Genomic DNA, 115,343 nt, shown 5'->3' with positions numbered 1-115,343 from the left:
GGTGGATCGCTGCTGCCCCAGAAACCGTACTTTGACCGCACTTCTGGTGGGCATAGGGCGGCACAAGGGACGGAAGGACCCGTGGAGGCGGGTTCTTCCGCTTTTATTTGCCCCTAAAGGGAAGTTGAGTACATTACTCCGGACATGGATGCCTATAGGTTATGGGTAACAGGACAGATTAACAAATTTAGTGAGGTGGAGCAATTGCCGGGTTTTAAAGGATTGGGAGTTTCAGAAGTGTTGAGTGATTTGCTGAAAGGACAAGGCATCGTCAAGCCGACGCCGGTACAGGAGGAAGCGATTCCGCCGCTGGTGCAGGGGCTGGACGTCATTGCCAGAGCGAAGACGGGAACAGGGAAGACGCTGGCTTTTCTGCTGCCGATTATGGACAAGATCCGGGTAGAAGCAGCTTATCCGCAGGCGTTGATTCTTGCGCCGACGCGTGAGCTGGCGCTGCAGATTACGGAGGAGGCGCGCAAGCTCGCCCGTCATACAGGCGTGAAAATTCTGGCCGTCTACGGCGGGCAGGATGTCGAGAAGCAGCTGCGCAAGCTGGAAGGCGGCCGGCACCTGATTATCGGGACTCCGGGCAGACTGCTGGATCATCTGCGCCGCGAAACACTGGACCTGGGCGGCGTCAAAATGCTCGTGCTTGATGAAGCAGACCAGATGCTGCATATGGGCTTTCTGGAGGATGTGGAGACGATTATTACGTCCGTCCCTTACCGCCGCCAGACAATGCTGTTCTCGGCAACGATGCCGGATGCGATCAAACGTCTGGCTGCGAATTATATGAAAGAGCCGCTGGACATCATCATCAAGAGCGGATCTTCGATTCCGCTGGAGAATATCCGCCAGCAGGTTGTAGAGGTCTCGGACCGCAACAAGGAAGAGGCGCTGCAGGCGCTGATTGAACGGGACCGTCCTTATCTGGCGATTATTTTCTGCCGGACCAAGCGCCGGGTGTCGAAGCTGAACGAAGCACTGCAGGCTGCAGGCTATGACTGCGACGAGCTGCACGGGGACCTGTCTCAGGCCAAGCGTGAGGCGGTCATGAAGCGGTTCCGCGATGCGAAGCTGCAGTTGCTGGTTGCTACGGACGTTGCCGCCCGCGGACTCGACGTTGAAGGGGTTACCCATATCTTCAACTATGACCTGCCGCTGGATGCGGACAGCTATATCCACCGGATCGGCCGGACCGGCCGGGCCGGCGGCAAAGGCCTGGCGATTACCTTCGCCTCGCCGCGTGAATATAACCTGCTCGATCTGATCGAGCACGGTACTTCCCAGCGGCTGGACCGCCGCCGCTACGAGAAGGATGAATTCGGCGTCGGCGAATTCACCTCGGTGCAGGGCGGCAGCTCCCCGCGGGGCGGCCGCCGCAGTGGTACGCCAGAGCCGGCCCGTGCCGGGCGCGGCGGGCGCAGCCAGGGACGCAGCGGCGGAGCGCCGCGTGCAGAAGCCGGTGCGCGCCAGGGCGGACGCGCGCGCGGCCAGGAAGCAGGCGGCTGGGACGCGCCTGCAGAAGGCCGCGGCCGCAAGGAAGCGTCCGCGGGCAAGCGCAGCGCCTATGACGCAGCGGCGCGCAGAGGCGGGGACTCCGCCGGCCGCAGCGCGGCGAAGCCAAGAGTGGGCGGCGGCTACGGCAGCTTCGACGCCCGCAGCAATCCGGCTGCAGATTCTGCAGCCGGAGCGAACGCCGCCGGCAAGCGCGGCGGCAGAGGGGCCGCCGGTTCCAAGGGCGGCCCAAGCAGCGGCTACAGCACCAACGTATCGCGCGGTGAGGAAGCCGGAGGCTTCAGCTATGGCGCGTCCAAGGGTGCTGGCTCCGGCGCGGGCTATAATCCGGGCGGGGCCAAGGCCAGCCCGAAACATAGAGCGAACGTGGCCCGCAGCAATGAGGCGGGGGCATGGAGCGCTTCATCGCCTGCCAAGGGCGGCGGTTCGCGCGGCGGCAACAACGCAGGCGGTTCCCGCAGCGGCAACAGTGCCGGTGCCAAGGGCGGCAAAGGCAGCTACGGCAGCTATAGCCAGGGCAGCGCCAAAGGCGGTAAAGGCGGCAACAATGCCGGTGGACGGAGCAGCGGCGGGGCTGCCCGCGGCGGGCGCGGCAGCGGTTCCGGCGGCTCGCGCGGCGGACGCGGCTCATCCAGATAAAGACGCCTGGATTCAGATCGGAATTTGTTACCACAGGGGCGGCCGGCGCAATAAGGCCGTTCCTGTGGTAATATTTTTTTCTGCTGTTTCTTGGCGGGATTGATTCCGCCCAAAGCCGGCGCAGTCGCCGAATCAGGGTTCTTACAGTATGTTAAATATTTTGAAACATTTTGGACGTAATGCTTGTCTATAATGAAAATTGAAAATAAAGTTTCACCGCAGGGCAGCAGGTTAGCGATAAAAAACAACTCGAGAGGAAGCAGCATATGTCCAGAACCGCCAAAATTGTCATTTTATTTATAGCCGTTATCGCCATAGGCTGGGGAATCGGCAAATATACCTCCCCGTCGCCTTCAGCTTCACAGGAAGAAGGGGCTTCCGCAGGCACGGGTAATGAGCTTCAGGCTCCGCCGGTTGCGCAGCCGGAGGCCTCCCCTGAGCCATCAGCTGTACCGGAGCCTACAGCGGTTGCCACTGCTGAACCACAGCAGACCGGTTCTCCGAATGCTGGCGAGCCTACAGCAGCGCCAACAGTCCAGCTTACCGATCCTGCACCAACCGCGAAGCCGGCCGCAACAGCCAAGCCTCCGGGCGGCAGCGGGGCGGCTGATGCCGAGCTTACCGCCGCCGAGCCGGACAGTGTAACGGTCATGGTTAATAAACAGTACAAGCTGCCGGACGGGTACAAGCCTGCGGATCTGGTCTATCCGGACGTTCCGTTTCTTTTCTCGGAGAAGATAGAGAAACGGATGATGCGCAAGACGGCGGCTGCTGCCCTGGAGCAGATGTTTGCAGGTGCCAAGAGTGACGGTGTTTATCTTGCCGGTGTGTCCGCTTACCGTTCCGAGAAGACGCAGACCACGCTGTTTAACAATTATGTAAAACGCGACGGCGAAGAGAAGGCCCGTACTTACAGCGCTGTTCCCGGGCACAGCGAGCATCAGACGGGACTGGCGATTGATGTATCCGGCAGTGATGGCAAATGTGCCGCAGAGAGCTGCTTTGGAGGAACCAAGGAAGCCAACTGGCTGGCAGACCATGCTGCAGAATACGGTTTTATCATCCGTTATCCCGAAGGCAAGCAGGCGATCACCGGCTATAAATACGAGCCTTGGCATATCCGCTATGTAGGAAAGGATATCGCAGAGGATATTGCGGCCAGAGGCATTACGCTGGAAGAATACTACGATGCCATTCCGGTATCGAATTAAAGCGCAGGCGGCTCCGTTACCGGGGCTGCTTTTTTATAGGCTTGTCCGCCCATGTTCCCCGCCCATGTTCTCGGCCCATGTTCCCCGCACATGTTCCCCGCCCATGTTCCCCGCGCATACTCCCGCACATGCCCGCTTATCGCGCCTCCTTGGAGATGGTTCACCCCGGAAACGGCTGGTTAAGTAGTGGGAAACCCTACTAATCAGGAACGGGAGGCAGATGATATGTCTGAGCATAATCATGTGGTCAGTAAGGACGGTAATGTCAGCATGGGCCGGGTGGGCGATGTCCTGGAGCGGATTGAGCCGCAGCAGCGGGAGCAGATTCTGGACAATTTCGGTGAATTTCAGCAATATTTAAGTAAGCGTATTCATTTGGCGCAGAAAATTGGAATGGGAGAAGAGCAGCTTGCTGTAGCCGCGGAAAAAGTCGCCGATTACCTGGCCAATCATGAGGAGCCGCGCAACAGCGAGCAGAAGCTGCTGCAGGAGCTGTGGAAGGTCGGCAATAAAGAGGAGCGGCACCGGCTGGCCCATATGCTGGTTAAACTGGCGCGGCGTTAAGCCCGTTCAGTCTGAGATTCTGTGCAGCTGACCGGTTTTTACCGGCGGACACAGGAGAAGGCGGGCTCTGCCTTTATGAGGACATCCTTATGACCCATTGCCGGTTAAGCTTTGGTGGCCGTTAATCACCACTATTTTTGTATTCGAACGGTGGTATAAGGTATGATGGCATTGACTAATTAAGCAGCCGAGAGGATGAAGAGCCAATGTCGATCTATAGTTTTGCCGCTGTTACACCTTCGGGTAAGGAAGTGCCGCTTAAGGATTATGAAGGCAAAGTACTGCTGATTGCAAATACAGCCAGCAAGTGCGGGCTTACTCCGCAGTACGGTGATCTTCAGAAGCTGTATGAGCAATACGGCAGCCAGGGTCTTGTTGTGCTTGGTTTTCCCTGCAACCAGTTCGCCGGCCAGGAGCCGGGGACAAGTGAGGAGGCCGAGGAGTTCTGCCAGGTTAATTACGGGGTGAAGTTCCCGATTTTTGCCAAAACCGATGTTAATGGCCCCGACGCAAGCCCTTTGTTCCAGTATCTGAAGGGCCAGCAGCCCGGAACGGCGGACAGCAGCGACATCCAGTGGAATTTTACCAAGTTCCTTGTGGACCGCAGCGGTAATGTAACAGCACGGGTGGAGCCGAAGGAATCGCCTGAAACGATGAAGGAGCTTATTGAGTCCCTGCTGTAACCGCACAGAACAGCAATATTTATAAGAGAATCCATCGAGCCTTCCCGGACCGGACACAACCGGCTGCGGGAGGGCTTTTTGCTGCGGAGTGCAGGGGCTGCCTGCGGGTATACTATGAAAATATTCCTTGACGCTTTTCACGGACAATGTATTCTTTGAAGAAGGAAACATTACCGCGCGTCATTACATAAAGAGAAGCTGAGCAGCATAATAACGGCAGGAGGGTTTTATAAAGTTATGAGGTTAATTACAGAGGTAGCAGCGGCAGCAGGAATCAGCGGGGAGCATCTGGAGCTGTACGGCAAATATAAAAGCAAGCTGGCTCCTTCCCTTTGGGAAGAGGTGAAGAATAAGCCGGACGGCAAGCTGGTGCTTGTTACCGCAGTTAACCCGACCCCCGCTGGCGAGGGCAAAACACTGACCACGATCGGGCTGTCCCAGGCGCTGAATGCAGCGGGAATCAAAACAGTGGCAGCACTCCGCGAGCCGTCGCTCGGTCCCTGTCTGGGCATGAAGGGCGGAGCAACAGGCGGCGGCAAGGCTCAGATTGTTCCGGCGGACGATATCAATCTGCATTTTACAGGTGATATTCATGCTGTAACTTCTGCGCATAACCTGCTGTCAGCAATGATTGATAATCATATATTCCAGGGCAATGCCCTCGGGCTTGATCCGCAGCGCATTGTCTGGAAACGCGTTATGGATATGAATGACAGGAGCCTGCGGAATATTGTGACCGGGCTGGGAGACGGTAACGGAACCGTGCGGGAGAGCGGCTTCCAGATTACGACCGCCTCCGAAATTATGGCTGTGCTGTGCTTGTGCGATGACCTTGCTGACCTGAAGAAGCGGCTGAGCCGCATGCTGGTAGGCTACGATATGCTGGGCCAGCCGGTTACAGCCAAGGAGATCGGTGCTGTAGAAGCCATGACTGCCCTGCTCAAGGAGGCGGTAAAGCCCAATCTGGTGCAGACGCTGGAAGGAACTCCGGTCATTATCCACGGGGGGCCCTTTGCTAATATTGCCCACGGCTGCAGCAGCGTAATCGGAACCCGCTATGCGCTCAAGCTGGGCGAAGTAGTGGTCACGGAGGCCGGCTTCGGGGCCGACCTCGGTGCGGAGAAGTTCATGGATATCAAATGCCGCCAGGCCGGGCTTGCCCCGGATGCAGCCGTACTGGTCGTAACCGTGAAATCGCTGAAGTACAACGGCGGTGTCCGCAAGGAAGAGCTGCATGAGGGCAACCGCGCGGCACTGCTGTCGGGACTGGCAAATATGGAGCGCCATATTGAGAACCTGGGCAAATTCGGTGTTCCGGTACTGGTAGCCCTGAACCACTTTGAAGGTGATGCGCCGGATGAGGTAGATGCAGTGCTGGAGGCCTGCCGCCGCCTGGATGTCCCTGCTGCCGTGTCCAAGGTGTGGGCCGAGGGCGGAGCGGGAGGCCTGGAGCTGGCAAGAGAGCTGAAAAAGCTGCTGGATCATGCACCAGCCGGGACCTTTGCTCCGCTCTACGAGGATCAGCTCGACATTCCGTCCAAAATCAATACAATCGTCACCGAAATCTACCGGGGTACCGGTGTAGCCTTCTCACCGGCCGCCAAACGCAGCCTGGCTGTTATCGAGAAGCTTGGGCTGCAGCAGCTCCAGGTATGCATGGCCAAAACGCCGTATTCCTTCTCCGACCAGCCGAGGTTGCTGGGTGCGCCGGAAGGCTTTACGATGGGTGTGCGTGATATTACGCTGTCGCTCGGCGCAGGTTTTGCTGTAGTGATCACAGGCAATATTGTTACAATGCCGGGCCTTCCGGCCAAACCGGCTGCTGAAGGGCTGCTGGTAGATGAGGATGGCGTGCTGCACGGCCTGGAATAGGCTGACTAAATGAAAAAAATTTAATGCTTCTCCCTGTGCCCGGCGGCTTGCTGCTGTGGTATCAGGGATTTTTTTTGGGTAAAAATAAATAGGCGCCTACAGGATACACCTGGGATTCCTTACATCGCTGCTTCCTGCCGCCCGGAGACATAAACTCCGCCTGCTTGGGGAAAATAATATTACCGGGGCAGCCGGCTGCAGGTAACAAACCAGAAGGCATTCCAAATTGTGAACAATGTGAGAAAAATCACAATTATACTTGTAATGTGAGAAAAATCACAATATAATCAACGTATAAAGTGAAATTTATCACAACCGCAAACAAATATTAAATAAATATGCTTGCCAATTTGGAGGAGGAAGAAATCATGAAAGTAGCAGTCATTGGATGTACCCATGCCGGAACCGCCGCAATTGTTAATACCGCACAGCTCTACCCGGACGCCGAGATTACGGTGTACGAACGCAATGATAATATCTCATTCCTGTCGTGCGGCATTGCCCTATATGTAGGCGGAGTGGTTAAAGACCCGCAAGGCCTGTTCTATTCGTCACCGGAAAAGCTGGCTGAACTCGGTGTTACCACCAAGATGCGCCATGAAGTTATTCATGTAAATACCGCCGCCAAAACACTGCGTGCCCGCAATCTGGCAACCGGTGAGGAATTTAATGATACGTATGACAAGCTGATTATGACTACCGGCTCATGGCCGATTATTCCCAAGCTGGAAGGAATGGACCTGGACGGCATCCTGCTCTCCAAAAACTATAACCACTCCAACACCATTATTGAGCGGGCTGAGCAGGTAAAAAGAATTACCGTAGTCGGCGCAGGCTATATCGGGGTCGAGCTGGTTGAAGCCTTCCAGATGAACGGCAAGCAGGTAACTCTGATTGACGGGGAGGAGCGTATCCTCAGCAAATACCTGGACGAGGAATTTACGGCTCCGATTCAAAAATCGCTTGAGGACCACGGCATTAAGCTGGCTCTCGGTGAAAAGGTAAGCTCGTTTGCTGGAGAGAACGGTAAAGTTACCAAGGTTATTACGAGCAAAGGCGAGCACGAAACCGATCTGGTTATTCTCTGCATCGGCTTCCGTCCCAATACAGAGCTGCTCAAGGGCCAGGTGGATATGCTGCCTAACGGGGCGATTATGGTCAATGATTATATGCAGACCAGCCTGCCGGATGTATTCGCTGCCGGAGACAGCTGCGCGATCCATTACAATCCGACCGGACAGCACGCTTATATTCCGCTTGCGACCAATGCGGTCCGCATGGGTACACTTGTAGCCCGCAATCTGGTTGAGAGTACCATTCCTTATATGGGGACACAGGGTACCTCGGGTATCAAAATTTATGAAGATAATATTGCCGGCACCGGGCTTACTGAAGAAGCAGCCAAGGCAGAAGGCATCGAGGTAGAGAGCGTAATGATCACCGACAACTACCGTCCGGAATTTATGCCGACTGTGGAAGAAGTGCAGCTGAAGGTCGTTTATGCCCGCGGCACACGCCGGATTCTCGGCGCACAGATTATGTCCAAAATGGACCTGACCCAGTCCATTAATACGGTATCGGTCTGCATCCAGAACCGGATGACGGTTGACCAGCTGGCCTTTATCGACTTCTTCTTCCAGCCGCATTACAACAAGCCGTGGAATTTCTTGAACACGGCCGGGCTGCAGGCCCTTCCCAAGACAGTAGAACGCAAAGAGACAGTAAATGTATAGTCTATAGATAGATTAAGCCCGACCGGAGCCGCCATGGCTCCGGTTTTTTGCATGGCTGCGGCAGCGGGAGATTATGGGCTGTTATACATAATAGCGAGTGAACTGTTACTGTGTTTTTTTTAACATTCATCTTTTTTGTGCTGTGCTAAATTTGACATGTCAGTGAAAACTTTCACGAAGCGTTTCTTGTGGTGATATTTATCACGTAAATGTGATCAGGCTCACGCTACAATGGGATAAAGGAACAAATTTTAAGTAATTTTCGAAGGGGATAGGAATCATGGCATACAACAAACCGCAACAGATTGCCGAGGTAACGGTAGAGAACGGAATCAAGAAGGTCCATAACCCGCTTGCAGCCGTACTTATTCTCGGTTTTCTGGGAGGGGCATTTATTTCGCTCGGATTTTTACTGGATATTCGGGTCATTGCGGGTGCTCCGGCAGAATGGGGCTCGATCGCTAACTTTATCGGGGCGGCTGTTTTCCCGGTCGGGCTGATTATGGTGCTGCTGGCTGGCGGGGAACTGCTTACCGGTAATATGATGGCGGTACCGCTGGCTTTTCTGGCGAAGAAGATATCGTTCTGGGAAGTCATTAAGAATCTGGTGCTGATTACGCTCAGTAACCTGGCGGGCGCCCTGTTCGTTGCATATTTCTTTGGTCATGTGGTCGGTCTGACGGCTGAAGGCGTATATCTTGAGAAATTGGTCAGTATGGCTGAGCATAAGATTGATGTTACATTCATACAGGCTTTTGTTTCCGGGATCGGCTGTAACTGGCTGGTAGCGCTGGCAGTGTGGCTCTCCTACGGGGCGGATAACTTCAGCGGCAAAATTCTCGGTATCTGGTTCCCGACTATGGCGTTCGTTGCTATCGGATTCCAGCACGTTGTGGCTAATATGTTCCTGATTCCTGCAGCTATATTTGAAGGACACTTCACCTGGGGGCAATATGTCGGCAACTTTGTTCCGGTCTGGCTCGGTAATCTTACCGGGGGAGCAATCTTTGTAGCGGCGGCTTACTACATGGCTTACCTGCGCAAAGCGCCTGCAGCCGTCCAGACGGTTGAAGGTGTAGCGGCAGCCGCTGTGAAGAAACACGCTTAACAGTAAGCTGAAGCTGGTTTGAACGAAATCATATAGAATGAACAATAACAGGCACTCCTTGTGGGTCACCAAACGTCCGTTAATAATGGATAGGTGGCGGCGGGGGGTGTCTTTTTTATATAAAAAAGGCCCGTAACACAAAATTCGCCGTGCAGATCCGACTCGGGGGAACGAAATCGGGTTCACGGCGAATAAATAGGGAGTGTTTCATATGCTCTATTACCCGGTCATACTAAGTTCGAATCAGCCGCTTTCCGTGATTTTCTTTACGCCCGTGAGCGGCCGCTATACAATGGACAGATGAGCTGTTTTATAGGATATAAGGCTTCATTCAACCAAGTAATTATAAGGAGGACATCCGCTTTGAAGCATAGCAGTGACGGCATTTTTCCGGCGGTATGTCCGCTGGACTGTCCTGACACCTGCGGGCTGCTGGTGCATAAGCAGGACGGTAAAATTGTAAAAGTTGAAGGAGACCCGGCACATCCGGTCACGAAGGGGGCGATTTGCAATAAGGTGCGGAACATGGCCGGACGGGTGCATCATCCGGAGCGGCTGATGCACCCGCTGCGCCGCACAGGCCCCAAGGGCAGCGGAGCCTTTGAACAGATCAGCTGGGAAGAAGCGATTGCGGAGATTGCCGGGCGGTACAAGCAGCTGTCAGCCGAGCACGGGCCGGAGAGTATTCTGCCGTACTACTTCTACGGCAATATGGGTATGCTCAGCGTGGGCGGAATGGACCGCAGGTTCTTCAACAGGCTCGGTGCAAGCCGGCTCGATGCCAAAATCTGCAGCGCCGCCGGTACAACCGGCTGGGTGTATACAATGGGCATGGACGGGGGAGCCAGCCCGGAGGATACGGTGAACGCCGATCTGATCATCGTCTGGGGCGGCAACATTGTCAGCACCAATATGCATCAGGTAGTCTACGCCGAGCAGGCCCGCAAGCGCGGGGCAAAGATTGTGGTCATTGATGTGCACCGCAACCGCACCGCTCAGTGGGGCGACTGGTTCCTGCCGCTGTACCCGGGGACAGACGCCGCACTGGCGCTTGGCCTGATGCATATCCTGTTCCGCGACGGGCTGACCGATGAAGCTTTTCTGCAAAAGTATACGGTAGGACATGAAGAGCTGCGTCAGCAGGCGCTGGGGTATCCGCCCGGGCTGGTGTCAGAAATAACCGGCGTGCCTGTGGCAGATATTGAGCAGCTGGCCAGGCTGTACGGCGAAGCCGAGGTGCCGTATATCCACATCGGCAATGGGCTGCAGCATCATGATAACGGCGGGATGAACGTCCGCAGCATTGCCTGTCTGCCCGCGCTGGTCGGCGCCTGGCTGAAGCCGGGAGGCGGAGCGATCAAGTCTAACGGAGACTACAGCTCCGTTAACTCAGAGGCGCTGGCCCGGCCGGATCTGCGCAGCAACCCGCAGGCACGCAGCATCAACATGAACCGGATCGGCGAAGCGCTGGCACAGCAGGAGCAGCCGATTATGAGCCTGTTCGTCTACTGCAGCAATCCGCTGGTTGTAGCGCCGAATGCCGACAAGGTAAAGGCGGGGTTTGCCCGCGAGGATCTGTTTACGGTGGTGCATGATCTGTTCATGACTGACACTGCGATGTATGCCGATATTGTGCTTCCGGCAACCTCCACCTTTGAAAATACGGATCTGTACAGCTCCTACTGGCATCATTATATACAGCTGCAGGAGCCGGTGCTGGAACGTCAGGGCGAGTGCAAGAGCAATGTGGAGCTTTTCTCGCTGCTGGGACAGGCCATGGGCTTTGAACCGGAAGTTTTCGGCCAGCCGGCGGAGGAGATGATCCGTGACGCGCTTGATTATCCGGACAACCCGTATTTGAACGGGGTAACGCTGGAGCGCCTGAAGGCAGAACGGTTCGTGAAGCTGGATATGTCGCCGAAGGCGCATTTTCTGGAGACGCTGCCGACCCCTTCCGGCCGGATCGAGCTTTATTCCCAAGCGATGGAGCTGGACGGTCTGCCGCCGCTTCCGGTGTATACCCCGCTGAAGGAAGGGTATGACGGAGTGCGCCGGCCGGAGCAGGGAGCGGACTATCCGCTGATGTTCATCTCGCCGCCGAACCATAATTTCCTGAATTCGACCTTCGGCAATGTAGAGAAACATCAGAAGCTGGAGAAGGCTCCTGTCCTGCAGATTCATCCTTTGGATGCAGCAGCCCGGGGGATTGCGGACGGTGACGAAATCACTGTATACAATGCCAGGGGTGCAGTGGAGATTTCAGCCATGGTGACGGATAAAATGCTGCCGGGCACTGTGATCAGCCAGGGGCTGTGGTGGGGCGGAAAAGGCAAGAAGCAGCGGGTCAACGTGCTTACACCGGACCGGCTTAGCGATATGGACGGCGGTGCAACCTTCTTCTCGGCTACGGTGGAAGTGAAGAAACGGAAGCAGGTTTTGGAAGTAGCAGGCTCCGACTGATTACATTGTGATTCTATATTTGAATAACGCGATAAAGCGGTAATGTGAAATCTTGCTCTTCACCCTGTTTTGGGATGATACTGGATGGATTGACGACATATATGTAACAGGGGATGAAAGACAAGCCATGAAGTTTTTGCAGGACTATCCGAGGGAAGTCAAAGTATTTCTGATTGCAAGCCTCGTCAATGCGACCGGCAGCGCCCTTATGTGGCCGCTGGTGACGATGTATGTTTTTGAGGAGCTTGGCCGCAGCATGCAGGAGGCCGGACTCATTATCGCTATCCAGTCTCTGGGGGGGATTGCCGGACAGCTGCTGGGCGGCTCACTGTATCATAAGCTGGGCGTTAAACGCCTGATTGTCGGGGCGCTGGCTATGAATGCACTCGCCTTGTTCGCCCTTCCTGCGGCAAGCACGAACTGGTATTTATTCATGGCGGCTATGGGGCTGGTCGGCCTGTTCAATTCCATGGCGCAGCCGGCGATCCAGGCTTTTGTCGGCTTCCGTTTTGCGGAGCGGCGGGGCGAGCTGTTCAATATCATCTATGTTGCGAATAATATCGGGGTGGCACTCGGCACGATCCTCAGCGGTTTTCTGGCCGAGATTTCCTATATGCTGAGCTTTGTGATGAACGGGCTGACTTCGGCCATCTTCGCTGTATTCTTCCTGGTCTATCTGCGGAAAATCAGCAGTACTCCGGTACAGGAGAATCTGCCGCGCAGATCCCAGCACCGGGAGCAATCGGGGTGGAAGCTGGCGGGGAACACCCGGCTCTACCTGTACATGTCGCTGGGAACGATGTTCCTCTTGATCGGCAATTCTGTCTGGAACACGGGCGTTTCCCCGTTTATTATTTCGGAAGGCTGGTCCAAGAGCCTCTACAGCTTCCTCTGGACGCTTAACGGTATTCTGATCTTTGCCGCCCAGCCGGTAGTGAGTCTGATCAAACGCTGGTTCGCCGGCACGTCAAATGCCCAGATGACGGCAAGTGCCGTATTTTACTTAAGCGGATATGCGGTCATTCTGCTGATGCCGAGCTATCCCGGCCTTGTGCTGGCGATGATCCTGGCGACGCTTGGCGAAATGCTGATTTCACCGGCAACACCGGCCTTTATCGCAGATACCGCCGGACGCAACGCCCCGTTCTATATGGGGCTCAGCGGCGGAATCGGGGCAGCAGGCCGAGTCATCGGCCCGGCTCTGATGGGCGGCCTGTTCGACCAGGGGGGACTCGCGCCTACGGGATGGCTTGCCTGTGCCATGGCAGTGCTGGCAGTCGGATTTTTTGTTATCCATGCCTATGTTAACCGCTCAGCCCGTCATCTGGAGCAAAATGCGGTATAATGGATAAAGCTGGCTGGAAAGCGTATCTGAGAACCTGGAGATAAAAGGAAAGGCAAGGAGTGGAGGCGTTATGCAACAAATCAACGAAGGCTCGCTCACGATCCGGCCCTCGGAAATCAGGGATGTGCGTGAGCTGATCCTGCTGGACAATATGATCTGGACAGAAGATACGACACCGGGTCCGCTAATGTGGCGTTCCCGTGAGGATTACCTGCTCCATGCACCGCCGGGCTCACAGCTAGTCGCTCTGCAGAATGGCGAGCTGTGCGGATACGTGGGTTTTGGCTGCCCGAGCGGAATGGAGAGCAACCGGCATGTCTGCGAGGTGAACATCGCAGTTGATCCGCAGTTTCAGCGCCAGGGAATCGGCAGCAGGCTGATTGAAGCGATCAAACAGCATGCCGCAGACCACGGTATCCGGAAGCTGCGGCTGCGGGTGCTGTCAAGCAATGAGCCGGCGCTCGCTTTTTACCGCAAATGCGGATTTGAGGAAGAGGGCCGGCTGAAGGAAGAGTTTTACTTGGGCGGTCATTATGTCGATGAAGTGTTTATGAGCTGTATGCTGACTGGAGGGAATCCGAATGGAAGTCATTTCGCTTAATGTAGGCAAGCCCGTAACGGTGGATTACCGCGGGAAGCCGCTGGAGACAGGGATTTACAAGCTGCCTGCAGAAGGGCCGGTACGGCTCCACGCTTTGGGCTTCGATGGTGACGGCCAGGCGGATCTGGTGAATCACGGGGGAGTCAACAGGGCAGTCTGTGTCTACCCGATTGAGCATTATACGTTTTGGGAGGAGCACCTCGGCAAAAAGCTGGCATACTCCGCCTTTGGAGAGAATATTACGGTAAGCGGGCTGTTGGAGACCGAGGTCTGTATCGGCGATGTGTATGAGATTGGAACGGCACTGCTGCAGGTTAGCCAGCCGCGGTTCCCGTGCTTCAAGCTCTCACAGAAGCATGGGGCGAACGATATGCCGGCCAAGGTGCTGTCCACAGGCTACAGCGGCTTCTATTTCCGTGTACTGCGTGAAGGCGCAATCGGTGCCGGTGATACTGTTGTGAAGGTCGAGTCCGGTGCGGGAGACTACTCGGTCCGCCGGGTGCTCAAGGCGATGGAGGTCGGACGGAAGGATAAGACCGATCTCAAGGAGCTGGCTGAGCTAAGCGCGCTGACCGATGAGATCCGCGATGACTTCAAGAAATGGCTGGAGCGGGAGTAGGCGGGATTGGGTACATAGCCTGATGAGGCGGAAGCTCTGCGGTTATCTGCCCCATGAGCAGCTGTATGGCGGTTGAAATAAGCTGTCGCAGAATTAGCTGTAGGGCAAGAAGGTGGCCGCTGGGCAGGAGAGAGACTGAGGCTTGCAGCAAGCCGCTGCCGGCAGCAGCAAACGGCCTGGGTGGCCAAGTCCCCAGGCTGTTTGCTTGTGTGTGCGGCGGGGAACGCGGGGCGGCTCACTCTTGACTTCAGCCCAGCAGCTTCCACTCGCTGCGCAGCAGGCCATAGACGGCGTGGTTCACATAGCCGTGGGGCAGCTTCTCTGACTGGCGGAGCACACCCTCGAACACGAAGCCCAGCCGCTCGGGAATGGCCCTGCTTGCTTTGTTGCCGGTGGCGCAGCGGATTTCAATCCGGTTGAGCTCCATTTCCAGCAGGGCGTAATCGACAAACACCCGGCAGGCGCTGGTCATATAGCCGTAGCCTTCATAGCCTTCGCCCAGCCAGTAGCCGATGCCAACTGAGCGGCTGAGCCAGTCGATCTCATGGTAACCAATGATGCCGGCCAGCTCCCCGCGGACCCACAGTCCGGCAGTGAAGCCGCCGTTGTCGCTGCCCTGCTTGACGGCATTTTTGATGAAAGTGGTGATATGGGCCTGTTCGGAAACTCCGTCCACCCATGGCAGCCATTGTCTGAGCCGCAGCCGCGAGCGCTCTACCAGCGCGAACATCTGGCGGGCATGCTCCGGCATCAGCAGCTTCAGCACAAGCTCATCATCAACGACATAATTAAACATGCGGCTGTCTCCTCTCACGGCCCGGGCCGATATGGTGCTTAACGCTTTTTCCATTCGAGGGCATAAATGTCCTCTTCGAGCGATTGCATCCGCTGTACGGCCAGGGTCCGGCAGTCGCTCAGCGCAGCATTATAAACAGCCGGACCGAGCTCCTTGAGAAAAAACTCCAGCAGGTTGTCCGCTGCGAGATGGCCGATCGTTTCCCCGCGTTCCGCTTCAAAATAGCTGCGGATGTTCTCCGTAATGAGTTCGCGCTGCTCTTGTGGCAGCTTAATTGGCTTCATAGATGAGACCCCCTTTTTTAATAATAAGAAAGTACATGTTTCACGCAATGCTTTATCCGTATGTTCCTTGCACAAACCGGTATCGTTCTGTTCAGGACGGCGTAGCCATTCATTTTGGCTGAAAAAATGTAAAAGCCTCATGATTCCCATGCTACTCTATCATCCGGAGCGAAGTCAAAGCCCTTCCGGTTGAGAGGACTCCATTTCCCATTTCATTGATCATTCTCCGGTTAACGGGTATATTAATAGGAAACATGTTCATACAAGGACGTAAATTACAGAACGAGAGGTTGATAGCTGTGGAGAACCGTGGAACACCCTCCAATTTCATCAAGAATATCATTACCGAAGATTTGAGCTCAGGTAAAGTACAAGAAGTGGTCACCCGCTTTCCGCCGGAGCCGAACGGTTATTTACATATCGGACATGCCAAAGCGATCTGGATTAACTTTACACTGGCTGATGAATTCGGGGGTAAAACAAACCTGCGCTTCGACGACACCAATCCGCTAAAAGAGGACACGGAATATGTTAACTCCATCAAGGAGGATGTGAAGTGGCTTGGTTACGAGTGGGAAGAGCTGCGGTTTGCATCCGACTATTTTGGCGAGATGTATGAACGGGCAGAACTGCTGATCCAAAAAGGCAAAGCCTATGTGGACGACCTGTCCGCCGATCAGATCCGTGAGCTGCGCGGCACGTTGACCGAACCCGGCAAGAACAGCCCGTACCGGGAGCGCAGCGCTGAAGAGAGCCTGGACCTGTTCCGTCGTATGCGTGCAGGGGAATTCAAGGACGGCGAGAAGGTGCTGCGCGCCAAGATTGATATGGCTTCGCCTAACATTAACCTGCGCGACCCGGTCATCTACCGGATTTCGCATTCCCATCACCATAATACCGGCGATAAATGGTGTATCTACCCGATGTATACCTTTGCGCATCCGCTGGAGGATGCTATCGAGCATGTCACCCACTCGCTTTGCTCTCTGGAGTTCGAAGACCAGCGCCCGTTCTATGACTGGGTTATTGCTGAATGCGAGATGGAGGCAGCGCCGCACCAGTATGAATTCGGCCGGCTTAATCTGGCCCAGACGGTAACCAGCAAGCGCAAGCTGAAGCTGCTGGTGGATGAAGGCCATGTTGACGGCTGGGATGATCCGCGGATGCCGACGATCTCCGGACTGCGCCGCCGCGGCTACACGCCGGAAGCGATCCGCAGTTTCGTGCACGAAACAGGAATATCCAAGAGCCAGGGTCTTGTCGACCTGCAGATGCTGGAGCATTTCATCCGTGAGGACCTGAAGCTGACCGTACCGCGGACCATGTCCGTACTGCGGCCGCTGAAGGTGGTCATTACGAATTATCCGGAAGGTCAGACGGAGTATTTTGAGATTGAGAACAACGTGGAGAACCCGGAGATGGGCACACGCCAGATTCCGTTCTCCCGCGAAATCTATATTGAGCGCGATGACTTCATGGAAGTGCCGCCGAACAAATACTTCCGTCTCTTCCCTGGCAATGAGGTGCGCCTGAAGAATGCCTACTTCATCAAGTGTACGGACTTCATCAAGGATGAGAACGGCGAGGTTGTAGAGCTGCACTGTACCTATGATCCGGAGACAAGAAGCGGCAGCGGCTTCAACGGCCGTAAAGTCAAAGGAACCCTGCACTGGGTCGATGCCGGCCAGGCCGTTCCGGCAGAATTCCGCCTGTATGAGCCGCTGATTTCGGCTGAAGAAGCCGATGCCGAGGCTGAAGTGGAAGGCCTGGAGGTGTCTGCCGACAAGCCTGAGCCAAGCTTCCTCGATCAGCTTAACCCGAATTCGCTGCAGATCCTGCAGGGCTTTGTGGAGCCCGGCCTGAAGGACAGCGTGCCGCAGGACAAGTTCCAGTTCTTCCGCCACGGTTACTTTAACGTGGACAGTAAATACTCGACCCCTGAACATCTTGTGTTCAACCTGGTCGTTTCACTGAAAAGCTCGTTCCAGCCTGGTAAGTAAGGCTGCATAATAAAAGGCTGTCCCTGTTGTCTTGCGATGACGGGGACAGCCTTTTTTGCAGTCTGTATGTTGCCTGCTACAGGATGGTAACAGCATCTAGCGGGCCAGCAGCCTGCTGCTGGCTCTAATCAAAGGGAAAAATCCCACTAACGCGCCTGATCTACCCTGCCGAGAGCACGAATAGAGGGAAAAATCCCACTAACGCGCCTGATCTACCCTGCCGAGAGCACGAATAGAGGGAAAAATCCCACTAACAGGCCTGATCTACCCTGCTGAGAGCACGAATAGAGGGAAAAATCCCACTAACAGGCCTGATCTACCCTGCTGAGAGCACGAATAGAGGGAAAAATCCCACTAACAGGCCCGATCTACCCTGCCGAGAGCACGAATAGAGGGAAAAATCCCACTAACGAGCCCGATCGGCCTACCCTGCTATTACTACCATAAATCATTGTCCAACATATTATGAATATACTCATATTTACGGATTCGGCTGCCACTTGAGCTCATGACGGGCTTTAGCCTGCCTTTTTCACACAATAGAGTGATATGCCTTTTGATCGTTTTGGGATCAGCAGCGAGGCCATTTACCAGGTCAACAGGCCGGATGATTCCGTCCGATCGCGCAGCTAGCCGGAGAATTTCCAGCTCCATCCTTGAATACTTGCCGCCCTCATTATCAGCATTTGTCAGCAAACTCGAAAGTAATAAAGCTTTTAGCAATGAAATAGTCAGCTCCGGCGCAGACTCCAGGTCATCGTACGGCACCGCGACCACACGATACCCTGCAATCTGCAGATAAGTTTCTCTGTTGAGCTCCTGGCGGTATCTGGTCCGGTCGGTGTTCTGCACATGGGGGCCATAGCCCTTGATTTCAATCGCAAACTTGACCTGCCCCGGCTTCCAGACATAGTCAACAAAGTAAGGACGGCCGCGCCAATCGGAAACCTCATACTCCGGGTGAAGATGATTAAAATGCCCAAATAGCGGCCACCATACCCGCTCTGCAAATAACTTCTCCCCATGCCCGTGCCCCCGCTCCAGACGATCCAGACGTTCGCCGGTTCTCCTCCGCTTATGACGGTTCAGCCATTTCTCATGCTCCTCGGCAAATCCCATTATCCAATCTCCCCCTGCATACAAAAATATAAAAAACGTCCCGCACCCCAATAAGCTTGGAGTACGGGACGTTCTTCGTCCGTTTTTTGATTATAAAATCTGCCGGTTAGCAGCGTCAATGACATCACCGGTATTCCGGGCCAGCGGGAGTTGAATGGAACTAACTAACAGCCATGTCCTGCTTCTCACTATTCGCCCGTAACACTCCTCATTTCTCGAACTCCTCAAGCTCTTCCTGGGCATTCGGGCGGTAGCCGCCGCGGATGACGAACAGCGCCATCAGGCCGAAGCCGCAGGTTCCGATGAAGGCGAGAAAGGCGCCGGACTGGTACATGCTCTGTGCGCCCAGGTTCTGGTACAGCCAGCCGCCGAGCACGCCGCCCAGAATACCGGCGATGCCGCTCCAGGTCAGTGTATATAACGCCTGTCCGGAGGAGCGGTAAGGCTTTGGAACCAGCAGCATCGTCAGCTGGGTGCCGACATAGAAGAAGCCCCCGAAGGTAATGCAGTGCAGAATCTGGATGAGTGCCACCTGAACCGGGGAAGTTGCCCCGGCCATCAGGACCCAGCGGAACAGGAACAGTGCGCTTACTGCAGCCAGCAAGCCCAGCAGCACGGAAATTTTGCGCTTCAGGAAGCGGTCGCACAGCACCAGTACGCCCATCTCCAGGATGGAGGAGAGGAAGACGGCGAGTCCGATCATGGTTTTGCTGCCGCCAAGTTCGGTTATATACAGCGACACAAAGGTGTTATTCATCGTATTGGGGATAGACACCAGGATGCCGAAGAAGATGAAGCACAGAAAAAACGGGTTATAAAAAATCTGCCGGAAGCCCTTGAAAGGCAGCGGCGCAATCCCGATGGAGTGACTCAGCCGCGGCAGTGCAACCAGGGCGAGCATCGCCAGGCCGAGCAGCACCGCGAACAGATAGGATAATATGGAAACGCCAGCCCACTCAATCACCGGACCCGCCAAAATAGCCGTAAAGGCCCAGCCCAGCGACCCCCACAGCCGGAAGGAGCTGAAGCGGTGTCCGGTATCCTCGATATAGCTGAGAATCATGGTGTTGCTCTGGGCAAACAGCGGACCCTGAAAGAAATAGAAAAAAAGCATGGAGATATAAATCATTTCATATGTATAGGCCTGAAAAACAAGCTGCGACAGCACCAGTGTCCCGGTAAGCATAACAAGGACGATCCTCCGGATATTCTGATACTTGTCGGTCCAGATTCCCCAGAACGGATTGGCTACGATGGAAACCAGTGCGCCTACCGACATCAGGCTGCCGATTTCAAGCTTGTTCATGCCGACATCCTGCAGGTAGAGCGGAAAAAAGCTGGTGAACAGAACGACTGTCCCGAATACAAAAAAGTTAAACCATTTCAGAGAGGCAAAAGTTGGCTGCTTATTGTCATTGTCCCGCAAATTGGGCACTCCTTTCCCGCCAGATGCCATGCCTTCCATGGAGGCACTATGCAATAGGCCCCGTATATCACTGTAACATTAGTTGAAAAGGGATACAAACCATGTTTTACAAAACGCAGCCTTAAAAAGAGCGCAAGCCGGCTTTTATAGTGAATGCATGCACATAACGGCCCAGTAGCAGGCTGTACTTTTGTTGATCCTTTTGCCCGTCACATACAGAGTTTATTGTGCCGGGGTTCCGCTGTTTTCACATGGTAAAGTCTGATACGATTATCATATTATATCCCGCAACAGGAGGACAACATGACGCGTTATTCAGGAATTATACTTGCCGGCGGAGCTTCGCGCCGGATGGTTACAGATAAAGCGCTGCTTGAGCTTGGCGGCAGGCCAGTCTTGACCCGGCTGGCGGACGAGCTGTCACAGCTGGCCGAAAGCACAATCATCGCCTGCGGACCCCGGCAGCGCCAGGAGTACAACGGCACCGGGCTGCTGCAGGTGACGGATATCTATCCGGACTGCGGCCCGCTGGCCGGACTTCATGCCGCACTCAGCCAGTCGCAGCAGGAATGGAATCTGGTAGCAGCCTGTGACCTGCCGTTTGCTTCGGCGGAGTTTCTGCGTTATATGCTCACCGCTCATGCAGAAAGCCAAATGAATACCGGCAGCCCAGGGCAGACCGGCGGTGCAGATGCCGTAGTAGCAGTATCCCGGGAAGGCCGGGTGCAGCCGCTCCTCGGACTGTATCACAAGCGGATGCTCCCCGTGCTGGAGACTGCGCTGGAGGCCGGGAATTACAGGTTCATGGACTGTCTTAACAAGCTGGATGTGCTGTATGTGCCGGAGTCCGGGTTTACACCAGCTGCAGCCGATACGCCATCCCCTGTATTCAATATGAACACACCAGAGGACTATGCAGCAGCTGCAGCGTTTATGCAGTGAGCTCTAAGGTATTAACTTTTCCTGCTCCTGTTTAATTTCAGTTTAAATATCTGCCGTAAACTACAGAAGATCATTCCGCCAAGAAAAGAGGAAACCCATGAATACAAATAAACCGGACCGGAAGGAGCGGCAGGGTGCGGCCATGAAGCCGTTCCTGAAGCTGCTGCATCAGACCAAGCCCTCTTACGGGCTTCTTACAGTCGCCGTTCTGCTGAGTATGGTTTCAACCCTGGTCGGCCTCGTCATTCCCATGTTCACCAAAAATCTGGTCGACGGCTTCTCGCTGGCCTCCATCAGCAGGCTGCAGATCGCGGGCATAGCCGGAGCGTTCATCGCCCAGACGCTTGCCGGCGGTGTCTCCATTTACCTGCTGAATTATGTAGGACAAAAGACAGTAGCGGCGCTTCGTGACCGGCTGTGGCGCAAATTCCTGGTGCTGCCCGTGTCCTATTTTAACAATAACCGCACAGGCGAAAGCGTCAGCCGGATGACCAATGATACCGGGATTCTCAAAACACTCATTTCCGAGCATCTGGCCAGCCTGTTCACCGGCGTAATTTCAATTGTCGGCTCGATTTCGGTCCTGCTGTATCTGAACTGGAAAATGACACTGGTACTGTTCACTGTACTGCCGTTGTCAGCGCTTATTCTTGTGCCGCTGGGCCGCCAGATGTACAAAATATCCAAAGGGACGCAGGACGAAACGGCCTCTTTTACCGCCACGTTAAGCGGGGTGCTGTCTGAAATCCGGCTGGTGAAGTCCTCCGGGGCGGAAGCCAGAGAATATGAGGCCGGGCGGACCGGCATTATGAATTTGCTCTCTTTTGGCATACGGGAAGGTAAAATCAGTGCGATGATCAGCCCGCTGGTCTCCTTCGTGTTCATGCTGCTGCTGGTGGTGATTATCGGCTACGGCGGCATGCAGGTATCGTCGGGTGCGTTAACCGCTGGCGAGCTGGTCGCTTTTATCCTTTATCTGATCCAGATTGTAATGCCGCTGACTCAGCTTACCCAATTCTTCACCCAGATCCAGAAGGCCAAAGGCGCTTCGGAACGGATCATTGAAACGCTGGCGGCGGAAGAAGAGGTATATGAAGGGGCTGAGGAAGCCGTTCAGGTGGAAGCGCCAATTGTGATAGAAGACCTGAGCTTTGGATATAAGACTGGCGAGCCGGTGCTGAATAAGGTCAGCTTCACCATGCAGCCGGGTCAGGTTACAGCGATTGTGGGTCCGAGCGGCGGCGGGAAAACAACTCTTTTCTCATTGCTGGAACGCTTCTATCAACCGGATCACGGGCTCATTAAACTTGGCCGCAAGCCTGTTTCCACGTTCTCGCTGCGCTCCTGGCGTAAGCTGATCGGCTATGTATCACAGGAGAGCCCGCTGCTCGCCGGAACGATTGCCGATAACCTCGCCTATGGTCTGGACCAGGAGGTCACTGAGGCGGAAATGCGGCGCGCGGCGGAGATGGCCTATGCCGACAAGTTCATTGAAGAGCTGCCGGACGGGTATCAGACCGATGTCGGTGAACGCGGCGTTAAGCTGTCCGGCGGACAGCGCCAGCGGATTGCGATTGCCCGGGCGCTGCTGCGTGATCCGCAGATCCTGATGCTGGATGAGGCAACCTCAAGTCTTGACAGCCAGTCTGAAGCGGTTGTACAAAAGGCTTTATCGAACCTGATGAAGGGGCGGACGACGATTGTTATTGCCCACCGGCTGGCGACTGTCGTGAACGCGGACCAGATTATTTTTATGGAAAAAGGCCGGATTAGCGGCAAAGGCACGCACAAAGAGCTGCTGCGAGATCATGAGCTGTACCGGGCATTCGCGGAGCAGCAGCTGCAAAGGAATGTACCTGAGCTGGAGAGCGCCCCGGCAGAGGAAGAGGAGGTACCTTTGGAATATGGCCAAAATACTGGTGGCGGACGACGATCCGCACATCCGCGAATTGGTGGAAGTCTTTTTGAAGGCTGAAGGTATGGAGGAGGTATATAGTGCTTCCGATGGTGTGGAGGCGCTGAAGCTGATGGAGGAGAACAGTGCGGACCTTGCAATCATCGATGTGATGATGCCCCGGATGGACGGCTGGGAGCTGTGCCGCGAGCTGCGCAGGACCTACGATATCCCGATTCTGATGCTGACCGCCAAGGGAGAAACCGCGCAGATTGTTAAAGGGTTTGAGCTCGGTACAGATGATTATCTGGTGAAGCCGTTTGAGCCGCCGGTGCTGATTGCCAGGGTAAAAGCGCTGCTGAAGCGCTACCAGATTTCCGCCGCGCAGAGTGTCACTATCGGCCGTTTGCGGATGAACCGCAAAACCTATGAGGTCTCCTCGGAGCTCGGCAGCCTTACCCTGCCGCTCAAGGAATTCGAGCTGCTGTTCAAGCTGGCCAGCTATCCCGGTCAGACACTGACGCGTGACCGGCTGATTGAGGAGATCTGGGGCTATGATTTTGAAGGAAATGAGCGGACGCTGGATGTGCACGTAGGGCGGCTGCGCGAGCGGTTTCCTCGGGAACAGTACGCATTCCATATCCGCACGATCCGCGGGCTGGGGTACCGCCTGGAGGTGGATAAATAGATGGACAGAGGCAGGGCGGCGGATATTTTCAAAGCGGTTCTGGGTATCCTTGTGGTGATTACAGGCTTCTATCTCTCATGGAACGGCGGGTATTTCGGGCTAAAGCTGCTCGAGAAGCATTTTGGCTGGTCACTGACGCAGTATACATCCCAGCTGCTGACAATGGTGCTGCAGTTCTTCATTCTGTTTCTGCTGGCCGGAACTTCAGCGCTGATCGGCCGCCTGCGGGGGGACGAACGGGCCTTCTATATTCCGATTATTACCGCAATGCGGCAAATCGCCAAGGGGAACTTCAAGGTGGAGATCGAAAACAGCCGGCGCTACGGACAGTTTGGCAGCATAGTCGAGGGGATTAATGAAATGGCCAGTGAACTGGGCCGGATGGAGATTATGCGCCAGGACTTTATCTCCAATGTGTCGCATGAAATCCAGTCGCCGCTCACCTCCATCCGCGGCTTTGCCCGCGCCCTGCGTGATGAAGGGATCAGTGCAGAGACCAGGCAGCACTACCTGGATATTATCGAGGCGGAGAGTAGCCGGCTGTCCGGGCTCAGCGACAATCTGCTGAAGCTGTCGGCCCTGGAGGCGGGAAGCTTTCCCTTTGAGACGAAGCCGTACCGGCTGGACAGGCAGCTGCGCGAAATGATTCTGGCTGCCGAGCCGCAGTGGCTGGAAAAGGATATTGAAGTGGAGGCTGACCTGGGGGAAACCATAGTCCTTGCCGTCCAGGATCTGATGAGCCAGGTATGGACGAACCTGCTGCATAACAGTATCAAATTTACACCGCAGGGCGGGCAGATTTATGTCCGGCTGCGGCCGGTGGAGGATGGCGTCGAAGTGGAGCTGCGGGACAGCGGAATCGGGATTGCGGAGGAGGAGCTGCCGCGGATTTTTGAACGGTTCTACAAGGCGGATAAGGCACGGAGCGCCAGCGGGGGCGGAAGCGGGCTGGGCCTATCACTGGTAAAAAAGATTGTCGAGCTCCATGAAGGCAGCATAACGGTAACAAGCCGCCCCGGTGAGGGGACGGCTTTTGTCGTCCGGCTGCCGCAGCGGCTTCAATAAAGCCGCCTGATATGGCGCAGCAAATCTTGAGGGAGGCAGCAGCAGCTGACAAATGTCAATTTGTCAGCTGCTGCACTTTTTTTGTTCCAGGGCCCCGTAAAAGTACCTAAATCAGCTTCAATGTTAAAGCCACGCTTTGTGGGGTTCTTTTATAATTGCGGCCAATGCCGGCAGTCCGCTTTGCAGTTCTTCGGGAGATGCATACGCGTAGGACAGGCGGAGATGCCGGCTGTCGCCGCGGTCATACAGATCGCCGGTGTTCAGCAGCAGCCCGGCCCGCCGGGCGGACTCGAACAGCCGGCGCAGCGGCAGCGGGCGGTGCAGGGACAGCCAGATGTAGAAGCCGCCGGCGGGTGAGCTCCAGGAGGCCAGCCCGCTGAAATGGGCGTCCAGGAGCTGCAGCATCAGCGCACGCCGTTCACGCAGTCTGCCGCGCAGCAGCGTAAGGTGCTCCTCGTGGTAGCCGCCGTCCAGCCACCGGGCGGCAGCCATCTGGGACAGGGAGCTTGCACCGTAATCGGTCTGCATTTTGATGTCGGCGAGCCGGCGGATGACCGGCTCCGGGCCGACGATCCAGCCGATGCGCAGGCCCGGGCTGGCCGCTTTGGAGAGTGTGCCCAGATGCAGCACTCTGCCCTCGTGGTCCAGCGCCTTCAGCGGCGGCGGGGGCGGTGCATCCAGCCACAGCTCCTGATAAGCCCCGTCCTCCAGAATGGGCAGTCCAAGCCCGCCGGAGACCGCCACTAACGCCTGCCGGCGTTCTTCGCTCATGACAACTCCGGTCGGGTTGTGGAAGCTGGGAATGGTATAGAGCATGGCTGCCTTGGTCCGCAGGGCTTCCGCCGCCAGCCGGCTGACCACCATGCCGTCCTCATCCACCGGCAAGGCGCTGAACTTTACGCCTGCGGACTGGAAAGCATGAATGGAGTAGAGGTAGGACGGCTTCTCCAGCAGGACTGTTGAGCCGCGCGGCAGCAGACTGAGCGCAATCAGCTGCAGCCCCTGAAGCGCGCCGGAGGTGATCAGGATGGAGCCGGGATCAGCCTGAATCCCCTGCTTCAGCAGCTGGCGGCTGACGGCGCTGCGGAGCCCGGAGTTGCCGAGCGGCTCCTCATAGGACAGCGGCGGCAACGGCCGGGCGGCGAGCTCAGCCAGCACCCGGGTCATGGCTGAGCCGGGCAGCAGCCCAGGCGCGGGCTCGCCGGTACCGAGGCGGATTAGTCCCGGCTCGAATTCAAGCCGGTTGATCGCCTGCACAGCTGGCAGATTGGGGTAATGTGTTCCCTCCTCCAGATAATCACTCCAGCTGCCGGGAGTGGTGCTATTGTTACTGTGGGTACCGGCAGCGGTAACCCGGGTTCCCCCGCCGCGTCTGCCCTCAATCAGACCCTGCCCGGCAAGCGTCCCCAGCGCCGTCGTTAACGTACTGCGGTTCACGCCAAGCAGGCGGCAGAGCTCACGCTGCGGAGCCAGCTTCATGCCCGCGGGCCAGGCGCCGCTGCTGATCCTTGCGCTGAAGCAGGATGATATTTGCACGTGCAGCGGCAGCGCAGAAGCGGGGTCGGGCCGCCAGTCCTCCTGAAAATAAGCGGCAGGAGGCGCGCTGTCGGGCGGTGCGCACGATGGTGCGGAGCTAACGGTATTCTGCGATGGAGTATGGGCTTGCCGGACGCCCGGCCGGTCAGAGTACGGATGCAACGGGCAGGCTCCTTTTCTATACTGAGTAAATTGAGCGTATACAGCTAATCTCTTGTGGACTCTTTTACCCGGAGTATATCATATTCTGCAGTTTGTTATTGACTTGGCTGGCAGGCTGAATAAGATTTGGGTGGTTACTGGCGGGACGGAAGCGTGTACGATAAACGGGCAACGGAATGGCGGAAAAGGGGAGCATATAATGAGAGAGGCAATTGTACATGGCATGATTTTGGCTTTTGGACTGATCTTACCGTTAGGGGTGCAAAACATATTTGTATTTAACCAGGGGGCATTGCATTCACGGTTTCGCAGTGTGCTGCCCGTCGTTGTAACGGCTGCGCTGTGTGATACACTGCTGATTGCGGCTGCGGTCGGCGGCGTGTCGCTGCTGCTGCTTACGCTGGATTGGCTGACTCCGGCCGTCTACGGGGCGGGCGTGCTATTCCTTTTGTACATGGGCTGGCAGATATGGTCGGCGGCTCCGGCATCCGGTGAGGTGAAGCAGCTCTCAACCAGAGGGCAGGTCGGCTACGCGTTGTCAGTGTCACTTCTGAATCCGCATGCCCTGCTGGATACGGTCGGTGTTATCGGTACAGGCTCGCTTGGCTACGAAGGGGCTGAACGCTGGGGATTCGCTGCGGCAACGGCTGCTGTATCCTGGCTGTGGTTTCTGGGACTGGCAGCGGCAGGGAGAACACTCGGGCGGATAGATACCTCGGGCAAGGTCATCCGGCTGTTGAACCGGGGATCGGCGTTGCTGATCTGGGTGATGGCTGTATATATGGGGCTGCAGCTGTGGAGAAGCTTCCAGGCCTAAAATAATCCCGCATAACGGGGCGGTGACACGGAAGCTGGCCCTGACGGTTGGCGGGATTTTAAAATACGGGGGTGTTCCAAACAGCCGTTACAGGCTGGTGGAACACCCCCGTCTTATGTCAGCCGCCGATCTGCGACATGCGCCGCGTGGTCGGGGTATGGCTCTGGGCCTTTTTCTCCAGGGCCAGTGCCATTTCATGGTTATGCGGCTTGTTGCCAAGCGCCCGGCGGAACAAGTCCTGCACGGCCGCAGGGTCCTGCACGAGCGGGCGTACATTGTATTCGTCCGCCCAGTACAGGCAGGCCTTGATGTGGCCGTCGGCCGTCAGCCTCAGCCGGTTGCAGTTGTCGCAGAAATGCTCGCTGACCGGATGGATCAGCCCGAAGGTGCCCTGCGCACCGGTAACGCGCCGGTTCTGTGACGGGCCGTTGCCGGAGGGCATCCCGGCTTCCTCGGTGGTCCAGCCGGCCGCAGTGCATGCGTCGATGACCGTCTCCAGCGGCAGATAGGTCTGCCTCCAGGAATCACTGGCACTGCCGATCGGCATATATTCAATGAACCGCACATTAAGCGGGCTGTTCAAGGTGAGTGAGATGAAATCCTTGATTTCATCATCATTGATGCCCTTCATCAGCACGACGTTCAGCTTGATCGGGGAGAGACCGGCCGCATGGGCGGCTTCAATTCCCTTCAGCACCCTGGACACATCGCCGCCGCGCGTGATCATCGAGAAGCGGTCCTGCTTCAGTGAATCAAGGCTGATATTCACCCGCGACAGCCCGGCCTGCTTCAGCAGGGCGGCTTTGGCCGGGAGCATCAGGCCGTTGGTGGTGAGTGATATATCGTCAATCCCCGGTATGGCAGCAATCATCGAGACAAGCTGCTCCAGATCCTTGCGCACCAGCGGTTCTCCGCCGGTGAGCCGTACTTTGCGCAGCCCGAGCGGCGCGAGCGCCTTCACTACAGCGGTAATTTCTTCATAGCTCATAATCTCGTCCTGCGGCTGGAATTGCATTCCTTCCGCCGGCATACAATAAATGCAGCGCAGGTTGCAGCGGTCTGTAACCGAAATGCGGAGATAATCATGTAATCGTCCAAAAGGGTCCGTCAACGGTTCCATAAGCTCTTCCCTTCTTCGTGATGCATTTTATATTAAATTTTAAAGACTACTACAGTTTCCGTCAATAAAAGGACAACCTAAATGATAGGGGGACAATAGTATAGAGGCGCAGTCTAAATTTGACAGAAGTGCGACAATTTATCCCAATGGACATAGAATGCTCACCGAAAGCGCTTTACATGTTCGATATAATAAAGGTGCCTAGACAGAAGTCTTAACATTTGATCTTTTGCGAAAGACACAGCTATGATACCGGAAGCGCAGCAGCTGATCAGCTGCCCCAGAAGATGCGCCCGGTCAAACCAATAGGGAGGTTTTGCAAAATGACGATACCCACTGTTCCAGCGCTTGTTGTACCGGAGGTGTTTAGCCGCTGGCTCGAGAGCCGTGGTTTAATATATCAGATCTTGGTTGATTTTTACGGCAGAAAGCCGACCCTCTCGCTTGTCGCCCAGTGGAGAGCGAACCGGCAGATGAGTATTGCTGCAGAGCTGACGGAGGGCGGACAGGAGCTGAAACGTTATCTGTGCGGCCAGGACCCGTCGGAGCTTCCACAGATCTGCGAGAAGGAGAAGGCCGAGTATGTGCGACTGATGAACGAGCGCTCTGCCAGCCTGTTTTCTGCACGTGAGGCTATTCAGCTCGGCCGGGAGCAGGAATTCTGCAATGAGCTGTCCGAGCTGTATGCTTCAGCGGGAATCGTATTTAAGAAGTGCAGCGGCGAAGCGGATGACCATATCTCGATTGAACTGGAATTCATGGCCGTTATGCATGAACGGATGCTCTTCAACAGCTTCTCTGTGCGCAGCGCAATGGAGCTTCTGGATATCCAGGTGCGCTTCCTGGAGGAGCATCTGCTGAAGTGGACACCGCAGTTCTGCAGCCGGCTGAATGCAGCAACGTCCAGCCCGCTGTATCTGGGCCTCAGCCATATGCTGGAGGAATTTCTGCCGCAGGATCTGCAGATGCTGGGGGCCTGGAGGGCTTCGCTGGAGAGCAGCGCCTCAACAATGGCTTAGAATGGCGGGAACGTTATCCTAGCTATAGCTGAATATACTTAATGCTGAAAAGGCGCCTTTCCGGTTAAGGAAGGCGCCTTTTGGGCTTTGTTTTATAAGGAGAACCGCAGTGAACCAGCAGTTCTTCAAGTCAATAATTTACTCCTCAATCCGCTTCTTGCGGAATTTCATCAGGAACTCATAGACTACCGGCACGACAACGAGTGTCAGCAGGGTAGAGCTGACCAGACCGCCGATAACGGTCACGCCGAGGCCCTTGGAGATAATGCCGGCGCTGTTCTCGAGGCCGGTGACCAGCGGAAGCAGGGCACCGATGGTGGCGAGCGCAGTCATCAGAATCGGGCGGAGACGGGTGCCGCCGGCTTCAAGCAGGGCCTGCCGCGTGGTCATTCCTTCATTTTCTTTGTGGATGACACGGTCAATCAGTACGATTGCGTTGGTAACGACGATCCCGATCAGCATCAGCGCGCCCATGAGCGCAGAGACGTTCAGCGTCTCCCCGGCCAGCAGCAGGGCGACGAGGGCACCAATGACGGTGAACGGCAGGGAGAACAGGATCGCGAACGGTGCCAGACCGCCGCCGAAGGTGACGACGAGCACAAAGTATACAATGGCAACGGCCGCTGCCATGGCGATTCCAAGCTGGCCGAAGGTTTCATTGATCTGCTCGGTTACACCGCCAAAGGAGACGGTGACTCCATCAGGGAGATCAAGCGCTTCAATTTGTTCCTTCACACTGTTGGAGGCACTGTTTACGTCAGTAGCAATAATGTCTGCAGTGACTTCTACGCTCATTTTACCGTCGATCCGGGTGATCGAGTCCGGCGAAGTGCCTTTTTCGATGGTTGCGACCTGGCTGACCGGCACTGTAAATCCAAGCGGCGAGGTAAGCTGGGCGTCTTCCATCTCCTGAATGCTGCTGTAAGTGGTTGTATCAGCTTCAATGTAGACGTTGTAGTTCTTGCCGTCCACAGCCACTTCAGTCAGCACTGGACGGGTATTAACCGGGCTCAGCTTCATAGCGAGCTGTCCGGCAGTCAGACCGAGCGAGCTGAGCTTGGCCTGATCGGCAACGATCGTGTATTGCTCATACGATTCGGAGAGGCTGGTATCCCCGTCCTTGAAGTTTTTGGTGTCGGCATTCACAATGCCGGCTATCTCGTCGGCCACCGGCTTCAATTGCTCCAGCGTGTCGCCAAAGATATTTACAGTCAGCGTATTGCCGCCGAGACCGCCGCCGGCCATACCGGACATGTCACCCCACGCGCCATCCGGTACTTCAGCCGTCAGATTTTCAATCAGCTCTTCTTTTACCGTTTCAAAGTCTGGAGTATCACTGTCATAGGTAATATAGAAAAGGCCGGAGTTATTAGAGCCCATTCCCATGAACCCGCTGCCCCCGATAGAGTACTGCAGGTTGGTCACATGCTCCTGGGCGAGAATGAATTTCTCTGCCTTCAGACCCTGCTCCTGCACGTCCTCAGCCGTTTGCCCGGCTTTCGGCGAGAAGGTCATGATTACGCTCTTGTCCTCCTGGGACGGCATGAAGCTGACCCCGATCGGCTTGATCAGGAACAAGCTGCCTGCAAGCAGCAGAACTGCGGCTCCAAAGGTAATCAGTTTATGAGAGAGGCACCAGTCCAGAATTTTCTGATAGCCGGCAGCCATTCTGCCCGGTTTTTCCTCGTGTACTTTTTTGCCTTGCTTGAGGCCGCCCCGGAATAACGAATGAGCCAGTGCAGGCACCAGGGTGATGGCCACAATCAGCGAGGCAATCAGCGAGAAGACCATGGTCAGGGCAAACGGCAGGAACAGCTCGCCCACCATTCCGCTGACAAAAGCAAGCGGCAGGAATACGGCGATCGTAACAATCGTCGAAGACATGATCGGTACGAACATCTCGCGCGTAGCTGCGCTGATCAGCTCTCTGCCGCGTAGCTTCTCGCCGGAAAGCGACATGCGGCGGTAAATATTCTCGATAACGACAATCGAGTCATCGACTACCCGGCCTATGGCTACGGTCATCGCGCCCAGCGTCATCATGTTCAAGGTAATGTCCATCTGGCGCAGACACAGCACAGCGATGAGCAGCGACAGCGGAATGGAGATAATGGAAATGATGGTGGAGCGGATATTCCGCAGGAACAGCAGGATGATCAGGACCGCGAAAAGGGCACCAAACACAGCTTTGGACAGCATCGTATGCACAGAATCCTCAATCGGCTTACCCTGATCAAGCAGTACAGTCAGGTCAAGCGACCCGTACTGCTGTTTAAGCTCCTCGGTCTTGTCCTTGACGCTGTTTACAACCTCTACAGTGTTGGCATCATTGGCTTTCACGATCTGAATCCCGATCGATTCCTTGCCGTTCGTTCGGGAGATCGACTCCGATTTGCCGGTAACCTCAATTGAGGCAAGCTCTCCAAGCTTCACTGTCGGCAGCCCGGCGGCAGCTGCGGCACCTGCATTAGCCACGCCCGCACCAGCAGCACCCGCGGCACCAGCACCGGCACCGGTACCTGCGGCGCCCGTCACGCCGGCACCGCCCGCCCCTGCGCCCGCACCGGCTGAACCGGAGGCTGCGGAAGGCACAAGCGGCACCGCCAGATTTTCAAGATCCTCGACCGTGCTGATGTTGCCGTCTACGACAACCGCCTTTTGCGATTCGTCCATTTCAAACAGGCCGAGCGGTACACGCAGGGACGATGCCTGGACGATGCCCTTTATTGTGTCTTCGGTCAGACCGTATTGTTTGAGCTTCGCCTGGTCGAACTTGAGGGAGACTTCCTTCACATACTGTCCGGCGATCGACACGGAGGCGACGCCTTCGATATCTTCCAGGGCAGGCCGGATGTCGTTCTCGGCAATACGGGTCAGCTCCTCAAGATCCGCCGGGCCGTTGCCCGCCAGGCTGAGCGAGATCACCGGCAGCGAGCTTAGGCTGAACCGGGAAATCTGCGGCTTCCGGGCATCAGCCGGCAGGGTCACTTCATTCAGCGCCTCGCGTACAGCCGCGGTGGCATTATCCAGATTCGTTCCGTAATCGAACTCAATCTGGATACTGGAGGCATTCTCCAGCGATGAGGACGTAATGGTCTTAACGCCGTCCACATTGCGGAGCTTCTGCTCCAGCGGCTTGCTCACATCATTGACGACAGCTTCAGGTGCAGCGCCGGGATAAATCGTAGTTACGCTAAGGTAAGGAATGCTGATATTCGGCAGTGTCTCCTGCTTCATCGTCAGACCGCTATACAGTCCGGCGAATACGATAATAATCGTCAGGAGCCAAACCGCAAATTTGTTTTTGAGTGAAAATTGGATCAGGCTTTTCATAAATTACGTTTCTGCTCCTCTCTCTAAAAAAGCGCATGAATTTGGAATGTAAGGCGAAACTAGCTTTTGCAGTGCTTCAAGCTCCCCGTGCACAGCAGGATAAGCCTGGAGGTTGGCGATCATTCCCCGGATAATCGCTTTGCGGGGCTCCGGCATCAGGAATTCGCTCTCCAGAATGGACAGAGACTCCAGACCATCGTCTGCATCCGGTTGACCGGCAGGCGGAGCGCTGCTGAGCGTGTTCCGCATCTCTTTGATGAGCTGCAGCGGACTGCGGCGCCGGCTGTCCTCATGGCCGCTCAGCCAGCTCTCCAGCACGGTAGCGGCAATCAGCGGCTCCTGCCGGCTGGTAAGCAGGCCTTGCGCAACGATGTCGAGCAGATCGACCAGATGATCCGCCATGCGCGAGATCGCCACGTGCGATTCCTGGCCAAAGATCAGCCGGATGAAGGCATGGAGCATGCCGTCCGCGAACAGGAACAGATCTCCTGTGTACGGGAGAATCTGAGGCCCGTAGAGTGTGTTCAGCCTGTTCTGGAACCACAGTACAAGCGGCGCACTTGCCTTGCGGATCCATTCCGGTACTTCATCGCCGCCTTTCCCGGCCAGCTCCTGAAATTGCCGCTGCCAAAACTCGCGCAGCTCGTATACATGGGTAAGCAGAATCTCCACCTGGTTGCGCAGCTTTTCCCGCGGGCTGCTGCGGCTCTGCAGTTCTTCCCGCTGAAGAGGATCATGAATCATCCGGAAGCAGTGCATGTAAATGCTGCGCTCCAGCTCCTCCTTGGATTTGAATACCAGATAAAGGCTGCCCTTGGAAATCCCGCACAGCTCGGCAATTTCCTGCATGGAGGTAGAGGACGAGCCCTTTACCGCGAACAGCTGCATGGCGGTCTTGATGATCAATTCCTGTCGGTTTGCATTCTTATCAGCCACAAGCTGTTAAAGCCCCTTTCTGACTTGGTGGTTCTACAAATGACTGAATGGTCAGAAAGATTATAGTATAGATTCCGGGACAATTCAAACCAGTAGGAAGAAAGCGATTCTTCAGGTAATATATAGATGGGAAATTCAAGTGTTGAAAGGTCGAAGAAGAGAGTAGGTTGTCTATGAGAAGGGGATTGCAGGCTCTGGTCATTATTGCAGCTTTGCTGGCATTTTATTATTTCGGATTTGGTATTTTCGGCAGTACGGCGGGTACGATTATCAGTATTTTCTCCACGCTGACGGTAATCTCCATCGGGCTCGGTATTTTTATGGAGAACCGTAACCCCTCTACAACGATGGCCTGGATTCTGCTGCTGGCGCTTATTCCGGTGCTTGGACTGGTCTTTTATTTTCTGTTTGGGCAGAACGTATTTAAACGGCGCAAGTATGACAAAAAAGCGCAGCGTGACCTGATGGCCTACGAGCGGATCGAGAACGATGGCCTGCATACATACCAGGACTGGTCGATATTTGATTCCAACCGCCAGAAGCTGCTGGGGCTGTCACAGCGGCTGGCCCGGACGCCGGTCTCGTTCAGCTCGGAGACCCGGATTCTGACCAACGGGGAGGAAACGTTCGGCACGCTGCTCCTGGAGCTGCGGCAGGCGCAGCATCATATCCATATGGAGTACTACATCTTTAGGGCGGACCACATCGGGACGCGGATTCAGCAGATTCTGATCGAGAAGGCCCGTGCGGGTGTTGCCGTCAGATTTATGTATGATGCCGTGGGAAGCATGCAGCTCTCCAAGGCTTTTCTGAAGGAAATGACCGATGCGGGGGTAAGGGTGGCGGCTTACGGCAATTCCACTTCCTTTTTCTCCAGCAGGGTTAATTATCGCAATCACCGCAAAATCGTCGTAATCGACGGGGATGTTGGCTTCATGGGCGGGTTAAATGTCGGGGACGAATACCTGAGCCGGAGCAAAACGTACGGCTTCTGGCGGGATACGCATATGCTGCTGCGGGGCGAAGCGGTGCGGACGATGCAGATTATCTTCCTGCAGGACTGGATGCACACTACCGGCGAGTCGATCCTGGAGCAGGATTATCTCTCGCCCCAGCTGCGGTTTACCAATGGGGACGGGGCTGTGCAGATTATTGCCAGCGGGCCGGATAACGAGCGGCGGGCGCTGAAGAATATCTTTTTCTCCATGATTACCTCTGCGGAAAAATCGGTATGGATCGCCAGCCCCTACTTTATCCCGGATGAGGACATTCTGACTGCGCTGCGGGTAGCCGCCATGTCCGGGCTGGATGTGCGCCTGCTGTTCCCCGCCAAGCCGGACAAATGGCTGCCGTTCCTGGCTTCGCATTCCTATTTTCCGGCGCTGCTGGAGTCCGGTGTGAAGATTTATGAATACGAGAAGGGCTTTATCCACTCCAAGCTGCTCATCATCGACGGGGAGGTTGCCACGATCGGTACAGCCAATATGGATATGCGCAGCTTCCACCTGAATTTTGAGGTGAATGCGCTGCTGCTGCAGACGGAGAGCGTGGCCCGCATTGTGGCTGATTTCGAGCGTGATCTATTGTCCACACGCCAGATTGTGCATGAGGCTTTTATGAACAAACGGCTGCTTGAGCGGCTGCTGGAGTCGGCAGCCCGGCTCATGTCGCCGCTGCTGTAAGCAGAGGGCAGCTGCCGCAACATAGACAAGCACAGGCAGATACAATAACCGCCGGAAGAAGCGAGTCAGGCTTCCCGGCGGTTATTCGTCTGCCTATGCTTAAAAAGTGGTGAAGCCCAGCCTGGTCTGCACCCGGTACAGGAGGTATTTCAGCCAGGTCACTCCGCTCTGGTACTCCTCGAGCGGGAGGCTGTATTCGGCACCCTCGTTATTCCACAGCCGGCTGAAGTAGCCGGTCATCTCCGCATAGAGCGGCTGATCCTGCGGTACGGACACCCACAGGTTATTTTCCAGATTATAGTCATCCAGATTGCGGGTTGTGAAGTTCGTTGAGCCGCCCAGCACAATAGATTTGCCGGAGGCCTTGGCGATGAACATCAGCTTGGTATGATACTGCTCCTTGCCGGTGTTATACCAGCGGATGGCGATCTTTCCGCCGGAACGCTCGTTCAGATTCATGGCTACAGGGCGGTTGGGGATGCCGATTTTGTCGCGGCCGAAGGCGTTCTGGTTCGGATCCAGCAGCAGCCGCACCTCTGCACCGCGCTCTGCTGCCCCCAGCAGCTCGCGGATAACGGCATCATCGGCCAGGTAGAACATGCCCATCCAGATGGTATCGCCTTCTCCGGCACTCCGGATGCCCTCCAGTGTATATTTATAGACTTTGCCTTCGGTCAGATAGCGGATATCCAGCGGCCCGTCTGCGGTCTGCGGAAACTCCGGCGTCCCGGTCAGAAGCGGGCCTGCACCGGAGAGGTCAGCCGCCGCCTGTTCGGTGCGCAGAATGTCGGCGATAACCGGACCTTGCACCTCCAGCGCAATGTTGGAATGGTAGGCGCTCGGGTCATGCACATTGCCTGAAGAAATAAGGGCTGTGTTCTCGCTGACTACCGCCTTGCGGTGATTGGCTTTTACATTCAGCAGCTTCAAATAGGAGCGTGCGGTAATATCGGGCCCGCCGCTGGCCATCAGATTGGGAATCCAGCCGTTGCCGGACTGCCCGAACCACTGGATGAAGGTGCGCCATACTGCGGAGTAGGCAGGCGTGGAATCGCGGAGCTTGTCAGTATCGGTGATGACCACCTTAATGCCGGCGGCCTTCATCTCCTCCAGCAGATGATTGGGGGCGGAGCCGTAGTTGGTATTAACCTCATCGGTGATAAAAACAATGTCCATAGCCGGATAAGCGGATTTATGAGCAATAAGCTTATCAGTAAGCGCCCGGCTGACCGCCGGGAACTGCTGATCTTTATGGGTATAGTCATTGAACAGGAACAGGTCGATAACAAGAAACTGTCTGGACTCCTCGATAATCTGCAGAATCCTTGGCAGAATCTGCTCTTCCCGCCCTCCGTCCGCACTGCCGTCCGGATAAGTCAGATCATGCCAGAAATGAACGTCATGAGCCTTATACACCGGGCTTTCATAGGAAATCCCAGGCGGCAGCGGCTTATGCGTCTGGTAGAGCATGACACCGGCCAGCCAGAACAGAAGCAGCAGGGCAGCGGATAAAAGGATTTTCCGGCGCGGCCGCCCCGGTCTGGAGGGGGCGGAGGACGGGCCGCTAATGGAGTTGCTGGATTGATAAAGCTGTTCCGTTGTACCGGGTTGTCTGCTTGAATTCATAAAAGGATCCTCCTGAGTATGCTCCGGGTATTGTAACTACCTATTACCTCACCGGAAGGACAAGTGAAGCAGCTGTATACAAAAAGCCTGAACGCCTGAACGTACATTTTTTGCTGAAGCATGACAGGTTATTCCCGGGCATCACAGATCCGCAGGTTAACTGCATCTGATGACATAACACAGGTACAAATGTATAATGAATGTAAATGATTTGTATAAGGTTTAAATATCTAAATACTATGAACGGGTTACGGAAAGAGAGTGGGATGCAACGTGTACTCGATTAAACAGGTCGTCGAAATGCTGGATATACCGTCTGTCACATTGAGAGCCTGGGAAAACAGGTATCAGGCGGTGACTCCTGAGCGGACGGAATCCGGCTACAGGCTGTATACCCAGGAGAATATTGAAGACTTGCGCTGGCTGAAGGAGCAGACAGAGAAGCAGGGAATCAGTATTTCACACGCGGTGCGGCTGCTGAAGGACCGTAAAGAAAATCCGGTTGCCGAAGGGCCGGCAGGGGGCGGCGGGACACCGCGGGAAGCCTTTGAGAAGATGAAGCAGCAGATTTATTCGGCGCTGTATGAATTCCAGGGCGAGCGGGCGAATGCGCTGATTGACTTCGGCTTTTCCATGTACGGCTATGAGTCAATGTTCCATCAGGTGCTCGTCCCGATTTTGATCAGAGTGGGCGATGCCTGGGAGGAAGGCACGGCGACGGTGGCGCAGGAGCACTACATGACCCATATGGTCTCTAACCGCTTCTACCAGTTTTTCCACCTGTTCCCGGTGTATGCCCACTTGCCGAAAGTGCTGGCCTTCTGTCCGGAAGGGGAGCATCATCAGGTCGGCTTACTGCTATTCTCGCTATTTTTGCGTAAAAACGGGGTTGAGGTCGTATATCTGGGTGCCAATACCCCGGAGGCCGGTGTGGTGGCCATGCTGGAAACGCAGAACCGGATCGGGGCGGTCTGTCTGTCGGTTACTGACAAGGAGCTGTTGCCTTATTGTAAAGAACTGATCCCGCGCCTGCAGACCATACGGCCGGGAATGCGGTTTATTCTGGGAGGCAAAGCCTATGAAGCGGCAGGGGAGCCTGTCCCGGAAGCTGCTGAGGTTATAGGGGGGCCTGCGGAACGCTGGCAGGATTGGTTTGATTATTCATTTACGGGAGCAAGAAATCAGCGCTGAGACGACTTTGAATAAACCTTTCTGAATCACCTGCGGGTGGGCGGAAGGGTTTTTTTGTGCGGTTTTATGAGTCAAACAGAACAATTCAGGGGCTGCAGCTTAAATTATCCTGCTTTTTTAGGCAACGGTTAGGGGGAGCTGTTTACAGGGGGAAATAAAGTATGTATGATATTTGTATCACTGATGTATAGTTTTTGTATAATGTTTGTCTGAACGTATTCATGCGATTGATGAAAATAGAATCCAAGTGGAGTAGGGAGTGGGATTGATGACTGGAAAAAGCGCCGCAAAGGTTGCGGTGGTCGGTGCCGGACCGGGAGGGCTGGCTGCCGCCATGCTTCTGGCCGCAAAGGGCTACGAGGTAGAGGTCTTTGAGAAGCAGGATACGGTCGGCGGAAGATCGGGCGAGCTGCGGCTGGGGGAATACCGTTTTGACCGCGGGGCTACCTTTCTGATGATGCCGCATCTGCTGGAGGAGCTGTTTACTCTGGCGGGACGCTCCCTGCATAGCTATGTTTCCATGAAGGAGCTGAACCCGCTGTATTCCCTGCATTTCGGGGACACCGTGTTCCGGCCGTCTACCGATCAGGAGCAGACCGAAGCTGAGATTGAGCGGCTGTTTCCGGGGAACGGGGCCGGCTACCGCCGGTTTATGGCTGACGAGGACGATAAGTTTACAAGGGTCATGCCGCTGCTCCAGCGCCCTTTTCAGTCACCTGCAGATTACATAAAAAGAGATGTGCTGCACGCGCTGCCGAGGCTTCATGCCACCGATACAGTGTACAACCGGCTGTCGAAGTATTTTGACGATGAACGGCTGCGGTACGCCTTCACCTTTCAGGCCAAATACCTCGGGATGTCACCTTGGGAATGTCCGGGAACGTTTACGATTCTGTCTTACCTGGAGCACCGTTACGGCCTGTATCATCCTGAAGGCGGGATTAACAAGGTGCTGGAGGCTATGGCGGATGTGATCAGGGAGCACGGAGGACAGATCCGCACTTCAAGTGCAGTGAACCGGATCTTAGTTAATAACCATCATGCCTCCGGCCTGCTGCTGGAGGACGGGGAAAAGGTGCACGCCGATTACGTTGTGCTCGGAGCTGACTTCGGGACCGCAGTGACCCGGCTGTTCGAGCCGGGTCTGCTCAAAAAATATACGCCGGTCAAAATGGCGCGCAAGCGCTATTCCTGCTCCACCGCAATGCTGTACCTCGGTGTGGACGGCGCCGTTGACCTCGGCCATCATTCTGTTCATTTCTCGGGCGATTACCGCCGCAATGTTGACGAGATTACACGGCAGGGTGTCCTGTCGGCTGACCCGTCCATTTATATACACAATCCTTCGGTCATTGATGCTACCCTGGCTCCGGCCGGCAAATCTTCCCTGTATGTGCTGATGCCCGTTCCCAATCTGCAGGCCGGTATTGACTGGCAGCAGGAGGGGCCGGCTGTGAGGGCGCAGATGATGGAGCGGCTGGAGCAGATCCCGCAGCTTGCCGGCCTGTCTTCCCGGGTGGAGGAGAGCAAATTCTTCTCGCCGCTGGACTGGCGGGACACTCTGGATGTATATAACGGCGCGACCTTCAATCTGGCCCATAACCTTGGGCAGATGATGTATCTGCGTCCGCACAATACCTTCCAGGAGGTGTCCGGCATCTGGCTGGTCGGCGGCGGAACGCATCCGGGCAGCGGGCTGCCGACGATCTTTGAGTCGGCCAAGATCAGCGCGCGCCTGCTTGAGGAGCATGACCGCGCCGCCCGCAGCCGGTCCGTTGCCGTTGCAGGCGCAGCGGGAAGCGGGGTGCCGCTGTGAGCCGCGTGGCTATCGTCGGCGGCGGCATCGGCGGGCTGACCGCGGCGCTGCTGCTGAGCCGCCAGGGGCAGCAGGTGGTCATTTATGAGCGCGCCGGCCGGGTAGGCGGGCGGGTCGCCTTTGAAGAGGAGGGGCCGTACCGGGTTGACCAGGGGCCGACCATTGTGCTGCTGCCGGAGATGCTGAACGGCATTCTCGAGGAAGGCGGGCTTCCGCCCGACAGCCTTGAGCTGCTGCGCTGCGATCCGCTCTGCCGGATTCACTTCCGGAGCGGGCGTGTGCTGACCAAGGTGGCGGGCCTGGCGGAGCAGGCAGCGGAGATTGACCGCGAATTCCCCGGAGAAGGCAGCGGCTTCCTCCGGTTTATGGGCGATATGGCCCGGCTGTTCCCCCAGGGCAAGGCCTCCTTCCTGGAGCAGCCGTTCAACCGGCGGCGTGAGTTCTTCAGCCCGGCGAACCTGGTGCTGATGAGCCGTCTGCGTGCTTACCGCAGCCTGCGTTCGGCGGTAAGCAGCTATTTCCGCAGCGAGGAGCTGCGGGACGCCTTTTCCCTGCAGAGCTTGTACATCGGCGGTGCCCCGTTCCGCACCCCGGGCATATACACGATGCTGCCGTATGCGGAGAGCGCCTTCGGTATCTGGATGCTGAAGGGCGGCTACGGGCAGCTTCCGCAGATCCTCTCCCGCGAGCTTCTCAGCCGCGGGGTTGAGATTCATACCGGTACAGAGGTTGAGGGCCTGACCGTTGAAGACGGGCGGTGTACCGGCCTCACAGCCGGCGGTGTAAAACATTCGTATGATGCTGTGCTCTACAACGGCGAATTCCCGCAGCTGGAGGCGCTTCTGCCGGCGCAGCTGTTCAGCGGAAATGCTGCTGCCGATTCGGCTGTGCAGCGCAGTTCAGGTGCAAGAGGCCGGATCAAGCGCGGCCGGTACCAGCCCTCCTCGGGCTGTGTGCTGATCTATGCCGGGACGGACCGGCGCTGGCCGGAGTCCGAGACCCATCAGTTTTTTCTACCGGACAGCCTGAACGACAATCTCCGGGAATTATTTGACCAAGGCAGAATTTCACAGCTGCCGTCTTATTATGTATTTAACCCCGCGGCGATTGACGATACTGCGGCGCCGCCGGGACAAAGCGTGCTCTATTTCCTGATTCCCGTTCCGGCTGATCCGGATATGGACTGGGAGGCCATTGCAGGTCCTCTGGCGGAGCGTGTCCTGGAGGATGCAGAGCAGAGAGGTTTTCCGGGCCTGAAGGCCAGTCTCCGGTGGAAGAAGATTCGTACCCCTGCGGATGCGCACAAGGATGGCCTGTATGGCGGTGGCAGCTTCGGCATTGCTCCGGTGCTCAGCCAGCTCGGGGTATTCCGTCCGCAGCCCCGGCCTTATCCGATAAAAGGCCTCTATGCCGCAGGCGCTTCCGTTCATCCGGGCGGGGGCGTGCCGATTGTCATGCAGGGAGCAAGGATGGCTGTCCATGAACTTATGAAGGAGATGAAACAATGATAAATGAGAGTATTATGCGTGAGTGTGAGGAACTGATGAAGAAGGGCTCGACCTCCTTTCATAAGGCGTTTGCCGGGCTGCCGAGCCCGCGCCGGGAAGCGGTGCATGTCATCTATGCCTTCTGCAGGATTATTGACGACAGTGTGGATGAGCCGGACAAGTCACCGTACACGATCCATGAGCTGCGCTGGCATTTTGCACGTCTTGAGGAAGCGGAGGGCCACTTCATCTGGCCGGCGCTGCGCTGGCTGTTCGCCAGCTTCCCGAAGCTTACGCATGAACCGTTCCTGCTGCAGATGCAGGGTCAGCTCGGAGATCTGACGTTCACCCATTATGAGACCATGGAAGAGCTGGAAAGCTACTGCTACCTGGTAGCGGGTACCGTCGGCGAGATGCTGCTCCCGGTTCTGCGCGAGGATTCGGATGAGGATGTGCAGACGGCCGGCATTTCACTGGGTATCGGCATGCAGCTGGTCAATATCATCCGCGATGTGGGCGAGGACCTGCGGAGGGGACGGCGCTATGTGCCGCTTGCGCTTATGCGGAAGCACGGGTACAGCCAGGAGGAGCTGGAGTCGGGGGTAGTCAATCAGCGCTTTATCAATGTCATTGAAGAGCTCCGCCGGGAGGCACTGGGCTGGTTCGAGAAGGGCCTTGCCCACGTGGAGACTTATCCGCCCGAGAGCGGTCTGGCTGTGGAGCTGGCGGCGGCATTTTACGCGGCAATTCTCGATTCGGTGGCTGAGGCCGGATATGATGTATTCCGCAACAGGGCTTATGTCAGCGATGAGGCCAAGCTGCGGATGCTGGGCCGCACAGCAGCGCGATATGCCCCAAGACTGGGCAGCAGACCCGGTAAAGCAGCGGTATTATAGATGGTCAGGACTGTTTTCTGGGTCTGGTACGTTATTGGGGCACTGCTGCTGATTTTTTTCAGTGTTCCGCAATCACTGCAGTTTTCAAATGGCCTGTTTCTGGTTTTTTATGCTGTTTATGCCGCTGAACTGATCGTTAAGGGATTTGAGCGACCCCTTGTGGCCGACCAGTCAGTCATTTTTTCGCAGCAGCTCCGCCCGCTCCGTCTCCTCGTCTCAGCTGCGCTTATCTGGACCGGCGGGATGGCTGTGGAATGGTTCGGCGTTCATACCGGGCATCTGTTCGGCAGCTACGGATATTCCGATATTCTTGGTCCGCTGCTCTACGGTGTGCCTGTAACGCTGGGCTTTGCCTGGATTGCAGTTGTCTGTAATGCTGTCCTGCTATGCCGGGATTTCGGCCAGTCCGGCTGGCGGCTTATGCTGCTGCGGGCGGTGCAGGTCGGCTTCTGGACTGTTTTGCTGGATCTGGTCCTTGATCCTGTAGCCCATGCGCGGGGCTTCTGGACCTGGGGGGACGGAGGCGGCTTCTACGGAGTGCCCGTGAGCAACTTCATCGGCTGGCTGATTGCCGGATCGCTGCTGTCGCTCTTCATTCCGGCTGTCCGCTTATCCGGCAGGGCGGTCCGGCACGGCACCCGGCTCTATCAGGCTGTAATCATCATGTTCGGTCTCGTCGGCCTGCGTGAAGGCCTTCCCCTATGCATGATTATTGCCGGTATCGGAACAGTCCTGGCAGAAGGGAGCCTGCGCTATGCTCGAAGCGGCTAAGTCCCGAAGCTTTGATGCGCTGTTCAGCAGCTATAATACCTTCTATTTGCTGCGCAGGCATTTCCGCTTCATCGGAATATCAGGTGACCTGCAGCCGGGTTCAGCGGGGAACAGACCGGTGCTGTACATTATGAACCACAGCTCCTGGTGGGACGGTCTGCTGGCCTATCACGCGGCAAGAATGCTGACCCGCCGCAAGCAGTATTTCATGATGGAAGAAGGGCAGCTGCGCAAATTCCAGTTTTTCCGCCGTTTGGGTGCTTATTCTATCAACCGGGATGAACCGGCAGATGTCCGTGCCTCGCTGCGTTATACAGCCAGGCTGCTTGGTGAAGGCGGCAGCGTGTGGATGTATCCCGAGGGGGAGCTTCTGCCGCTGGAGCGCCGTCCGCTGCAGCTCAAGGAAGGGGCAGCTGTCGTGCTCCGCCTTTGTCCGGATGCGGCTGTTGTACCCGTGACCCTGTATCATGGACTGTTCTTCCATCCTAAGCCGGAAGCGACACTCCTGGCAGGTGAACCGCTGATGCAGCGGTGGAAGGAGATGGACAGGAGCAGCATTTCAGCGCTGCTGGCCTCCTGTCTGGAGGAACAGCTGGACAGTCACCGCCAGCTGATTTTTGATCATAAGGGACATATGCCGGCCTGCTTCACACCGCTGATCAAGACCGGAGGCTCGGTTCATGAACGATATGATGCCTGGCGGAGGGGAAGCCGATGATTGCCGTACTGCAAGGAATAGCCGTTATGATTCTGCTGCAGCTGGCATTTGCCTTGTGGAATGCTTCGCGGCTCCCGGTGCTCGGTGCACAGCACCGGGAGCCGCCAGAACCGGCGGAAGTACAACACAGATTGGAACCGACAGAGTCCGCAGCCTCATCATTCCCCGCCTTATCCGTGCTGATTCCGGCGCGTGATGAGGCAGCGAATATCGCGGGCTGTTTGGATTCCGTGCTTGCCTGCGGCACGGATGGGCGCCGAATCGAGATCATCGTGCTGGATGACCGTTCGACGGACGGCACAGCAGAGCTTGCCGCAGCTGCGGGGGGCGCACGGACGCAGGTGCTTGCAGGAGCCGGGCTGCCGGAAGGCTGGGCAGGCAAATGCCATGCCTGCGCCCAGCTGGCAGAGGCAGCGGGCGGAGAGTGGCTGCTGTTCCTTGATGCTGACATCCGCCTGCAGCCGCAGGCGCTTGCAGCAGCATTAGCCTCAGCAGAGGCACAGGGCAGAGGCCTGATTACCGGCTTCCCGCGGCAGCAGACCGGCTCCTGGCTGGAACGCCTGGTTGTCCCGCTAATGGTGTTCACCATAGTCTGCCACCTGCCGGTTCTGCTTGTCCGCCGCACAAGGGACCCGCGGTTTGTAGCCGCCCACGGCGGATTCATGCTGATCCACCGGGACAGCTATCAGCGCTGCGGCGGGCATAGCGGCATCCGGGACCAGCTGGTGGATGATATGGCGCTGGCCAGAGCGGTCAAGCTTGCCGGTGAACCGGTAACCCTGGCAGACATTACAGGGTATACAGAAATGCGGATGTATCACAATGCCCGTGAGGTCTGGAAGGGCTACCGCAAAAATATTTACGCCGGCCTCGGGCGTAAACCGGCGCTGCTGCTGGGTGTACTGCTGTTCTATACGCTTCTGTACGTATTTCCGGTTATCGCTGCGTTTTGGGCTGTCATTACCGGAGACACGGGCACCCTCCTCTGGGCGGCAGCCGCCATAGCCGGAGGAGCTGCAGTAAAACGGACAGCCGACAGGGCCGGCAGGCAGCCCTTCTGGTTCTGCCTGCTGCTGCCGGCAAGCATTGTAAGCCTGATTGCCATTGGAGCCGCATCCTGGCGCGGCAGTGTGTCCGGCCAGGGCTATGAATGGAAAGGGAGGCGGTACCGTTGAACAAGCAGGCGGTTATTATCGGCGCCGGCTTCGGCAGCCTGTCCTGTGCAGTCACACTGGCGGCAAAGGGCTGGAAGGTGACTGTGCTGGAGCGGCAGGATCAGCCCGGCGGCAAGCTGCAGCGGGTTACGGAGCAAGGATACACCTTTGACAGGGGACCCAGCACCATCACCATGCCGCATGTCTTCCGCTCGCTGTATGAGCTGGCCGGCGCGCAGATGGAGGATTATGTCGGGCTATATGAGCTGGAGCCGCGGACACGGAATGTTTTTGCAGATGGACATACGGTTGATTTATCCAGGGATACAGCGTATATGCGTGAACAGATTGCCGCCTACTCTCCTAATGACGCCGGGCGCTACGATGAGTTTATGGCTGAAGCTGAACTATTGTACCGGCTGAGCGAGAAGCAGTTTCTGAACCGCCTTCTGCTCTCCTGGAAAGATAAACTGTCTCCGGCATTGGTGCGGGACCTGCTGCGCGTCCGGCCGTTTCTAACCCTGCAGTCGCTGCTGGAGCGATATTTCAGGCATCCGAATACGCTTGCTATGCTGGGACGTTACGCCACCTATGTCGGATCCTCCCCCTACCAGTCTCCGGCAATCTTTGCGATGCTCGGTCATGTGGAGGCTAAACTTGGCGTATACGGTGTTAAAGGCGGTACATATAAGCTCGTGGAAGGACTGGTGGCGCTGGCCCGGGGGCTCGGCGTGGAGATCGTTACCGGAACTGAGGTTACAGGCATCGCCGTGGCCGGGGGGAAAGCCGAAGGGGTGGAGACCTCACGGGGCTTTTACCCGGCACGGACTGTCATTGCCGGGGGCGACGTGCTCAGCGCTAGCCGCATGCTGCTGCCGGAAGCTTCCCGCCGGACGATGAGCGAGCGAACGATCGAACGCTATGAGCCTTCGTTGTCGGGTCTGGTGACCCTTGCCGGTGTGAGGCGGAAATATGAGCAGTTGCTGCATCACACGGTATTTTTTCCGGAGCAATATGAGCCGGAGTTCACAGACATTTTTGACAAAAGACGCCCTCCGCAAAATCCGGCAGTGTACGTATGCTACTCCGGTTACTCTGAGCCCGGGATGGCCCCGGTTGACGGCAGCAATCTGTTTATTCTGGCTAACGCCCCGTATCTGAACAGCGGCTGCGACTGGGCCAGAGAGACGGAGATATACGGGCGGCGGATCACGGATATGCTCAAGGGCTCCGGAATCGCGGGACTGGAGCAGGCGGAGGTGCTTCAGCGGTATACTCCGCAAAATCTCGCAGCAGATACCCTTGCCCACCGGGGAGCCATTTACGGCATTTCCTCGAATTCCGTCCGCCAGACCTTCTTCCGCCCGGCTAACCGCTCCCGGGAGGTTCAGGGACTGTGGTATGTGGGCGGAACAACTCATCCCGGCGGAGGGACACCGGTTGTATCCCTGTCAGGGCGGCTTGTAGGCGAGCATATCGCAGGTGAAGGCTAGGCGCGGCCTGTCTTCCTGTCATTTGCAGGGCAGCGATGCTATAATGAAGCGTGCTCTTGGCTAAGAGATGCCGGCCGGTCCGGCATTTTACGGTTTTAGATTTGCAGATCAGAAGCAAAGGGAGGGAACAGCATGGAACAATTGCCGCCAGAGACAACCCAATCCTTGACGGCTGAAGCGGGCGGGAACAGGCTGGCGCCTGGGAGTACGGGGAAGAAGTCCCTTATGCCTTCCTCCACAACAGGGGAGCGCAAGCTTGAGCATGTGCGTCTCTGTCTGAATGAGGATGTAGGGGGCAGCGGAATTACGACCGGGCTGGAAGAATACAGGTTCCTGCACAATGCGCTGCCTGAGCTGAATTTCGACGACATTTCCCTGCGTACGGTTTTCCTGGGGCGTGAGCTGCAGACACCGCTGCTGATCAGCTCCATGACCGGCGGCAGCAAGGCGACCGGCGAAATTAACGGCAGGCTGGCTGAAGTGGCCGGACGCCGGGGCTGGGCGCTTGGTGTGGGCTCGGTGCGGGCGGCGGTGGAGCGTGCGGAGCTGGCCGAGACCTTCCGGGTGCGTGAGCGGGCTCCGGGAATTCCGGTCATCGCCAATATAGGTGCCGTGCAGCTGTCCTACGGCTTCGGCGTGGAGGAGTGCCGGCGGGCTGTAGAGATCGCCGGGGCGGACTGGCTTGTGCTGCATCTTAACGGGCTGCAGGAGGTATTTCAGCCGGAGGGCAACACTGGCTTCTCCTCCCTGCTTGGCGCGATCGAGAAGGTCTGCCGGGCGCTGCCGGTGCCGGTCGGCATCAAAGAGGTCGGCTGGGGCATAGACGGCGAAACGGCGCTCAGGCTGTATAATGCCGGAGCGGCCTTCATCGACGTGGCGGGTGCAGGCGGCACCTCCTGGAGCCAGGTGGAGAAATTCCGCAGCACCGACCCTGTGCGGCGGGCGGCGGCGGAAGCCTTCGCCGACTGGGGCATTCCGACGGCCGAATGCATCCGCGGGGTGCGGGCGGCGGCTCCGCAAGGTGCGCTGATCGGCAGCGGGGGCCTGAAGCATGGCGTCGACGCCGCCAAGGCGCTTGCGCTGGGGGCCGACCTGGCCGGCTTCGGCCGCAGCCTGCTCGGTCCTGCGGTGGAATCCGAGGAGGCGCTCGACCGGGCGCTGGCCCAGGTGGAGCTGGAGCTGCGGATTGCCATGTTCGGCATCGGCGCAGCCGACCTGTCTGCGCTGCGGGGAACCTGCCGCCTGCTCAAGCGGCAATAATGACTGAGGTAAAAAGGGTAAAAAGGAAGTGCTTAACAAATGATCAAGCTGGTCCGGATGGACGAACCGACCTTTCAATTTTTTCTGAAGCAGTCGACCCGCGATTATGCGGAGGACAAAGTAAGAATCGGAGCCTGGGAGCAGGACACGGCGATGCAGCTGTCCCGGGACGAGATGAACCGTTATCTGCCGCAGGGACTTTATACTGAAGGCGCCTTTTTATATTCTATTGTGGAGGACACCGGCAACACACAGGCCGGTTATATCTGGTTCAACGTGGCCCAAGGCCGGCAGGGTAAGGAAGCCTTTATTTATGATTTCTATATCTTCGAGCCTTATCAGCAGAAGGGATATGGAAGCATGGCGCTAACGCTGCTGGATGAGGAGGCGCGCTCCATGGGTGTTACACGGATCGGCCTGCATGTTTTCGGTGACAATGACCGCGCCTTTAAGCTGTATCAGAAGATGGGCTACGGAATTACTGATATTACGATGTCCAAAAAGCTGTAGCTGAGCCGGAAGTTGGGCTTGCACCATGCAGCCATGTAGAAGAAGTAAGCCTGATTAAACTGCGGCATAGAATAAGGCATAAACCGGGGATCGGCAACAAAGCCGGTAGCAAGCCGGGTGACAGCCCAGGAACATGGCGATTATTCTTCCGGCGGAAAGACTCCATAGGGGTCTTTTTTGTTATCTCAGCAAATGGATAAGCTTCCGAAAGGTTGCGGTAGAAAAAAGTAACAGTTCTAATGGACCAAACGCCGCGTACCGGAGGATCGGAAAAGCACCCAAATGAGTTACATAGATGAGCTGCCGATTGGATTATCCGGTTGAGTTACTAGATAAGCTGCATGATTGGATTGCCCCATTGAGTTACTGTACCTGCTTGGCTGTGGCTGCACTGCATGGTGCATTGGATGGTGCATTGGGAGGTGCAGCGGATGGTGCAGCGGATAGCCGGATGCGCTAACGGACTGTACCGCTCTTATTTTTAAGCCGAAGCACTGTCTGGTCCGCTTAACGGACCGTATTGCTCTTATTTACTCACAAACCGCCTAAAACAAGTCAAAATGCTGTAAATAAGAGCGCTGGAGTCCGTTAGCGTGCTTCAGGACGGATGTTGGCAGGGATAAGCGCAGCTGAGTCCGTTAGAATTACAAGCAGGGTTATGGGCAGGCTATGTGCAGGCTATGTGCAGGCTACGAGCAGGTGGAATCATGTACTTATGCCTGATTTCCACATTAAAGTGCAGCTTCGACAGGAAAAATCGCACCTTATTATGTACACATACCATAGAAGCGGCCTGGCAGACTGCGTCAGGACCCGCCTTTTTTCTGACACACCCCCCGGACATCCGCTGTTGCTGGCGGTTTTGTTCTAATATATAATGGTTTAGATCACAAGTCGGTAATTATGCGGTGGATCAATACAACCGAAAATAGGAGTTGTCATATAAATGGCTTTGAAAGCTGGTATCGTCGGATTGCCAAACGTTGGTAAATCCACATTGTTTAACGCAATTACACAAGCGGGTGCCGAATCCGCCAACTATCCTTTTTGCACCATCGACCCGAATGTGGGTGTCGTGGAAGTGCCGGACGAGCGTCTCGATAAGCTGACTGAGCTGGTGCAGCCGAACAAGACGGTTCCGACTGCCTTTGAATTTGTTGATATTGCCGGTCTCGTGCGCGGCGCGAGTAAAGGCGAAGGCCTGGGTAACAAGTTCCTCGCCCACATCCGTGAAGTGGATGCGATCGTTCATGTTGTGCGCTGCTTTGTGGACGAGAATGTAACGCATGTAGACGGTAAAGTAAATCCGATCAGCGACATCCAGACGATTAACCTTGAGCTGATTCTGGCTGACCTTGAAAGCGTGGAGAAGCGCATTGAGCGTTCCCGCAAAAACATCAAGGGCGGCGACAAGAAATATGCCCAGGAGGTTGAAGTGCTTGAGCGTGTAAAAGAGGCCCTGTACGAAGACAAGCCTGCGCGCAGCATAGAGCTGTCTGATGACGAGCGCCTGATCGTGCGTGACCTGCACCTTCTGACCCTGAAGCCGGTGCTGTATGCGGCTAATGTGGGCGAGGATGAAGTGGCAACTGCTGAAGAGAATCCGTATGTTAAGCAGGTGCGCGAGTTCGCAGCTGCCGAGAATGCGGAAGTGGTGCCGATCAGCGCCAAGGTTGAGGCAGAGATCGCTGAGCTCGAAGGTGAAGATAAAGAGATGTTCCTGGAAGAGCTGGGACTGCAGGAATCCGGTCTGAACCGCCTGATCAAAGCGGCTTACAAGCTGCTTGGCCTGTACACTTACTTCACTGCAGGCGTCCAGGAAGTGCGTGCCTGGACAATCCGTAAGGGAACCAAGGCGCCGGGCGCTGCCGGTGTTATCCACTCCGACTTCGAACGCGGCTTTATCCGTGCCGAGGTTGTAGCCTACGCTGATCTTGTGGCTGCAGGCTCCATGAACGGTGCCAAGGAACGCGGACAGCTCCGTCTGGAAGGCAAGGAATATCTGGTTCAGGACGGCGATGTCATGCATTTCCGTTTCAACGTATAAGACGAAGCGCAATAATGCATCAAGCTAGAGAGGCCATTCTGTGGCGGGTACCCGCTGCTGGATGGCTTCTTTTTGCAGGACGGGCGGAATAATATTACAAAAGCTTCTGCATACTAAAGATTGGCCTGGATTTTTAATTTGCAAAGTTAGGCCTGCTATGTACGCTCGCCTGTAGCCAACTGGCAGGAACGATGCTATAATATAAAGTCGTATATCTATTTATACTGTAACTCATAATTTTAAGCATTTTAAGTGAAATATATTGAATCAGGAGAGGTGAATTCCCTTGTTGTTGGACCGATTGCAATCATTGGCGGACCGCTATGAGAAACTCAGTGAACTGCTTTGTGACCCGGATGTTGCAAGCGACAGTAAGAAACTGAGGGACTATTCCAAAGAACAATCCGATCTGCAGCCTGCCTTCGAGGCTTATGCTGAATATAAAAATGTAATGGAAGAGCTTGAGGCAGCCAAGATGATGCAGGCCGAGAAGCTTGATGATGAAATGAAGGAAATGGTCAAAATGGAGATCGAGGACCTGTCCTCGCGCCAGACCGAGCTGGAGGAGAAGATCCGCATCCTGCTGCTGCCTAAGGACCCGAATGACGACAAGAACGTAATCGTCGAAATCCGCGGTGCAGCCGGCGGGGACGAAGCGGCATTGTTCGCCTCCGACCTGTACCGGATGTACACCCGTTATGCCGATACCCAAGGCTGGCGCGTTGAGCTGATGGATGTGAATACGAATGACCTCGGCGGCTTCAAGGAAGTCATATTCCTGATTAACGGCCGCGGTGCGTACAGCAAGATGAAATACGAGAGCGGCGCACACCGTGTACAGCGTATCCCGACCACAGAATCCGGCGGACGGATTCATACCTCTACTTCAACGGTAGCGGTGATGCCGGAAGCGGAAGAATTCGAAATTGAAATTCACGATAAGGACATCCGCGTCGATACGTTCTGCTCCAGCGGAGCGGGCGGACAGTCCGTTAATACGACCAAATCGGCAGTTCGCGTAACCCATATTCCTACCGGTATCGTAGCTACCTGTCAGGACGGCAAATCGCAGAACTCCAATAAGGAGAAGGCGCTGCAGGTGCTGCGTGCCCGTATCTCTGATGTCAAGCGGCAGGAAGAGGAAGCGAAGTATGCCGGCGAGCGCAAGAGCAAGGTCGGTACCGGCGACCGCAGTGAGCGTATCCGCACGTACAACTTCCCGCAGAGCCGGGTGACCGATCACCGCATCGGCCTTACCCTGCACCGTCTGGACCAGGTTATGAACGGGGATATTACCGAGATTATTTCCGCGTTGTCGATTGCCGAGCAGGCGGAACTGATGGAAAAAGGAGAATAATGCTTTGAAACACGGCTTATATGTCATGCCTCATGTGCAAAGCATCCGGGAAGCCTTTGCGGAGGCTTCTTCTTTTTTGGACAAAAGCGGGTGCAACGAGCCGCAGCGCAGCAGCCAGCTGCTGCTGGAGCATGTGCTCGGCGTTAGCGGAGCCGCTTATTATATGACACTGGCTGACCCTTTCCCGGCAGAGCTGAGAGAAGCCTGGGAAACGGCGGTCAGCCGCCGGGCGGCAGGTGAGCCGGTGCAGTATATCATCGGCGAGCAGGAGTTTTACGGCCGGGCGTTCGAGGTAACGCCGGACGTGCTGATTCCGCGGCCGGAGACGGAACTGCTCGTCGAGGCCATCCTGAAGTACGGCGCGGAGCTGTGGCCGGACGGGCTGGTGCATGCGCCGGGCGGAGCGGCGCAGACTGGCAGGCACGCTGCGGGCGGACCTGCGGCGGCTCAAGCGGCTGGCGGCATAGCCTCCGCCCGCCGGGAGAGCGATGCGGCTGGCGCATACCAGCCGCGGCCGCTGGCCGCCGTCGATATCGGCGCCGGCAGCGGAGCCATCTCCGTCACGCTGGCGGCGGAAGCGCCGGCGTGGCGGGTCTCAGCCGGCGACATCTCGCCCGGCGCCCTGGCCGTGGCCGCGCGCAATGCCCTGCGGCATGGCGCGGCCGTTGACCTGCGGCTCGGCGATCTGCTCGAGCCGTTTGCGGGGATGGAGACGGATATTCTCGTCTCCAACCCGCCGTACATCCCCGGCGGTGACATCGCCGGGCTGCAGCGCGAGGTGCGCGACCATGAGCCGCGCACTGCACTGGACGGCGGCGACGACGGGCTCGACCCGTACCGCCGCATGATGGAGCAGCTGCCGCTGCTTGCGGCAGTCCCGCGCCTGGTCGGCTTTGAGCTCGGCCAGGGACAGGCCGGCGAGGTGGCCGCGCTGCTGCGCGCGGCGGGCCACTGGAACGAGATCGTCACCATTGACGATCTCGCCGGTATTCCCCGCCACGTGCTTGGCATCGCGCGCTGAGTGTCTCTCCGTTGAGCCGTCCGTAGGGCTGAACGCCGGCATTCCCCGCCACGTGCTGGGCATCGCGCGCTGAGTGTCTCTCCGTTGAGCCGTCCGTAGGGCTGAACGCCGGTATTCCCCGCCACGTGCTTGGCATCGCGCGCTGAGTGTCTCTCCGTTGAGCCGTCCGTAGGGCTGAACGCCGGCATTCCCCGCCGCGAGCTAGCATCCAGCCTAAAGCGCCCCGCTGTGGGCTGCGGTATTACGCTATGTAACTCCCGATATTTCACCGCACCGCTGTTAGACGAACAGCCGGCGGTGAAATTGTATTTTTGCTGCCCCTTCCTTTACAATAGAATGAACGGACTTCTACAGCAGCTGTTGAAGTGGAAGCTGAAGTAACGAGTAAGGAGACAGAATATGCTTCAGAAGATTAAGAAGATTGATGGTGTCATTGTATTTATTCTGCTGCTGCTGATGGTTATCAGCATTTTCTCTATATATAGTGTAACCCATGGAAGGGATGGCCTGGACGGAAGTCATCTGAAGATGATCCAGTTCTATATACTGGGTCTGATTGCTTTTCTCGGTCTGACTTTTATCGATTACCGGCTGATCGTGAAATATGCGCTTTATATTTATATAACAGGAATCGGGATTCTGGTATTGGTCAGCTTTATCGGGAAAACCCAGAACGGGGCCCAGGGCTGGCTGAAGATCGGAGGCCTCAGCCTCCAGCCGGCAGAGCTGTTTAAGCTGATTCTGATTCTGTTTCTGGCAGCGGTGCTGTTCCGCAAAAATAAGAACAAGCTGCTGTTCTGGAAGGATGTCGTGCCGCTCGGGCTGCTTACGCTGCTGCCGTTCCTGATTGTTATCAGCCAGAATGACCTTGGTAATGCCTTGTCCTATATCGTGATTCTGGCAGGACTGCTGTGGATCGGAAATATCAAATTCTCGCATGCGCTGATCGGGGTTCTGATTGTAGTAGGTTCGGCGGTTGCCGGAATAATGAGCTATATTCATTATCATGACCAGTTCAAAGCGTTCATGACCGACATCGGCCGATCCCACTGGGTTGAACGGTTCGACCCTTGGCTTGTTCCCGAAAAGGCGACGGCCAAAGCCAGCTACCACACCAAAAATGCGAAGCTGGCCATCGCCTCAGGCGGCATGAGCGGGGAGGGCTACATGAACGGCAGCTCGGTGCAGACCGACCGTGTGCCTTATACGTATTCCGACTCTATCTTCGTGCAGATTGCAGAGGAGTTCGGCTTTATCGGCTCTGCGGTGCTGCTGCTGCTGTATTTTATACTGATTCACCGGATGATATTGATCGCCCTGGAGTCCAAGGACCGCGCCGGACCGTTTCTGATCGTCGGGGTTGTGGCCATGATCCTGTATCAGATATTTGAAAATATCGGTGCATTCATCGGCCTGATGCCGCTAACCGGGATTACGCTGCCGTTCGTCAGCTTCGGGGGGACCTCACTGATGATCAATATGGCCAGCATTGGCCTGATTATGAGTGTGCGCCTGCACGGGCGTGAAGTGGAGGAGGATCTGCCCGCTCCTGCCGCTTACCCTGCTGCCACGAAACAGGGTTAACTGCATATCGGAAATGAAGGACTGCCGGATCTCAGGAAATGAGGCCCCGGCAGTTCTTTTTATATTCTACGCGGAAAGCGGAGATATTTGTATTCGTGCAGCGGCTTGCATTAATATGGGAGTATAGGCTATTCCCTGTAAATTCCTGCAATGGAAATTGTGGAATTCGCCGACTTCCTGTACGGATAGGAGTATGACTGATGCTGCAGAAATTTAAAAGAATAGACGGGATTACCGTGATTGTTCTGCTTATGCTGATGGGTATCAGTATTTTGTCGATATACAGCGTTACCCACAGCGGGGATGACAAAGGCATGCATATCCTGATGCTCCAATATTACGGGGCGGGCTTTGTTGTGTTTTTTGGACTGTCCTTATTTGATTACCGCCTGCTGGTCAAATATGCGCTTTATATTTACATCCTGGGGATCATCATTCTGGTGCTGGTCAGCCTGTTCGGAACCGTTAAGTTCGGTGCCAGGGCCTGGCTTCAGGTGGGGAGCTTCAGCTTCCAGCCGGCCGAGCTGTTTAAGCTGATTCTGATTTTGGCGCTGTCTTCCCTGCTGGTCCGTCTCGGCCGCAGCGAGCTCCGGTTTTGGCGGGAGGTTGTACCCCTCAGTCTGCTTGCCCTGCTGCCGTTTTGTATTGTAATCCTCCAGAATGATATGGGCAATGCGCTTAGCTTTATGGTTATACTCGTAGGCCTTTTATGGATCGGGCGGATCCGAACATCACATGCGCTAATCGGGCTGCTGATAGCCGGAGGCGCATTTTGGGCGTTTGTCTACAGCTATATTAACTACCATGAGAAAACGACAGATTTCCTAAGCGGGGCAATCGGCCGTGAGCATTTTATAAAACGCTTTGATCCCTGGCTGGTACCGGAGCGGGCAAGCAGTGATGACAGCTATCAGACGCGCAATGCGCGGATAGCCATAGGGTCCGGCGGGCTAAGCGGGGAAGGGTACCTGAAAGGGAGCTCTGTCCAGTCGGGCAAAATACCGGTGCTGTACTCTGATGCCATCTTTGCACAGATCGCTGAGGAATTTGGATTTATTGGTGCAGCAGTACTGCTGCTGTTGTTTTTTGTCCTGATTCACCGGATGATTCTCTTCGCGCTGGAATGCAAGGATAAGGCAGGGCCTTTTCTGATTATCGGCATAATCGCGATGCTGATGTACCAGATTCTCGAGAACATCGGCGCCTATATCGGCTTGATGCCGCTGACAGGCATTACTCTGCCGTTCATCAGCTTTGGCGGCACCTCCATTTTAATCAATATGGCGAGCGTGGGCATTGCCATGAGCGTGCATTTATACGGGCAGGATGTGGAGGAGGAGCTGCCTGTGCCTGCAATGTATTTTTGAGCAGCTGATATACTTTTAATAGATTAATAGGTTTGCAGTCTCTTATTTCCGGACATACTGGGGGTATAAGAGGTTCAGGGAGAGGGGCTGCTGAAGATGAAGTTATTTTCGCCGGAGAGACAGGAAGCCTTACGGGTTACTTTTAAGCATACTGCTATTTTATTTTCTTTTCTGATGGTGCTGATGATGGTCTGGGAAGGGCAAAAAAGCGATGCGGCAGTTGCGGAGTCTGCGATTCCGCAGGAATCGATCCGTCTGCGCATTCTTGCTAATTCTGACGGAGCCGGAGACCAGCTGGTCAAACGCCAGATCCGCGATGCTGTGGTAGAGCAGATGAACCAGTGGGTATCCGGACTGGAGAACCCGCAGAGCCTGGAACAGGCCCGTTCCTTGATCAGAAGCCATCTGCCGGAGCTGAATGAGCTGGTTGCCCGGGAACTGCTGCAGCGGGGAATTGATTATGATTTCAAGGTTGAGCTTGGCGTTGTGCCATTCCCGACTAAACTGTATGGCGGAACGGTATATCCGGCCGGTGAATATGAAGCAGTGCGCATTACGCTTGGAGCAGGTAAAGGACAAAACTGGTGGTGTGTGCTGTTCCCGCCGCTTTGCTTCATCGATGCAGGTAGCGGCGACGCTGCCGCCAAAGGAACGGAAGTTGCTTCGGCTGCCGGTGCAGAGACAAGTGTAAAGAATATTAGTGCGGATAACAATGATAATAATGTGGTTAAGGATACTGCAGCGGGATCTTCAGACGGCGGAGAAGCGGAAGCTCCGGAGGTACGCTTCTTCCTATGGGATATGCTGAAGAATCTCTGGAGCTGGATCAGCGGGTTATGGGCTTGATCTCCAGAATACAGGCTGGATTACAGACATACCCAAGCGGCTCTGTCCTGACGGATCCGCTTTTTGCTGCGATAAGCTCCTTTACAAGTCATGATTGTCCTAATGCCCGCATATCGTTGTTGTACAAGACATTCAGACTTTGGGGGTATGGGCATGGCAGGGGTTTATCCTGGCTGGGGCCAGATTGTAACAATTGCCATTATGGCAATTGCACTGGGTTTGGATGCCTTTTCGCTTGGTGTAGGAATCGGGATGAAGGGCATCCGCCTGCTGCATGTGCTGCAGCTCAGCCTGCTGATTGCGTTTTTCCATGTGCTGATGCCGCTGGTAGGCTTATTCACCGGCAGTTACGTAGGCCATTTACTGGGACAAGTAACAACTTATGCAGCCGGCGGGCTGCTGATTCTGCTGGGCGGGCATATGGTCTGGAACACTTTCCGCAAAGAGGAAAGCACCAGCCGCCCGATGGACCATCGTACGTTCTGGGGGATGCTGCTGATCTCGCTGAGTGTGAGCATTGATTCCTTTTCTGTAGGTGTATCCCTGGGCATGTTCGTGGACAGCATCATACTAACCGTGCTGGCCTTCGGAGCCTGCGGCGGCTTCATGGCCATTACCGGCCTGCTGCTGGGCAGGCGGGTGAGCCGGGGACTGGGCGATTACGGGGAGGCGCTTGGCGGGGCGATCCTTTTGGGGTTTGGCTTGCTGTTCATCTTCTGATACAATAACGGCATCAGATTATTAAATGATCCTTTCATGGAGGTGGAAAGCATGCTGCACATTTTATTCGTCTGCACCGGCAATACCTGCCGCAGTCCTATGGCTGAGGGGCTTTTGCGGAAGCTTGCAAAGGAGCGGGGCATCGAGCTTGCAGTGCGGTCTGCAGGCGTTTCCGCCATTTCCGGCACTTCTGTATCCAGGCATGCCGCAGCGATTCTGCGTGAAGAAGGCATTAATGAGCCTATGAGCTCTACCCAGCTTAGCAGGGAGGCCGTGAACTGGGCGGATCTGGTGTTGACGCTGACCGGCGGGCACAAACGCCATCTGCTGCAGTATTTTCCGGAGGCAGTATCCAAAACCCATACACTCAAGGAATATGTATATAACGAGGAGTCGGTAAACGGAGATATCAGTGAGCTGGACAGCCTGTATGCCGAGGCGGAGCTCGACATCGCACTGGGCCGGGAGCCCAAGCAGGCGGACCTGCAGCGGATTATTGAAATCCGGCAGCGGATACCGAGCTTCGATATCTCTGACCCGTTTGGGGGCTCGCGGGAGGATTACGAGCTTACAGCTGCCGAGATCCGCACTGCGCTTTACAGTCTGCTCGACAAATTAGAGTCCTTACGCCGTTTGTAAAGAAGGTTGATTTTTCGGAGGCTATCCTTTAAGATGTAATAAATATTACCCGGTTCCGGTGTGACTGGCGACAAGTGTGGATGAAACCACGATGGAGCACTGGAATAAACGGCCGGTCGCCTGGGCAAAAGAGCACATCCGCAGCCACCTGCGGACTGCTCTTTTTTGTTTAAATCAGCAAGTAATGCTTGAGGGAGGCTTAAGCAATGGATGAGGTCATGAAGCAGGGCTCGCCGGAAGAACGCGCAGCCCGCATTACATCGGGGCAGACGGAAGTTTCGGCGGGTGCGGAACTTTCACTTGCAGCAGCGACAGCTGCTATAGTGGGCGAGCTGGCGGAAGCCGGTAAGCTGGGACCCGGAAAGATCCTTGTTGTCGGAGCCAGCACCAGTGAGGTTGCCGGTGTACGGATCGGCACCGGCGGTGCCCTGGAAGTGGCACAGCAGCTGCTTCAGGGAATACGCCGGATTGCAGTTGAGCGGGGCTTTCACACGGTTTATCAGTGCTGTGAACATTTGAACCGCTCTCTGGTCATGGAGCGCTCCCTGCTGGAAGCCTTGGGGCTCAGGGAAGTTTCGGCTGTGCCGATTCCGGGGGCCGGCGGCTCTATGGCCGCAGCAGCCTATGGTTCGATGGCTGATCCGGTTTTAGCAGAGACGGTAGAGGCCCATGCCGGCATTGATATCGGCGAGACGCTGATCGGCATGCATCTGCGCCGGGTGGCGGTGCCCTTCCGGCCAAGCCTGCGCTATATCGGTTCAGCCAGAGTGAATGCCGCCTTCAGCAGACCGCCGCTGATCGGCGGTGAACGTGCGGTCTACCGCACGCAGGAGACCAGCGGTTCACCGCAGTGTGATTAAGAATTAGGTGGATTGAAGATTTGCAGTGTCGTACATCAGCGGGCATAAGTTTTAAAGAATAAGAAGGTATATATTTTCACTCAGGGAGGAAGTAAATAATCATGGAACAATTGCGCAAGAGTGACCCGGCAGTACTGGAAGCAATGGGACTGGAGCTGAGCCGTCAGCGTGCCAACATTGAGCTTATCGCATCGGAGAATATCGTCAGTGAAGCTGTAATGGAAGCAATGGGTTCTGTGCTTACCAACAAATATGCCGAAGGCTATCCGGGCAAACGCTATTATGGCGGCTGTGAGGATGTAGACATCGTTGAGAACCTTGCCCGTGACCGTGCCAAGCAGCTGTTCGGCGCTGATCATGTCAATGTTCAGCCGCATTCCGGTGCCCAGGCGAATATGGCGGTCTATCTGGCTGCACTTAATCCCGGGGATACTGTGCTTGGAATGAATCTTGCCCATGGCGGCCACTTGACGCACGGAAGTCCGGTAAATGCCTCAGGTTTGCTTTATAACTTCGTAGCTTATGGTGTACAGGAAGATACATTCCTGATTGATTATAATGAAGTGCGCAAGGCTGCCTTCAAGCACCGCCCTAAGCTGATCGTTGCCGGGGCAAGCGCATATCCGCGGACCATTGATTTTGAAGCACTCGGTTCCATTGCAAATGATGTCGGCGCGCTGTTTATGGTCGATATGGCTCATATTGCCGGCCTCGTCGCTGCCGGACTGCACCCGAGCCCGGTACCGCATGCCCATTTTGTTACAACTACAACCCATAAAACGCTGCGCGGACCGCGCGGAGGCATGATTCTGTGCAGACAGCCTTGGGCTGCTGCAATTGATAAGGCCGTATTCCCGGGCTCCCAGGGCGGACCGCTGATGCACGTCATTGCTTCCAAAGCCGTATCCTTCGGTGAAGCGCTGCAGCCGTCCTTTAAGACCTATGCCGAGAATGTAGTGAAAAATGCCAAGGTGCTTGCAGAAACGCTGATCGGTGAAGGGGTTAATATCGTTTCCGGCGGTACGGACAATCACCTGATGCTGCTGGATACCCGTAATCTGAACATCACAGGTAAGGATGCTGAGAAGGTGCTTGATTCTATCGGCATCACTGTAAATAAAAATGCGATTCCGTTTGACCCGACCAGCCCGTTTGTTACAAGCGGAATCCGGATCGGTACGCCTGCGGTTACTTCCCGTGGAATGGACGAGCAGGCGATGACCGTTATCGGCCGTGTTATTGCGAATGTGCTGAAGAATCCTAAGGACGAAACGGTGCTGGCTGAAGCTGCCCGCGAGGTAGCCGCACTCACTGAGAAGTTCCCGATCTATCCTGGTTTGCAGTACTAATCTCTGCCCGCTCATTGAATGGAGCGGAGCCATGCCCCTGCAAGGACTGTTTTCTCAAGGTCTTAGCGGGGGCTTTTTCTATGCCGGACCTTAACGTTGCATAATGTTCACAATTAAAACGCGGAAATTGTCGATAGATTTCATGGAATATCCATGAAAGTTCATGGAATTTTCATTAAAAACAGTGAAAGAAATGTGAAAGGTATTAAAAATGTAAATTAGCATACACTAAGGCTCGATTTATAACCTGAGAGATTACGGGTTGGGCTTAAACCTGCCTGCGGACCTTTATTTGGATGGCGGCATTTATGCAGCTGCTTTCCCTTCGGAGGTGAAATACACCTCCGGTGATGATATAATAGACAAGATTTAGCCACGGAAGCTGCAAAAGCGCTTTCTGCGGCTGACAAGACTTACATTTACCGGAGGGACAGAAATGGGAAAATTGGTGATTTGCGATCATCCTTTGATTCAGCACAAACTGACATTTATCCGTGATGTGCGGACCAACACAAAAGAATTCAGAGAGCATGTAGATGAAGTAGCTACGCTTATGGCCTATGAAATTACACGGGATATCCCGCTGGAGACAATCACCGTACAGACACCGGTAGCAGAAACAGAGAGTAAAGTCATTTCGGGCAGAATGCTCGGGCTGATTCCGATTCTCCGCGCCGGTCTCGGGATGACAGAGGGTGTCCTTAAACTGCTGCCTGCAGCTAAGGTGGGCCATGTAGGCCTCTTCCGTGACCCGGAAACGCTCCAGCCGGTTGAATATTATATTAAGCTTCCTACAGATGTGCAGGAACGTGAACTGATTGTAATTGATCCGATGCTGGCTACAGGCGGCTCTGCCATTGCGGCGATCACCTCGCTGAAGAACCGCGGCTGCACCCAGATCAAAATGATGAATCTGATCGCAGCTCCTGAAGGTGTTGCGGCCGTACAGGCTGCCCATCCGGATGTAGATATCTATGTAGCAGCACTTGATGATCACCTTAATGATCACGGATACATTGTACCCGGGCTCGGGGATGCCGGAGACCGTTTATACGGAACCAAATAGGAATTAACAGAGTATTAACAGAGTATTAACAGAGTAGCTCTACAAACAGCTATCTATATAGAAGAAAGGGGTGGGAAAGTGTCCAAGAAAATAAAGGTAATGACAATCTTCGGAGTACGTCCGGAAGCGATCAAAATGGCACCGCTCGTACTTGAGCTGAACAAGCATCCTGAACATATCGAATCGGTTGTATGCGTAACCGCGCAGCACCGTGAGCTGCTGGATCAGGTACTGGAAGTGTTTAAAATCGTTCCTGATTATGACCTGGACGTTATGAAGGACCGGCAGACGCTGAATGAAATCTCCATCCGTGTACTGGAAGGGCTTGAGCCTGTCCTGCGTGAAGCGAAGCCTGACCTGGTGCTTGTCCATGGTGATACACTGACAACCTTCCTGGCGAGTTACGCTTCCTTCCTCCAGCAGATTCAGGTGGGCCATGTCGAGGCGGGACTTCGGACCTGGAATAAGCTGTCTCCATACCCAGAGGAAATGAACCGCCAGCTGACAGGGGTTTTGGCGGATTTGCACTTTGCTCCGACCGACTGGTCGGCAGGGAATTTGAGGCACGAGAACAAAAAGGAGTCAAGTATCTATATCACAGGCAATACCGTGACCGATGTGTTTCAATATACCGTACAGCCGGACTACCGGCATCCGGTGCTGGATTTTGCGGCGGGAAAAAGATTAATTCTGATGACGGCGCACCGCAGGGAGTCTCAAGGCGAACCGCACCGTCATATTTTCCGTGCTGTTAAAAGAATCGCTGATGAGTTTGAAGATGTAGCTATAGTTTATCCTGTGCACCCGAGCCCTGCAGTCAAGGAGCCGGCGCATGAGATCCTGGGCGGCCATCCGAGAATCAAGCTGATCGATCCGCTGGATGTCGTTGACCTGCACAATTTTTATCCGCATACCCACCTGATTTTGACCGATTCCGGCGGCCTGCAGGAGGAAGCGCCCTCCTTTGGGGTTCCTGTGCTTGTGCTGCGTGATACGACCGAGCGCCCGGAAGGGATCGAGGCCGGAACTTTGGAGCTTGTGGGAACGGACGAGGAGAAGGTGTATCAACGGACACATGCTCTGCTGACTGATCAGGCACTGTACCAGTCGATGAGCCGGGCCGCCAACCCGTACGGAGACGGCAAGGCATCTGAAAGAATTGTCAATGCGATTAAGCACCATTTTGGTGTGAATGCCGATCGTCCTGAAGAATTTCATAAAACGTTCACAAATTAAATTTTACGCTACAAAACCTGAGATGCGACATTGAAAATACAGCATACAGTGAAACTGTACGGTTTGTATGGTTTTGAATAAAAATGCTGTGATTATTTTCATGTTTTCATGCACTTTTGGGCAATTTTCATTGAATTGACAAAGAGTCTGGATATTCAGTAAAATTAGTTGGGATTGTAGCCTATGAAAGAGCCGAAGCGTGAAGCCGGGCTGGGAAAAACCGCTCTGGTGATTGCAAGTGCAGGCACTTTGCTTGCCGCTTACATTATTATAGGTGTTTTTGCAGCAAGGTGGCTCCAACGCCGGATCGACGGCCCGGAAATCTGGGTTGCGGTCGGTGCGATTTCCGGTATGGCTCTGGGAATTATCAATGTCGCCCTGTTAATCAAAAAATTTCTGGGGGAGCAAAATGGATAATATGACTCCCATGATCAATGCCGTAACAAGGGTCACATTTGTACTCATGGCAGGATTGCTGATGGGATATGCTCTTCATCATGAAACCCGTGCAGTCACACTAGGGATGACACTCGGTTTGGTTGCGGGTATTGTGAACTTCCGTTATCTTGCCGTAAAAGTGCGGCGGGTAGCAGAATCGGTTGCGAATAATGAGGGGAAGGCTTTCAGTCTCGGGTTTGTCACGCGGATCAGCTTTGCCATTCTGGTGACCATGTTCTCGGTCAAGATTGAGCATTTCTCGCTGGAAGCTACCATTGCTGGAGTCTTTATTCCCCAGCTTCTCTCTATTCCGGTAGGGATTTATCTGAGTGTAAAGAACAAGCTTTAAGATTAAAGGGAAAGGGGGATGATACCATGCATGAAATGCCAATAATCTATCTTGGCAGCATACCAATTGATTTATCTGCCGTACTGACACTGCTAATCAGTTCCGTTATTGTTTTTATTCTGGTGATGCTGTCAGTCCGCAACCTGTCTGTCGATAACCCGTCCAGACTCCAGAATTTTATGGAGTGGGTAGTTGAGTTCGTACAAGGGGTTATCAGCAGTGCAATGGACCTGAAGAAGGGCAAGCCTTACATATCATTGGGATTGACGCTGATACTGTTTATCTTTGTCTCCAATCTCCTTGGTCTGCCTTTTTCCTTTATCACTGAGGCCCATGAGCCGGTGTACATTTTTGGGCACGTCATTGATGCGACCAAAAACCTGACACACGGCGAGCATGTCGAGCTGCTCTGGTACAAGTCACCGACAGCGGATATCAACATTACGGCCGGTCTTGCGATTATCGTTTTCGTACTGATGAATTATCTGGGCATCAAGCAGAACGGCAAGCATTATTTCAAGCACTATATTGAGCCGTTTCCGATTTTCCTGCCGCTCAACATCATCGAAAACCTGGCTAAGCCGGTTGCACTGGCTATTCGTTTGTTCGCGAATATCTTTGCAGGTGAGGTTCTGATCACTGTAATTCTCAAGCTGGGAATCTTAAGTATACCGTTCCTGGCAGTCTGGCAGGGCTTCAGTATTTTCGTCGGGGCACTCCAGGCATTCATTTTCACGATTCTGACGATGGTGTACATCGCACAGATGACCATTCACGAAGAAGAAGCGCATTAATGAACTGCTGTGAGGCAGCGCGGCAATTGTCATGCGGGTTTCGCGGGAGATTTCAATATCATTAAAACACAAAAAATGAACCGAAATTAAAGGAGGATATTTTCAATGGAATTTTTGGCAGCAGCAATCGCGGTTGGTTTGGGCGCACTCGGCGCAGGTCTTGGTAACGGTATGATCGTCAGCAGAACGGTAGAATCCATCGCCCGTCAGCCTGAAGCACGTAACGCACTGCAGACTACAATGTTTATCGGTGTAGGTATCGTCGAAGTTATTCCGTTGGCGGCAACGGTTATTGCATTCTTGATCATGTTTTCTTAATAAACCGTTCCTACGGTTTGGCGGGGAGGGCTAGTGCCATCCGCGCCTTACTTTTGTATATATCCGCACACCGCGGTAACGGAAAGGAGTGACCACAGTGACTATAGTATGGACCAACATAGTATTTTCAATTGTCGCATTTGTAATCCTGTATATCCTGCTCAGTAAATATGCTTTCAGCAAACTGTTCGGAATTATGGAAAAACGCCGTGAGCTTGTGCTGCAGCAGATGGATGAAGCAGCTAAGACCAGGGAACAGGCGGTCGCTTACGTGGAAGAGCAGAAACAGGCTTTGCAAAAGGCGCGCGAAGAGGCCAAGCAGATTATTCAGCAATCGCAGGCTACCAGCCTCAACCAGGCTGACAAGCTGATCGACCAGGCTAAAGTTGAAGCTGCCCGTCTTAAAGACGAGGCTGTCCGTGATATTGCAAACGAAAAGAACAAGGCAGTGGAAGCGCTGCGCAGCGAGCTCGGATCTGCTTCCGTCCGTATCGCATCCAAGCTGCTTGAGAAAGAAGTTAAGGCTGAAGGTGAACAGGAGCAGCTTGTTGATCAGTACCTCAAAGAGGTAGGAGGCCGATCATGAGCGGCAGTGCGGTAGTTGCCAAACGTTACGCCAAAGCCCTGTACAGTGCCGCGGTGGAGAAGGGCAATACGCTTGAAGTGGAAGAGCAGCTGAAGACACTGGTAACAGTGCTTCATTCCGATGAAGAGGTAAAACGGTTCATTCTTGCACCGCGCATCTCCCAGTCCGATAAGCTGAAGGTGCTGCGCACCGCACTTGAAGGCAAGCTCTCCGAAGCCGTACTTAACACGGTTGAACTATTGGTGGAGCGGGGCAGAACCGATATTTTTGCTGATCTGCTGGAAGCGTACGTGAAAATAGAAGGTGAAGCCCTGGGTATCGGTGATGCAACGGTATACTCCACATATGCGCTGAGTCAGGAAGAACAGGAACATGTGGCTCAGGAGTTCAGTCAGCTTACGAACCGCAAGATCCGGGTTACGAATCTCGTTGACAAGAGCCTTCTGGGCGGACTGAAGGTCGTTATCGGCGATACGCTGTATGACGGCAGCCTGTCTGGCAAGCTTGCACGTCTCGAGAAATCTTTTAATGATAAGCATAGAAGATAGGGGTGAGGATATTGAGCATTAGACCTGAAGAGATCAGCAGTTTGATCAAAAGTCAAATTGAGCAATATAAAGCCGATATTGAAGTGGCCGAAATCGGCACCGTCATTCAAGTCGGCGACGGTATCGCCCGTGTCTACGGTCTGGAAAACGCGATGGCAGGAGAACTGCTGGAGTTCTCCAACGGAGTAGTGGGCATGGCGCTCAACCTGGAAGAAAGCAACGTCGGTGTTGTTATCCTGGGTGAGTACAAGGAAATTCGCGAAGGCGATCAAGTTAAACGTACCGGACAAATTATGCAGGTACCTGTAGGCGAAGCCCTTCTGGGCCGCGTAGTGAATCCACTGGGTCAGCCGCTTGACGGCAAAGGCCCGATTGCAACTACAGAATTCCGCCCGGTTGAAAGCAATGCACCAGGCGTTATCGACCGTAAATCGGTTCATGAGCCTATGCAGACAGGTCTTAAAGCCATCGACGCGATGGTGCCGATCGGCCGCGGACAGCGCGAGCTGATCATCGGTGACCGTCAGACCGGTAAAACGGCAATTGCCATCGATGCGATTATCAACCAAAAGGGCAATGGCATGAAATGTATCTACGTTGCCATCGGCCAGAAGCAATCCACAGTTGCACAGGTTGTGGAAACCCTCCGCCGCCACGGTGCGCTGGAATATACAATCGTAGTAACGGCATCGGCTTCCGAGCCTTCCCCGCTCCTGTATATTGCTCCGTACGCAGGCTGTGCGATGGGTGAATACTTCATGTACAAAGGCGAGCACGTTCTGGTTATCTACGATGACCTTTCGAAGCAGGCTTCCGCTTACCGCGAGTTGTCCCTGCTGCTCCGCCGTCCACCGGGCCGCGAGGCGTTCCCTGGTGACGTATTCTACCTGCACTCCCGTCTGCTTGAGCGTGCAGCGAAGCTGAGCGATGAGCTTGGAGGAGGTTCATTAACCGCCCTGCCGTTCATCGAAACACAGGCTTCCGACGTATCAGCTTACATTCCTACGAACGTAATCTCGATTACAGACGGCCAAATCTTCCTTGAATCCGACCTGTTCTACTCCGGTCAGCGTCCGGCGATCAACGTCGGTATCTCTGTATCCCGTGTAGGCGGTTCGGCGCAGATCAAAGCGATGAAGAAGGTTGCCGGCTCGCTCCGTCTGGATCTGGCCCAATACCGTGAGCTTCAGGCGTTCTCCCAGTTCGGCTCCGATCTCGATAAATCTACGCAGGCCCGTCTGAACCGCGGTGCCCGGATGATGGAAATTCTCAAACAGGGCGTTAACCAGCCGCTGTCTGTAGAACATCAGGTTATCAGCTTGTATACAGCTGTCAAAGGCCACCTTGATGACATTCCGGTCAAAGACGTTAGACGCTTCGAGAAGGAATTCCTGGCCTTTGTGGATACCAACGGTGCTGCAATCGTTCAATCCATCACGGATACCAAGGACCTGACTGCAGATAACGAGGCTGCCCTCAAAGAAGCTATCGACAAATTCAAAAGAGGCTTTGCGACCAGTTAATCGTTAATACACATAGAACGACAGTCTGAACCGGAGGCCCGGTGTGAGCCCGGGCTCCGGCAGGCTCTTATGAAGATAGCTTTGACATTGTCAAAGCTTAGTAGATGCTTACGAAGATAGCTTTGACTTCGTCAAAGCTTAGCTAATGCTTACGAAGATAGCTTTGACTTCGTCAAAGCTTTAAGGTGGTGAAAATCATGGCAAGAAGCATGCGTGATATCAAACGTCAAATCAAAAGCGTTCAAAACACCAGACAGATCACCAAGGCGATGGAGATGGTAGCCGCTTCGAAGCTGCGCAAGGCGCAGGAGAAGGCAGAGGCTGCCCGTCCGTACTCGGAGAAGCTGAAAGAGGTTGTAACGAACATTGCCGCTGCCACCCAGGATGTGACCCATCCGATGCTGGTAAGCCGTCCGGTGAAGAAGACCGCCTATCTCATCGTTACATCCGACAGAGGTCTCGCCGGCGGGTACAATGCCAATATTCTGCGTAAGCTGACCTTGCTGCTGGCAGAAAAGCATAAATCCAAGGATGAGTACGCCCTGTTCGTAATCGGCCGCAAAGGCCGTGACTTCTTGCGCCGCCGCGAATATCCGATTGTGGAGGAATTAACCGAGATGTCAGATTCGCCTAAGTTCTCTGACATCAAATCGATTGCTTATTCTGCAGTGCAGCAGTTTGAAACGGGTGTCTACGACGAGCTGTACATCTGCTATAACCGGTTCGTCAATGCGATCAGCCAGGTTCCTACTGTTGACCGGCTGTTGCCGATGGATGCGGTAAGCGGAGGACACCATGAAGCAAGCGCAAACTACGAATATGAGCCTTCTCCTGAAGGCGTGCTCGGAGTATTGCTTCCGAAATACGCAGAAACGCTGATTTACAGCGCCGTTCTGGACGGCAAGGCCAGTGAGCTGGGTGCGAAAATGACAGCGATGGGCAGTGCAACGAAGAACGCATCGAAGATGATCGGCGAACTTAGACTTACTTATAACCGTGCCCGTCAGGCGGCAATCACTCAGGAAATTACCGAGATTGTGGCCGGAGCGAACGCGCAGTCTTAAAGATCAGGAAACGGGGGCCTACGCCGCAGGTGAAGGTATTCTCCGTTTCTTCTCAATGCAACAGCTTTCGAGGAGGGAAATAATAAGATGAACAAAGGACGCGTTGTAAGCATTATGGGTCCGGTTGTCGATATTGAATTTGAACGCGGCCAGCTGCCCGAGATTTTCAACGCTATCAAGATTGAAACCAGCTTGGTAAACGGCCGCAACATTGATTTGACCCTTGAGGTATCCAATCACCTGGGTGATAATCTTGTCCGCTGTATTGCTATGTCGTCAACAGATGGCCTGGTGCGCGGACTTGATGCTATTGACCAGGGCGGACCGATTTCCGTACCTGTCGGTGCGGCTACGCTTGGCCGTGTATTCAACGTACTGGGCAATCCTATTGATAACGGTGCTGATGTGGTTGCAGAACGCAACCCGATTCACCGTCTGGCTCCGACCTTTGATGAACTGTCCACACAGGCAGAAATCCTGGAAACAGGAATCAAGGTTATCGACCTGCTGGCCCCATATGCCAAGGGCGGCAAGATCGGCCTGTTCGGCGGTGCCGGTGTTGGTAAAACCGTAACCATCCAGGAACTGATCAACAACATCGCGCAGGAACACGGCGGTATCTCCGTATTCGCCGGTGTAGGTGAACGTACCCGCGAAGGTAATGACCTGTATCATGAAATGACGGATTCCGGCGTTATCAAGAAAACCGCAATGGTATTCGGACAAATGAATGAGCCGCCGGGCGCACGTCTTCGTGTAGCTCTGACCGGTCTGACCATGGCGGAGTATTTCCGTGATGTGGAAGGCCGCGATACGCTGCTCTTTATCGATAATATATTCCGCTTCACCCAGGCGGGTTCCGAAGTATCCGCCCTGCTCGGCCGTATGCCTTCCGCGGTAGGTTACCAGCCTACACTGGCTACAGAAATGGGTCAGCTGCAGGAGCGCATCACTTCCACCAAAAAAGGCTCCGTTACCTCGATCCAGGCGATCTACGTACCTGCGGATGACTATACTGACCCTGCTCCGGCTACGGCGTTTGCCCATCTGGATGCAACGACCAACCTGGAGCGTAAGATTTCCGAGAAAGGGATTTTCCCTGCGGTAGATCCGCTGGCATCCAGCTCGCGTATCCTTGCTCCGGAGATTGTCGGCGAAGAGCACTACAACGTGGCACAGGGCGTTAAGCAGCTGCTGCAGCGTTATACAGAGCTTCAGGATATCATTGCGATCCTGGGTATGGATGAGCTGAGTGAGGAAGACAAGGTTATTGTGGCACGTGCCCGTAAAGTTGAACGCTTCCTGTCCCAGCCTTTCCACGTAGCTGAGCAATTCACCGGTTTCAAGGGCAAATACGTGCCGATCAAAGAAACTGTGCGCAGCTTCAAGGAAATTCTGGATGGCAAGCACGATGATCTTCCGGAAGCAGCTTTCCTCTTTGTAGGTACGATTGAAGAAGCTGTCGAGAAAGCGAAATCCCTGTAATCAGTTAAGATCTGGCTTTCGATAGCGAACTTCACTTCGTAAAGCTAAAGCCTATGCTTTCGATGCGAGCTTAACGAAGTTAAGCTTTTAGGAGGAATGAAAGTGAATACCTTTCTGCTTGAAATTGTCACACCGGAGCGCCTTGTTTACTCCAAGCAGGTTACCAGCCTCACTGTACGCGGAGTCGACGGGGAGCTGGGCATTTTGCCGGGACATATTCCGCTGGTGACACCACTTCAGGTTGCTCCGCTCACTGTGAAATCGGAGGGTCTTACGACCACTATCGCTGTTCATGGCGGGTTCGTGGAAGTGCATAAAGACAAAGTAACGGTTCTGGCCGAAAGCGCCGAGCTGCCTACCGATATTGATGTTGAACGCGCCGAAGCGGCTAGGGAACGGGCTCAGCGCCGTCTTCAGTCACGCAGCAAACAGGATGAAATTGATCACCGTCGTGCGGAGCTGGCACTTCAGCGCGCCGTTACACGGATCAAGGTGTCCACCGGAAAAGGACAACAGTAATCAAACCGCGGTCAAGCCTATGGCTTGGCCGTTTTTTTATGAGGCGAAGTGGCAAATATTATGAAAATCTCGTAACATTCCAAGCTATCTGGACATGTAATGTTTAAAACTTTGTAAAAGTACTGGATTCTTTTGACCTGCACAAGTATGATATAAGAGTCGATTTCCAAGTAACTTACACGGAGGTTTTCCATGGATCAAATATTGGTTGAAGATTTGTCCAGTGCGGTCGGTACCAGCGGTCTGGTATCCATGATCGTTTCTTTGCTCTGTGTAGTCTTATCTTGGTGGGCACTTCAGAACCTTAAGCTCGATCTGGTCATAAGATATCCCAAGAGCCCGCAGGGCCGACTGCTGCATTTGCTGCTGGCAATCGTCCTGGGCCACTTCGTGGCCGGCTTTCTGCTGGATTACCTGGGCTGGAGCGGGCAGGTCCGCAACATGTTTTAATGGCAGGTGGTTTGGTTATATCTCTCATAGACCATAAGGCAAAAATGGTGTCGAATAATAAGGTTTTATTATGTCAACACTGATGTTTAAGGAGCGTGCCCGCACATCGGGCGCACTGACGGAATATCCGATATTTTAACAGATGCATCTTACCTTAAAAATTAATTTCAGAAATAATGGACGCGGAGGGAAACCGAAATGAGCAAATTTATCGTCCGCGGTGGCAACAGATTGACCGGGAGCGTGAAAGTTAGCGGCGCAAAAAATTCCGTACTACCGATCATAGCCGCCTCTCTATTGGCAGAAGAAGGAGTCAGCGTTATTGTGGACGCTCCTCCGCTTGACGATGTAATGACGATCAGCAAAGTGCTGGAATCTCTGGGTGCGGGCGTTACATACCAGAACGATATCATCGAGGTAGATGCCAGAAACATATCCTCCTGTGAGGCGCCTTATGAATGGGTGCGCAAAATGCGTGCATCCTTCCTAGTCATGGGCCCGCTGCTGTCCCGTATGGGGCATACCCGTATTTCATTGCCGGGGGGCTGCGCTATTGGAACAAGGCCGATTGACCAGCATCTCAAGGGCTTTGAAGCGCTGGGTGCAGAGATCAGTCTGGGGCAGGGATATATTGAAGCCAAATCTAACGGCCGTCTGCGCGGAGCCAAGGTCTATCTGGATGTGGCCAGCGTAGGGGCAACTGAGAATATAATCATGGCCGCGGCACTCGCGGAAGGTGTAACTGTAATTGAGAATGCTGCGAAGGAGCCGGAGATTGTCGATCTGGCCAACTATATTAACGGCATGGGCGGGATTGTCCGCGGTGCAGGCACAGGCGTAATCCGTATTGAAGGCGTTGAGCGCCTGCATGGCGTCAGACATCATGTCATTCCTGACCGGATTGAAGCAGGCACCTATATGGCGGCTGCAGCGATTACCGGCGGTGATGTCTATGTCGAAGGCGCTATTGCCGATCATCTCGGGCCTGTAATCGCCAAGATGGAGGAGATGGGCGTAACCATACTTCCTGACGAGAACGGCATCCGTGTCATCAGCGACAAGCCGCTGAAGGCGGTTGATCTGAAGACTCTGCCATATCCGGGCTTCCCGACTGATATGCAGTCGCAGATGATGGCATTGCTGCTCCGCTCGGAAGGCACTTCTGTTGTTACCGAGACCGTGTTTGAGAACCGCTTCATGCATGTGGATGAATTCCACAACATGAATGCCGAAATCAAGATTGAAGGCCGCTCCGCGATCGTAACCGGCAATGCCCAGCTTGTGGGCGCCAAGGTATGCGCGACGGATCTGCGTGCAGGAGCTGCGCTTATTTTGGCAGGTCTTGTTGCCGAAGGAACTACAGAGGTCAGCGGAACCCATCACATTGACCGCGGGTATGTAAATCTGGCTGAGAAGCTGTCTGGTCTTGGTGCGGACATCTGGCGGATTTCGATGCAGGAATCAGCTGCTCCGGCGCCGGCCGCAAAAGAAGAAGCCGTTAAGCCTGAAGCTTCCAAAAGTGAAGAGCTGAAGCCGCGCTTCCAGGTTCAGCCGACTTGGGTATAATTATTTTACTTTGAATGTTGAAGACTGCTCTGCTTATGCGGGCAGTCTTTTTATGTTTCAGGATTCTCTAACTCTCAGAAAAAACGTTCTAGCAGCTTCCGTAAATTCATATCTATAAGAATCACCAGTGCCTACGGAAGGAGCCATAGAAGAGATGAGAGAGTTCCGCTACCTGAAACGCAGAATGAAGTTCCGGCGCGCCAAGCAGCCGCGCGCTCCCAAGATCAGGCGGCTCGCCCCCGCCGCCTGGCTGGCAGCCCCGCTGCTCGCGGGGCTGCTGCTGCCGCTGGCTCTTGTCCCGCTGCGCGGGGGACATGAGCCAGCCCCGGAGGCCGTGCCGCAGGCCACGGCCTCGCCGGCGCCGCCGGCAGCGGCTGCTGCGGAGGCTCCGCAGCCGGAAGTGACCGTCTATTTGTCGCGGAGCGGACAAATAGAGACCCTGCCGCTGGAGGACTACGTCAGCGGCGTGCTGGCGGCCGAGATGCCGGCGGACTTTGAGCTCGAAGCGCTCAAAGCGCAGGCCGTGGCCGCCCGCACCTTTATCGTTCGCCGCCTGCTGGCCGGCGACCACAGCGGGGTGCCCGTTCCGGAGGCCGATGTAAGCGATACAGTAAGCCATCAGGCTTACATCTCGCTGGCGGTGCTGGAACGGGACTGGGAGCACGGCGGCAAGAGCGCCGCGCTGGCCAAACTGCGCCGCGCGGTCCTTGAGACGCGCGGAGTGATCATGACCTACAAAGGGCAGCCGATTACGGCATCCTTCTTTGCCTCCAGCGGAGGCTATACCGAAAATTCGGAAGACTACTGGAATGTAGCCGTTCCTTATCTGCGCAGCGTCTCGAGTCCCTGGGAGCTGGAGATTACACCGAACCTGGCCGTGTCGGTCAGCTTCAGCACCTCCGAGCTGCTGAGCAAGCTTGGACTGGATGCAACTGCACTGCCTGCTTCACAGGACCTTGCTGCTTCAGGCAAAATGAAGCCCGTATCCTCGTCCTCCTCAGCACTGCCGGCAGTAGTGCTGTCGCTGACCGCCGGCCACCGTGTGAGGGAAATATCCATTGGCGGAAAGGTATTCACCGGCCGCGAGGTCCGCGAGAAGCTGAGGCTGCGCTCCAGCCAGTTCACCTGGAAGCGGCAGGGCAATGAAGTGCTGATTACCACCTACGGCAACGGGCATGGAGTCGGCATGAGCCAGTGGGGGGCAAACGGGATGGCGAAGGAAGGGAGCACAGCCACCCAGATTCTCAAACACTACTATAGCGGAGTCCAGTTTACCCAAGTCTCAACTCTCCTGAAAAAATAACTTAAAAGATACGTATAAAAGCGAACCGCCCGGTAACACTGGTTACTGAGGTGATAAACTATGAATGAACAAGACAAAAACAAGCAAACCCATGATGAATCTCTCAAAAATAAGCAGGGAGATTCAGGCGCCAAGCCTTCTTCATGGAACAGAGCATTATCCAAACGCTGGGTATTCCCGGCAGTCTACACGGCGGCAGCGGCTCTTATCCTAACTTTGGTGTGGTTCTATCAGGATGCCGGCCAAAAGCCGCTTAATCCTGACACTGCCGCTGTAGTGTCCCAGGACGTCAGCGGTTCCGGCAATGAAGCCGGCACACCGGCTGATCCGGAAGCGCTTGAAGTTGTCGCATCGACAGAGAGCCTGGCCTGGCCGGTAGCCAGTCCAAGTGAAGTGCAGGTTGTTAAGCCGTTCTACGACGAGAACGGTACGGAAGAAAGTCATGTGGCGGCTATGGTGCAGTACAATGATACCTTCGTGCCGAATGTCGGTATTGATCTTGCCCGTGAAGACAACAAAACCTTTGATGTCAAAGCTGCACTCAGCGGTGAAGTTACCCGGGTCGAAGAGGTTGCTGTATTCGGTAAAGTCGTTGAGATTACCCATCCGGGCAATCTGAAGACCGTGTATCAGAGTCTTGGCGATGTAAAAGTGAAGCAGGGCGATGAAGTGAAGCAGGGTGATACGCTGGCAACGGCGGGACGCAGTGAGATCGAGAAGGATCTCGGCAATCATGTACACTTCGAAGTGTACGAGGACGGTAAAGTTGTTAACCCGTCCGATCTGCTGGCTCAGCGCTAAATATCTGCAGGGGACAGGGGGCGTAAGCTCCCTGTTATTTTGCGTTTGCGTCAGGGGGAGTAACTTTAATGCTTATTATTAAAAGTGCAACTTTAGTCCTATTTCAAAAAATCATCAGATCAAACGGTTGTCCCGGAAAGAAAATGGGCTTTCATAGGCTTGTCACGTCCTGAAAGCGCGAATATATAGGCCCGCCCCTCATATAATGTACCAAACTATCCACAGTTGGGAGGCGGGAGCGTGCACGATTACATCAAGGAACGGACGATCAAAATCGGACGCTGCATCGTGGAAACCAGGCATACGGTCCGGACCATAGCCAAGGAATTTGGCGTTTCAAAGAGCACGGTGCATAAAGATTTAACCGAACGGCTGCCGGAGATCAATCCGGATTTGGCTGATCAGGTAAAGCACATTCTCGAATATCATAAGTCGATCCGGCATCTGCGGGGGGGAGAAGCCACTAAGATTAAGTACAAAAAAACGACAGGCAAGAAACGCGAGGTTGCCGTAGCCGCAAAGCCATGATTTTTTCAGCTTTTTAAGCAATAATTCAGGTTTAGTACATTGTATACTTCCCCTAAAGTATGGTATTTTTAAATTTGGTACTGTATAAGATGAACTTAATAATGAAGCGACTTTAACCAATATTAAGTTCACATTCTACAACTAACTATTCTTATTTAAAATAACACTTTGGGGGCTCTTTCATTATGCTTAGCAAGGATATCGGAATCGATCTCGGCACTGCCAATGTGCTCATACATGTTAAAGGGAGGGGAGTCGTTCTGGATGAACCCTCCGTGGTCACACTTGAAAGTGATACGAAGCGGGTCCTTGCGGTAGGTGAACAGGCACGCCGGATGGTCGGGCGCACACCGGGCAATATTACAACGATCCGTCCGCTCAGGGATGGTGTTATTGCTGACTTTGCCATTACGGAAATGATGCTGAAATATTTCATCGACCGTGTGGGCGGACGTACCTGGTACTCCAAGCCCCGCATATTGATCTGTGCCCCCACAAATATTACCTCAGTTGAACAGAAATCAATCCGGGAAGCTGCCGAGCGGAGCGGAGCGAGGGATGTGTATCTGGAGGAAGAGCCCAAAGCCGCAGCAATCGGAGCGGGCATGGATATTTATCAGCCAAGCGGAAATATGGTCGTCGATATTGGCGGCGGAACGACGGATGTAGCAGTCCTGTCTATGAACGACATCGTTACTGCCTCCTCCATTAAAGTGGCAGGGGATAAATTCGACGAGGCCATTTTAAAATATATCAAACAGAAGTATAAGCTGCTCATCGGCGAACGCACAGCTGAAGATATTAAGGTTTCGATCGGTTCGGTCCGGCCAGGCGGTATGAAGGCTGAGATGGATATCAGAGGCCGGGATATGGTCAGCGGGCTTCCCCAGACGCTCACTATTACCTCAGGAGAGGTAAAAGAAGCGCTGTGGGATCCGGTCTCCATGATTGTGGCGGCAGCCAAATCCGTGCTGGAGCGTACACCGCCGGAGCTTTCGGCAGATGTTATTGACCGTGGTGTGGTTCTTACCGGCGGCGGCGCGCTTCTAAACGGGCTGGACGAGCTGCTCTCTGAAGAGCTGCATGTTCCGGTTTGGGTAGCCGAGGATCCGATGCACTGTGTGGTAAAGGGAACCGGTATCCTGCTGGATAATTTGGACAAAGCCGTTAAGAAAAAATTCTAGCTTGCCGATATAAGGGATAACAGCAGATTGAGGAAGGGGAATTGCCCGCATGATCAGAGGATTGTATACGGCCGCTGCCGGTATGGTGACGCAGCAGCGCAGACATGATACGGCGACGCAGAACATTGCCAACTTAAATACTACGGGGTACAAGCAGGTTAATACGGTAACCCATGCCTTTCCCGATGTATTAATCTCGGCAATGAGCGGAGGTACAGCGAAGCAGGTCGGCCGCCTCAACACGGGGGTATTCGCTGAGCAGGCTGTTTCCCAATACTTGCAGGGCGATTTAATTGAAAGCGGCAAGTCGTTTGATTTTGCGCTGTCTGATGATTTGCGGCTTCCGGATCCGGCAACCGGAGCGGACATGCTGTTCGACGGATCGGGCAAGCATGTGAGCGAGGACGGCGAGGTTACTTACAAGCCGCAGGCTTTTTTTACCGTACAGGATAATGAAGGGAATAACTTATATACAAGAAACGGCAGCTTTACTGTTAATGCATCAGGGGAAGTGCTTAGTTCCGGAGGGTTCCGGGTGCTGGATGCGGCAGGCAATCCGCTTGTGCTGACAGAGCCTATGGATAATCTTGCAGTGGACGGGCAGGGCAACCTGCTGGACCCGGCTACCGGCCTTCCTTCCGGAGCAAAGATCGGCATCAGCATCGTTACAAGACCGCAGGAGCTGGTACGTGACGGCAATGGTGTTTTTCACGCTGATGATGCAGATGCGGCAGAGATCCGTTTTGCGGAAGACGGGGATAATCTCCTGCTGCGCCAGGGCTATATTGAAGGCTCCAATGTTGATGCTACCCAGGTAACTGTTGATATGAATGCCGCTTACCGGGCATATGAGGCCAACCAGAAGGTGGTTCAGATCTATGACACCAGCCTGCAGAAGGCAGTAAATGAAGTGGGCAGAGTATAAGCCGGAACCAAAGCGTACTAGCTTTTTGAACATATCAGTAGATGTTTGGGGTCCCCGCAAAGTACCTGAGTCAGCTTCGATGTAAAAGCCTCACTTTGTGGGGGGATTTTAGGAGGGAATAACCTGTGAACAACTCGACGATCGGTGCGGCCGTCTCTATGTCCAGTCTTCAGCAGCGCCTGGATATTATTGCGGACAATATCGCGAACATGAATACGAATGGATACAAGAGCAAGGAAGGCTCATTTGAGGATGTCCTGACCCGTGTCCAGCAGCAGTCCAAGGAATATGAGCAGCCTGGCCGCAGTATGCCGCTCGGCTTCAATATCGGGTTCGGGGTACGTGTATCCACAGTAACCAGTAATTGGGAGGAAGGACCGCTGCAGGAGACAGGCAACCCTACAGATCTCGCACTGCAGGGAAACGGGCTATTCGGCGTGCAGGTTAACGGGGACACGGCGTATACCCGTCAGGGTAATTTCCATTTCACTCCTGATCCGGAAGATGCCCAGCAGATGATGCTGGTGGACAATACAGGCAATCCGGTGCTGAACACAGAGGGCAACCCGCTCAGAGTGCCGGCAAATGTCAGTGCTGCGATAGATGAGAAGGGCCGGGTATTCACCAAAACCGGAGAGAATGAACCCGTACAGTTAGCGGGCACAATAATGATTGTTGAGCCGCTTAGCAAGACGGCTTTGCAGGCTGTAGACGGTAATTTTTATGTGCTTCCTGATGGTGTAACGGAAGGGCAGGCCTTTCTCCAGCGGCAGCCTGGTGAAGAGACGTCATTCGGCGTGCGATCCGGATATCTGGAGCAGTCCAATGTGGATTTAAGCAAGGAAATGACGGAGCTTATGCAGCTTCAGCGCACTTACCAGCTGGCTGCCCGTGCGCTTTCCTCCAGTGACCAGATGCTTGGCCTGGCCAATAATATGCGCGGGTAGGTGAAGGAATGAGTGCTCAGAACAAACCAAAGCCTGAAGAGGACAAGCAGCAGCCGGTCAAACGGCGCGGCGTATCCAAATGGACCATTGTCCAGTGGTTTCTGATTCCTCTCCTGTTGATCGCTGCGCTCGCCGGCGGGCTGGTTGCAGGATATGTCATTATCGGCAAACGGGAACTCAGCGATGTACTCCAGTGGAGCACATGGAAGCATGTCTATGATCTGGTCTTTGCACCTTAATTTATGCGTTGTTTGGAAACTCCCTTGTTGTACAGGGGAGTTTTCTTTTTTATACTGGAAAATGTATAATGAGTGGGGACTAAGGGACAAGCGGACCCTTAACAGGGAAGCTGTTCAGAAGCTTTGCGGAGACTGCGGATCCAGACCTTCCGCAATCCAAAAAGGGCCTTCTCCGTCATGCTGCCGCGTGCGGCGGAGAAAGCCCCTTATCTTAACCTCCACTGCTGCAGGTGGTGAAGGATAATTATAGTTTTTACCCGAGCAGTCCAACTTTATGCAGGGTTCGGCAAGATTACAGCTGCAGCCTGATGGAGGACTGCCCAATGACGCGGTTAAATCCGAAAGGAGCATTGCTTAAATGCTGAATATCAATGAAATCCAGGAAATAATCCCCCACCGGCCCCCATTTCTGCTGGTGGACAAAATTATCGAAATTGAAATGGGCAAACGGGCTGTAGGCATCAAGAACGTAACGGTAAACGAGCCGTTTTTTGCAGGCCATTTCCCGGGTTTTCCGGTTATGCCGGGTGTGCTGATTACTGAAGCGCTGGCTCAGGTTGGTGCAGTAGCTATTCTCGGGGTTGAAGCCAACCGCGGGAAAATCGGTTTTCTGGCAGGGCTGGACGGCTTCCGCTTCCGCGGCCAGGTTGTACCGGGGGATACGCTTACTCTTGAGGTAGAAATCACCAGACTTAAAGGCAGCATCGGAAAAGGCCAGGCTACCGCCAAGGTGGACGGCAAGGTTGTGGCTTCCGGCGAAATTATGTTCGCGCTCAGCTAATCCCAGTTATACTACCCTAAATTATAAATGGAGAAGGAGAGATTCATATGACTCAATTAAGCCCGAAAGCCGCAGAAACATTAAGCCGCTGGCTGCAGGACCCTTCTGTTGACGAGAACACCAAACAAGAGCTGAACCTTCTGGCGGATGATCCGCAGGAACTGGAAGAACGTTTTTACAGAGATCTGGAATTCGGTACAGGCGGTCTCCGCGGAGTAATCGGTGCCGGCAGCAACCGCATGAACCGTTATACTGTGGGCAGAGCCACTCAAGGCTTCGCCAACTATATTCTTGAGAATCATAAGGGCGAAGGTCGGCCATCTGTCGTAATCGCCCACGATTCACGCCGTTTCTCACCGGAATTCACGCTGGAAGCAGCGCTCGTTCTGGCCGGTAACGGGATTGAGGCGCATTTGTTCCCTTCCCTGCGCTCTACGCCGCAGCTGAGCTTTGCTGTACGTCATTTGAAAGCTTCAGGAGGCGTAGTTATTACTGCGAGCCATAACCCTCCGGAATATAACGGCTACAAGGTGTACAATGCCGACGGCGGACAGCTAGTACCGGATGAAGCGGAAAAGGTGATTTCACACATATTGGAGGTTGATTCCTTCAATGGTGTTAAACGCCTTTCCCGTGAAGAAGCGGAGAGCCAAGGCCTGCTGCACTGGCTGGGAGAGCCAGAGGATGAGGCCTTCACAGATACAGTGGCAGCCGTCAGCGTTGCCCGTGAGGAGATTGCTTCCACACTCGGCCGTGATTTCAAAATCGTATACACTCCGCTGCACGGGACGGGCAACCTGCCGGTCCGCAGTGTTTTGAACAAAATCGGCTTCACGGAAGTACATGTCGTACAGGAGCAGGAACAGCCGGATTCCGAATTCTCTACTGTGAAGTCGCCGAATCCCGAAGAGCGCGAAGCCTTCACGCTGGCGATTAAGCTGGGCGAAGAGCTTAATGCAGACCTGCTGATCGGGACAGACCCGGATGCGGACCGCATGGGAGCCGTCGTCCGTGATAATGAGGGCAATTTTGTAGTACTGTCCGGCAACCAGTCCGGCGCGCTGATGATCCATTATTACCTGAGCCGTCTGCAGGAACAGGGCAAGCTGCCTAGCAACGGTGCTGTAGTCAAAACCATCGTTACCAGTGAGATGGGAGCGGCTGTAGCTTCGCATTATGGCGCTACAGTATTCAACACGCTGACCGGCTTCAAATATATCGGGGAGAAAATGACCCAGTTCGAGCAGTCCGGTGAATATACCTATCTGTTCGGATATGAGGAAAGCTACGGATATCTGGCCGGCAACTATGCCCGCGACAAGGATGCCGTACTTGCTTCCATGCTGATTGCCGAAGCAGGTGCTTATTATAAAGCGCAGGGCAAGACGCTGTATGATGTGCTTCAGGAGCTGTATGAACAGTTTGGCTACTTCCTGGAAAGCCTGGAATCACGTACCCTTAAGGGCAAAGACGGTGTAGCCCAGATCCAGGGAATTATGAGTGACTGGCGCAGCAACCCGCCACAGGAAATTGCCGGAGCTTCCGTTACCGAGGTGCTCGACTATTCACTTGGCCTTAACGGGCTGCCTAAGGAAAATGTGCTCAAGTATCTGTTGTCCGACGGTTCATGGTTCTGCCTGCGCCCATCCGGCACAGAGCCGAAGATTAAAGTATACTTTGCGGTTCGCGGAGAATCGCTGCAGAATGCGAAAGACAAGGTGGCTGCCCTTACAGAGCAGGTTATGGCCCGCGTCGACGGGAAATAATAATCCTGCACGATATGAAGCTTTCTCACAGAAACGGATACTGCTCCTGACAGGACAGACATCCGTTTCTGCTTGAGTTAGGAAGTGAAAGAGGAGGTACTTTTGGTGCACCAGAAATGGCAACAATGGAATATTACTTCACGCAAGTGGTTATGGATTCTCGTAGTAATCGGTGTTCTGTCTGCTCTCCCGGTTGTCTATGACCGTCTGCAGACCGAGAAATCTTCCAAGACAGTTGAGTTTGTATTTGATTACCGTGATCTGGTGGAGGTAGCCAGCTACCGTGTGAATCCTAAGGATTACATTTCACAGCAGCTTGACCGCCTCAAGGAAGCCGGCGTTCAGAGCATGGCTATTTACGAGAGCACACTGGAGGATTACCGCAAGGCCCGCCGTCTGATGATGTGGGGGGCAACGGATATTGCCAACCTGACTGATACTGTAATTCCCGAGAATGAGAACTATACATACGTCCTCTTTACGAGCACGGAGAATAGTTCGGTGCTCGCACCGTTGATTCAGGATGCTTTTCATGTGCTTGGCATTGACACTGAAAATTGGAGCTTCCGCGGGCAGCAGGGGCTGATCATCAAAACCCCGCTGGAAGATGCTACCCTGAAGCCGCTCCAGCCTGACCCGTTCAATCTGGAGATGCTGCATGAGAAGGGCTTCAGCATTGTTCCGCGTCTGGTGGACTCTCTTGCCTATAATGAAGAAGCCGTTACGAAGCTGCTGGACCGCTATCAGGAGCTTGGCGTCAAACGCATACTGTTCGAAGGAGAATCGGTTAAAGGCTTCACGGATGATGCCGATACCGGCAGCCTTACCGCTTTTGCTGAGCTCCTTAAGGAACGCGGGATGGGGATAGCGGCCATCGAAAATATCAAGGCCCAGCAAAAGGGATTCGGCAAGCTGGCCTATCTGCTTGATTATAATGTGACGCGCCTGTATTCGCTTAGCGAAGGCGATTCCGGGCTGTCTCCGGAAGTCATTGCCGACAGATTTGCCCTGGCCACCAAGGACCGCAACATCCGGATGCTGTATCTCAATACCATCCCTTCACGGGATACCACTACAGCTCAGATTAAAGATACCTTGGACAATCTGGTGACCAGCCTAAGCGGCCCTGACGGAGCCGTGCAGAAAATTGAAGATAACGGATTTACACTCGGTCAGGCTGAAGCCTTCGATGTCGTAGATTCCTCCTACCAGCGCTACTTCAAGCTGGGGGCTGTTATCGGCGCAGTATCCATGGTAGCCCTGCTTGTGTCATACTTCATTCCTTGGCTTACCCTGGCCGCGTGGATTCTGGGATTGGTCGGCAGTGCAGGTCTGATGCTCCTGAAGCCGCCGCTGTTTGAGCAGGCACTGGCGCTTGCAGTTGCTATTAGTGCGCCGACAGTTGCGACTGTGCTGGCTGTCCGCAAGATCAACGAGCAGGGGCCGCCGCTGCGGATTAACAAACTCACTTATGCAGTTATGAGTCCCGGACGCCGCCTGGCGCATAGCCTTGTGCTCTATATTAAGACTGCACTTATCTCGTTGAGTGCTGTGCCGTTTGTTATTGCTCTGCTTAACAATATTACTTACAGTCTGGTGCTTAACCAGTTCCGCGGCGTCAGTCTGCTGCACCTGGCTCCTATTGGACTGACCGCCTTGTATGTACTCTTATACCGCGGAGAGTTTGCCTTTAATAAGACGGGTAAGCTTCTGCGCACGCCGATTACACTGGCCATGGTAATCGCCGCCGTCATTCTCGGCGTGGTAGGGATGTACTACTTGAGCCGTACGGGCAATAGCGGAAGTGTGACTCCGCTTGAACGTTCGTTCCGTATCTTCCTGGAGAATACAGTCGGTGTACGGCCGCGCAATAAGGAGTTCCTGCTTGCCCATCCGCTGTTCATTTTGGGGGCCTTTATGGCCTATAAATACCGTAATGCCGCGTTTATCATGATTATTGCGGTCATCGGCCAGCTGTCAATGGTGGATACCTTTGCCCATATCCATACTCCGGTGCTGATCTCATTGATCCGCGGACTCCTTGGATTAGGTCTTGGACTTATTATTGGCCTGATTGCCGTAGGCGTTTGGCAGATCGCGGAAAGGTGTTGGAAACGATGGTCGCCTCTGCTCAAAAAATTGTAATATCCGGCTACTACGGCTTCCGCAACAGCGGAGACGAGGCTGTTCTGCAATCGATTCTGAATGCGTTGCAGAGACAGTCAGAGGCCGCCGGCATTGTCATTGAACCGGTTGTATTATCGATAGATCCGGAATCTACAACCGCCACCTACGGTGTCAAGTCCGTTCACCGGATGAAACTGGGCGAGGTACGACGGGCTATTGCCGAAAGTGCCGGACTGATCAGCGGAGGCGGAAGCCTGCTGCAGGACGTAACCAGCTCAAAGACCATACCGTATTACCTGGGCGTCCTGAAGCTTGCCCAATGGATAGGCAAGCCGACCTTTATTTATGCCCAGGGAGTGGGTCCGGTTAACCGCAAGCTGTTTCACCCGCTGATTAAGTCAGTATTCCGTAACTGCGCTTATGTATCCGTGCGGGACGAACAGTCCCGCAGCCTGCTGCAAAGCATGGGGCTCAATCAGGACAACATTCAGGTTGTGCCTGATCCTGTAATGGGTCTGGAGCTGCCGCAAAGAGCAGAGTCTCCGGGCGTATTCTCTGCTGAGACAGCTTCCGGACTGAAGACTGTGGGGATTTCCATCCGTTTCTGGGAGGAATCACGGTATGAGCTGAATGAAATCGCTGAAGGCTTGCTGAAGGCCTGTGCCCAAATACCTTTTCATTTGCGCTTTCTGCCGTTTCACCATCCTACTGACAATGAAGCCTCGCGTTATCTTATGGAGAAGCTGGAAAAAGAGGTTGCTGCATTAGGTGGAAGCATCAGTATACGTGAAGATGCGCTGCATCCGCAGCAGATGCTGAGCGAGGTTGCAGAATGCGATGTGCTGATCGGCATGCGCCTGCACAGCCTGATTTATGCAGCCGGCAGACGGGTGCCGCTGATAGGAGTATCATATGATCCGAAGATCGACCACTTCCTGGAGCGGATCCGCTCCAGACCTGTTGGATCGACGGGTACATTGGAGGCAGACAAGGTTGCCGCGGAAATTCTTCTGCTTCTTGAGCAGGGAGAAGCCTGGAAGCAGGAGAGGGAACCACTGATTGCCGCCCTTGTTGAAGAAGCTGAAGCACCGGCCCGCCGGATTGCTGAATATTTATGCAGTAAAGGATGATTGAACGTGAAAGCAGATAGTATTTTGCCTACAGTACCGATTTTTGGTATACGTATTTCCAAAGCCGATATGCGGGCTACGGTCTCCTACCTGACCGATGCAGTGCGTAACCGTGAGCCGCATCAAGTCATTACTGCCAATCCCATTATGGTTATGGCTGCGCTGGAGAACCCTTCCTACATGGAGATTATGAAATCGGCAGAACTGGTGGTTCCTGACGGGACTGGCGTAGTGTGGGCTGCAGAGTATTGCAAGGAGCCGGTGGCTGAGCGTGTAGCCGGATTCGACCTCTTACATGAATTGATGCGTCAAGGTGAAAGCTATAACTGGAAAGTATATCTCCTGGGTTCGACGCCTGAAGTGATTCGGGAGACCGTCTCCAGGTTACAATCTCAATATCCGCGCATTGTAATTGCTGGCTATCGTGACGGCTTTTTTGGTCCGGAAGCAGACGAAGCTGTTGTGGCAGATATTGTGAAGTCCCAGCCTGATCTGCTGTTTGTCGCCAGAGGTGCAGACAGTCAGGAGCCCTGGATCGCCAAGTACAAATCACAGCTGAATATTCCTGTAATGATGGGAGTAGGCGGAAGCTTTGATGTGATCTCCGGCAAGAGCAAACGGGCACCTGTTGCGTTCCAGAAACTGCGGGCCGAGTGGCTGTATCGTCTTTTGAAAGAACCAACACGATACAAAAGAATGCTTGCGCTGCCGAAATTTGCAGTAAAAGTGCTGCGTGAGAAAGATAAAGTGACAAAAGCCTGAAAAAACGGGCCAATTTACCGGGAATATCGTAACAACAGCCTAAAAACGGAATTGGAATTTGCCTTTAGTTCAGCGTATAATTCAATGCGGTAGAGAAATGGGGGTCGACTTTTCAAATGTTAATCATATACATCGCCGGATTTATTGTGTGCATGGGACTTGCACTTCTCCTGACACCGCTAGTGAAGAGATTCGCTATCAAGATTGGTGCCACAGATGTGCCGAACGCCCGTAAGGTGCATACGAGAATTATGCCCCGCCTTGGCGGACTTGGTATTTTTCTGGCGTTTGTGTTAGGCCTGCTTGCCGTATTGCCGATTATTCCGTACGATTTCACTTCGCGGGAGACACATTTCATCAAAGCGTTGCTGTGCGGCGGTGGACTGATCGTACTGATTGGCGGATTAGATGACCGTTTCGAGCTTTCAGCCAAAGTGAAGCTGCTGGGCCAGATTGCTGCAGCGTGCATCGTCGTTTTCGGTTTTGATATTACTGTTGATTTCGTAAACATTCCTTTTAATAATACGTACTCCTCACTGGAGAGCTGGATTGCCGTACCGCTGACGATTTTCTGGATTGTCGGCGTAACCAATGCGGTTAACCTGATTGACGGCCTGGACGGGCTGGCTGCAGGAGTATCAGGTATAGCAATTGCTACAATTGCAGTGATGGCCTTCCTGATGGGCAATACAATGGTGGCGCTTCTGTGCCTGCTGCTGCTTGGCAGTATTTTGGGATTTCTGTTCTTCAACTTTCATCCGGCCAAAATATTCATGGGTGACACAGGATCGCTGTTTCTTGGATTCTGTCTGGCACTGCTGGCGTTGCTCGGATTCAAACAGATCGCTGTCGTTTCCTTTATTACACCGCTCCTGATTATCGGAGTTCCTTTATCGGACACCTTCTTTGCAATCGTACGCCGCAAGCTGCAGAAGAAGCCTATCTTTGCACCGGACAAAGGTCATCTGCATCACTGCCTTCGCGAGCTGGGATTCAGCCACCGCCAGACAGTGCTGATTATTTACGGGATTGCCGCCTTCTTCGGTGTACTGGCTGTCATTCAAACATCTGCTTCTCTATATGAGGCCAACTGGGTTACCTTTGTGGTGATCTGTGTGATGCTGTTCTTCCTGCAGATCGGTGCGGAAATTACCGGCGTCATCAGCAAAACCAAACGTCCGCTTATTGATTTATTCCTGAGAATGCGCCTCAAGCTTGCACCGGAGCGCAGCTCGAAATCTTAATTTACCGCTCTTATTCAGACTTTTATTGTTAAATTAACAAAACTCATCCTTTTTAAGGATGAGTTTTTTGCTGTTCTCCCTAACAAGATAGCCGCAAACAACCGATAAAGAAAAAAGTGAAGGTCACGAAGAGAACTTTAACTCAAAGGAGAGATATACACATGCAACGCTTTAAGAGACCATTTGTCTGGGTGCTGCTTGCGGCTCTGATCGTTTCTATGTTCCCTGGCAAATATATGCCTCAGGCGGCTGCGGCCAATGCAGTCACAACTTATTTTACCCCCGATGATCTGACATTGCGCTCCACAGTAGTGCTGGATCCAAGTGCCGATAAAGACGCAGCTAATGCAATCACCCGTGACAGGGTTTATTTAACGAGTAATTCCACCCTTAACATTACCGGTGTTTACTCACAGGTGACTTCTACCACAATGAAGGTTGTTGTGGAGCAGCTGTCGCAGGACAGCTTAGGCAGATGGGTAACAGATTCCACGCGTCTGACCACAGGGACTGTGACCACCGATGCCAACAGCCCGGGCAACCGCTTTACAACTAGCGGTGTAACCTTGTATTCCGGCTTTAACAAAATCACCTTCTCCGGACTTCAGGGGAATCTGACGCGTTCTGAGTCCTTTTATGTCCTTTATGACAGAGTTCCTTATGTAACATCGCTCCAGGTGCTGGGCGGACCGGCTGCCCTCAACCTGAATGAAGGTACACAGGTGGTAGTTCCCGTATCTTCAATTACGCTGCAAGGTAAAGTAGCCAATGCTACGAAGGTAACTGTGTCACTTAATGGAGGTACAGCGCTTCAGACCTCCCTGCTGGAGGATGGAACCTTTTTCACTCCGGCCCTGACGCTGCAGCCGGGGCTAAGCTCACTGCAGATTATTGTTCAGAATGCCTCCGACAAAATTACCATCGACCGCAATGTATACTTTTTTGATACAGATCAACCGTACGCTTCCTTGGATCTGGTTCATGCGGGCAACAACTACTCTCTGATTAACAACACGCCGACGCTTTCCGTTGCGAATAAATTTACCGCCGGCTTGTCAGGGGAAGTGCTGCTTCCTTACAATGCTTCCGCTTTTGGTGGGAATTCAGGTACAGGTAAGCTGGTCATTAATGCAGGTACAACTAGTGAAGTTGCCATCCGAACCATCACAACGACTAAGGAGCAGACCATTCCTGGACCTGACGGTATTACGCCGGCATACAAGCTGGTGAAGTTCACAACCTCGGAGGATGTTCCGATTGCTACTGGCAGCAATGACTTTACTCTGACCGTAACATTCGGAAGTTATACTGCATCCCTTGTGAAATCATACTATTATGTTCCAGGGGAAACGGTAATTGATAATATCTACTACCTTCCTGATTATGCAACAGGCAAAGACATTGGTGATGTGTCCAAGCTTCCGCTGAACGGACAACAGATGGAGAAAGATAATTTCTACATCCTGGTTGAGACGAATGTTGCGCCCACCGGCGCTTTGACAGCGATGTATCTGCCACTGAGTACCAACGGCCTTCAGCTTACCAAGATTGCTGCAGCCGGGCTTGATACTGACGGTACCCAGGAGGTTTACAGAATTACCGGATTCTCGAACGGCCAACAGAAGGTTCAGTTTAAATATGGCACATCCAATTCGGTGTACAATGTAAATATCTCTTATGTATCGAAGAATTATATCTATGTCAGCAACCTCCAGGACGGCCAGACAATCGAGTATAACTCCAATTCAACCTCAAGCATTACTGTAGAGGGAGAATATATCGGGTTTGAAAATATCTTCGGAGCCCAGTTCCAGATTAACGGCAGGGACAGCAATTCGTGGGATGTGCTACCAGCAACTCCGCAGTTCAATGTCACCATGCAGGCGCCAAAATTCAAAGTCACTCTGAAGATTGATCAGGCCGGTCCGCTGGTATACGGGGAGAATACACTGATGTTCACTGGGATTTCCATGGACTCCTCAGGCAATCAGCGTGTGATCACTAAAGAACTGCGCATCTATATTATTGATACAAATGTATCCAATCTGACGCAGTTCCATCCGGTACTGGTAACGAACCGGCCGGCATTCGAGACGGATTCCCGTTCCAATGATGCCAAGCGCAATGCAATCCTGGCTCTGCCGGCCGAGATCACCTATACGGACGGTAAGTATGTAACCACCAGAGATAATTACGATCTCGTTTTACAAGGCGGAGGAGCTACAACTCTTAACCTTTACAGAGGCTCTGATCTGGTCTTCACGACTGTAGGCAATACCACTATGCTCAAAGAAAACAACAGGGATGAATTTATTTCACCAGGAACCTACGGTTCAGTAATCTATGATTATGTTGGAACAACCAAGGACTTCCTGCTGCGGATCCGCGATCTGAAGTTTGATGCTCCCGGAAGCCATGTCTACACGCTGGAGCTGATCAATAAGACCGGCGCGAGAACGACACAAAGAATTGAAATTGTCCGTGAAGTGCTGCCTTACCGTATTCTGGCTCCAGTAGCGACTGTCGGAAACCAGATTGTTGTAAACAAGAACTTCGTACGGTTTGATATTGAAGCTGAAGGTGCAACAAAGGTTATGATCGACAAGTATGAAGCTGTACCCCGCCCTGACCTGGCGAACCGGTTTACCTACGACTATGTCGGGCTCAAACCGGATAAGGCAACAACGATCAAGATTCAGATTGTACGTAAGGATTCAACCCTTAATGATACAGTAACCGTCTATTACGCCAGTGCAGTGCAGATTGATACGCAGTATATGGCTGAGAAGGTAGCGACAAAGTATAGTGTCTTCAACAAGCAACTGGAGCTGAACTTCCCTAAAGGAACACTGATGAAGGGATATACCAGTTCAGGAGCCGCGAAGTATTATCCTGACACCAAGCTGCTGTTCGGGATTGCCGACCCTAATGACGGGGTTGTAGAGCGTACTAACGATTACGGCAACATCATTAATGTCAGCCCGGTTGATGAAAGATTTGTAGGTGTTCAGAAGCAGCTCGTCATCCTGCAGGAGCTCGTTCTCCGGTTCACCTCATCAGCGACCAACAGCAACTTCTCCAGAGTGTCGGATATTTACTGGTTGAGCGGTGGTCTGGGTGAGGTAGGCACCAAGGGAAGCAGCAGTTATGTGCCTGCATCTAACGGGGTTGCCCCATATTCCATCGAGGGTAATTTCACGCAGATCAGCCAATCCCGCAAAATCATACCTTCCCAGCGCGGGGAGCTGACGCTCAGCTTCAGTCCTAACGTTGTGGATGAAGTCGGTTCGACCGTTACAGTGTTCCGGTATACGGATGCGGGCAAATGGGAGAACATTGGCGGAGAAGTTGATACCAAGAATCATACCGTAACCGTTCCTTTTGATGAGTTCGGCTACTACACTGTTATGAAACTGCGCCGCGGGTTTACGGATATTACAAATCACCCGTGGGCAAGAAATATTCTGAACGGCCTGTACTCTAAAGGGATTATGACTAACCTGCGGGCAGACGCATTCGGGGCGGATGATACAACAACACGCGGTGAATTCGCTACACTGCTAGTAACCGGTCTTAATATTCCGCTTGATTATGATACGAACAAGCAGACCTTCTTCGATATCGTACCGGAAGCTGTATCGACAACCTGGAATTTTAAGAGTATTGAGACTGCAGCAAGAGCGGGAATTGTTACGGGATTGAGTGACGGATTCTTTGGTCCGGACCAGGCGCTCACCAGAGAGCAGGCGGCGGTAATGATTGCCCGGGCGCTTAAACTCAAAATGTCGACCAATGATGCCAAGCTGCTGGCCAGCCTCAACAAATCCTTTGTCGACTCCGGCAGCATGGATTTCTACTCCCGTCCGGCGATCGAGGCCGTATCCAAGGCGAAGATTATGGAGGGAAGTGCAGTTACTGTTACCGGTCAGACCAAGCCTGTATACAATTTTAATCCAAAAGGCAAACTAACCAGAGCGGAAGCCGGTAAAATTGCGGTAGCCCTATTGCAGAAGAGCACAAGCATCTTCCCTAAAACCTTCAATTAATAAAGTACCGCCGGGCTGCGACATCTGTTCGCGGCCCGGTTATTTTGTACGAAAGAGGTTATACTTTATTTTATGTATGTATGACGGCCAATTTGAAGGAAATTACATATCGCCTACATTAACTTTGTAATCTGCACTGTTTTACGTTACAATAACTTAGAAAATAATTTTTTCTGAAAGGTGAAAGCCATCGATGAAACCGATTTTATCTAAAGCGCAACTGGATTACACGAAAGCAAAGAACCTGTTTGAGAATAGAGCTAAAGTTTTGGAAAAGGAAATTGCCGCAAAGCGCGCATTGCAGGAGATTACACAGGAAGTAATGGAGGAGCTTGTGCAGGCTACCGGATTCCATGATGCATACAATGATCTTGTTATCGCGGAGAATGCTTTGATCGAATGGTCCCATACAACAATCAAACATGAAAAGGCCTACCGCGAAAACCGCTCAGCCATCGATGCGATGTACGAGAATGTTAATTCCAGCCCGGAGAAACGCCAGGAACTGATTCAGCTATCCATGAAGATCCGTTAGGATATGTTTATAGAAGGAAAGCGCCGCTGCGGCGCTTTTTTTGTTGGCCGGTCCGCCAAAATTCAGGTTTGAAATAGGATAATTATGTTTATTTACTTAACAAATATTGCTTAATGACGCTTGAAAGGCGCTGTGCTATACTAATTCCCGTAGCTGCCCAAGATTAACAATAGTTAGTAGAAGATACAAAAGTATCTTCTAACGGGTCGGGGAGCACCTCACATAATTTTTTTAAAAAAACTTTTGAACCAAGCGCAACTTTTTAAAAACTTCTGCGTTTAAGATGTAGAGTCAATTACACCAGGCATTTACCCAGTACCCTAAAGGGTAAGAAAAGCCGTTTGGAAAAATTAACTTTACGTGACTTGAGGCACATTGTATAATACTTAGGTAGAATTAGGAATCTAGTATTAGTCTGCCTTAAACCTGTTTACAAGTTTCTGTGATACCCGTCACAGACATTATTTATACTTAATATGCTCAACTCGGGAAAGGGGGTGCATCGGCTAATGAGTGACATGAGCTACCCAACTAAAGAAAATTCTCAGTTCATGAATGTCCAAGGAGGAGAAAAAAAGGTTATGAAGAAAATTTTATCCGTAGCATTATCTACAGCAATGGCATTCTCGATGTTTGCCTCTGTAGCATTTGGTGAAACTGCAACAACTCCACAAGCTAAATTCGACGCTCTGGCAGCTAAAGGTATCCTGAACGGCTACCCAGACGGTCAAGCTCATCTTGAAAAAGATCTGACTCGCGCTGAGTTCGCTAAGATCGTTACTAAATTGTTCGATCTTACTGAAGTAACTGGTAAGCTGTCTTACAATGACAAAGGCTACACAGCTACTAACTGGGCAGTTCCTTACATCGAAGCTGTTACTGCAGCTAACCTGATGCAAGGTAAAGATACTGTTAAAGGTATCTTCGACTACAACGGTAAAGTAACAGTAGAAGAAGTTGCGGCTGTATTGTTCCGCGCTCTGAAACTGGAAACTCCAGCTACAACTGATAACTCCGCATCCGCATGGGCTAAAGGCTATGCTCAAGCAGTTATCAACGCTGGTCTGGTTGCTCAAGGTACCAACTTCAAAGCTAACGCTACTCGCTCTTTGGTAGTAGAAGCAGCTTATGCAGTTGACAACCTGACTGCAGTTCCTACTGTAACTGCTGCAGAAGCTCTGAGCCCAACTAGCGTGCTGGTTACTTTCTCTGACAAAACAACTACAACTGTAACCCTGACTACTGCTCTGGTTGAAGGTGTTGAAACTACAATCAACTTCAAGAACAACGGTCATGACTACACTGCTAAGGTAACTCTGGCAGCTCCTAAGGTTGTATCCGTTACTGCACCAAACAGCAAACAGCTGGTTGTGAAATTCAACCGTCCGGTTGATTCCGCTACTATTTCTGAAACTGTAGCTAATGTAACTACAGTTAAGGACGGCGTTGTTGCTGTTACTTACCTGAACGGTGCTAACACTGTTAATGTAAACGGAGCAAACATTGTTCTGGGCGCTGATAACACTGAAGCGGTTATTACTTTTGCAGGTAGTGAGTTCCTGAAAGGCAGCTATGCTGTTGCTTTGACTGATGCTATCAAAACAACTGCTGGCGAGAAGGTTACTGCTTATACCCAAGTTCTCTCGGTAAGCGACACTACAGCTCCTTCCGTAGTTTCTGTATCTGCAGTAGCAAGAACTACTACAAACAGAGTCGTTCTTAAATTGAGCGAGCCAGTTGTTCCGAACAGCACAAGAGTATATGTTAACGGAACTGCATATGTTCCTACTACTGGAAACTCACTGGATGAGCTGGTTGTAACTTCCGGAACTCTGGAGGCTGGCAAAACTTATGACGTTTCCGTTCTGAACCTGGCTGACTATGCCGGTAACGTAATCAGCCCGAACCCTACTAAGACAACTGTAACAGTTGTATCTGATGTAGCTTCCCCAACCGTTTCCAGCCTGACTGTAACTGGCGAAAGAACACTTAAGCTTGTATTCAGCAAGGACATGGACCAAAACACAGTAAATGCAAACAACATCAGACTTGTAAATGCTGACGGAACATTTGCTCCGCTGAGCGTAACTAAGGTCGATGCAAAAACTTACACTCTGACTGTGCAAGCAGCTATCACTACTGCTACTACAACAGGAACTGTATCTGTTAACACTAGCGTTCGTGATTTCCTTGGTAATCCGTTTGCTGCAGCATTTACTCAAGCTGTATCCTTCGCTAAGGACACAGTAGCTCCAACTGTTACAAGCGTATCCTACGGTTCTAACGGACTGGTGATTAAGTTCTCCGAGAACGTTAACGTTCCAAACGCTAAGCAGTTCACTATTATCAATGAATCCAATGGTACTGTAGCTCAGACTGTTACAGCTACTGCCGGAACTTATGGAACTAAGGATGACACTGTAACGTTCCCTAACATTACATTGGCTTCCGGAACTTACACACTGCGTCTGCCAGCTGGTTTTGTTACCGACTTGGCAAGTGCTCCGAACAGCCTTGCTGCTTCCACAACAAGCTTCACTTACACAGCAACTACTACTTCGGATAGCGAAAGACCAAAAGTAGGTTCTGTAACACCTGTTTCTGCACCAGCAGGTTCCACTGACCAAACATTCAGCGTAGTATTTACTGATAACAGTGGTCTTGACCTGGCTAGCTTGAGAGATGTAAATAACTACACACTTGGCGGAACTGCTCTGCCAGCGGGTACGTTCATTACTCTGTCCGGCTTTGTTGGCAGCAACTCTGCAGCTCCTCTTCAAGCAACTGTAAACATCAGCGTGCCTAATAGCGGTGTTGCAGATTCCGGCGCTAAAGAATTGCTGGTTTCCGGTGTGAAAGATACTGCAGGTAACGTAATTCAGCCAGCATTTAACTCCATCACTGGTTTCGTAGATAAAGTATCTCCAGTTCTTACTGCGGCTGCTGTGTCTTCTGACCTGTCCAGCAACCTGGTACTTACTTTCTCCGAGAAAGTACTGGTAAGCAGCGTTCAAGCAGGTGACTTCGTGTTCACTGTGAATGGCGTAGAAATTCCATCTGGTGTCGCTGTTAGCATCCAACCGATTGCTGCCGACAATGGATTCGCTACTAAGTTCACTGTAAGCATCCCAGTACTGAATGGAACTTATAACGGTGCTGCTGTACTGTACGTTGAAAAAGACGGAGTGAATGGTCCTTCCTCTTACAACGAAATCATTGCTTACACTACTGATACTGCTGCTATCCTGAACCTTGGGGCTACTTATGTAACTAACCTCTCGGTTAAGGTGGCTGACAACGCAACTATCACTGACAGCTCCACTGCAAACAACAATGTAACTACAGGTACTGTAATTACAGTTAAGTAATTCGCTTCCCCAACGAAGCACAGAATAGCCTCTTCGGAGGCTATTCTTTTTTTATATACAAAAGGAGGACGCTAATGAAAACGGTATGGAAAATATTCTTAGCAACCGGGGTGCTGGCAGGCAGCCTATGGGCTGGTTCTTTGCTGAATGTTACTGCCGACGGTGCAAGTGTGGGTTCCCAGCCAGGTACGGCTGATGATCCGGTGGTCACGAAAAGCTATGTTGACCAGCAGATTCAAAAAGCTCTTCAAGGCGGTGGTACAGCAGCAACTCAAGCACCCGTGGCTACTGCGGCACCTGCAGCTACGGCCGCACCGGTTGCAACAACCGCCCCAGTTCAGAGTGGAGAGGCTGTAGAAATCGTTGACGTTAAACCGGGCCAGACTTTAATTGCCGGAGCTGGCGCTGAATTTATTGTGCGCGCCGGTAAAGCAGTGATCTTTTCACAAGATAGCAATGGTGTAGCTGATCTGACTGCTGGCGTTGATCTTCTTAATGGAGTAGCCGCACCCTCTAATCATTTATTATCTTTCCCCCGCGATGGACGGGGAATATCGGTTCAAGCCGGACAAACCTTAGGACTTGTTGTAATGGTACGCGGATCGTACACGCTGAAATAACTTTTGGTGCTCTTTCTATATAATAGAATTGCCCTGCAATCCGGATTTCATACGTCCGGAACTCTTTCCCTCGCCTGACAAACATTAACCCGACTTAAAGCCATGGTTCAGGTACACAATACTTCCTGTAATTCTAAACAATCATTCAGGAGGTGCTGTATCATGGCACGTACTAATCGGACAGTAGTACCGGAAAGCCGGGCAATGCTTAAACAAATGCAATATGAAATTGCAGCAGAATTCGGGTTATATGGTCATTCCTATGGCGGAGGAGCCGATACGGAATTTGCTTCTGAGCTGGGAGCGCTTGGGGGTTCGGGCGGGTATGGGCGGAATCCATATCTGGGTCATCTGACTTCCAGAGATAACGGATCTGTAGGCGGAGAAATAACAAAGAGGCTTGTGAAGCAGGCTGAGCAGTCTCTTTTCTGAATCATAGCGAAACTTGCCTTTAATTGACACCATCCGGCAAATAAGATAATATGACTTTTGAGGAAAGCCTTACACCTTTTCCATATGGAAAAGGTTCATTTTTTGAACGGGCAGTAATTCATTATGATATTATTTATATTTATTTGACCTGTTATTTGTTAAGGAGCCCCCTTATACAGTGTCAGACTAATAATATGGGAGGTTGATGTACATGTCTATTAAAGGGCGTCATTTGTTTACTTCCGAGTCTGTAACGGAAGGGCATCCGGACAAAATCTGCGATCAGATTTCTGACGCGGTTCTGGATGCTTTTTTGGCTAATGATCCGAATGCCCGTGTAGCCTGCGAAGTGGCTGTGGCCACCGGCCTTGTACTGGTCATCGGCGAGATCAGCACCAAATCGGAATATGTCGATATTCCATCGATTGTACGCAATACCATTAAAGAGATTGGGTATACACGTGCTAAGTTCGGATTTGACTACAATACCTGCGCTGTATTGAGCTCGCTCAATGAGCAGTCTGCCGATATCGCTCAAGGCGTAAATGCTGCACTGGAACATCGTGATCCTGCACAGGTCGCTGAGGAAACTGCAAATATTGGTGCCGGCGACCAGGGGCTGATGTTTGGTTTTGCAACGAACGAAACACCTGAGCTTATGCCGCTGCCGATCGCTCTATCACACCGGATTGCCCGTCGTTTGTCCGAAGTCCGCAAAAACGGCACTTTGGAATATTTGCGTCCGGACGGCAAAACACAGGTTACCATTGAATATCAGGATGATAAGCCTGTACGTGTAGATGCCATCGTAGTATCGACTCAGCATGCTGAGGAAATTACGCTGGAGCAGATTCAAGCGGATATTAAAGAGCATGTTATCTTGCCGGTAGTTCCTGCGGAACTGCTGGATGAGAATACAAAGTACTTCATTAATCCTACAGGACGTTTCGTTATAGGCGGTCCTCAGGGCGATGCCGGTCTAACCGGACGTAAGATTATTGTAGATACATATGGCGGTTATGCCCGTCATGGCGGAGGCGCATTCTCCGGTAAAGATCCGACCAAGGTGGACCGCTCGGCCGCTTATGCTGCCCGTTATGTAGCCAAGAACCTGGTGGCTGCCGGACTTGCAGATAAGTGCGAAATTCAACTGGCTTATGCAATCGGTGTAGCTAATCCTGTCTCGATTAATGTGGATACATACGGAACAGGCAAAATCAGCGAAGAGAAGCTGGCTGAGCTGATCAGCAGCAGCTTCGATCTTCGTCCTGCCGGCATTATCTCCATGCTGGATCTGCGCAAGCCGATCTACAGACAGACTGCAGCTTACGGACATTTCGGACGTACTGATGTGGATCTGCCATGGGAACGTGTAGATAAAGCAGATATGCTGAGAGCCAAAGCTGAAATCTAAACTTTTTAAATAATACAGACAAGCCCGCAAACAGTGCTTCTATCATTAGAAGGCTACTGACTGCGGGCTTTTTTGCGTGTATTGAAGAACAGAATGATCATATAGCAGCCGGAAAAATGTTGACTTTCTAAACTTTGGAAGCCTGGAAGCCGACATATAAGAATATGTATACAGACGAGAAAGTATGGCTTGAGAGGAGTCTTTTAGCGCATGAAAAGGAAAATTTCAATCTGGACAGCACTTATTCTGGCTGGAAATCTGCTGTTCAGTACCGGTTATCCGTCTATCGGAATCGGCAGCCAGACGGCACACGCTGCTAATGAATTTAATGTAGGGATTTCACCAGCTGAGGGAGAAAAGAACGTAAATATCAGCTCCAATATCAAGCTTAGCTTTGACAGGCTGGTAAGTCCGCAAAGTGGCAACATCACGGTAACAGCCCAAGGGGCAAATGAGCCATATGTAACCATCCCGGTGGGCAGTTCAGGTCTGATCAGCAGTTCTACTGAGTACCAGGTCAAATTAGGCAAGGAGCTTGAATACAACAAGACCTATACCGTTAATGTGCCTAAAGGCATGTTCAAGGACAATCTGGGGCTTGAATCGTTAGCAGCTACAGCTACATTTACTACTGCGCCGTCCATTAATACGGCTATTACTGCAACGGAATATTCCCCGGCTAATTATTCTCGGGTTGACAGCAGTCTTACCCAGCTTAGTCTGAAGCTAAATAAGAAGCTGCAGAAGGGCGGCGGATCGATCAAGCTGATCGCATCGGCAGATAATTCTGTGGTGCAAGAGTTTAAAATCAAAGATGGTGAATCGTATGCCTACCTGCAAAATGATACCTCGAACTCCACTACAACAGTAATATTGACTCTAGCAAATAAGCTCACAGCCGGCAGCAGCTACTATGTGCTGATCGACCCGTACGCTCTACAGGATGATGATAATAAGTCCTATGCGGGCATCACTACGGGGAATGTCTGGAGCTTTTCGGTAAAAGGTTCAGTAGTACCGGGGATAACGGTTTCTCCGGCAAACGGGGCAGGTGCTGTATCGGTATCAACGGGTATTCAGCTTACGTTCGACCAGCCGATGATGCCGGCTACAGGGAACATAACGGTATCGCCCAGTAACACGGCATATGCCAGAGCTTTTGACGTGAAATCTGCTTCGGTGACCGGAGGTGGGACGCGGTTTATTAGTATAACTGCGGCTTCTGCGGCGAATCCGCTTTTAAGCAACACCCAGTACACTGTGACAATTCCGCAGGGAGCTTTTTACGATCAGGACGGAAATGTATTCCCGGCTTCTGGACCTTATACTTGGAGCTTTACTACTACTTCACTTACAGGTTTCGGAATAACCTCGCTTAGTCCGGCTGACCGCAGTGAAGCAGTACAGATCAGCCAGCCGATTAAAATCGCCTTCAATCAGGCAACCACTTTGACTTCCGCTAATGGGGTAGCCTTGTATAAGAGTAATGGAACTAAACTTTCCACAACAATAAGTCCAAGTGCCGACTTAAAGGAATTTACTATCGTACCTTCAGCAGGTCTGGATAATGATACTATCTATTATGTAGATATTGCGCAAGGAACATTTGTCGGTAGCAGCAACAATCCGTTCGAGGGCATTAATGGCCGAAACGCCTGGAGCTTTAAAACAGTAGCTCTGGATAAGACAGCCCCGGTGCTATCATCCGCATCTCTTGAAAACAACCGTACCATCCGTTTGAAGTATGATGAAGCACTCAATGCTGGTATTTCTTTGATGCTGGGCAGCTTTGCTGTAACTGTTAACGAGGAGAAGCGGAACATCGACAGTACCTATATTCAGGGCGACAGTGTCTACGTTACACTCAGTACCGGTGTAGCCGTAGGGCAAGTCATAAGAATATCTTACACCCAGGGAATAAGAATGATAGAGGATTTAAGCGGAAATGCAGCAGTCTCCTATGCCGGACGTACGGTGACTAATAACATACAGTCTGTGCTTCCGACACCGAGGGATGGAACCCTCTCCGGCAAAACACTGGTGCTAAACTTTAATGATCAGCTTAGAACAGCCTCGGCGGCCGGTTACAGCCAGTTCTATGTGTATGCAGATGGTGTTTCACTGGGCGTTAACTCAATGAGCTCCAGCGGTTCATCCGTTACACTCGGCTTAAACAATGTTGCATCCAGTGTGCAGAGCGTCCGGGTAACGTATTATGCCGGCTCTTATCCGCTGCAGGATCAATATGGACAGAATATAGCCAACTTCAGTGATTTTTATGTCCGGAATACCAGTGATACGGTGGCACCTGTCTTTCAGAGTGCTTCGGGCTCGGACAAGCAAATTATCCTGACTTATAATGAAGGGCTCTCTGCGAATAGTCTGCCGCTGGTCAGCCAGTACTCGGTACTGGTTGGGAGCACTCCTAACTATGTGACTAACGTAGCTGTAAGTGGCAATCAAGTAACGCTTACTTTAGCTAGTGCCCTTTCAACAGGCGGCTATACCACCGTTTCTTATATTCCGGGAATTGCCGGAATCAGTGATCTGAATGGCAACCGGGCCGCTTATATCAATCTTCAGCCGGTATCGGTTTCCGGAAGCAGCGTGACCACAGTGCCCAATATCAGCTCGGCAACAATAACAGGGGATGAACTGACCGTTAATTTCAGCAAAAGTATGCAGGCCAGTTCAACGCTGTATAGCGGCCAGTTCGCTGTCAGAGTCGACGGCAGTACGGTGGGGGTGCAGTCCGTTAATGTATCCGGAACCACGATGAGGCTGGTTTTATCTACTGTAGTTAGGGCAGGCCAGACTGTGGATCTGTCTTACATGACCGGTGCAGGCAGTATCCTTGATCTCAGCGGAACTGCGCTTGCGTCTTTTACAGCTCTCGCTGTACAGAATCTGACCGGAACGGGAGCGTCCACATCCAGCCGCCCGTCCTATCTGGGCATTCTGGCTGCAAGTGAATTCGGTAAGGAATATCCGCTGCTCAAAAGCGATTCTGCGACTACAGCGGACGACCGCTCCGTCTATAACCAGGCAGTCAAACGGTATGTGCTTGCGGCCGACCGCCTGACTGCAAGCTATGAATATCTCCAAAAGCTGGGTACAGCCTCCCTGGTATTCGAGGTGCCTCAGACAGAGCTTGCCGCTTATGTAACGGTGCCGTTAAAGCCGCTGCTGGATGCGGTCAACCGCAACAGCAAATCAGCCTTCGGCATCCGGTACGGGGATACCCTGTACAATCTGGCGCTGGATGATATGAACATGAACAGCCTGGCAGCAGGCCTGATTGCAGACAGCAGCACAATATCACTTGTTATCCGGCTGGAAAAGGTACCTTCCGGCACGTATACACCTTTTGAGCAAAAGCTTAGAAGCCAGGGGTTGCAAACGGTAACCAGTCTGACGGATATCCGCATGAGCGCTGTAGTAAGCGGCAATTATTCAAACGGTACGGTCCTAAGCTCCCCGGGAGAATATACAGTTCGCACTACCGCAACATTAAACAGTGATCAGACATCGGCAGCCAGACTCGACCTTGTCTATTATGATGCCACGTATCTGCCAACAAAGATTAGCTCAGCAGGAAGCTACACCGTTATCCGGGCGAATACAACAGGTAACCAGGTGGTAGGTACATTCCTGTCAACCCGCAGCTTTACGGATATGAGCAGACACTGGGCCCAATCGACTGTAGCACTTCTTGCTGCCAAAAATATTATCGACAGCAGTTACGGCACTACATTCAAGCCGGAGCAAAAAGTTACACGTGCTGAATTCGCGGTTATGCTTAGCCGGGGCCTGGGGCTGCTGGGCGACAGGGAAACGGCTCAGCGTTTCAGCGATGTACAGGCATCAACCCAAACCGGTGATTACATTGGCGCAGCAGCCAAGGCAGGAATTATTACCGGGAATACAGACGGCACCTTCCGGCCGAATGACAATATTACCCGGGAACAGCTGGCCATCATGATCATCCGTGCGATGGAGTACACGAAGCATCCGATTACCCTGAGCGGTACGGCTGCCTCTGCACTAAGCGCATTCAAGGACAGAAATAAGATACAGAACGCGGCTGCCGAATTTGTGGCAAAAGCGGTTCAGGAAGGAATTATCCTGGGGATGACCACGACAGAGTTTCAGCCTCAGGGCAATGCCACCAGGGCTCAGGCTGCAGTTATGCTGCAGCGGATGCTGGGTATGGCAGGTTTCCTTTAGAATAAATGAAGTAAGCCCCGTGTATGCGGGGCTTTTTTATGTTGTCTGCAGCTTCTGTAACAGCAGTGAAATGGGAGGAATCTAGCAATATTCGCAACTTTTCGTTAAAATTTCAGTCTATTTAATAGTAAAGGGGAAGTAGATGCCTGTTTTTTGACTTCATAATAGACGCTGGACAATGAAAGAGTGCGATTATTAAAAGAGATGGGAGAGTTACACTGAAATGAGTGAAGTTTTCATGGGGAACAGTGACAAGAAGCCAGGACGGGGAACAGGAAAGCCGGCGGCAAAACGCTGGATTGCAGCATCATTGGCCGGAGTGCTCTGGATTATGCCGGTGATTGGAAGTGAGGGACTGCCGGGTTTGGGAGCAGGTACAGCATCTGTAGCCCAGGCGGCTGCCAGTTCTTTTACAGTTACGAAGCTGGGTGAAGAGGTCATTACCTCCGGAGCGATGATGATGGAATATAAATACACCGCACTGCGTTCAGGCAAAAGCGCAACCGGACTGGCGGATGTCATCCGTGTGGATTTGAGCAATCCTTACGTTTCCCTGGATGTAATGACCGGCAAGGGCGGTAACCTGACTACCCGGCAGAGTACGGGCGGTATGGCGGCGGAAACGGGAGCAGTAGCGGCTATTAACGGGGATTACTTCAATACCGGGGGTGAGGGGGCACCGATCGGAGGGCAGGTATCCGGCGGAGTCCTGGTATCGACACCTTCGCAGCTGGATGGAATGTATGCCTTCGCACTAACCAAGGACCGTAAGCCGGTCATTGATGAATATACGTTTGAGGGTCTTGTTACTGCAGAGGACGGGTCTCAGTTCCCGTTATCCGGTATTAACAAGGGGGCTTATAGCCCGGAAGGCGGCAGTTCCACGTACAGCCATGCCAATGCCGCCTATATTTATACTGATGCCTGGACCGCTTTGGACCGGCCAAAGAACAGCTCAACAACACCGACTGAGGTGCTGGTGCAGAATGATGTTATTACGCAAATTTCTCTGGATGCGGCACTGCCCATAGCCGTTCCGGAAGGTGCATACATCCTGCGGACTCACGGTCTGTCTGCACAATTCGTCAAGTCCCATCTGGCGGTAGGCCAGAAGCTTAGCAGTGTATACTCGCTGAAATCCAAAACGACCCAGCAGTCCGTAGATCCGGCCAGTCTGCAAATGATGATCGGCGGACATACCATTCTGGTTAATGGCGGCAAGGCGGCAGCCTTCTCGCGTTCGACTTCCAGTATCGGCGGCTACCGGGCAAGGACAGCGCTGGGATATTCCCAGGACGGCCGTTACGTCTATCTGATTGCGGTAGAGGATAATGCTAACAGCGCCGGGATGTCACTGACAGAGCTGCAATCCTTTATGACCAATATCGGGGTCTGGAAGGGATTGAACCTTGACGGAGGGGGTTCTACAACCATGGTAGACCGCCCGCTGGCCGAAACGGCGACTACACTTACCTTCAATACAGAATACGGTACAGAGCAGCGTAGCATTGTCAACGGCCTGGGAGTATATACTTCCGCTCCGCAGGGAGAGGTAAAAGGAATCAAGATCAGCGGCAGCCCGGTGCTGCTGATAGGACAAAAAGCCAGCTATACGTTAAAAGGCTATGATACCTACTATAATCCGATAGATGTGGCCTCGGGTAACCCGGCATGGACTTCGAGCAACGGCAGTGCGACTGTCAGCGCTGGTGAAGTAACGGCTGTCAAAGCCGGAACGGCCACACTGACCGCTACCAGCGGAGCAGCAAGTGCCTCCACGAAGGTAACCGTTCTGGGAGGGGAAGACCTGGCGAGCCTGTCTGTGGGCACAGCTACAGCTCCCTTGACAGCGGGCACGACCGTATCGGTCCCTGTTACAGCAGTCTCTAAAAGCGGAGCGACCCTGACTGTGCCGGCTTCGGCGCTGAAATGGGAAATGGTCGGTTTTAACGGGAGTGTTCAGAACGGCAAGCTTACGGTTAATTCGGTCAATGCAGGCGTAACTACAGGCTATGCGATTGCCCGGTATGACGGCTTCAGTACAGCGGTTGTACTGTCTACAGCAGCAGCCACAGCCTGGGAAGATTTCGAAAATGTGAACTATCCGATTGCCTTCACTACAAATGCTGCGGGCGTCACCGGAACGGCAGCGGTTGTGGCCGGATCAGCTGAACGTGCGGGCTCCAAGGTGCTGTCACTCAGCTATGACATGACGGCGGGCAGCGGAAAAATGTATGCCTATGCCCAGTTCAACGGTACCACCGGCAAGAGTATCCCGGCTGCGGCAACCTCGATGTCGCTTGATGTTATGGGCGATATGAGCCTTAACTGGCTGCGGGCTGAGGTTGTTGACAATGCAGGAACAACAGCATACATGGATCTGGCTAAAGTGATTGACTGGAATGGCTGGAAGAGCCTGAACATTGACCTGTCGGGCTCGGGCATCAAGTTCCCGGCAACGCTCAAAAGAGTATATGTAGTCAATGTAGAGGAAGGGCAGGACGAACGGGCCAAGACCGGTACGGTAGGCTTTGATAATATTTCCTTTGTTATGCCTTCGCTGTCCAGTGAAGCAGGACTTCCGAAGGCAGCGGCCTCCATGGTCATCGGTTCAAAGTCCCTGACGGTTAACGGCACCAAAAAAGCGATTGATGTCGCTCCGATCGTTAAGGACAACACCACTTATATTCCGATTAAATATGTAGTGGATGTCTTCGGCGGCAGCGCAGCCTGGGATCAGAGCACCAAGAAAATCATGGTTCTGCGGGGGGCGAAGGCGCTCGACCTGACTGTCGGCAAAAAGGAATATGTACTGAACGGGAAGCGTCAAAGTGCTGAAGTAGCTCCTTTAATCCTAGACGGCAGGACTTTAGTACCGCTTAGACTCGTCTCGGAGCAGCTTGGACTGACCGTAAAATGGGAACAGAAAACGAAGACCGTAACTATCGAATCGTGATATGTTAGTATAAAGGAAAGCCTTTAATACGATCCGATAGAAATGGGGCAAGCATCCGTGGAATTTCAGGCCGATGCGATAGATCGCGTCATTAAGAATACCATCGACGTGATGGAGAGCAGCAAGTATCAGATTTTTGAAATAATGCATGTTGCCCGGGACGAGCTTGTTGCACTCACAAAAGAACTGCAGAGGGTTATGGAAGAAACGGATGAAACATTGCAAAAAGTGGATAAGCTGGAGCTGCAGTATCACCGTTCACGGATCCGGCTGACCGAGGTCAGCCGTGATTTTGTCCGTTATTCGGAGAAAGATATCCGGGTTGCCTACGAAAAGGCGACCGAGCTGCAGCTTGAGCTTATGATGACAAGGGAACGTGAGATCTATCTGCGGAGCAGGCGGGATGAGCTGCAGCTGCGGGTCCGCAGTGTCGAAAATTCTGTTGAGCGTGCAGAATCCATCGGTTCGCAAATGAGCGTTGTTATCGATTACCTGGCCGGAGAAATGGGACAAGTCACACGAATTGTCGAAACGGCAAAAAACAGGCAGCTGATCGGGCTGAAAATTATTCTGGCCCAGGAAGAGGAACGCAAAAGAATTGCCCGGGAAATTCATGACGGCCCTGCTCAAATGCTGGCGAATCTAGTCCTAAGGACGGAAATTGTAGAAAGAATGCTGGTAAAGCAGGAATTTGGCCTGGTGCAGGACGAAATAATAGATTTAAAGGGACAGGTCCGCTACAGTCTGGAAGAAATGCGAAAGGTTATTTTTAATTTGCGTCCAATGGCGCTGGATGACCTTGGGTTGATCCCAACCCTCCGCAAGTATGTGCATGACTTTGAGGAAAAAACCAAAATCCGTACCACCTTCGAAACAAGGGGCAAGGAGCACCGGCTTTCTTCCGCTATGGAAGCCGCAGTTTACCGGCTTGTGCAGGAAGGGTTAACCAATGCTGCGAAGCACGCTTATCCGAGTTACGTTCTGGTAGAAATCACTTATCAGGCGCAGCTGATCAAGATTGTCGTAAAGGATAACGGCCTGGGGTTCAATGTAAAAAAGGTTAGCGAGCAGGGCAGCCGGGAAAGCTTCGGGCTGGTCGGCATGCGGGAGCGTGTAGAGCTGCTTGAAGGCAGGATGGAAATCGAGTCAGCGGAGAATCAGGGAACAACAATCGTAATTCACATTCCGACAAATGTGGAAAAGGGGAAGGAGTAATGTGATGGAGAACCAAAGCTCTGGCAAATTGCCGATAAAAGTACTTTTGGCCGATGATCATCAGTTGTTTCGCGAAGGGCTTAAACGGATTTTAAATATGGAGGACGACATCGAGGTTATCGGTGAATGCGGTGACGGTATTCAGGTGCTGGAATTCTGCAACGTCAACAAACCGGATATTGTGCTGATGGACATCAATATGCCTGTTGAAAATGGTGTTGAAGCTACACAGAAGCTCCGGGAAATGTTCCCGGATGTAAAGGTTATCATTCTGTCAATTCATGATGATGAGAGTTATGTATTCGAGACACTGCGCAAGGGTGCCAACGGCTATCTGCTGAAGGATATGGAAGCGGAGTCGTTGATCAATGCCATCCGTTCAGTATGTGAAGGGCATGCGTTCATTCATCCCAAAGTTACCGGTAAATTGATCAACCAGCTGCGCCGTATGACTTACCTTAACGAAACAGGTGCCATGGCTGAGACTCCGGTCAAGGAAGCAGGCGTGAAGTTCGTTGCCGGCGACAATAATCCGCTGACCCGCCGTGAGGCAGAGGTGCTGCGTCTGATGGCTGAAGGCAAGAGCAACAAGAATATCGGAGAATACCTCTTTATCAGTGAAAAGACGGTCAAGAACCATGTCAGCAGCATCCTGCAGAAGATGGAAGTTGACGACCGTACACAAGCCGTAATCAACTCGATTAAATACGGCTGGGTTACCCTATAACCGGCATAACGTTAACTGAGCGTTTTGGAGAATCCAAATGATCCGGAACAACATTACATAACGGCAGGGGAGCTCTTTGTCATCTGCCAGCGTATTGTTCAGTCGCAGTTATATTCGAATTTTGCAAAATGCTGATTTAAGTAAATACCCGGATATAGGCAGTCTGACCCTGTCCGCTGTAAGATAGCCTTTAGAGCAGACGGGTTTCCCAGGCCGCAGGGAACCATGGGCAGTCACCGACCTCGGAGCATCGGCATATAGTGTCGGTATAAGAGGAGGTGCATCTCCATGGTAGCCCAGTTAATATGGATTGCGGCTGTTTATGGATCGGCAGTAGCTCTCGTTCATATCCTGAAACACCGGGAACGTACCCGGCATGCCGGACGATTCAGCAAGCGGCTTCATTATATTCTGATTACCCGCAATCATGAGGCGGTAATTGAAGGGTATATCCGGATGCTTGCCTGGCGGGCATTCCGGGCGGGCAAAGCCTACCAGGTAACTCTGATGGATGACGAATCCAAGGACAGCACGGTAGCTGTAGCAGTCAGACTGGCCCGGAGCGGCTCTGCAATTGAATTCGTACCGCTGATGCAGCTTCAGGGTATGCAGGAACGGCAGACCGTAATAGATCTGCGGATGCCTGGAAGCAGGGGATCGCTATCGACACGCGGCGAATATTAATGCAATATGCAAGAAACGGGTGAAGCACACTCTCCAGTTCGGGGGAGTGTGCTTTTTTGTGTTTTCCTGATTGCCAAAGCTATAGCGGCGAGAAAAGAATAGGCAGTAGATGGGGATGTGTAATTCAGGGCCTTTATCAGGATCAGCGCTGACAGGGTGATTATCTTATAAGCAGGGGGCGGCATGTTATGAGAGTTAGTGTCTATGCAGCGGCAACGGAAGGGCGCTGGAAGCTGTGGATCTCGGTGTGTCCGGCGGTGGACTGGTTATGGTGGAGCGGGAGGGGAGGGCACGGCTGGAATTGCAATAAGGCGGATGGACTTGTGATGCTGTCTGCCGGCCTGCCTCTCGGGTGGGGTGTGAAGCTCAGGGACAAGCTGGAATACAGCAATGCTATGCAGAAATGGACAGCAGCAGAATGGCGGGCCTGTATGATAGATATTCTTAAAAGGGAGATCCGGGCAGAGGAAACAGCCCGGGGGCAGCGGATGGAGGAGTGGGCCTGGGAACTATTCGATGTGCGGGATATGGGAGATGGCCGGGCCGGATGGAGTGATCGTGATGCAGGGAAGCCGAGAAGTGATGAGGACTTGTGGTTTGATGCTCCTGGCTGCATGCGGGAAGTGAGCTATTATGCAGACAGTCTTGTGGCAATGCTGTACGGACGCTCGCTTTTGCAGCCGGAAGTGGAGGCCCTGCTGGTAGAGCAGGCTGAAGGAGCTGAACGGCGCTGGAGGGCTGCTGCCCAGCTTGCCCATCTGCAGGGACGGCTTAAGCTGGAAGCCGCGGTGGGTCATGTAAGCGTGAGTGGTGGAGGCAAAGGTGATGATTGTAGCGGAGTGGGCAGCATCCGCTGGAAGGCGGTGCAGGCGGCGCTTCGCCTGCCGCCGCTGCTCTGGCGCGGCGCTGCCCGCCGCCGCGCGGATGCGCGCTGCCTGCGCTGCGGCAGCGCGGCCACGGGCCGCACGCCCTGCGCTGCGTGCGGCCTGCTCTGCTGCGCCTATTGCGAGGCCTGCCTCGCGCTCGGGCGCAGCCGGTCCTGCGCGCTGCTGATCCGCAGCGCGGCTTCTCCGGCCGTGCGGTGCACAGCGGCCGGGACCAGCCCCACCGTAGCGGCACGCCGGTGGGGGCTTAGTGCAGCCCAGGCGGGGGCCGCCGGGGCTGCACTGGGGTTTCTGGCTGCGCGGGGGAAGCGCGCAACCAGGGAAGGCCCAGAGCGGTTCCTGCTCTGGGCGGTGACGGGAGCGGGGAAGACGGAGATCACCTTCCCGCTCCTGGATGCAGTGCTCGCCGCCGGAGGGCGGGCAGCGGTGGCGACGCCGCGGCGCGACGTTGTGCTGGAGCTGGCCCCGCGGTTGGCGCGGGCCTTCCCGGCAGCGTCACTGGCCGTGCTGTACGGCGGCAGTCCGGACCGCTGGATACCGGGCCGGATTACCATCGCCACTACGCACCAGCTGATGCGGTTCTACCAGGCTTTTGATCTGGTGATTATCGACGAACTCGATGCGTTTCCCTATCACAACGATCCCATGCTGGCTTTTGCAGCCGGACAAGCCTGCAAGCCGGACGGAGCCTTTATCTTTTTGTCAGCAACGCCGCCGCGGCAGCTGCAAAGAGAGGTCAGCTTCGGCAGGCTGCCGCATGCAAGGGTGCCGGTGCGCTTTCACGGTCATCCGCTACCGGTACCGCAGCATTTGACGATGAATCCGGTACATCTGTGTATCAAAAAAGGCGGCTTACCCAGGGCATTTATACAGGCGTTGCGCAGATCGCTGGCACGGGAAGCGCAGGTGTTTCTGTTTGTGTCACGCATTGCCCATATTGAGCCGCTGCTGGTGCTACTGTGCCGGATTTTTCCTGACGTCCGTATAGAAGGTACTTCTTCTCAGGATCCGTTCCGGCCGGCCAAAGTAATGTCCTTCCGCGGACGGGAGATCAGAATGCTGGTGACCACAACCATTCTGGAACGGGGCGTGACTGTCCCGCGCAGCGATGTTTACATTCTCGATGCAGACAGCAGTCTGTTCGATGAGGCTTCACTCGTACAGATGGCGGGGAGGGCAGGACGTTCGCAGGAAGACCCCGCAGGCACGGTGCTGTTTCTCTCTCCGCAGTGGACGAGCTCCCAGCGCAAAGCGATTGCCCAGATCCGTACGATGAATGCCATTGCCTGCAGGCGGGGATACCTGAAAGGGAGGAAATGACCATGAATAATTTAAGCGATTGGATAACCGGTATCCGCTCCTTACTTGCTCCCGCAATCATCCGCTGTCTGATCTGCAGTAGTAACGGCCGTCCGTCAGCCGGGCTGCCCGGCATTTGCACAGGCTGCGAGGCTGGTATTCCCTGGATCCGTCAGCCCCGCTGCCAGACATGCGGCCGCCACACCGGTTGTCCCGACTGCAGCCGGAGCGGTCAATCTGCACCTATTCTCTATAACCGGAGTGCAGTAGCCTATACTCAGGTGATGCGTGAATTGCTGGGACGATATAAATACAGGGGGCATGAGCGGCTTGCACCTTTGCTGGGTCTGATGCTGGATCGTGCATACATACAGCTAAAAGTTTATATAGACCATCGCCAGAACTTGACACTGGTCCAATCTCAACGGTTGCCTGTACATAGCATTCTTCGAAAAAAGAAGGTCAATCCAGCTAACCTGTGGCACGCTGATCTGCTTGTCCCTGTGCCCGTCTCGGATTCGCGCCTTATGGAGCGCGGCTTTAACCAGGCTGAGCGCCTGGCAGATGTGTTGTCCGGACTCAAGGGAATTCCGCAGCTCCCGCTCCTTGTCCGTACTCACCATACCGGCAAACAGAGCTTTAAAAGCAGGGCAGAGCGCATCGCAGATATGAAGCATGCTTTTGCTGCAAATTCTGATAATTCAGTCAGAGCACAAATCAGCAGCTGGTTGTCTCAAGTACAAGATCCCGGCCGGCCACTGCAGATTCTAATCATCGATGATATTTACACTACAGGCAGTACCATTCGTGCGTGTGCAGAAGCGGTACAGCTTATATGCGCGAGTCATAGAAGAGATGCAGAGATTTATAGCCTGACGTGGGCCCGATCTTAATGCAAAAATAACCAAAAAATAATTCTAGCCGATACTAATCATAGACTAAGCGTTTGCGATCATGTAATCTAAGCATAAGTTCACTATGCAATGCACAAAATGTAAGGGAAGGAGCCGCCGGTAAAATGAATGTAGACAATTGTCCCAAATGCGGCCGTTTATACGTCAAGAATATTATGGATCTATGCCAGCCCTGTATCAAAGAGCTTGAGAATCAATATGCGATTTGTGCAGAGTACCTGCGTAAGAACCGTGGCACCAATATTCAGGAGCTGTCCGATGCTACTGAAATTCCTATTAAAGAGATCACCCGGTTTATCCGCGAAGGCCGGATTTCTATAGCGAATGCTCCGAACATGATGCTTCCTTGCGAAGTGTGCGGAACACTGATCCGCGAAGGGCACATGTGTGACAGCTGCCGGTCCCGTTTAAGCAAGGAGCTAAACAGAGCTGCAGCTGAAACTGCTGCTGCTAATGAGCCTAAAAGCGGCAATAAATCCGCTTACCGCGCCGTTGATAAGTTCCGTAATTAATAAAATCTTGGAAAAAACGTTTTCAGCTATAAAGATTGATTCAATAAAGGCCGATAAACTTAGTAAAGATTATCGGCTTTTTTATTTTAAAAGGAAGGTGGAAGTTATGAAAATTAACGAGACCGGACGAATTAACCCCATTAATCCGTATCAGCGCAGTGCGGACGCACAGCGCCAGGAGCAGATCAAGAAAAGTTCACGCAAGGACGAGGTTTCGATATCTGATGAAGCCATTCAGCTTCTGAAAGCCCAGAACAGCAGCAAGATTGATGCAGAACGTGCAAACAAGATCGAGAGCCTGAAACAGCAAGTATCCGCAGGTACCTACCAAGTTGACGCAGCTAAACTCGCAGACTCACTCGCCCCCTACTTTAAGCAATCCTCCGAGAATTAGGTGAATTCATCCATGGCATTGACGAAATTACTTGAACTCCTTGAGCGGCTGGATGACACGCATCTTCAGATGCTTAATCTGGCCGCAGTCAAGAAGCAGACGATTATGGACAACAGGGTCGATGGCCTGATTGACGTCATGAACCGGGAGTCCAAGCTGATGAAGCTGATTGGACAGCTTGAGGAGCAGCGTGCAGAGGCTGCCTATATCTTCTTACAGGGAGTAGGCATACGATCCAATCTGAACCTGAATCTGACTGAGCTGTCCCGGCTTGTATTTGATCCAGAAGATAAATCGCGTCTGCAGCAAATACAGCAGAAGCTTTCAGGCACTTTACAGCGCTTGAGGGCAGCCAACGAGCTGAACCAGAAGCTGATTGAGCAGTCGCTTACTTTTATAGACTATTCCCTGGATTTGCTTGTAGGGAGACCGAATCAGGAATTTACGTATCATCATCCGGCCGACAAAGGATATACCAGCAGCCGTTCAGGACTTTTTGACGCCCGCGGATAAAGAATCTTATATATTCATATATTGCGCATTGCCGGAGCAATCATAGGGAGGAATAAGCAGTGACATCCACATTTCATTCGATAGAGACGGCAAGGCGGAGCCTTTTTACCCAGACTGCTGCACTCAACACAACCGGACATAATATCGCTAATGCAAACACAGAAGGTTACACCCGCCAGCGTGTGAATATGAAGGCTGCTATTCCGATCGAGGCATACGGCATGAATAATTCGGCGATGCCCGGACAGATGGGAACAGGCGTAGAGTTTACTTCCATACAACGGATCCGCGAGATGTTCCTGGACGACCAGTACCGGGGAGAGAGTGCCTCAAGCGGAAACTGGACCATCCAATCCGATACTCTGGATAAACTTGAAGCCATTGTGAATGAGCCTTCTGATTCAGGAATCCGGACAGTGCTTGATAACTTTTGGAAATCCTGGTCGGATTTAAGTAAGAATCCGGAGGATCCTACAGCCCGGAAGATTGTTGTACAGACGGCACAGTCACTTACAGATGCAATTAACTATATGAGTACACAGCTAGATAATCTGGACAAGGACCTTAACACCAATATTGATGTTAAAGGCAAAGAGATTCAAAGCTATTTGAGCTCTATTGCTGATCTGAACAGGTCTATCTACAAAATTGAAGGCATGGGCGATCAGGCTAACGACTTGCGTGACCAGCGGGATTTGCTGACTGACAAGCTTTCCAAAATAATTAATGTTACTGTACTTGATACAGATGCCGGTTATACGATTTCACTTGGCGGACAACCGCTTGTCCAGGGAGCAGCTGTGGCTGCTACAGTAGACAGTGCATTTTTGAATAACGCATACGCTTCCGGGGATCTCAAAGCAGGCGAAGCCTATGGGATGATTTTCTCCAGCAAAACGTATGTTGCGGATTACAAAAAGCAGCTTGATGACATGGCTAATACGATTGCCAATGGAGAGGTTCAGGTTACGATTCCTTCGGGATCTACGCTTCCGGCAGGAACTACGGTTCTTCGGGACTCGGAAATTATTCATTCAGACGGCACCAAAACTACACTTCTTGCCGGAGCGGCAGTTCCGGTACCATTGACTGGAGATCTCAAAACTACGGTTAAGGGACTCAATGGCCTCCATGAGTTAGGATATGCCATGGACGGCAGCTCGGGACGGGCCTTTTTTACACCGGCAATTGCCGGTGAACCGATCACCGCAGGCAATCTGAGGCTTAATCCTGAAATAGCTGCTAACGCGAATCTGTTTGCTACCTCAATGCGGGTGACTACAGATAGTGCCGGAAATACTACTGTTATAAAGGGTAATAATTCCCTTGCTACATTGTTCAGTAATATGAAGGATAACACTACTTTCACTTCTGCTGACGGCACAAAAACAGGTACTGTGGGATCCTATCTCAGTTCTATGGTTGGACAGCTTGGAATTCAGTCACAGGAGGCTACCCGTCAGGCCAGCAACTCTGATTATCTGGTTGAACAGGTAAACTCGCGGCGCCAGTCGGTGAGCGGTGTATCGCTGGATGAAGAAATGTCGAATATGCTGGTATTTCAGCATGCATATAGCGCAGCTGCGCGTTTCATGACTACTTATGACGAGATGCTTGATAAATTAATTAACGGAACCGGCACAGTCGGCAGATAAAAGGAGGAATAGCTGATGTTGAGGGTAACCTCCAATATGATGAACTCACAGTTGCTGCTTAATTTGAACAGAAATGCCCGCACGATGAATGATACGCAGCTCCAGCTATCGACTGGCCGCAAAATTAACAAGCCTTCGGATGATCCGGTAGGTATCACCTATTCTTTGCGCTATCGTGCTGAGATATCATCTAACGAACAGTACACGAAGAATGTGGACAGCTCGCTCTCCTGGCTAGATTATAATGATACGGTGCTGGGACAAGCCGGTGAGGTTGTCCAGCGTCTAAGAGAGCTTACTGTGCAGGCGGCGACCGGAAGTAATCCTCAGTCTGCCTTGGACAGTATCAATGAGGAAGTAATGCAGCTCAAAGAGCAGCTTGTTGATATTGCAAACAGTAAGCTTAACGGGAAATATATCTTTAATGGCGAGCAATATGATGTTAAGCCTTATGATTTCGTTAAGGGAGCAGACGGAACCTTTGATACAACCAAGGCTGTCACTACAGACCCTGGACAGATTCAATATGTCGTAGGTGAAGGGGTTCAGCTGCCCATCAGCCTAAGCGGTAATGATGTATTTGGCTACTCGTCAGATGCAGATAATATTTTTACAGTCATTAACAATATCTCAAGTGCTTTGAAGTCAGGCAACATCACTGGAGTATCAGACCAGTTAGCCAATGTGGATACCCGTATTGAGAAGTTTCTGACTGCCCGTTCTGAGATTGGTGCAAAGACTAACCGGGTAGAGCTGATGCAGGAGCGCCTTAGCGACCTTAATACCAACCTCACGGAACTCCAGGCCAAGACAGAGGATGCAAGTTATGAAGAACTGATTATGAACTCGAAGATACAGGAGAATATTTATAATGCCTCCCTATCTGTAGGAGCGAAAATCATCTCAACCACACTCGTAGACTTTATTAGATAACGGAGGTGCTACTCGCTGATGCAGGGTATTCTGCAAATTCGACAGACACCGGCGGTTATTGGTATTGATGCAGATCCCGGGCAATATTCCATTTCGCAGCCTAAGGCTGAAGTTACTATAACAACTACACCAGGAAAGCTAAGTGTGGAATCTACACGTCCGGTGCTTCTGATAGATCAGAAACAGGCGCGAGCCGCTTATAACGGGGGCACGGTGCTTGAAATGAACGGGCGTATCTATTCAGGTATCAAGCAATTATATTTGCAGGCTATCGCCCGGAGGGTGGAGCAGGGCAACCGGATGTCTGAATTTTTTAAACCCGGTAATTCCATTGGCGAAGTTTATGGTTTTGATACAGAGCCCAACTCTTTTCCTAATCCGTGCGGACCGGCATCTTATGATAACGTGAGAATCCGGTTTGAATCTCAGGCACCGCAAATCAGTTACAGAGCTGCCACAGTAGATATCCAGGCAACCCGGCATGAACCCGAGATCGAATATACCCGCGGGAAGCTGGATATCTACATGCAGCAGTATAATTCTGTGGAATTTATTCCACCTGAAATTAATATGCAGATATAGCATTTGAGCTATAGATGTGCCTGAGTGCGCGTCTATAGCCATTTTTCTTATTACTCCATTTTCATAAATTATTTAGGAGTTGAGTCAATTGATTATAGAAACATTGTCGATGGGCAGACTTGAAGTGAGTGAAGAACAATTGTATCATTTTCCCAAGGGTATCCCAGGTTTTGAAGAAGAAACGGACTACGCTTTAATTACATTGGAAGATACTCCATTTTGGGTCCTGCAGTCATTGAAAGAGCAGGGAGTTTCATTTCTGCTTACTAATCCTTTTGATTTTTATCCGGGTTATGAGTTTGAACTGCCGGACGAAGAAGCTGCAGAGCTGCAAATTGAAGTAGAGGTTCTTATCCGCAGTATTATTACTCTTCATGAAAATACCGAACAATCAACGATTAACTTGTTGGCTCCGATCGTGTTCAACCCTGCCAAGCGGCTAGGCAAACAGATTGTGATCCATAGCCGGACCTATCATACCAAACATATTCTGCTTCAGGAGCAGCCCGCAGACGGAAAGGATGGTGGCTGATGTGCTAGTGCTTTCCCGCAAAAAAGGTGAATCCATCGTTATTCAGGATCAGATTGAGATTACAATCCTTAGTGTGGATGGAGATACAGTTAAGGTTGGTATTTCAGCGCCGAAGCATGTGGATATCTTTCGTAAAGAGGTTTATCTCTCAATCCAGGAGACCAACCGCGAGTCTGCTGCTCCCCAGCAGTCCGATCTTAATGCCCTGATTCACCGGCTGAGGGGATTAGGAAATCAGGATTAATAATTGCAGAGGCCAGCTTGTACCCGGGACTGTTTTAGAGTTCCGGGTTTTATTTATTTCATCACGCCGGCATATACCGGCAAATCAGCATTTAAAGTGAATTGCAATATTTTTTTAGAAAATGTTTAAAATGCTCTAAACAGTTAGGCGCCTGCCGTCGATATATTATTTAGACGCTGATCCGGCAGGGCGGCCGACCTTAACGGATTGGCGTTTACCACAAGGATGTGGAATCAATTTAATTTCAGGGAGGAAATACCCAATGATTATCAATCACAACGTAGCAGCAATGAACACACAACGTCAATTGTCTGTTAACACAGCTAATACTAACAAATCCATCGAGAAACTGTCTTCCGGTCTTCGCATCAACCGTGCAGGCGATGATGCAGCTGGTCTGGCAATTTCCGAAAAAATGCGCAGCCAGATTCGCGGTCTGGACATGGCTGCCAAGAACTCGCAAGACGGCATTTCCCTGATTCAAACTGCTGAAGGCGCACTGAATGAAACACACAGCATTCTGCAGCGTATGCGTGAGCTGGCTGTTCAGTCTTCCAATGACACTAACACTAACAGCGACCGTGAAGCTCTGCAAAAAGAAGTAAATGAACTGGCTAAAGAAATCACCCGTATCGCCAACACTACAGAGTTCAACACCAAGAAATTGCTTGATGGTTCTGCAGACGGCGGTACTCAGGTAAACAGTGCAGCTAACCTTTCGTTCCATATCGGTGCTAATGCAAGCCAAAGCATCTCGCTTACAATTGCTGCTATGGATGCTCATTCCCTGGGTGTAGCAGGAACAGGCGGCGCTTCGGCAACAGGCGGTACTGCAGCAATTGCAACTTCCGGTATCAGCATCTCCAGCCAGGTTTCCGCGAATGCAGCTATTACAACTATCAATACTGCAATCACAACTGTATCCACTGAGCGCGCTAAGCTGGGTGCTTACCAGAACCGTCTGGAGCACACTATCAACAACCTGAATACTTCTTCCGAGAACCTGACTGCAGCTGAATCCCGTATCCGTGACGTTGACATGGCGAAGGAAATGATGGCTCAGACGAAGAACAATATTCTTGCGCAGGCTGCCC

At 53.1% G+C, this 115,343-nt stretch carries 97 protein-coding genes and 1 riboswitch (1 of these 98 cut by a window edge); of the genes, 88 read left to right on the top strand and 9 right to left on the bottom strand.

Going from position 1 to position 115,343, the window contains the following annotated elements; translation table 11 throughout:
• Positions 1-237: 237 nt before the first annotated feature.
• The 11 genes from M2108_RS04860 to M2108_RS04810 all read left to right on the top strand — a co-directional run bounded on the left by M2108_RS04860 (position 238) and on the right by M2108_RS04810 (position 14,353).
• Positions 238-2,157, top strand: coding sequence for a DEAD/DEAH box helicase (locus M2108_RS04860; RefSeq protein WP_346780536.1), 1,920 nt, complete (start codon positions 238-240; stop codon positions 2,155-2,157).
• A 266-nt stretch (positions 2,158-2,423) separates the two neighbouring features.
• Positions 2,424-3,368, top strand: coding sequence for a M15 family metallopeptidase (locus M2108_RS04855; RefSeq protein WP_277468145.1), 945 nt, complete (start codon positions 2,424-2,426; stop codon positions 3,366-3,368).
• A gap of 225 nt (positions 3,369-3,593) precedes the next feature.
• Complete coding sequence (locus M2108_RS04850; protein ID WP_068728351.1) at positions 3,594-3,932, top strand: DUF3243 domain-containing protein; 339 nt, start codon at positions 3,594-3,596, stop codon at positions 3,930-3,932.
• A gap of 206 nt (positions 3,933-4,138) precedes the next feature.
• Positions 4,139-4,615, top strand: a complete 477-nt coding sequence (locus tag M2108_RS04845; protein ID WP_277468147.1) for a glutathione peroxidase — start codon at positions 4,139-4,141, stop codon at positions 4,613-4,615.
• A 237-nt stretch (positions 4,616-4,852) separates the two neighbouring features.
• Positions 4,853-6,487 (top strand): formate--tetrahydrofolate ligase, encoded by a 1,635-nt coding sequence (locus M2108_RS04840; RefSeq protein ID WP_277468148.1) that lies wholly within the window; start codon positions 4,853-4,855, stop codon positions 6,485-6,487.
• A gap of 368 nt (positions 6,488-6,855) precedes the next feature.
• Positions 6,856-8,220, top strand: a complete 1,365-nt coding sequence (locus tag M2108_RS04835; RefSeq protein WP_277468149.1) for an FAD-dependent oxidoreductase — start codon at positions 6,856-6,858, stop codon at positions 8,218-8,220.
• Positions 8,221-8,500: 280 nt separating this feature from the next.
• The gene (locus M2108_RS04830) at positions 8,501-9,328 is read left to right on the top strand and encodes a formate/nitrite transporter family protein (protein ID WP_277468151.1); all 828 of its coding nucleotides are present in this window, start codon (positions 8,501-8,503) and stop codon (positions 9,326-9,328) included.
• A 363-nt stretch (positions 9,329-9,691) separates the two neighbouring features.
• Entirely contained in the window at positions 9,692-11,788 is a 2,097-nt protein-coding gene (locus tag M2108_RS04825) for a molybdopterin-containing oxidoreductase family protein (protein WP_277468152.1), read from the top strand.
• Positions 11,789-11,915: 127 nt separating this feature from the next.
• Positions 11,916-13,133 carry an MFS transporter gene (locus tag M2108_RS04820; RefSeq protein ID WP_277468153.1) on the top strand — a complete coding sequence of 406 codons (1,218 nt, stop codon included), beginning with the start codon at positions 11,916-11,918 and terminating at the stop codon, positions 13,131-13,133.
• 70 nt (positions 13,134-13,203) lie between these two features.
• Complete coding sequence (locus M2108_RS04815; protein ID WP_277468154.1) at positions 13,204-13,734, top strand: GNAT family N-acetyltransferase; 531 nt, start codon at positions 13,204-13,206, stop codon at positions 13,732-13,734.
• Entirely contained in the window at positions 13,715-14,353 is a 639-nt protein-coding gene (locus M2108_RS04810; RefSeq protein ID WP_277468155.1) for an MOSC domain-containing protein, read from the top strand. Before M2108_RS04815 ends, M2108_RS04810 begins: the two co-directional genes overlap by 20 nt.
• Positions 14,354-14,600: 247 nt before the next feature.
• Here M2108_RS04810 and M2108_RS04805 read toward each other — a convergent pair whose 3' ends face one another.
• Together M2108_RS04805 and M2108_RS04800 are read right to left on the bottom strand one after the other, a co-directional pair.
• Positions 14,601-15,149 carry a GNAT family N-acetyltransferase gene (locus tag M2108_RS04805; protein ID WP_090713853.1) on the bottom strand — a complete coding sequence of 183 codons (549 nt, stop codon included), beginning with the start codon at positions 15,147-15,149 and terminating at the stop codon, positions 14,601-14,603.
• 38 nt (positions 15,150-15,187) lie between these two features.
• Positions 15,188-15,433, bottom strand: coding sequence for a DUF2164 domain-containing protein (locus M2108_RS04800; protein ID WP_277468156.1), 246 nt, complete (start codon positions 15,431-15,433; stop codon positions 15,188-15,190).
• A gap of 254 nt (positions 15,434-15,687) precedes the next feature.
• Between M2108_RS04800 and M2108_RS04795 the strand changes: the two genes are divergently transcribed.
• A complete protein-coding gene (locus tag M2108_RS04795; protein WP_277468157.1) occupies positions 15,688-17,433 on the top strand; it encodes a glutamine--tRNA ligase/YqeY domain fusion protein in 1,746 nt (581 codons plus the stop codon).
• A gap of 438 nt (positions 17,434-17,871) precedes the next feature.
• Here the strand turns inward: M2108_RS04795 and M2108_RS04790 are convergent, their stop codons facing one another.
• Both M2108_RS04790 and M2108_RS04785 read right to left on the bottom strand, forming a co-directional pair.
• A complete protein-coding gene (locus tag M2108_RS04790; protein ID WP_277468158.1) occupies positions 17,872-18,552 on the bottom strand; it encodes a hypothetical protein in 681 nt (226 codons plus the stop codon).
• 208 nt (positions 18,553-18,760) lie between these two features.
• Positions 18,761-19,987 (bottom strand): MFS transporter, encoded by a 1,227-nt coding sequence (locus M2108_RS04785; protein WP_346780535.1) that lies wholly within the window; start codon positions 19,985-19,987, stop codon positions 18,761-18,763.
• Between the two features lie 294 nt (positions 19,988-20,281).
• Here M2108_RS04785 and mobA point away from each other — a divergent pair, with 294 nt between their 5' ends.
• From mobA to M2108_RS04765, 4 genes are all read left to right on the top strand, one after another.
• Positions 20,282-20,920 (top strand): molybdenum cofactor guanylyltransferase, encoded by a 639-nt coding sequence (gene mobA, locus M2108_RS04780; RefSeq protein WP_277468159.1) that lies wholly within the window; start codon positions 20,282-20,284, stop codon positions 20,918-20,920.
• Positions 20,921-21,017: 97 nt separating this feature from the next.
• On the top strand, positions 21,018-22,895 hold the full coding sequence (locus tag M2108_RS04775; protein ID WP_277468160.1) for an ABC transporter ATP-binding protein: 1,878 nt from the start codon (positions 21,018-21,020) through the stop codon (positions 22,893-22,895).
• A complete protein-coding gene (locus M2108_RS04770; protein ID WP_277468161.1) occupies positions 22,825-23,502 on the top strand; it encodes a response regulator transcription factor in 678 nt (225 codons plus the stop codon). The genes M2108_RS04775 and M2108_RS04770 overlap by 71 nt, the downstream gene beginning before the upstream one ends.
• Positions 23,503-24,567, top strand: a complete 1,065-nt coding sequence (locus M2108_RS04765; protein WP_277468162.1) for a sensor histidine kinase — start codon at positions 23,503-23,505, stop codon at positions 24,565-24,567.
• Between the two features lie 123 nt (positions 24,568-24,690).
• On the opposite strand, the gene M2108_RS04760 is transcribed toward M2108_RS04765, so the two are convergent.
• Positions 24,691-26,265, bottom strand: a complete 1,575-nt coding sequence (locus M2108_RS04760) for an aminotransferase-like domain-containing protein (RefSeq protein ID WP_346780534.1) — start codon at positions 26,263-26,265, stop codon at positions 24,691-24,693.
• A gap of 199 nt (positions 26,266-26,464) precedes the next feature.
• On the opposite strand from M2108_RS04760, the gene M2108_RS04755 reads away from it, so the two are divergent.
• On the top strand, positions 26,465-27,082 hold the full coding sequence (locus M2108_RS04755) for a LysE/ArgO family amino acid transporter (protein ID WP_277468163.1): 618 nt from the start codon (positions 26,465-26,467) through the stop codon (positions 27,080-27,082).
• A 118-nt stretch (positions 27,083-27,200) separates the two neighbouring features.
• Here the strand turns inward: M2108_RS04755 and moaA are convergent, their stop codons facing one another.
• Positions 27,201-28,202, bottom strand: coding sequence for a GTP 3',8-cyclase MoaA (moaA, locus tag M2108_RS04750; RefSeq protein ID WP_277468164.1), 1,002 nt, complete (start codon positions 28,200-28,202; stop codon positions 27,201-27,203).
• Positions 28,203-28,525: 323 nt separating this feature from the next.
• Between moaA and M2108_RS04745 the strand changes: the two genes are divergently transcribed.
• Entirely contained in the window at positions 28,526-29,221 is a 696-nt protein-coding gene (locus M2108_RS04745; RefSeq protein ID WP_277468165.1) for a TorD/DmsD family molecular chaperone, read from the top strand.
• Positions 29,222-29,359: 138 nt separating this feature from the next.
• Here the strand turns inward: M2108_RS04745 and M2108_RS04740 are convergent, their stop codons facing one another.
• Positions 29,360-32,554: an efflux RND transporter permease subunit gene (locus M2108_RS04740; RefSeq protein ID WP_277468166.1), complete on the bottom strand. Its 3,195-nt coding sequence runs from the start codon at positions 32,552-32,554 to the stop codon at positions 29,360-29,362.
• 3 nt (positions 32,555-32,557) lie between these two features.
• Positions 32,558-33,490, bottom strand: a complete 933-nt coding sequence (locus tag M2108_RS04735; RefSeq protein ID WP_277468167.1) for a TetR/AcrR family transcriptional regulator — start codon at positions 33,488-33,490, stop codon at positions 32,558-32,560.
• 173 nt (positions 33,491-33,663) lie between these two features.
• On the opposite strand from M2108_RS04735, the gene cls reads away from it, so the two are divergent.
• Positions 33,664-35,172, top strand: a complete 1,509-nt coding sequence (cls, locus tag M2108_RS04730) for a cardiolipin synthase (RefSeq protein ID WP_277468168.1) — start codon at positions 33,664-33,666, stop codon at positions 35,170-35,172.
• A 99-nt stretch (positions 35,173-35,271) separates the two neighbouring features.
• Here cls and M2108_RS04725 read toward each other — a convergent pair whose 3' ends face one another.
• On the bottom strand, positions 35,272-36,798 hold the full coding sequence (locus tag M2108_RS04725) for a phospholipase D family protein (RefSeq protein ID WP_277468169.1): 1,527 nt from the start codon (positions 36,796-36,798) through the stop codon (positions 35,272-35,274).
• 273 nt (positions 36,799-37,071) lie between these two features.
• On the opposite strand from M2108_RS04725, the gene M2108_RS04720 reads away from it, so the two are divergent.
• The 69 genes from M2108_RS04720 to hag form a co-directional block, all read left to right on the top strand.
• On the top strand, positions 37,072-37,989 hold the full coding sequence (locus tag M2108_RS04720) for a MerR family transcriptional regulator (protein ID WP_277468170.1): 918 nt from the start codon (positions 37,072-37,074) through the stop codon (positions 37,987-37,989).
• A gap of 268 nt (positions 37,990-38,257) precedes the next feature.
• Positions 38,258-39,805 carry a phytoene desaturase family protein gene (locus M2108_RS04715; protein ID WP_277468171.1) on the top strand — a complete coding sequence of 516 codons (1,548 nt, stop codon included), beginning with the start codon at positions 38,258-38,260 and terminating at the stop codon, positions 39,803-39,805.
• A complete protein-coding gene (locus M2108_RS04710) occupies positions 39,802-41,313 on the top strand; it encodes a phytoene desaturase family protein (protein WP_277468172.1) in 1,512 nt (503 codons plus the stop codon). Before M2108_RS04715 ends, M2108_RS04710 begins: the two co-directional genes overlap by 4 nt.
• Positions 41,310-42,188 (top strand): phytoene/squalene synthase family protein, encoded by an 879-nt coding sequence (locus M2108_RS04705; protein WP_277468173.1) that lies wholly within the window; start codon positions 41,310-41,312, stop codon positions 42,186-42,188. The genes M2108_RS04710 and M2108_RS04705 overlap by 4 nt, the downstream gene beginning before the upstream one ends.
• Positions 42,189-42,959, top strand: coding sequence for a carotenoid biosynthesis protein (locus tag M2108_RS04700; protein WP_277468174.1), 771 nt, complete (start codon positions 42,189-42,191; stop codon positions 42,957-42,959).
• Positions 42,943-43,677, top strand: coding sequence for a lysophospholipid acyltransferase family protein (locus tag M2108_RS04695; protein ID WP_277468175.1), 735 nt, complete (start codon positions 42,943-42,945; stop codon positions 43,675-43,677). Before M2108_RS04700 ends, M2108_RS04695 begins: the two co-directional genes overlap by 17 nt.
• Positions 43,674-44,852, top strand: a complete 1,179-nt coding sequence (locus M2108_RS04690) for a glycosyltransferase family 2 protein (RefSeq protein WP_277468176.1) — start codon at positions 43,674-43,676, stop codon at positions 44,850-44,852. The genes M2108_RS04695 and M2108_RS04690 overlap by 4 nt, the downstream gene beginning before the upstream one ends.
• The gene (locus M2108_RS04685) at positions 44,828-46,324 is read left to right on the top strand and encodes a phytoene desaturase family protein (RefSeq protein WP_277468177.1); all 1,497 of its coding nucleotides are present in this window, start codon (positions 44,828-44,830) and stop codon (positions 46,322-46,324) included. The genes M2108_RS04690 and M2108_RS04685 overlap by 25 nt, the downstream gene beginning before the upstream one ends.
• A gap of 225 nt (positions 46,325-46,549) precedes the next feature.
• Positions 46,550-47,584, top strand: coding sequence for a type 2 isopentenyl-diphosphate Delta-isomerase (gene fni / locus M2108_RS04680; protein ID WP_277468323.1), 1,035 nt, complete (start codon positions 46,550-46,552; stop codon positions 47,582-47,584).
• 39 nt (positions 47,585-47,623) lie between these two features.
• Positions 47,624-48,094, top strand: coding sequence for a GNAT family N-acetyltransferase (locus M2108_RS04675; RefSeq protein ID WP_277468178.1), 471 nt, complete (start codon positions 47,624-47,626; stop codon positions 48,092-48,094).
• Positions 48,095-49,040: 946 nt separating this feature from the next.
• Positions 49,041-50,141, top strand: coding sequence for a redox-regulated ATPase YchF (ychF, locus tag M2108_RS04670; RefSeq protein WP_277468179.1), 1,101 nt, complete (start codon positions 49,041-49,043; stop codon positions 50,139-50,141).
• A 289-nt stretch (positions 50,142-50,430) separates the two neighbouring features.
• Positions 50,431-51,498, top strand: coding sequence for a peptide chain release factor 1 (prfA, locus tag M2108_RS04665; protein ID WP_277468180.1), 1,068 nt, complete (start codon positions 50,431-50,433; stop codon positions 51,496-51,498).
• A gap of 4 nt (positions 51,499-51,502) precedes the next feature.
• Positions 51,503-52,519 (top strand): N5-glutamine methyltransferase family protein, encoded by a 1,017-nt coding sequence (locus M2108_RS04660; RefSeq protein WP_481856853.1) that lies wholly within the window; start codon positions 51,503-51,505, stop codon positions 52,517-52,519.
• Between the two features lie 399 nt (positions 52,520-52,918).
• A complete protein-coding gene (locus tag M2108_RS04655; protein ID WP_277468181.1) occupies positions 52,919-54,103 on the top strand; it encodes an FtsW/RodA/SpoVE family cell cycle protein in 1,185 nt (394 codons plus the stop codon).
• A 200-nt stretch (positions 54,104-54,303) separates the two neighbouring features.
• Positions 54,304-55,470 (top strand): FtsW/RodA/SpoVE family cell cycle protein, encoded by a 1,167-nt coding sequence (locus M2108_RS04650; protein WP_277468182.1) that lies wholly within the window; start codon positions 54,304-54,306, stop codon positions 55,468-55,470.
• A 96-nt stretch (positions 55,471-55,566) separates the two neighbouring features.
• On the top strand, positions 55,567-56,316 hold the full coding sequence (gene spoIIR, locus M2108_RS04645; RefSeq protein ID WP_277468183.1) for a stage II sporulation protein R: 750 nt from the start codon (positions 55,567-55,569) through the stop codon (positions 56,314-56,316).
• 147 nt (positions 56,317-56,463) lie between these two features.
• A complete protein-coding gene (locus M2108_RS04640; protein WP_277468184.1) occupies positions 56,464-57,036 on the top strand; it encodes a manganese efflux pump MntP in 573 nt (190 codons plus the stop codon).
• A 51-nt stretch (positions 57,037-57,087) separates the two neighbouring features.
• Entirely contained in the window at positions 57,088-57,675 is a 588-nt protein-coding gene (locus tag M2108_RS04635) for a low molecular weight protein arginine phosphatase (RefSeq protein WP_068728033.1), read from the top strand.
• 50 nt (positions 57,676-57,725) lie between these two features.
• Positions 57,726-57,808, top strand: a riboswitch (ZMP/ZTP riboswitch).
• Between the two features lie 73 nt (positions 57,809-57,881).
• A complete protein-coding gene (locus M2108_RS04630) occupies positions 57,882-58,535 on the top strand; it encodes a TIGR01440 family protein (RefSeq protein ID WP_277468185.1) in 654 nt (217 codons plus the stop codon).
• Positions 58,536-58,633: 98 nt separating this feature from the next.
• Positions 58,634-59,884, top strand: a complete 1,251-nt coding sequence (locus M2108_RS04625) for a serine hydroxymethyltransferase (RefSeq protein ID WP_277468325.1) — start codon at positions 58,634-58,636, stop codon at positions 59,882-59,884.
• Between the two features lie 436 nt (positions 59,885-60,320).
• Entirely contained in the window at positions 60,321-60,950 is a 630-nt protein-coding gene (upp, locus tag M2108_RS04620) for a uracil phosphoribosyltransferase (protein WP_039877631.1), read from the top strand.
• 99 nt (positions 60,951-61,049) lie between these two features.
• Positions 61,050-62,186, top strand: a complete 1,137-nt coding sequence (wecB, locus tag M2108_RS04615) for a non-hydrolyzing UDP-N-acetylglucosamine 2-epimerase (protein ID WP_068728040.1) — start codon at positions 61,050-61,052, stop codon at positions 62,184-62,186.
• A gap of 183 nt (positions 62,187-62,369) precedes the next feature.
• Positions 62,370-62,603, top strand: coding sequence for an AtpZ/AtpI family protein (locus tag M2108_RS04610; RefSeq protein ID WP_277468186.1), 234 nt, complete (start codon positions 62,370-62,372; stop codon positions 62,601-62,603).
• Positions 62,596-62,973 (top strand): ATP synthase subunit I, encoded by a 378-nt coding sequence (locus M2108_RS04605; RefSeq protein ID WP_277468187.1) that lies wholly within the window; start codon positions 62,596-62,598, stop codon positions 62,971-62,973. Before M2108_RS04610 ends, M2108_RS04605 begins: the two co-directional genes overlap by 8 nt.
• Positions 62,974-62,999: 26 nt before the next feature.
• Positions 63,000-63,767: a F0F1 ATP synthase subunit A gene (gene atpB / locus M2108_RS04600; RefSeq protein WP_277468188.1), complete on the top strand. Its 768-nt coding sequence runs from the start codon at positions 63,000-63,002 to the stop codon at positions 63,765-63,767.
• Positions 63,768-63,872: 105 nt separating this feature from the next.
• Positions 63,873-64,085, top strand: coding sequence for a F0F1 ATP synthase subunit C (gene atpE / locus M2108_RS04595; RefSeq protein ID WP_039877624.1), 213 nt, complete (start codon positions 63,873-63,875; stop codon positions 64,083-64,085).
• Between the two features lie 97 nt (positions 64,086-64,182).
• Positions 64,183-64,671, top strand: coding sequence for a F0F1 ATP synthase subunit B (gene atpF / locus M2108_RS04590; RefSeq protein WP_277468189.1), 489 nt, complete (start codon positions 64,183-64,185; stop codon positions 64,669-64,671).
• The gene (locus M2108_RS04585; RefSeq protein ID WP_277468190.1) at positions 64,668-65,219 is read left to right on the top strand and encodes a F0F1 ATP synthase subunit delta; all 552 of its coding nucleotides are present in this window, start codon (positions 64,668-64,670) and stop codon (positions 65,217-65,219) included. The genes atpF and M2108_RS04585 overlap by 4 nt, the downstream gene beginning before the upstream one ends.
• An 11-nt stretch (positions 65,220-65,230) precedes the next feature.
• Entirely contained in the window at positions 65,231-66,742 is a 1,512-nt protein-coding gene (gene atpA / locus M2108_RS04580; RefSeq protein WP_068728027.1) for a F0F1 ATP synthase subunit alpha, read from the top strand.
• Between the two features lie 197 nt (positions 66,743-66,939).
• Positions 66,940-67,806: an ATP synthase F1 subunit gamma gene (gene atpG / locus M2108_RS04575; RefSeq protein WP_277468191.1), complete on the top strand. Its 867-nt coding sequence runs from the start codon at positions 66,940-66,942 to the stop codon at positions 67,804-67,806.
• Positions 67,807-67,893: 87 nt separating this feature from the next.
• On the top strand, positions 67,894-69,291 hold the full coding sequence (atpD, locus tag M2108_RS04570) for a F0F1 ATP synthase subunit beta (protein ID WP_277468192.1): 1,398 nt from the start codon (positions 67,894-67,896) through the stop codon (positions 69,289-69,291).
• A 102-nt stretch (positions 69,292-69,393) separates the two neighbouring features.
• Positions 69,394-69,810 carry a F0F1 ATP synthase subunit epsilon gene (locus tag M2108_RS04565; RefSeq protein ID WP_277468193.1) on the top strand — a complete coding sequence of 139 codons (417 nt, stop codon included), beginning with the start codon at positions 69,394-69,396 and terminating at the stop codon, positions 69,808-69,810.
• Between the two features lie 192 nt (positions 69,811-70,002).
• Positions 70,003-70,260 (top strand): DUF1146 family protein, encoded by a 258-nt coding sequence (locus M2108_RS04560; RefSeq protein WP_277468194.1) that lies wholly within the window; start codon positions 70,003-70,005, stop codon positions 70,258-70,260.
• Between the two features lie 198 nt (positions 70,261-70,458).
• Entirely contained in the window at positions 70,459-71,826 is a 1,368-nt protein-coding gene (gene murA / locus M2108_RS04555) for a UDP-N-acetylglucosamine 1-carboxyvinyltransferase (protein ID WP_277468195.1), read from the top strand.
• Between the two features lie 154 nt (positions 71,827-71,980).
• Positions 71,981-73,129, top strand: a complete 1,149-nt coding sequence (gene spoIID, locus M2108_RS04550) for a stage II sporulation protein D (RefSeq protein ID WP_277468196.1) — start codon at positions 71,981-71,983, stop codon at positions 73,127-73,129.
• A gap of 60 nt (positions 73,130-73,189) precedes the next feature.
• The gene (gene spoIIQ / locus M2108_RS04545) at positions 73,190-73,930 is read left to right on the top strand and encodes a stage II sporulation protein SpoIIQ (protein ID WP_277468197.1); all 741 of its coding nucleotides are present in this window, start codon (positions 73,190-73,192) and stop codon (positions 73,928-73,930) included.
• A gap of 240 nt (positions 73,931-74,170) precedes the next feature.
• A complete protein-coding gene (gene spoIIID, locus M2108_RS04540) occupies positions 74,171-74,458 on the top strand; it encodes a sporulation transcriptional regulator SpoIIID (RefSeq protein WP_038597396.1) in 288 nt (95 codons plus the stop codon).
• 185 nt (positions 74,459-74,643) lie between these two features.
• Entirely contained in the window at positions 74,644-75,642 is a 999-nt protein-coding gene (gene mreB, locus M2108_RS04535) for a rod shape-determining protein (protein WP_167360634.1), read from the top strand.
• A gap of 49 nt (positions 75,643-75,691) precedes the next feature.
• A complete protein-coding gene (locus tag M2108_RS04530; RefSeq protein ID WP_277468198.1) occupies positions 75,692-76,567 on the top strand; it encodes a flagellar hook-basal body protein in 876 nt (291 codons plus the stop codon).
• Positions 76,568-76,692: 125 nt separating this feature from the next.
• The gene (locus M2108_RS04525; RefSeq protein WP_277468199.1) at positions 76,693-77,514 is read left to right on the top strand and encodes a flagellar hook-basal body protein; all 822 of its coding nucleotides are present in this window, start codon (positions 76,693-76,695) and stop codon (positions 77,512-77,514) included.
• Positions 77,515-77,522: 8 nt separating this feature from the next.
• Positions 77,523-77,753 (top strand): DNA-directed RNA polymerase subunit beta, encoded by a 231-nt coding sequence (locus tag M2108_RS04520; protein ID WP_277468200.1) that lies wholly within the window; start codon positions 77,523-77,525, stop codon positions 77,751-77,753.
• A 358-nt stretch (positions 77,754-78,111) separates the two neighbouring features.
• The gene (gene fabZ / locus M2108_RS04515; protein ID WP_042181304.1) at positions 78,112-78,534 is read left to right on the top strand and encodes a 3-hydroxyacyl-ACP dehydratase FabZ; all 423 of its coding nucleotides are present in this window, start codon (positions 78,112-78,114) and stop codon (positions 78,532-78,534) included.
• 47 nt (positions 78,535-78,581) lie between these two features.
• A complete protein-coding gene (locus M2108_RS04510) occupies positions 78,582-80,300 on the top strand; it encodes a phospho-sugar mutase (RefSeq protein WP_277468201.1) in 1,719 nt (572 codons plus the stop codon).
• A 105-nt stretch (positions 80,301-80,405) separates the two neighbouring features.
• Positions 80,406-82,445, top strand: coding sequence for a DUF5693 family protein (locus M2108_RS04505; protein ID WP_277468202.1), 2,040 nt, complete (start codon positions 80,406-80,408; stop codon positions 82,443-82,445).
• Entirely contained in the window at positions 82,418-83,557 is a 1,140-nt protein-coding gene (gene csaB / locus M2108_RS04500; protein ID WP_277468203.1) for a polysaccharide pyruvyl transferase CsaB, read from the top strand. The genes M2108_RS04505 and csaB overlap by 28 nt, the downstream gene beginning before the upstream one ends.
• Positions 83,558-84,319 (top strand): WecB/TagA/CpsF family glycosyltransferase, encoded by a 762-nt coding sequence (locus tag M2108_RS04495; RefSeq protein ID WP_481856854.1) that lies wholly within the window; start codon positions 83,558-83,560, stop codon positions 84,317-84,319.
• Positions 84,320-84,435: 116 nt separating this feature from the next.
• Positions 84,436-85,563: a glycosyltransferase family 4 protein gene (locus M2108_RS04490; protein ID WP_221796689.1), complete on the top strand. Its 1,128-nt coding sequence runs from the start codon at positions 84,436-84,438 to the stop codon at positions 85,561-85,563.
• A gap of 161 nt (positions 85,564-85,724) precedes the next feature.
• Complete coding sequence (locus M2108_RS04485) at positions 85,725-89,609, top strand: S-layer homology domain-containing protein (RefSeq protein ID WP_277468205.1); 3,885 nt, start codon at positions 85,725-85,727, stop codon at positions 89,607-89,609.
• Positions 89,610-89,802: 193 nt separating this feature from the next.
• Positions 89,803-90,144: a hypothetical protein gene (locus M2108_RS04480; protein ID WP_068728009.1), complete on the top strand. Its 342-nt coding sequence runs from the start codon at positions 89,803-89,805 to the stop codon at positions 90,142-90,144.
• Positions 90,145-90,653: 509 nt separating this feature from the next.
• Positions 90,654-93,512 carry an Ig-like domain-containing protein gene (locus M2108_RS04475; RefSeq protein ID WP_277468206.1) on the top strand — a complete coding sequence of 953 codons (2,859 nt, stop codon included), beginning with the start codon at positions 90,654-90,656 and terminating at the stop codon, positions 93,510-93,512.
• 74 nt (positions 93,513-93,586) lie between these two features.
• On the top strand, positions 93,587-94,132 hold the full coding sequence (locus M2108_RS04470) for a hypothetical protein (protein WP_277468207.1): 546 nt from the start codon (positions 93,587-93,589) through the stop codon (positions 94,130-94,132).
• A gap of 162 nt (positions 94,133-94,294) precedes the next feature.
• The gene (locus tag M2108_RS04465; protein WP_277468208.1) at positions 94,295-94,564 is read left to right on the top strand and encodes an alpha/beta-type small acid-soluble spore protein; all 270 of its coding nucleotides are present in this window, start codon (positions 94,295-94,297) and stop codon (positions 94,562-94,564) included.
• A gap of 211 nt (positions 94,565-94,775) precedes the next feature.
• A complete protein-coding gene (gene metK / locus M2108_RS04460) occupies positions 94,776-95,978 on the top strand; it encodes a methionine adenosyltransferase (protein WP_277468209.1) in 1,203 nt (400 codons plus the stop codon).
• 210 nt (positions 95,979-96,188) lie between these two features.
• Positions 96,189-100,205, top strand: coding sequence for an Ig-like domain-containing protein (locus M2108_RS04455; RefSeq protein ID WP_277468210.1), 4,017 nt, complete (start codon positions 96,189-96,191; stop codon positions 100,203-100,205).
• A gap of 223 nt (positions 100,206-100,428) precedes the next feature.
• Positions 100,429-103,161: a stalk domain-containing protein gene (locus M2108_RS04450; protein WP_277468211.1), complete on the top strand. Its 2,733-nt coding sequence runs from the start codon at positions 100,429-100,431 to the stop codon at positions 103,159-103,161.
• A 57-nt stretch (positions 103,162-103,218) separates the two neighbouring features.
• On the top strand, positions 103,219-104,376 hold the full coding sequence (locus M2108_RS04445; RefSeq protein ID WP_277468326.1) for a sensor histidine kinase: 1,158 nt from the start codon (positions 103,219-103,221) through the stop codon (positions 104,374-104,376).
• 4 nt (positions 104,377-104,380) lie between these two features.
• Positions 104,381-105,103, top strand: a complete 723-nt coding sequence (locus M2108_RS04440; RefSeq protein ID WP_068728002.1) for a response regulator transcription factor — start codon at positions 104,381-104,383, stop codon at positions 105,101-105,103.
• A 288-nt stretch (positions 105,104-105,391) separates the two neighbouring features.
• The gene (locus M2108_RS04435) at positions 105,392-105,787 is read left to right on the top strand and encodes a glycosyltransferase family 2 protein (protein WP_277468212.1); all 396 of its coding nucleotides are present in this window, start codon (positions 105,392-105,394) and stop codon (positions 105,785-105,787) included.
• A 188-nt stretch (positions 105,788-105,975) separates the two neighbouring features.
• Entirely contained in the window at positions 105,976-107,991 is a 2,016-nt protein-coding gene (locus tag M2108_RS04430; RefSeq protein ID WP_277468213.1) for a helicase-related protein, read from the top strand.
• 2 nt (positions 107,992-107,993) lie between these two features.
• Positions 107,994-108,863, top strand: a complete 870-nt coding sequence (locus tag M2108_RS04425) for a ComF family protein (RefSeq protein ID WP_277468214.1) — start codon at positions 107,994-107,996, stop codon at positions 108,861-108,863.
• A gap of 125 nt (positions 108,864-108,988) precedes the next feature.
• Positions 108,989-109,396, top strand: coding sequence for a TIGR03826 family flagellar region protein (locus M2108_RS04420; RefSeq protein ID WP_277468215.1), 408 nt, complete (start codon positions 108,989-108,991; stop codon positions 109,394-109,396).
• 106 nt (positions 109,397-109,502) lie between these two features.
• Complete coding sequence (gene flgM / locus M2108_RS04415) at positions 109,503-109,790, top strand: flagellar biosynthesis anti-sigma factor FlgM (protein WP_277468216.1); 288 nt, start codon at positions 109,503-109,505, stop codon at positions 109,788-109,790.
• A gap of 12 nt (positions 109,791-109,802) precedes the next feature.
• Positions 109,803-110,303: a flagellar protein FlgN gene (locus M2108_RS04410; RefSeq protein WP_277468217.1), complete on the top strand. Its 501-nt coding sequence runs from the start codon at positions 109,803-109,805 to the stop codon at positions 110,301-110,303.
• Positions 110,304-110,362: 59 nt separating this feature from the next.
• The gene (gene flgK / locus M2108_RS04405) at positions 110,363-111,958 is read left to right on the top strand and encodes a flagellar hook-associated protein FlgK (protein WP_277468218.1); all 1,596 of its coding nucleotides are present in this window, start codon (positions 110,363-110,365) and stop codon (positions 111,956-111,958) included.
• A 15-nt stretch (positions 111,959-111,973) separates the two neighbouring features.
• A complete protein-coding gene (gene flgL, locus M2108_RS04400) occupies positions 111,974-112,891 on the top strand; it encodes a flagellar hook-associated protein FlgL (protein WP_277468219.1) in 918 nt (305 codons plus the stop codon).
• 18 nt (positions 112,892-112,909) lie between these two features.
• Positions 112,910-113,473 carry a DUF6470 family protein gene (locus tag M2108_RS04395; RefSeq protein ID WP_277468220.1) on the top strand — a complete coding sequence of 188 codons (564 nt, stop codon included), beginning with the start codon at positions 112,910-112,912 and terminating at the stop codon, positions 113,471-113,473.
• A gap of 88 nt (positions 113,474-113,561) precedes the next feature.
• On the top strand, positions 113,562-114,005 hold the full coding sequence (locus tag M2108_RS04390) for a flagellar assembly protein FliW (protein ID WP_277468221.1): 444 nt from the start codon (positions 113,562-113,564) through the stop codon (positions 114,003-114,005).
• A 1-nt stretch (position 114,006) separates the two neighbouring features.
• Positions 114,007-114,249 carry a carbon storage regulator CsrA gene (csrA, locus tag M2108_RS04385; protein ID WP_277468327.1) on the top strand — a complete coding sequence of 81 codons (243 nt, stop codon included), beginning with the start codon at positions 114,007-114,009 and terminating at the stop codon, positions 114,247-114,249.
• A 262-nt stretch (positions 114,250-114,511) separates the two neighbouring features.
• Positions 114,512-115,343: the 5' portion of a flagellin Hag gene (gene hag, locus M2108_RS04380; protein WP_277468222.1), read on the top strand. It continues 59 nt past the right edge of the window; 832 of the gene's 891 nt are visible here — the first part of the coding sequence; its start codon is at positions 114,512-114,514; its stop codon lies off the right edge, out of view.

Origin of the sequence: Paenibacillus sp. PastM-3 (assembly GCF_029893965.1) — a bacterium.
In the GTDB taxonomy this organism is placed as follows: Bacteria; Bacillota; Bacilli; order Paenibacillales; family Paenibacillaceae; genus Paenibacillus_AQ.
The sequence above is the reverse complement of the archived record's forward strand: the minus strand, read 5'-3'. Positions and strand labels throughout refer to the sequence as shown.

Excerpts from the sequence above, each read along its gene's own strand:
- M2108_RS04855 (WP_277468145.1), top strand. The coding sequence starts at position 2,424 with ATGTCCAGAACCGCCAAAATTGTCATTTTATTTATAGCCGTTATCGCC.
- M2108_RS04850 (WP_068728351.1), top strand. The coding sequence starts at position 3,594 with ATGTCTGAGCATAATCATGTGGTCAGTAAGGACGGTAATGTCAGCATG.
- M2108_RS04845 (WP_277468147.1), top strand. The coding sequence starts at position 4,139 with ATGTCGATCTATAGTTTTGCCGCTGTTACACCTTCGGGTAAGGAAGTG.
- M2108_RS04840 (WP_277468148.1), top strand. The coding sequence starts at position 4,853 with ATGAGGTTAATTACAGAGGTAGCAGCGGCAGCAGGAATCAGCGGGGAG.
- M2108_RS04835 (WP_277468149.1), top strand. The coding sequence starts at position 6,856 with ATGAAAGTAGCAGTCATTGGATGTACCCATGCCGGAACCGCCGCAATT.
- M2108_RS04830 (WP_277468151.1), top strand. The coding sequence starts at position 8,501 with ATGGCATACAACAAACCGCAACAGATTGCCGAGGTAACGGTAGAGAAC.
- M2108_RS04820 (WP_277468153.1), top strand. The coding sequence starts at position 11,916 with ATGAAGTTTTTGCAGGACTATCCGAGGGAAGTCAAAGTATTTCTGATT.
- M2108_RS04815 (WP_277468154.1), top strand. The coding sequence starts at position 13,204 with ATGCAACAAATCAACGAAGGCTCGCTCACGATCCGGCCCTCGGAAATC.
- M2108_RS04810 (WP_277468155.1), top strand. The coding sequence starts at position 13,715 with ATGGAAGTCATTTCGCTTAATGTAGGCAAGCCCGTAACGGTGGATTAC.
- M2108_RS04805 (WP_090713853.1), bottom strand. The coding sequence starts at position 15,149 with ATGTTTAATTATGTCGTTGATGATGAGCTTGTGCTGAAGCTGCTGATG.
- M2108_RS04800 (WP_277468156.1), bottom strand. The coding sequence starts at position 15,433 with ATGAAGCCAATTAAGCTGCCACAAGAGCAGCGCGAACTCATTACGGAG.
- M2108_RS04795 (WP_277468157.1), top strand. The coding sequence starts at position 15,688 with ATGTTCATACAAGGACGTAAATTACAGAACGAGAGGTTGATAGCTGTG.
- M2108_RS04790 (WP_277468158.1), bottom strand. The coding sequence starts at position 18,552 with ATGGGATTTGCCGAGGAGCATGAGAAATGGCTGAACCGTCATAAGCGG.
- mobA (WP_277468159.1), top strand. The coding sequence starts at position 20,282 with ATGACGCGTTATTCAGGAATTATACTTGCCGGCGGAGCTTCGCGCCGG.
- M2108_RS04775 (WP_277468160.1), top strand. The coding sequence starts at position 21,018 with ATGAATACAAATAAACCGGACCGGAAGGAGCGGCAGGGTGCGGCCATG.
- M2108_RS04770 (WP_277468161.1), top strand. The coding sequence starts at position 22,825 with ATGGCCAAAATACTGGTGGCGGACGACGATCCGCACATCCGCGAATTG.
- M2108_RS04765 (WP_277468162.1), top strand. The coding sequence starts at position 23,503 with ATGGACAGAGGCAGGGCGGCGGATATTTTCAAAGCGGTTCTGGGTATC.
- M2108_RS04755 (WP_277468163.1), top strand. The coding sequence starts at position 26,465 with ATGAGAGAGGCAATTGTACATGGCATGATTTTGGCTTTTGGACTGATC.
- moaA (WP_277468164.1), bottom strand. The coding sequence starts at position 28,202 with ATGGAACCGTTGACGGACCCTTTTGGACGATTACATGATTATCTCCGC.
- M2108_RS04745 (WP_277468165.1), top strand. The coding sequence starts at position 28,526 with ATGACGATACCCACTGTTCCAGCGCTTGTTGTACCGGAGGTGTTTAGC.
- M2108_RS04740 (WP_277468166.1), bottom strand. The coding sequence starts at position 32,554 with ATGAAAAGCCTGATCCAATTTTCACTCAAAAACAAATTTGCGGTTTGG.
- cls (WP_277468168.1), top strand. The coding sequence starts at position 33,664 with ATGAGAAGGGGATTGCAGGCTCTGGTCATTATTGCAGCTTTGCTGGCA.
- M2108_RS04725 (WP_277468169.1), bottom strand. The coding sequence starts at position 36,798 with ATGAATTCAAGCAGACAACCCGGTACAACGGAACAGCTTTATCAATCC.
- M2108_RS04715 (WP_277468171.1), top strand. The coding sequence starts at position 38,258 with ATGACTGGAAAAAGCGCCGCAAAGGTTGCGGTGGTCGGTGCCGGACCG.
- M2108_RS04705 (WP_277468173.1), top strand. The coding sequence starts at position 41,310 with ATGATAAATGAGAGTATTATGCGTGAGTGTGAGGAACTGATGAAGAAG.
- M2108_RS04700 (WP_277468174.1), top strand. The coding sequence starts at position 42,189 with ATGGTCAGGACTGTTTTCTGGGTCTGGTACGTTATTGGGGCACTGCTG.
- M2108_RS04695 (WP_277468175.1), top strand. The coding sequence starts at position 42,943 with ATGCTCGAAGCGGCTAAGTCCCGAAGCTTTGATGCGCTGTTCAGCAGC.
- M2108_RS04690 (WP_277468176.1), top strand. The coding sequence starts at position 43,674 with ATGATTGCCGTACTGCAAGGAATAGCCGTTATGATTCTGCTGCAGCTG.
- M2108_RS04685 (WP_277468177.1), top strand. The coding sequence starts at position 44,828 with ATGGAAAGGGAGGCGGTACCGTTGAACAAGCAGGCGGTTATTATCGGC.
- fni (WP_277468323.1), top strand. The coding sequence starts at position 46,550 with ATGCCTTCCTCCACAACAGGGGAGCGCAAGCTTGAGCATGTGCGTCTC.
- M2108_RS04675 (WP_277468178.1), top strand. The coding sequence starts at position 47,624 with ATGATCAAGCTGGTCCGGATGGACGAACCGACCTTTCAATTTTTTCTG.
- ychF (WP_277468179.1), top strand. The coding sequence starts at position 49,041 with ATGGCTTTGAAAGCTGGTATCGTCGGATTGCCAAACGTTGGTAAATCC.
- M2108_RS04655 (WP_277468181.1), top strand. The coding sequence starts at position 52,919 with ATGCTTCAGAAGATTAAGAAGATTGATGGTGTCATTGTATTTATTCTG.
- M2108_RS04650 (WP_277468182.1), top strand. The coding sequence starts at position 54,304 with ATGCTGCAGAAATTTAAAAGAATAGACGGGATTACCGTGATTGTTCTG.
- spoIIR (WP_277468183.1), top strand. The coding sequence starts at position 55,567 with ATGAAGTTATTTTCGCCGGAGAGACAGGAAGCCTTACGGGTTACTTTT.
- M2108_RS04640 (WP_277468184.1), top strand. The coding sequence starts at position 56,464 with ATGGGCATGGCAGGGGTTTATCCTGGCTGGGGCCAGATTGTAACAATT.
- M2108_RS04635 (WP_068728033.1), top strand. The coding sequence starts at position 57,088 with ATGCTGCACATTTTATTCGTCTGCACCGGCAATACCTGCCGCAGTCCT.
- M2108_RS04630 (WP_277468185.1), top strand. The coding sequence starts at position 57,882 with ATGGATGAGGTCATGAAGCAGGGCTCGCCGGAAGAACGCGCAGCCCGC.
- upp (WP_039877631.1), top strand. The coding sequence starts at position 60,321 with ATGGGAAAATTGGTGATTTGCGATCATCCTTTGATTCAGCACAAACTG.
- wecB (WP_068728040.1), top strand. The coding sequence starts at position 61,050 with ATGACAATCTTCGGAGTACGTCCGGAAGCGATCAAAATGGCACCGCTC.
- M2108_RS04610 (WP_277468186.1), top strand. The coding sequence starts at position 62,370 with ATGAAAGAGCCGAAGCGTGAAGCCGGGCTGGGAAAAACCGCTCTGGTG.
- M2108_RS04605 (WP_277468187.1), top strand. The coding sequence starts at position 62,596 with ATGGATAATATGACTCCCATGATCAATGCCGTAACAAGGGTCACATTT.
- atpB (WP_277468188.1), top strand. The coding sequence starts at position 63,000 with ATGCATGAAATGCCAATAATCTATCTTGGCAGCATACCAATTGATTTA.
- atpE (WP_039877624.1), top strand. The coding sequence starts at position 63,873 with ATGGAATTTTTGGCAGCAGCAATCGCGGTTGGTTTGGGCGCACTCGGC.
- M2108_RS04585 (WP_277468190.1), top strand. The coding sequence starts at position 64,668 with ATGAGCGGCAGTGCGGTAGTTGCCAAACGTTACGCCAAAGCCCTGTAC.
- atpG (WP_277468191.1), top strand. The coding sequence starts at position 66,940 with ATGGCAAGAAGCATGCGTGATATCAAACGTCAAATCAAAAGCGTTCAA.
- atpD (WP_277468192.1), top strand. The coding sequence starts at position 67,894 with ATGAACAAAGGACGCGTTGTAAGCATTATGGGTCCGGTTGTCGATATT.
- M2108_RS04560 (WP_277468194.1), top strand. The coding sequence starts at position 70,003 with ATGGATCAAATATTGGTTGAAGATTTGTCCAGTGCGGTCGGTACCAGC.
- murA (WP_277468195.1), top strand. The coding sequence starts at position 70,459 with ATGAGCAAATTTATCGTCCGCGGTGGCAACAGATTGACCGGGAGCGTG.
- spoIID (WP_277468196.1), top strand. The coding sequence starts at position 71,981 with ATGAGAGAGTTCCGCTACCTGAAACGCAGAATGAAGTTCCGGCGCGCC.
- spoIIQ (WP_277468197.1), top strand. The coding sequence starts at position 73,190 with ATGAATGAACAAGACAAAAACAAGCAAACCCATGATGAATCTCTCAAA.
- mreB (WP_167360634.1), top strand. The coding sequence starts at position 74,644 with ATGCTTAGCAAGGATATCGGAATCGATCTCGGCACTGCCAATGTGCTC.
- M2108_RS04530 (WP_277468198.1), top strand. The coding sequence starts at position 75,692 with ATGATCAGAGGATTGTATACGGCCGCTGCCGGTATGGTGACGCAGCAG.
- M2108_RS04520 (WP_277468200.1), top strand. The coding sequence starts at position 77,523 with ATGAGTGCTCAGAACAAACCAAAGCCTGAAGAGGACAAGCAGCAGCCG.
- fabZ (WP_042181304.1), top strand. The coding sequence starts at position 78,112 with ATGCTGAATATCAATGAAATCCAGGAAATAATCCCCCACCGGCCCCCA.
- M2108_RS04510 (WP_277468201.1), top strand. The coding sequence starts at position 78,582 with ATGACTCAATTAAGCCCGAAAGCCGCAGAAACATTAAGCCGCTGGCTG.
- csaB (WP_277468203.1), top strand. The coding sequence starts at position 82,418 with ATGGTCGCCTCTGCTCAAAAAATTGTAATATCCGGCTACTACGGCTTC.
- M2108_RS04490 (WP_221796689.1), top strand. The coding sequence starts at position 84,436 with ATGTTAATCATATACATCGCCGGATTTATTGTGTGCATGGGACTTGCA.
- M2108_RS04485 (WP_277468205.1), top strand. The coding sequence starts at position 85,725 with ATGCAACGCTTTAAGAGACCATTTGTCTGGGTGCTGCTTGCGGCTCTG.
- M2108_RS04480 (WP_068728009.1), top strand. The coding sequence starts at position 89,803 with ATGAAACCGATTTTATCTAAAGCGCAACTGGATTACACGAAAGCAAAG.
- M2108_RS04475 (WP_277468206.1), top strand. The coding sequence starts at position 90,654 with ATGAGTGACATGAGCTACCCAACTAAAGAAAATTCTCAGTTCATGAAT.
- M2108_RS04470 (WP_277468207.1), top strand. The coding sequence starts at position 93,587 with ATGAAAACGGTATGGAAAATATTCTTAGCAACCGGGGTGCTGGCAGGC.
- M2108_RS04465 (WP_277468208.1), top strand. The coding sequence starts at position 94,295 with ATGGCACGTACTAATCGGACAGTAGTACCGGAAAGCCGGGCAATGCTT.
- metK (WP_277468209.1), top strand. The coding sequence starts at position 94,776 with ATGTCTATTAAAGGGCGTCATTTGTTTACTTCCGAGTCTGTAACGGAA.
- M2108_RS04455 (WP_277468210.1), top strand. The coding sequence starts at position 96,189 with ATGAAAAGGAAAATTTCAATCTGGACAGCACTTATTCTGGCTGGAAAT.
- M2108_RS04450 (WP_277468211.1), top strand. The coding sequence starts at position 100,429 with ATGAGTGAAGTTTTCATGGGGAACAGTGACAAGAAGCCAGGACGGGGA.
- M2108_RS04440 (WP_068728002.1), top strand. The coding sequence starts at position 104,381 with ATGGAGAACCAAAGCTCTGGCAAATTGCCGATAAAAGTACTTTTGGCC.
- M2108_RS04435 (WP_277468212.1), top strand. The coding sequence starts at position 105,392 with ATGGTAGCCCAGTTAATATGGATTGCGGCTGTTTATGGATCGGCAGTA.
- M2108_RS04430 (WP_277468213.1), top strand. The coding sequence starts at position 105,976 with ATGAGAGTTAGTGTCTATGCAGCGGCAACGGAAGGGCGCTGGAAGCTG.
- M2108_RS04425 (WP_277468214.1), top strand. The coding sequence starts at position 107,994 with ATGAATAATTTAAGCGATTGGATAACCGGTATCCGCTCCTTACTTGCT.
- M2108_RS04420 (WP_277468215.1), top strand. The coding sequence starts at position 108,989 with ATGAATGTAGACAATTGTCCCAAATGCGGCCGTTTATACGTCAAGAAT.
- flgM (WP_277468216.1), top strand. The coding sequence starts at position 109,503 with ATGAAAATTAACGAGACCGGACGAATTAACCCCATTAATCCGTATCAG.
- M2108_RS04410 (WP_277468217.1), top strand. The coding sequence starts at position 109,803 with ATGGCATTGACGAAATTACTTGAACTCCTTGAGCGGCTGGATGACACG.
- flgL (WP_277468219.1), top strand. The coding sequence starts at position 111,974 with ATGTTGAGGGTAACCTCCAATATGATGAACTCACAGTTGCTGCTTAAT.
- M2108_RS04395 (WP_277468220.1), top strand. The coding sequence starts at position 112,910 with ATGCAGGGTATTCTGCAAATTCGACAGACACCGGCGGTTATTGGTATT.